This is a genomic window from Citrobacter sp. A316, assembly GCF_002042945.1.
Taxonomy (GTDB): Bacteria; Pseudomonadota; Gammaproteobacteria; order Enterobacterales; family Enterobacteriaceae; genus Citrobacter; species Citrobacter portucalensis.
This window is the reverse complement of sequence record NZ_MVFZ01000006.1, coordinates 114,794-228,724: the sequence shown is the minus strand read 5'-3', so window position 1 is coordinate 228,724 and position 113,931 is coordinate 114,794. Positions and strand designations below refer to the sequence as shown.

Sequence of the window (113,931 nt, the reverse complement as noted above, 5' to 3'; positions counted from 1 at the left end):
ACGCCCGTTTTCTCGATGCGGTGAACTTTACAGGCGGCAACCCGGAGGCCGATCCGGAACAGGAAGTAGTCAGCCGCTGGGTGATTGAACAACTGTCAGAGCTGAAAGCCACCACGGCGACCTTCGTACTGGCCACACCGACCGAAACGGACGGCAGCGTGTTTCCGGCGCGGATCATGCTGGCTGATGTCTGCAACTGGACCTACCGTTCTGAGGAGTGTGGGTATGCCGGGCCGCCTGTGGCGGATGAATTTGACAAACCCACGGCAGACCCGGCAAAAGATGTCTGCAGCAAATGCCGTACCGGCTGCGAGCTGCGTGATAACCTGCCGCGCATCGGCTGCTTCCTCTCGATTAACCGTCTTTCCTGATGGATACACCCATGAACAAAACACTCCTGGCGCATGCCGCTGCGTGTGCGCCGGCTGAATCGTGCGGCTATGTGGTGAAGACACCTGCCGGGGAGCTGTATTTTCCCTGCCAGAATCTTTCCGCTGAACCGACCCTGTATTTCCGCATGGATCCGGCTGATTACCTTCAGGCGCAGGCGGCAGGCGATGTGGTGGCCCTGGTCCACAGCCATCCCGATGGCCTGCCGTTTCTCAGCGATGTCGATCGCCGCCTGCAGGTGCAAAGTGGCCTGCCGTGGTGGCTGGTCTGCGATGACCGGATATACAAATTTCGCTGCGTGCCGTTCCTCACAGGGCGGGCTTTTGAGCATGGCGTGGCTGACTGTTACACCCTGTTCCGTGATGCGTACCATCTGGCCGGTATTGAGATGCCGGATTTTGCGCGGAGGGAGGACTGGTGGAAGCAGGGAGATAATCTGTATCTGGATAATCTGGAGGCGACCGGCTTTTACCGGGTGAATGCCGCAGAGGCCCAGCCCGGAGACATTCTGATTTGTTGTTTTGGTTCATCGGTTGCCAACCATGCCGCGATTTACTGCGGCGACGGCGAACTGTTGCACCATATTCCTGACCAGCTCAGTAAACGCGAGAGGTATTCTGAAAAATGGCAACGCCGCACACACTCAATATGGCGACACCGGGCATGGCAAGAGTCTGCCTTCACGGGGATTTACAACGATTTGGCCGCCGCTTCAGCCTCAGTATAAAAACAGGGGCCGAGGCCATTTACGCGCTGGCCATGCAGATACCGGGCTTCCGGCAGAAAATGAATGATGGCTGGTATCAGATACGCATCGCCGGTCAGGATGTGAATGAAACCAGCCTGTCAGCCCGTCTGCACGAGCCACTGCCGGACGGTGCCATTATTCATATAGTCCCACGCATGGCCGGGGCGAAATCCGGTGGTCTGTTCCAGGTGGTACTGGGGGCCGTGGCAATAGCCGCGTCCTTTTTTACGGCAGGGGGAAGCCTCGCTCTGTGGGGATCCGCGTTATCTGCCGGTGCTATTTCGGCATCTTCAGTCCTGTTTTCTATGGGGGCAGCCATGATGTTGGGTGGTGTGGCGCAGATGCTGACGCCGCAGGCAAAAATCCCCTCGTCCCGGCAGACCGATAACGGCAAACAGAACACCTGGTTTTCGTCGCTGGATAACATGGTGGCGCAGGGCAATGCCCTGCCGGTGTTGTACGGTGAAATGCTGGTCGGCTCCCGCACGATCTCCCAGGAAATCAGCACACGGGATGAAGGTGGCGGGGGGCAGGTGGTGATCATCGGTCGCTGACTTACTGCAGCATATTTGTATTTACATAGAACCGCCTCCGGGCGGTTTTGTCGTTTCAGAAGGAACAGATTATGGGTAAGGGTGGTGGCAGCAGTAAAACGCCGCATGAGGCTCCTGACGACCTGAAATCCAGCCAGATGCTGACCGTTGTTGATGCCATCTGCGAGGGGCCGATAGAAGGCCCCGTGGACGGGCTGAAAAGCGTCAGAATTAACAAAACGCCGGTCCTCGACAGCGACGGTAACGCGATGGTTCACGGTGTCACCGTGGTTTACCGCGTGGGGGAGGATGAGCAGACCGCGATGGAGGGGTTCGAAGACTCCGGTGCTGAAACCCTGCTGGGCGTGGAGGTGAAGAAGTCAGAGCCGGTGACCCGCACCATTACCACTAAAACGCTGGACCGTCTGCGCTTTACCTTTGGTGTGCAGTCGCTGGTCAGCACCAGTACCAAAGGCGACCGCAACCCGACCAGTGTACAGATGCTGATCCAGTTTCGCCGGGATGGCCAGTGGCAGGTGGAGCGGGATATCACCATTACGGGGAAAACGACCACGCAGTTTCTGGCATCTGTGGTGATTGATGATTTACCGCCCCGACCGTTTGAAGTCCGCATGCTGCGCCTCACTGATGACAGCACGACAGACCTGCTGCAGAACAAAACGGTGTGGTCGGGCTATACCGAAATCATCGATGTGAAACAACGTTACCCGAATACCGCTGTTATCGGCGTAAAAGTGGATGCGGAGCAGTTTGGCAGCCAGCAGGTCACGCGAAACTATCTCCTGCGCGGGCGTATTGTGCCGGTGCCGTCGAACTACGACCCGTTAAAACGGATCTATACGGGACTCTGGGACGGGACGTTTAAACCCGCCTGGACAGATAATCCGGCCTGGTGTGTGCTGGATATGCTGACTCACCCGCGCTATGGCATGGGAAGCCGCATTGGTGTTGCGGATGTGGACAAGTGGGCGCTGTATGCCATTGCACAGTACTGCGATCAGCCTGTTCCTGACGGTTTTGGCGGGACAGAGCCACGTATCACCTGCAATGCGTATCTGACGGACCAGCGTAAAGCCTGGGACGTGCTGGGGGACTTCTGCTCCCTGATGCGCTGCATGCCGGTGTGGAACGGCAGTAAACTGACCTTTGTGCAGGACCGGCCCGCCGATAAAGTCTGGACCTATACGCAGAGTAATGTGGTGATGCCCGCTGACGGTGCGCCGTTCATCTACAGCTTCAGCGCCCTGAAAGAGCGCCACAATGCCGCCGAGGTGCGTTACACCGACCCGAACAACGGCTGGGAAACATCCACCGAACTGGTGGAAAACGATGCTGCCATCCGGCGCTACGGTCGCAACGTTCTGAAGATGGATGCGTTCGCCTGTACCAGCCGTGGGCAGGCGCACCGCGCCGGACTATGGGCCATCACCACCGAATTGCTGGAAACGCAGACGGTGGATTTTTCCGTAGGGGCTGAGGGGCTGCGACATGTTCCCGGCGATATCATTGAGGTCTGCGACAGTGATTATGCTGGCGTGACCGTGGGCGGACGCATCCTGTCGGTCGACAGCCTTACGCGCACGCTCACGCTGGACCGTGAGGTGGAGATACCGGCAGGCGGCAATGTGGTGCTGAACCTGGTGGGCAGCAATGGCCAGCCTGTTACCGTCGCGGTCACCGCGCACCCCGCCCCGGACCGCGTCACCGTCAGCCAGTTACCCGATGGCGTGGCGGAGTACAGTGTGTGGGGGCTGAAACTGCCGGACCTGCGCCAGCGGCTGTTTCGCTGCGTGGCCATACGGGAAAACGATGACGGCACGTATGCCATTACCGCCGTACAGCATGTTCCGGAGAAAGGATCCATCGTGGACAACGGGGCGACGTTTGATCCGTTACCGGACACCGGTATAACGAATACGCCGCCTGCCGTGCAGCACCTGACCACAGAGATTCTGGCGGAGGACGGGCAGTATCAGGCGCGGGCGCGATGGTCAACTCCGCGTGTGGTGAAGGGGGTTAACTTCTCCCTGCGCCTGACGGTGAAAGCGGAAGATAACAGCGACCGTCTGGCCAGCAGCCTGACTCTGAGCGAAACGGAGCACACCTTCCGCAACCTGACGCCGGGGCGTTACACCCTGACGGTCCGGGCAGTGAACAGCCAGGGCCAGCAGGGCGACCCCGCCAGCACGGATTTCAGCATCGCCGTACCCGCAGTACCGTCTTATGTTGAACTGACTCCCGGCTATTTTCAGATAACCGCCACCCCGCGCCAGGCAGTATATGACCCCACGGTGCAGTATGAATTCTGGTTTACGGTTACGCAGATTGCCGATATCCGCCAGGTGGAAACCGATGCGCGTTATCTCGGCACCGCGCTGTACTGGATTGCAGCAAACGCGAATATCAAACCCGGCAAGGATTATTACTTTTATATCCGGGCCGTGAACCAGGTCGGGAAATCGGCGTTCGTGGAGGCTAAAGGGCAGGCCAGCAACGATGCGGCGGGTTACCTGGATTTCTTCAAAGGGGAAATCACCGAAAGCCACCTGGGGAAAGAGCTGCTGGAGAAGGTGGAGCTGACGGAAGACAACGCCAGCCGGCTGGATGAGTTTTCGGAAGAATGGCAGGACGCGAACGGCAAATGGAATGCCATGTGGGGTGTGAAGATAGAGCAGACCAAAGACGGGAAGCACTATGTGGCTGGTCTGGGCCTGAGCATGGAGGACACTGAAGAAGGGAAGGTAAGCCAGTTCCTGGTGGCAGCAAATCGTATCGCGTTTATCGACCCGGCAAACGGCAATGAGACCCCGATGTTTGTGGCTCAGGGTAACCAGATATTTATGAACGAGGTGTTCCTCAAATATCTGACGGCTCCCACTATCACCAGTGGCGGTAACCCACCGACCTTTACGCTGACGCCTGACGGCAAACTGACCGCCCGTAATGCGGATATCAGCGGCCATATCAGTGCGAACTCTGGTGCTCTCAACAATGTGACGATTGAGGAAAACTGCACCATAAAGGGGACGATGCGGGCAGAGAAGATTGTCGGCGATATCGTTAAAGCAGTTGGGCGGGCTTTCCCCGGAATTCCGGGTTTTCCGAATGGAACCCTCACGGTCCAGATACAGGATGATCACGATTTTGATCGGCAGATAATTATTCCACCCATCACTTTTGCAGGAGCAAGTGGGCAATCAGCCACAAGTAATGACCGGTGGACAGATTGTGGGCTTGTTGTGAAGCACAACGGCAGAGAGATATACAACGCATATCCCGCAATTCCAACGAAATCATTCAGTACGGTCATTGATATGCCTGCCGGAGCTGGAAATGTGACCATGAGCTTTACGGTTTCAAGCAAGGGTAATGGTGGCGGCGGTGATACTCCTGCTTTTATCAGTAACCTGCTGGTCATGGTGGTGAAGAAGAACAGCACAGGCATCAGCATTTACTGATGACTGAATCCCAAAATGAGCACTCATTCGGGCTTTTTTTGTATGGAGGAATTATGGCAGTACTTATCTCTGGCGTATTAAAAGACGGGGCGGGGAAACCGGTACAGGACTGCATCATCCAACTGAATGCGAAGAAAACCAGCGCGACCGTTGTTGTGGAGGTTATGTCATCCTCTGTTACGGACGCGAACGGCTATTACAGCATTGAGGCTGAACCGGGTTATTACAGTGTGTCACTGCAGCGGGAAGGTTTTCCTCCCTCAGTGGCTGGCGATATTTACGTGGCCCCGACCGATACGCCGGATACCCTGAATGCGTTTCTCGATGCGCCAAAGGACGCGGACCTTCGTCCGGAGGTGATGAAACGTTTTGAGGAAATGGTAAACCGCGTAGTGGATTTGAGCGGTGCAACAGAGAAGGATAGGGAACGAGTCGAACAGGCCGCACAGTCAGCGGAACAGAGTAAAGACGCGACAGCGTTGTCTGCAACGGCTGCGGCAGAGTCACAGCACCAGGCGGCACTCTCTGCGGGTGCTGCTGATGATTCTGCCCGGTCTGCTGCAGTTAATGCCCGACAGACCGCGCAGAACGTTCTGGCCAGCAGTGCAGATGCTGACAGTGCGGCAAAGTCGGCACAGACAGCGACGGAACAGGCCGAAAAGGCAAAGATCGCCGCTGATGCGGCACAGAAAGCGCAGCAGGAGGCAGGCGCTTCGGCACAGTCTGCAGCAGGGAGTGCCGGAAGTGCAGCTGCATCAGCACAAACAGCGGGTGAGCATGCCGGTAATGCAGCCGCATCTGAAACCTCAGTGCGTGAAAGCGCCCTCACGGCTACACAGGCTGCAGAACAGGGGGATAACAGCGCTGCAGCTGCAGCGATAAGTGAACTGCATGCCAGGGAATCCAGCGACAAGGCCGCTAAATCAGAGACTGCGGCATCAGCAAGTGAAGCATCAGCCCTGCAGTCAGCCAAAACGGCTGAGAACCAGAAAAATCAAGCAGCTGAGAGCGCCACCCGCGCAGAACAGGCCAGAGATGAGGCCCTGACGCTGCGCGATGAAGCTCAGGAAGACGCCCTGAATGCCCGGAACAGTGCACAGGCTGCTGCTGCCAGTGAAAAAGAAAGTGGACAGGCAAGGGATGAGGCACAGCTTCTTGCTGAACAGGCCAGAAGTGCAGCCTCAAAAGCCGCCGCTGATACCATTAAAGAGATACAGGAAAGTGAAGACCTCAGTGGTCCGCCAGGTCCGCAGGGGCCAGCAGGTGCAAAAGGTGAAAAGGGGGACAAGGGAGACACGGGGTTAACGGGGGCAACAGGACCAACTGGCCCTGCAGGTCCGCAGGGACCGGCAGGTGCAAAAGGCGAAAAGGGTGGCAAGGGAGACACCGGGCTAACGGGGGCAACAGGACCAACTGGCCCTGCAGGTCCGCAGGGACCGGCAGGTGCAAAAGGCGAAAAGGGTGACAAGGGAGACACCGGGCTAACGGGGGCAACAGGACCAATAGGCCCTGTAGGACCGCAGGGACCGGCAGGCGCAAAAGGGGATAAGGGAGATAAAGGGGATACCGGGTTAACTGGACCACAGGGACCTGCAGGCGCAAAGGGAGCAACAGGCGCTACTGGACCGCAAGGGCCGCAGGGACCAGCAGGCGCACCAGCGGGTGCACTTTATGCTGTAGGTACATTTGCGCTGGCATATATGCCATCGCCTGGAGGGGTAGGTACTAATCCAGGTACAAGTTATTCGGGGGGAAGTTTAATAGCGTGTGGAATTATCAGCAACAGAGATGGTAAAGCGTCGTTTTGTATTATGAGTCGTAATGGCAAATTTACTTTGCCGGGTACATGGCGTTCGTGTGGGATTGCAACCAATTCTTCTGAAGGTCTGGCTGGGTCTATTTTGGATTTCTATGCAGGTCTTTTTCAGCGAATTTCATAAAAGGAGATTATATGAATATTGAGGGCATTCAGGCTCCTGAGTGGGCGAATAAAGAACATACAGCGATTAACTGCAGGGTTAAATTTGCAGAGTTTGATGAGTTTCTGCCGTTCACTGCATGCCCGAATGATTTTGAGGAGCATGGACGCCGTATCTACAGCGAGCTTGAATCAGGAAAGTATGGACCTGTCGCCCCTTATATTGTGACTGACAAGATGGTGGAGGATTTACGTAACCAGAAACTGGCTGAAATCAGCAACTGGCGGGACGTTCAGGAAAACGCCAACATTATTTTTGAACTGGACAATCGCCGGTGGGATGGAGGCAAAGCGTCGCAGGAGCGTCTTGCGCCCGTGGTTATGGCTGCCAGTGCAGGAAAGTTACCTGTGGGATTCTTCTGGACGGATGCAGATAACCACGATGTTCCGGTGAATTTTGCGTTCCTGCAACAGCTGGAGGCAGCGATGGTGCAGGCAATGGTAATGCACGGCTTCAGAATTCACGAACGGCAGCGACAGATGAAAGAAGAGGTGACAAAGCTGACAGATATGAGCGCCATAATTGCTTACCAGCCAGGATGGCCGGAGGGGGCATAATGAGTCGCTTTACCACGCCAGCAATACTGGAAATGCTGGATCACTACCGATGGCGCGTATACGCGCCATTTTCGTTTTATCTGTCTGACAATAGCAATGATGTGATTGAGGTACCTGCAGGCTTCGTGACGGACCTTGCCAGCGTCCCGCGCATTCTGTGGATATTGTTGCCTCCTGACGGGAAGTATGCCAAAGCCGCCATTATTCACGATTACCTTTACGACAATGCATTGCGCACAAAGGCTGAAGCTGACCGGATATTCCTTGATGGGATGACGGTGCTGGGTGTGCCTAAGTGGAAGCGTATGTTGATGTATGGAGCAGTGAAGTTGTTCGGCAGAGGGCGTTATCCGATAGTGTATTAATGCTTCATTCTGTTAGTATTTAACAAATAAGTTAATGGAGATTATTAAATGAAACGGATAATTTTTCTTTTGTCGGTGCTCAGCCTTTCGGGATGCGTAAATCCATACAATTACCGTGAGGACCAGAATATTTTGGCGTCGTTTACTACGACGAAAAGTGCTGACGATACGCAGGTATGCATACTCTCTGCATGGCAACGTGAACCTCTGTTGACTCAAATCATACCCCAAAAAACTGGTAAATATTACAGTGTGCTGGCAACCGGCGATAATGTAGATGTTTACACGGATAATGGAGTTACTATTATAAATTATTATTCGTTACGGGGGGCTCTTGACGTCATGGATGGAAAGAATAAAAGAATAGCAGGTATAAAATCCTGTCTTTAATTTGTATAGAGAAAGGCCTCTGCATGTGCAGGGGCCTTTTTTTTGTGGCCTGTCCATGCCACGCTAACCGGGATACGGGCAGACAGAGCGAGCACAAAGTGGCTGGCAAACTGGTGAACGTTCGATATTGCGAGTATTGAATGATTGCCAGTCACGGTGGATTGTACTTAAGCAATATGACGGTTCAGGGCGTGTAATCTGAAACCAGCCATATATCAGCCTCTTCAAACATTTCCTGAACAGTACGGCTTATCTGTTCTTTCTCATGCTTGCTGGCGTCGGTGTTGATCGCCGACAGTGTCATCATCGGTTTAACCCGAACATCAGCATCGGGGAAGATCCGGTGCACTCTCTTTCTCAATTCGCCCAGAATGATATCTTTTGCACCGGGCAGACCATCAAAATTCCTTTTGTCATAAACGAGTTCCACGAACATTGATTATTCCTCCTTTACTGGATGTATATACAGTATTTATAATGTGTTTTTATTCGGTATTCAAGAGAGGGCGTAAACATGGGCTTTCCTTCACCTGCGGCAGATTATGTTGAAACACGAATCTCCCTCGATCAGCAGTTAATCAGCCAGCCCGCAGCGACTTATTTCATGCGGGCATCGCGTTCACATTTCAGGGAAGGGATAATCCAGGGGGCGCTGCTTGTTGTGGACGCGTCGCTTTCAGCCTGTGATGGCTCGCTGCTGATATGCGCGATAGATGGGGAATTCAGGAGCAAGCGATACCGAACTCATCCCCAGCCCCACCTTGTTAATCTGGAGAACGGGGGAATGGAGGCGCTGCCAGTAGATGATGGCGGTTACAGTTCTGCACCCGCTATATTCGGGGTGATCACGTACATCATTAATGATGCCAGGAATGGAGAGTTCGACGATTGCCCGGTGATGTGAGCACATCACTGTTAAGTGAAGTATGAAGTGGGGTTACGTGGTTGAGGTTAATTATCATTTCTGTCTGGATTGTTAGACAAACCAACCCCTACTTTTACCGCAGCGAACAACATGATGCACAGAGTGGTAATCACGGCAAATACTAATGAGAGACTAGTAATCATAGGGCTTCTTAATGTCAGATGAATTCTATTGTCAGACAACTGTATAGAGAAAAGGTTCCTGGCAATTATCGTGCTTGCTACTCAAGAGGATATTACAATCCGATAGATCGTAGTTGGCTGGTGATCTGTCGATAGTTTCACCCCAATAATTCCCCGGAGTTTCCCCGTACAGAAAACAGGCATAAAAAAACCAGCCGTAACAGGCTGGTTCTTAGAGGATTTTGGGTCGGCACGAGAGGATTTGAACCTCCGACCCCCGACACCCCATGACGGTGGCTACTGTTTTTAGGATTGCTATGTGCTAAAAGCGGAAATAAATAACAATTGTTCGATAATCACTTTTAGTGATCAGAAGCATGAAATTTCCTGTAAAAAATCCCCTGCAGCAATATGCAGGGGCTTATATATGATGCCGGGTGCCTCCCGGTAAGTCTTTGGGTAACCTCCCATGACTCGCTGCTTCAGTCGTGCATGATGAACATTCCAGCATAGAAGTCATCAGGTTAATTAGCCCTGCCGCTCAGAAGGATTCATCATAAAAGGCAAGATAGCATGAAGAGGGTGAGAGAGATATCGGCATTTAATCAGATAACAAAGAATATTTCTCTCATGTCAGTGTAGGTATTAAAATGTTGAATATGAAAAAAAGCCTGCTGTTAGCAGGCCGTAAATATTTTTAACTCATTTTTTGTTCGCTTCTGATAAATATGGTAAGAATGCAATCAAACGTGAAGCAGAGAGCATAGAAAAAAGCTATAAATATTTCCTTGCAGCATCAAGTATCTCCTGTGACGTTAACTCCCTGTCAGAAGCTACGTAAACAATACCATGAACGCTAGTTAAGGAAGGAAAGCCTGCAGACATAATCCGAAGATGCGTTTCTTCACCGTTCGGATATTCCTGCCTGATAGAGGATATACCTTCCAGAACAGTCATGACTTTACAGGATTCAGCATTAAAGAAAACAAGGACTTTTATCATATTCCACTACCCTGTTCTCTCGTGGATGTAAACAGTCAGATGCCATAAGGTAAAAGCAAAGACGTGATGCTTTCGGAGGCAGCCTCGCCTCTTACGCACTTTATTATTTAACAAGCAGTTAGCTTCTGCTTTCAGACTTTTATGCAGCAGTCCTGCACTTCATCACATCGGTCAGCACACTCATAATTGCGAAAAAATATGCTGACCTGATATTAAGAATAAACGACTTTTATCTGATTTAAGTTATGGAACTGTCTACTCAGGAATAATTCTTCATCGGTATCGCAGATCCACAAAGATTTATTTATCGCAAAGTATTACGTTTGCAGCAGCAGGGCCTTTGTCACCACTGTGAATGGCGAATTCAACTTTCTGTCCTTCAAATAAGGTCTTAAAGTTGTCGCCGTTAAGCGCAGAAAAATGAACTGAGATGTCTTTACTACCATCAAGAGGAGAGATGAAGCCAAACCCTTTGTCTTCGTTAAACCATTTTACCAAACCTTTAATTCTTATGGACATACCAACTCCTGCCACACATGATTGTATTGATAGTAAACGCATAGTATTAAACGTATGGACTCAAAAGGGGGGGATATCAGCGATAACACCTGGTAATGAGGACTACACGGAAAATCTTTTAACGTTCGTCTGTACATTGAACTGATGGGATTCATTAAGGCACGGTAATTAATAATAAGCAAATTATATTTTAGCCATCCAGAGAATCTGCAAGAGAAATTAAACTGGCAAAGGCCTCAACCTCCCTTCAGGGTGCCTGTGGTTGCGAATATCTACCTCTCCTGAATTTAAGTGCCTCAAAATAAATAGATTAAAACTTAACCACATGTGATACGGTGAGGCTCGTTCATTGAAAGGTTAATGGTTATGTCTATTATCAATTACGCAATGAAACTCTTCACCAGTGCGTCTACCGCCACTGCCGTCTGCCCTGTTTGTGGCTTAAAATCGGCTCAACTTTTGTCAAAAATCCGGCGCAATCAGGCCATGCTTTGCCCTGGATGTAAGGCTCTGTTTATCTCCCGACGCTAGCTCGGCCAAAAAACGCAGACAAAACTCATATTCTATACTTAAGTCAAATCCCAGCAGCTGTTAAATCCCTGATGCCTTACGCCCATCCTGAGAGAACGTTTCTGAACTGATTTTGCAACTGCTCCTGCATGCTAACTCTGCATCAGAGCAATGCTATGAAAATGAACCCCAGGGCGTGGTTTAACCGCCCCCATATTCCGATGAATGCTACCGAAAGCGTAACGTTTTCGGCGAACGATCCTGCCGGTGAAGGCACTCTGCAGTCAGAACTCTTTTCGACCGCCCAGATGGAACGCTACGGTCAGAAGCTCGCCCGGACCCATAAATTATCGCCGGATAAACATCCTTATTATCTTCTAAAAAGACTCGGCGAGAATGAGGCCATCATCACCCAAAGCTGTTATGAGCTTAACGCGGGTAAAAAGACCAGCATCATGCCTGCCGGGGAGTGGTTGCTGGACAATTATTATCTTATTGAGGAACAAATCCGCACGGTCCGCCAGCACTTGCCGAAAAGCTTTGGTAAAGGTCTCCCGTCGCTGATGTCGCCGCTGAATTGCCCACGAATTTACAATATTGCATCAGAGGCCATTGCTCACGGTGACGGGCGCTGGGATGTCGCCAGCCTGACCAGCTATCTCACTGCCTATCAACAGGTGACACCGCTGACGCTGGGTGAAGTCTGGGCGTTACCGGGAATGCTGCGCCTGGCGCTGATTGAAAATCTTCGTCGTATCAGTATCGAAGTGATCAAAGCGCAGCAGGACAGAACGCTGGCTGATATGTGGATAACAAAGATTTTCGGATGTGCAGAGAATGCCCCTGGCGATTTAATCATGGTGGTTGCCGATATGGCACGCTCCCGACCTACGTTAACCAGTGCATTTGTCGCAGAGCTGGTGCGGCGCCTGCAGGGGCATGGCAATGCGTTGTCGTTACCTCTGACCTGGGTTGATCAGTGCCTTCGGGAACAGGGGATCACCACCGACGTTCTCATACATAATTTCAATCAACAGCTTGCCGCCAGCCAGCTATCTGTCAGTAACAGCATCGCGGGTCTGCGATTACTGAGTGAAACGGATTGGGCTGATTTCGCCGAAACGATAAGTGTCGTCGAACAGGCATTACGCAATGATCCTGCCGGTATCTATCCTCGGATGCACTTCAATACCCGGGATCATTACCGGCACGTTGTTGAGGTCCTGGCCAGGGACAGTGTTCTCAGCGAGCCTGAAGTTGCTGACAGGGTGCTGACGCTTTCAGGGAACAGTGCTCCCGATACACTGGAACATCATGTTGGTTATTATCTCGCAGGCGAAGGTCGGCAGGCGCTGGAAATTCATCTGTTAGCAGACACCTCAAGGCTCATGCGCTTGCGGCACAGTTTCAACAGAATAACCCTGCTGTCATGGCTTGGAAGCCTGGCGTTGTTGACAATCGCAACGACCGCAACGATTTTGCACGAAACAGCCATGCAGGGCGCAGACTGGCTGTTGATCGCAGTGATATTCCCTCTGATTATCGCTGTAACTCAGTTAATGAGCGATTTACTCAGTGACGCAACCACCCGTTTTCGCGTTCCTCGCCCATTGCCGCGGATGGATTTCTCAACCGGCATTCCCCCTGACAGCGCCACTCTGTTAGTCATCCCCTGCATGCTGACCAGCCACGAAAGTTTCAGCCAGCTCCTCACCAGTCTTGAAGTCTGCTGGCTGGGGAATGAAAACGAAAATCTCAGGTTTGCGCTGCTCACTGATTTCGCTGATTCTGCAAATGAACCCTCGCCGGAAAGCCAGATGCTGCTCAGACAGGCGATCGCTGATACGCAGGCGCTGAATCGCCGCTATCCCTCCAGCCGCCCACGTTTTTATCTGCTACACCGCCAGCCTGAATGGAACCCCGCGGAAGGAACGTGGATGGGCTATGAACGCAAGCGGGGAAAACTGGCGTTACTGAATAGTTGGTTGCGCCATCCGGGGACACAATTCGTCAGCGTTGCAGACATGCCTGCTAACCTTTTACCGGGCCACATTAAATACGTCATTACCCTGGACAGTGATACGGTGCTGCCGCGCGATACGGCGCACAAACTGGTCGCGACGATGGCGCATCCGCTGAATATGCCAGAGTATGATCCGGTACACCAGAGGGTTGTCAAAGGATTTGGTATTTTACAACCCGGCCTTGCGGAGGAGATACCACGCAACGGTCAGGGACGTTACGCCGCCATGCGCAGCAGCATACCGGGCAATAATCCCTATTCGATGATGTCTTCGGATATCTATCAGGATCTTTTTGGGGAAGGATCGTTCGTGGGCAAAGGGATTTACGATGTTGACATTTTTATGCAAGCCACTGCCAACACCTGCCCGGAAAACCTGGTTCTCAGCCATGATCTACTCGAAGGATGCTATGCACGTTCGGGTCTGCTGAGTGAGGTGTTACTCTATGAACAGTACCCGAATAATTATCTGTCGGATGTTGTACGCCGTTCACGCTGGATCCGGGGGGACTGGCAACTGCTTAACTGGCTGAAACCACGTGTCAGAAGAGCCGATGGAACCCGGACCAGGAATCCGCTGACCGCGCTTTCTTACTGGAAATTACTCGATAATCTGCGTCGCAGTCTGGTCGCCCCTTCATTACTGGTATTGCTGTTCTTCACCCTGCTAGGGGTACCTAATCCTGTTTACTGGCTGGGCGTACTGTCGCTGATATGGCTGTTGCCAACTATCCTCTGCATCACCCATGACCTGCTGCATAAACCTCTGCGTCGCCGCCTGAAGCCGCATCTGTTACTGGTAGGGGCGGGCGCGCTGAAGCGTTTGTCAGGTATCGGCCTTAATTTTGCGATACTGCCGCACGAAGCCGGATATTCGCTAAAAGCGATCGCCGTGACGTTATGGCGATTGGGGATCAGCAGGCGTCACCTCAGCCAGTGGGTCAGCCACAGCCTGGACAGCAATCAGGCCGGACCCACTGTCGCGCGTTTTTATCAGGCGATGTGGCTGAATGTTGCATGTGGTGTGATGCTGATAATACTGACCGGACAATTTGCTCCACAACTGCTGGGGATTGCGTTGCCGATCGGTTTGTTATGGTGTGTGGCACCGCTGCTGATGAGCTGGCTGAGTCGCCAGCCTGCGCGTAAGGTGTTTTCGCCCAATCCGGAACAAAAACAGCTGTTGCGCCAGACAAGCCGTGAAATCTGGGCGTTTTTTGAAACCTTTGCCACAGAAAAAGAGAACTGGCTTCCGCCTGATAACTACCAGGAAATACCGCAGCCGACGGTGGCCCATCGAACTTCTCCTACCAATATTGGCCTTTCCCTCATGGCTAACCTGACGGCATGGGACTTTGGCTACCTGCCCGGCGGGGAAGTGCTACGGCGCGTGTCGCTCACGCTCGACACAATGGATAAAATGGAGCACTACCGGGGCCATCTCTACAACTGGTATGACACTCGTACGCTGGCCCCCCTCAGCCCACGCTATATCTCAAGCGTCGACAGCGGCAACATGGCAGGGCATTTGTTGACACTGCGTGCAGGGCTGTCCGCCATGCGTCATCAGCCAGTTTTAAACCGCCAACAGATACTGGCAGGACTGAACGATACGCTGGATATTCTGGAAAAACAGTGGGGTCAGAACCCGCCTGACAGCTTGCGGTTGCTGCGAAAACACTGCCTGAGCGCGGTGTCGCTCTCTCCGCAGACATTTTTCAGCGAGCTGAAAAATATGCGCACCCAGTGCAATCACCTGAACACGCTATGCCGACAGGGATCTCCTCTTCAGATGCGTTGGGCAGGACATCTGGAGCATCAACTGGTTCAGCTTTGCCATGAGTGGTCGCTGCTGCTTGGCTGGTTACCCGCATCCTGGAACGAACAGACGCTGCCGACTTTGTGTGAGCTTGCCCGCGCAACATTTACTGGTGCAGGAACCCCCCCGGCGTCAGCGACGGAGCAGGCCCGGATGCGACTCAATATTATCACTGAACTTGAACAACGGCTGGATGAGCATGCCCGGATGGATTTCGCCTTTCTGTACAGCGAACCAACCAGTCTGCTCAGTGTTGGCTATAACTGTGACACGAATATGCCTGACAAGAGCCACTACGATCTTTTGCCGTCTGAAATCCGCCTGACCAGCTTTCTTGCCATTGCCACTAATCAGCTACCTCTTAAAAGCTGGTACGCGCTGGGGCGACTGTTCACCACCATTGACAATGAAACAGCCCTGATGTCATGGAGCGGGTCAATGTTTGAATACCTGATGCCGAATCTGGTAATGCCCACCTGGCCTGGCAGTCTGCTCGATGAAATGAGTCAGTCGGCGGTTATGCGCCAGATTCATTGGGGGAAAGAACGCGGAGTACCGTGGGGCGTTTCAGAGTCTGGTTATCATGCTTTTGATGTTCAGCATAATTATCAATATCAGGCATTTGGTGTGCCGGGTCTCGGCCTGCGAAGGGGGCTTGCTGATGACATGGTTGTCGCCCCTTACGCCACACTGCTGGCGTTGATGGTTTCCCCACAGAAAGCTTGTGAGAACCTGATAAGGCTGCAAAAAAATGGCGCACTTGGTGAATACGGTTTTTATGAAGCGCTGGACTATACTCCCTCACGCCTCGCAACCGGTCAGCTCTATGCGGTGGTTCAGTCCTGGATGGCGCATCACCAGGGGATGGCGTTTCAGGCGCTGGCTCATGTGCTACTTGACGCCCCGATGACTGAACGCTTCATGTCCAGTACGGTCTTCCGCTCAGCGAGCCTGCTGTTACAGGAACGCGTGCCGGATGCAGTCGATCTGTACAGTCCGCGCCGTCATTTTGAATCTCATGAGGGCAGGGTCAAACCCGTTCGCTATGAACCCCGTATTTTCTATGGCGTGGACACGCCGGCCCCGGATATTCAACTGCTGTCCAACAACCATTATCATCTGATGTTGACCACGGGCGGCGGCGGCTATAGTCGCTGGAATAACATTGCGCTCACGCGCTGGCGCAGTGATACCACCCGCGATAACTGGGGAGCATTCTGCTATATCCGCGATATACAGACGGGGAATGTGTCGAGCAATACCTGGCAACCGACAGCCCACACCAGCGGGCATGACGAGGAAGTGATATTCACCGATGCGAGTGCTGAATTCAGACGCTCTTTCGATGGGCTCAGCGTCAAAACTCAGGTTGTGATCTCCCCGGAGGATGATATTGAGTTGCGACGACTCACACTGATTCATCGTGGTCGCCAGCCTCGCTCTCTGGAAGTGACAACCTATGCCGAAGTAGTACTGGCACCTGAAGCCAGCGATCTGGCGCACCCGGCATTTAGCAATTTGTTTATTCAGACGGAACTGGATCCTGAGCGTGACGCTATTCTTTGCCACCGGCGCCCGCGTTCTCCGGGTGAAGCGAGTTCCTGCCTGTTTCACATGATGGTGGTGCATGGCGATAACCGTCATAACGTTTCGTTTGAAACAGACAGGGCAAAATTTCTTGGTCGTGGCAGAAACCCTGCGGATGCCCAGGCAATAAAGGCAGGCGGGGCGCTCAGCAACACGTCGGGGTCAGTGCTGGATCCGATCCTGGCAATACGCCACGCCATCACTCTGCAGCCGGGGCAGCCGGTCACGATTGATATCATTTATGGCATCAGCGAGACCCGCCAGCATAGCCTGGCATTGCTGGAAAAATACCGCGATTACCCTATCGCTGATCGTGTATTTGAACTGGCCTGGTCTCACAGTCTGGTGGTGTTACGCCAGATGAACGCCAGTGAAGATGATGCCACTTTGTTTAATCGTCTTGCCAGCGCGGTACTTTACCCTGTCCAGGAGCTGCGCGCCGAAGGCCAGGCGATCAGCCGCAACCGGCGTGGTCAGTCCGGTCTGTGGGGCTGGGCAATTTCAGGTGATCTGCCGATAGTGCTGATCAGTATTACCAGCGAGGAAAGTATTGCTTCAGTGACCACACTGATTCAGGCACACCGTTACTGGAGACAGAAAGGACTGGATGTTGATTTGGTTATCCTGAATAACAGTCCCGGCGGCTACCAGCAGGGCTTACAAAATCAGATTATGGACTTAATTTATGCCGGGTCTGAAGCCAGTCTGCTGGACAAAACGGGCGGTATTTTTGTTCGTAATGGCGAGCATCTCTCTGCTGAGGATAAGTTGCTTTTGATGAGCGTGGCCTGTCTTTATCTTGATGACCGCACAGGTAATATCAATGAGCAGCTTAATCAGCGTACTCATACCCTTAAACCTCAGGCCAGAGCACTCATTCCACGGGCTGTACGCGAGCGTAATCAACATACGGACTGGAGTCCCGATATCAGTCAGTTATGCCATTTCAATGGGTACGGTGGATTTTCTCAGGATGGTCGGGAATATCAGATTGTTCTGCGGGAAGATGCGCAGACACCGGCACCCTGGTCAAACGTACTGGCAAATGCCCGTTTTGGCACTGTGATTTCAGAGGCGGGACAGGCCTACTCCTGGTATGAGAATGCACATGAATACCGGTTGACACCGTGGGAGAACGATCCTGTGAGCGATCGCAGCGGCGAGGCGTTTTATCTGCGCGATGAAGAGAGTGGTGAGTGTTGGTCACCGACGGCTTTACCTGTTCGCGGACATGGTGATTACCTGACCCGCCATGGTTTTGGTTACAGCGTGTTTGCCCATCGAGAGAATGGTATAGACAGCGAGCTGACGGTCCTGGTTGCCGAAGAGGCGCCGGTTAAACTGGCGCTCCTGACGCTCAGTAACTCTTCGGGTCGGACACGCAAACTTTCCGTCACCGGCTATGTGGAGTGGACGCTCGGAGGAACACGAACTCGCTCAGCCCCTCACATTGTGACACATACGGCCAGACCACTTGGCGGCTGCGGAGTGCTGGCGAACAACTTTTATGGCGATAACGGTAGCGGTCGTACTGCCTTTTTTGCCGTCAGCGGTAATGACTGTTCGTTGACCGGGGACCGCCGGGAGTTTATCGGTCGTAATGGTTCTCTGCACGCCCCGTCGGTCATGAAGCTACGCAGGCTTTCAGGTAAAACGGGCGCCGGTCTGGATCCCTGCGGGGCAGTACAATCGGCGGTAACATTAATTGATGGGGATCAGAGGACGTTTATTTTTATCCTCGGCGCAGAGGAGGATCATATTCGAGCTCAGGAGACGCTTGCCCGTTATATGAATGAGGAGACGGTCCGCGAGGAGCTGAACCGGGTTCACAACCACTGGCACAATGTGCTCGATAAAATTGTGGTTAACACTCCCGACACATCGGTAAATTTACTGGTGAATGGCTGGCTATTGTACCAGACGGTAGCCTGTCGCCTGATGGCTCGCAGCGGTTACTACCAGTCCGGCGGCGCATTTGGTTTTCGCGATCAACTGCAGGATACGCTGGCGCTGAGCCATGCTGATCCGAACCGGATGCGAGAACAGATGATCCTGTGTGCATCACGGCAATTTATTGAGGGTGATGTACAGCACTGGTGGCACCCGCCACACGGCAATGGAGTGCGCACTCGCTGTTCCGATGATTATCTGTGGCTTCCGCTTGCCGTTTGCCACTATGTTGAAACGACGGGGGATATGGATGTACTGGAAACACGTATTCCTTATCTGGAGGGACGTCCGCTTCAGCCTGGTGAAGAGTCTGCCTATGATACGCCGGTGATCAGCGGTACCGAAGAGACACTCTGGTTACACTGCGTCAAAGCCATTAAGTATGGACAACAGTTCGGGGAGCATGGTCTGCCTCTGATGGGGGCTGGTGACTGGAATGACGGCATGAACCGGGTGGGGATCGAAGGCAAAGGTGAAAGCGTCTGGCTGGGCTTCTTCCTGTTCGACATTTTGCAGCGGTTTGCGGCACTGGCTGATCGCAGGCTGGATGAAAGCGTCGCCTCAATGTGCCGTTCACAGGCTATGCGCCTGCAAAGCAATCTCGAAGCCCACGCTTGGGATGGTGAATGGTACCGGCGTGGATATTTTGACGATGGTACTCCCCTGGGGTCGAAGGCTTCACAGGACTGCCGGATTGATGCGATTGTGCAGAGTTGGTCTGTATTGTCCGGGGCCGCAAGCCCGGGACGGTGCGCAATGGCCATGCAGGCGCTGGATAAGCACCTTGTGGATAACGAGGGGGGACTGATAAAACTATTAACACCTCCTTTCGATGGGCACGGTCCAAATCCTGGTTACATACAGGGTTACCTGCCTGGTGTGAGGGAAAACGGAGGACAGTATACACATGGCGCTATCTGGGCTGTGATGGCATTTGCCCGAATGGGGAATGCCGAACGCGCTTGGCAACTCTGGTCAATGCTCAACCCGATAAATCATACTCTGAATACAGACTCGGCCGGGATTTATAAAGCTGAACCTTATGTCATGAGTGCTGATGTCTACAGTGTCGCTCCCCATATCGGACGTGCAGGATGGAGCTGGTATACTGGTTCTGCAGGCTGGGCCTGGCGTTTACTTACCGAGGAATTACTGGGGATAAAACGTTCCGGTGCTGACTTTACGGTTCATGCCAGGTTGCCGGATGGGTGGACATCTTTTTCTATGAGCTACCAATATGGCGAAAGCCATTATCAAATTAGTGTCTCACGCGGCGATGCAGAATATCGCGTGACACTGGATGGTGTTCTCCTCCCTGATGACAGAATACCGCTGAAGGATGATGGACAAAACCATATGGTTGAGATCATTCAGAACTGACACTGAGTCCGGAGGCGCATTAACGTCTGCCGTTAATGCGCTGATTATCCCTGAGAACATCAATCGCAGTTTGCATGGCGATTTTGTCATCCCGCCTTTTTTGTTTGCCCTGCATGAACTGAAGGTATTCCAGCAAGGTGCGGGTATTAATCGGTCGGCCCTGTTTACCCACAGCCAGCACGGCTTCGCCAAGAATAATTTTCACTGGCGGTAGTTGTGCCGGATACCAGTCAAGGGTGTCTTCTGATTTCATTATAAATCTCTCACGGAAGGGTAGTGTATCATAAATCAGACGTTCAATTTTCAATATTTGATATCCTGATTCAGACACAACTTAACATAACTTATGCCAGTTATTTTTATATTAAAGCGTATAATAATTACTGTATCCCTCAGAGAATTATTTATGTCTTATACAAAAGGGCTCAGATATTTTAAAGAAAGACCGGTTCATGTTGCCTGCCCGGTATGCGCACACAAAGCTGATCAGAAAGCAGGTAAACTAAGAAAAGATGCAGTTCTTGAGTGCCCTGCCTGCGGACTGTTGTTCAGACCTTCAGAATGCTGGTGTATCGGCGGCTGATCAGCTTCTGCCACTTAACGTCAGTGATGTCGGAAAATGACAACGTTCCTCCTGTACTGCAGTTGTCGAGGGTATGATAATGAAATCTAAAAAATCTGTTTTTATTGAAGGACATATCCTGTCAAACAGCTGTCACGGGCAGGCCGGTCAACCTTTCTGTATTCACCGGGTCAGGTTTAGTAATGGTAAATATGCGATTATCCGGGTGACATCCGGGATATGTTTCAAACCTGGCGAAATTATTCAACGAAAAGATTGCGAGTGGTTTTATAAACTTACCAAAATTCGCCTTCTTTCTTTTGAGTACCTTGAGGATGATGAATCAAGGAGACAATTTACTGAATATCAATGATAAATCCATGAATTTAATAACAGCCGTTACACGTTTCGGCAGAAACTAATTATGTGTTGAGCTACAGAGTTACATCAATGTGGCCTTTAGAACTAATATGCACAGCTATATTAATACAGATATTAACTCATAGAAAACATGGAATTAATCTGGTTATTCCCTCTGTTGTTAGGCTATCTGGTTAGAGATTTAAGAAATCATTCATCCACATATCAGCCTCTTCAAACATATCCTCCAGCATGCGGTTCAGCTTTTCCCGATCGCTTTTGCTGGCGCCGCTATTCAAGCCGTTCGCCTGCATCGGCTTCACCCTCACTTCGGCATCAGGGAAAATCTGGTGCACCCGCTTCGTCAGTTCGGCCAGAATGATCTCTCTGGCCCCTTCGAGTCCTTCAACATTACGCTTGTCATAAACCAGTTCTACGAACATACGTGCTTCACTAGTTACTGTTTGGATATACAGTATTTTTGCTTTGGCGGTTTTGTCTGTCAAGGCATGAACCACTTGTTTTTAAATTTTGGGGAACATACTGCTGGCGTGTTTGTTATCGATTTGCCCTGTAGGGCTGATGGGGGCTGGCGTTGACTAAAATTATGTGTGGGGCATGGATGGGGCAAAAGTGGTCTGTGAAGTTCGTTAAAGTTCATTAACTCTGATTTTCATCGATCTCGCTCATCCCTTGTTTTATGCGCTCCTGGACGATTTTTATCGATTTTAAAAACTATGAGTACATATTATGAAAATGTAGCAAAAAGGGTGTTTGTGCCTGAAAAGATGAACATTCTGCGTAGCGCGATTTACGCAACAGGAATAGACTGAAGCCGAGACTCTATTAAAGATGCTAAAGGTTTTTTTATGACACAACAGCCACAAGCCAAATACCGTCACGACTATCGTGCGCCGGATTACCAGATTACTGATATTGACTTGACCTTTGACCTGGATGCTGAAAAAACCGTGGTCACCGCAGTGAGCCAGGCTGTCCGTCATGGCGCGTCCGATGCGCCCCTGCGCCTGAATGGCGAAGATCTGACCCTGGTGTCGATCCACGTTAACGACGAGCCGTGGACAGAGTATAAAGAAGAAGAGGGCGCTCTGGTCATCAGTCAGTTACCGGAACGTTTTACGCTGCGTATCGTGAACGAAATTAGCCCAGCGGCCAATACCGCGCTGGAAGGACTGTACAAGTCTGGCGAAGCGCTGTGCACCCAGTGTGAAGCGGAAGGGTTCCGCCATATTACCTGGTATCTCGACAGGCCTGATGTCCTGGCGCGTTTTACCACCAAAATTATCGCTGATAAAACGCAATATCCGTTCCTGCTCTCCAACGGTAACCGCGTGGCTCAGGGTGAACTGGAAAATGGTCGTCACTGGGTACAGTGGCAGGATCCGTTCCCGAAACCGTGCTATTTGTTTGCGCTGGTGGCCGGTGATTTTGACGTCCTGCGCGACACTTTTACTACCCGCTCAGGGCGTGAAGTGGCACTGGAGCTGTATGTCGATCGCGGAAACCTGGACCGCGCGCCGTGGGCCATGACCTCACTGAAAAACTCCATGAAATGGGATGAAGAGCGCTTTGGCCTCGAGTATGACCTCGACATCTATATGATTGTCGCCGTGGATTTCTTCAACATGGGCGCGATGGAGAATAAAGGTCTGAACATCTTTAACTCCAAATATGTGCTTGCACGTACCGATACCGCCACCGACAAAGACTACCTCGATATTGAGCGCGTCATCGGTCATGAATATTTCCACAACTGGACCGGCAACCGTGTGACCTGCCGTGACTGGTTCCAGTTGAGCCTGAAAGAAGGTTTAACCGTGTTCCGCGATCAAGAGTTCAGTTCCGATCTCGGCTCACGCGCGGTAAACCGCATCAGCAATGTGCGCACCATGCGTGGTCTGCAGTTTGCTGAAGACGCCAGCCCGATGGCGCATCCTATCCGTCCGGATATGGTCATTGAAATGAACAACTTCTATACCCTGACCGTGTACGAAAAGGGCGCTGAAGTGATTCGTATGATCCACACCCTGCTCGGTGAGACTAACTTCCAGAAAGGGATGCAGCTCTACTTTGAGCGTCACGACGGTAGCGCTGCAACTTGTGATGATTTCGTGCAGGCAATGGAAGATGCGTCTAACGTTGATCTCTCCCATTTCCGCCGCTGGTACAGCCAGTCCGGTACGCCGATTCTGACCGTGCGTGATGACTACAACCCGTCAACTGAGCAGTACACGTTGACGATCGGCCAGCGCACGCCGGCCACGCCGGATCAGGCCGAAAAACAGCCGCTACATATTCCATTCGCCCTCGAGTTGTATGACAACGAAGGGAAAGTGATCCCGCTACAAAAAGGTGGTCACCCGGTGAATTCCGTGCTCAACGTCACCCAGGCAGAGCAGACGTTTGTCTTTGATAACGTCTACTTCCAGCCGGTTCCGGCGCTGCTGTGCGAATTCTCCGCGCCGGTAAAACTGGAATATAAATGGAGCGATCAGCAACTGACTTTCCTGATGCGTCATGCGCGAAACGATTTCTCTCGTTGGGATGCCGCACAAAGCCTGCTGGCGACTTATATTAAGCTTAATGTTGCTCGTCATCAGCAGGGACAACCGCTCTCGCTGCCGGTACACGTGGCTGATGCATTCCGCGCAATTTTACTGGATGAAAGAATCGATCCGGCGCTGGCGGCAGAGATCCTGACGCTGCCTTCAGTAAATGAAATAGCTGAACTGTTTGACATCATCGATCCGGTGGCGATAACCGAAGTACGCGAAGCGTTAACCCGCACGCTGGCGGCCGAGCTGGCGGATGAATTCCTTGCCATCTATAACGCTAATCATCTTGATGAGTACCGCGTTGAGCATGCCGATATTGGCAAGCGTACGCTGCGCAATGCCTGCCTGCGTTTCCTGGCCTTTGGCGAAACCCATCTGGCTGACACACTGGTAAGCAAGCAGTACCGTGAAGCGAACAATATGACCGATGCGTTGGCGGCGCTATCCGCGGCAGTGGCGGCACAACTGCCATGTCGCGACGCGCTAATGCAGGAGTATGACGATAAGTGGCACCATGACGGTCTGGTGATGGACAAATGGTTTATCCTGCAATCCACCAGCCCGGCGGATAATGTACTGGAAACAGTACGCGGTCTGCTGAAGCATCGCTCTTTCAGTATGAGTAACCCGAACCGAATCCGTTCGCTGATTGGTGCCTTTGCAGGTAGCAACCCGGCGGCATTCCATGCGGAAGATGGTAGCGGCTATCAGTTCCTGGTCGACATGTTGACTGAGCTTAATAGTCGTAATCCGCAGGTGGCGTCACGTCTGATTGAGCCGCTGATTCGCTTAAAACGTTATGATGCAAAACGTCAGGCGAAAATGCGTGCGGCGCTGGAACAGCTGAAAGGTCTGGAGAATCTCTCCGGCGATCTGTTCGAGAAGATCACTAAAGCGCTAGCCTGAGACGTTGACCTGTAGTTTTGTAGGCCGGATAAGGCGGTAACGCCGTCATCCGGCAAAATGCCCGGTGGTGCTCATGCTTACCGGGCCTACAACGTCCTGAATGTTTATCCATGCAGTCGGATTGGCTGTTCTGCCTCACCACGCTGCATTACCCGATTCAATACCTCGGCTTCCAGTTCTGTCAGACGCACGGAACCAATCCGGCGGGGTCGCGCAATATCCACCGTTAAATCCAGCCCGATTTTTCCGTCCTCAATCAGCAACACGCGATCGGCCATTGCCACCGCTTCACTGACGTCATGGGTGACCAGCAGTACGGTAAAGCCGTGCTCTTGCCATAAAGAGACGATCAGCTCCTGCATTTCAAGGCGGGTTAAGGCATCCAGTGCGCCGAGGGGTTCATCCAGCAGCAGCAAACCGGGGCGGTGAATTAATGCCCGCGCCAGGGCCACGCGCTGTTTTTGTCCGCCAGAAAGCGCTGCGGGCCACTCCTGAGCACGATTCTCCAGTCCAACGGCGGCCAACGCATCCCGGGCCGCATTGTGCCAGAGACCTTTCAGGCCCAGACCGACGTTATCGATAACCGTCTTCCATGGCAGCAGACGCGCATCCTGAAACATCATACGCGTATCATCCTGAATTTCCGCCAGTGGGGTGGTTCCGGCAAGTAATGCGCCTGAGGTGGGCGATTCCAGCCCTGCCAGCAGACGCAGTAACGTACTTTTACCACCACCGCTGCGGCCAACCACGGCAACAAACTGTCCGGCCGGAATATGCAAATCTAATTGACTGAGCACTGTATTGGCGGCGTATTGTTTTGTCACGGCGCTCAGCAACAGCGGTGTACCCTGGTTCAGGCGAGCGGTATTCATACGGTAGCCTCCTTTACATGGTAAGCCGGGTGCCAGCGTAGCCAGACTCGCTCCAGCAATTGGGCGCTGACGTCGGCAAGTTTGCCAAGCAGGGCGTAGAGAATAATGGCCACCACGACCACATCGGTTTGCAGAAATTCGCGGGCGTTCATCGCCAGGTAACCAATACCGGCATTGGCAGAAATGGTTTCCGCCACAATCAGCGTCAGCCACATCAGCCCGAGAGCAAAACGCACGCCGACCATAATCGAGGGTAGGGCGCCGGGGAGGATCACATGAACAAACAGTGAAAAGCCGGATAATCCATAGCTGCGCGCCATTTCTACCAGCCCACGATCGATATTCCGGATCCCATGCCAGGTGTTGATGTAAATCGGGAACAGCGTGCCCAACGCAACGAGAAAGATCTTGGCGGATTCATCAATGCCGAACCACAGAATCACCAGCGGGATCAGCGCCAGATGCGGTACGTTACGCAGCATTTGCACCGAGGTATCCAGCAGGCGCTCTCCCCAACGCGAAAGACCGCTGATCAGTCCCAGTGTCAGGCCAATCGATCCACCGATGGAGAATCCGAATAACGCGCGCCAGGAACTGATGGCCAGATGCTGCCAAAGCTCGCCGCTGGCGGAAAGGGCCCAGAAAGCTTCGATAACACCCTCCGGAGAGGGCAGGATGCGAGTGGACAGCCAGCCCATTGAAGATGCGAGCTGCCAGAGCGCCACCAGACCTACCGGTAAAAACCAGGGCGCGAGGCGTAATAACCACCTGTTTCTCGGCGTTGCCATTAGCAGCTCCTTAGCTTTGCGCGACTTTGCGCGGGATAAAGTCATTTGCTACCGCTTCACCTTGTTGTTGCAGGCGTTGCGGTTGCGGAATTTCTGGTATAGCAACATCCAGATGCGGGAACAGCAGCTCGCCGACTTTGTATGCCTCTTCCAGATGTGGGTATCCGGACAACACAAAGCTGTCGATTCCCAGCGCGGCATACTCGTTGATACGCGCAGCGACAGTCGGACCATCTCCGACCAGCGCGGTACCTGCACCACCGCGTACCAGTCCAACACCTGCCCACAGGTTCGGGCTAATTTCCAGTTTGTCGCGTTTACCGTTGTGCAGTGCAGCCATTCGCTGCTGACCAACCGAATCCGTTCTTGAGAAGGCGGCCTGGGCTTTGGCAATGGTGTCGTCATCAAGGTGGGCTATCAGACGATCAGCTGCCTGCCACGCCTCGTGCGTTGTCTCCCGTACGATCACATGCAGACGAATACCAAAGCGGATCTTGCGTCCGAGCGCCGCTGCTTTGGCCCGCACCTGTTCAATCTTCGCTTTCACCTGTTCCGGCGGCTCGCCCCAGGTCAGATAGAGATCAACCTGCTCGGCAGCAAGGTCTTGTGCGACATCAGACGAGCCGCCGAAATAAAGCGGTGGCCGGGGTTGTTGTACGGGAGGGAAAAACAGCTTCGCGCCGCGGACGTGAATATGTTTGCCGTTGAAATCCACCGTTTCACCTTGCAGAAGGCGTCGCCAGACCTGAGTAAATTCCGCAGAGGCTTCATAGCGCTCGGTGTGATCGAGGAACACGCCGTCACCAGCCAGCTCCTGTGGATCGCTGCCGGTCACCAGGTTAAATAACGCCCGGCCATTTGAGAGTCTGTCGAGCGTCGCAGCCTGACGTGCGGCAATAGTTGGTGAGGTGACGCTTGGACGCAGCGCGACCAGAAACTTTAATCGCTGGGTGACCGGGATCATCGAGGCGGCGACCAGCCAGGCATCTTCGCAAGAGCGTCCGGTTGGGATCAGGACGCCGGTAAATCCAAGACGATCGGCTGTTTGCGCGATTTGTTGCAGATAACCGTGATCGACCGGGCGCGAACCTTCTTCCGTTCCAAGATAATGACCGTCACCATGGGTGGGTAAAAACCAGAACATGTTCAGACTCATAATTTTTCTCCTGCCTGCTGAGTGGGTTGCCAGATACGCTGACGAATATCGATTTTTTTCGGTACCAAACGGTTGTCATAAAACAGATCGGCGGTTTGTTGTTGTAGGGCAGCAACAGAGGCGTTGACTGGCACAATGGTGGTTGGTGGGCGGTGATCCAGATAAGACGCAATTACCGGCTCGGGCAGGCCCATGGTTTTAGCCAGCAGGGATATGCTTTGCTGGCGCTGGCTGAGCGTTAACGCATCGGCCTGGCTAAAGGTATCCAGCACGCCAAGAACAAATGTGCCATTTTTCTCGGCATAAGGACGTGCAGCGAGATAAAACGAACCGGTCTGTTTGAGGTCTGAGCCGTCTTTCAGCACGCGCACATCACCTTGCAGTAACGCGGCGGAGTAGTAGGGGTCCCAGATAGCCCACGCATCAACGTTTCCTTGCTGAAAGGCCGCTCGTGCATCGGCGGGAGTCAGATAGGTCGGTTGAATATCGGTAAATTTCAGTCCGGCCTGTTGCAGCGCCCGGAGCAGTAAATTGTGGGCGCTGGAACCTTTCTGGAAGGCGACTTTATGTCCTTTAAGCTGCGCGACGCTCTGGATCGGGCTATTTTTCGGCACCAGAATCACTTCGGCTTTCGGTTTGGGCGGCTCGACGCCCACGTAAACCAGATCGGCTCCGGCGGCCTGGGCAAAAATTGGTGGAATATCACCGGTGCTGCCGAGGTCGATACTGCCGATATTGAGTGCTTCCAGCATTTGCGGTCCAGCCGGGAATTCGACCCACGAGATTTTAGTCTGCGGATAGCGTTTCTCCAGTAGCTGATGGCTTTTGGCCAGTACCATACTGACGCTTCCTTTCTGGTAACCAATGCGCAGAGCATCGGGGGCCGACTCTGCGGCATGCCCCAGAGTTGACAGCGACAACAACCCGGTCAGTGCCAGCCATGACGTGTGACGCTTGAGAAGATCAAGCATGGGCGGTACCTCGCAGGGTGTTCAGTTGGGGAAGTTGGACATCACGACGATGCAACGCCAGCCAGAAGGTATCGAGCGCACTGTCCAGACGCTGCTGAAGGTTGGGCGTAAACTGAGGTTTATGTTGATAATCAATTACCTGTGAATCATCGGCAAACACACCGTGCAGGATCTCCTGGGCCTTTAATGCGCTCAGTACCGGTTTCAGCGCGTAATCGACGGCAAGTAAATGCGCCACACTGCCGCCGGTCGCCAGCGGCAAAACTACTTTCCCTTCCAGCGCCCGCTCGGGGAGCAGATCGAGCAGGGTTTTCAGGGCGCCAGAGTAAGCGGCTTTATAGACTGGTGTTGCGACAATCAGCCCGTCTGCATCCTGCAATTGTTCGATAAATGTGTTCAGCGCCGGACTGTCGAAACGGGCATAGATCAGGTCTTCTGGGGCAAAGTTGTGCAGATTCCAGTGAAAAACTTCCACATCCTGTCCGTTCAGTTTTTCTCGGGCATATTCCAGTAACGCGCTGGAGCGAGAAGGAAAGCGAGGGCTCCCCGCCAGAGTGATGACACGCATAATTTCATTCTCCCCTTATAACCAATTGTTTGCTTTTAATTAACATTGATAACAATTTGTGCAGTCTGGCAGAGAGGCTTTGTTTATCGAAATGATTTATACGGGATAGAAAAGTTGGAAATTGAATAAAAAGGCAGAGGCGAGGAAAACGATTGCTATTTATTGCCGCAGGTCAATTCCCTTTTTGCTCGCGATCGCACATAATACGCCCCCGGTTTGCACACCGGGAATCCAGGAGAGTTCATGTACTACCCCTTCGTTCGTAAAGCCCTTTTTCAGCTCGATCCAGAGCGCGCTCATGAATTGACATTCCAGCAATTACGTCGTATTACCGGCACGCCGCTTGAAGCGCTTGTGCGCCAGAAAGTACCGGCAAAACCGGTCACCTGTATGGGGTTGACGTTCAAAAATCCGCTCGGGCTTGCTGCCGGACTGGATAAAGACGGGGAGTGCATTGATGCGCTCGGCGCTATGGGATTTGGTTCCATTGAGATTGGTACCGTGACGCCGCGTCCTCAGCCGGGTAACGATAAACCGCGTCTGTTCCGTCTGGTCGATGCAGAAGGTTTGATCAACCGTATGGGGTTTAATAACCACGGGGTTGATAACCTGGTTGAGAATGTTAAAAAATCGCATTTCGACGGTATTCTGGGGATTAATATTGGTAAGAATAAAGATACCCCAGTAGAGAACGGCAAAGATGACTATCTGATTTGTATGGAAAAAGTCTATGCTTATGCTGGTTATATCGCGATTAATATCTCTTCACCGAATACGCCGGGATTACGTACGCTGCAATACGGCGATGCGCTGGACGATCTCCTGACGGCAATTAAAAATAAGCAAAATGATCTGCAAGCGATCCACCATAAATATGTTCCGGTGGCGGTAAAGATCGCACCGGATCTTTCTGTGGAAGAACTGATCCAGGTCGCCGATAGTTTAGTTCGTCATAATATTGATGGTGTAATTGCGACTAACACCACCCTCGATCGTTCTCTCGTTCAGGGAATGAAAAATTGCGATCAAATGGGGGGCCTGAGCGGTCGACCGTTGCAATTAAAAAGTACAGAAATTATTCGCCAGTTGTCTCAGGAATTAAAAGGTCAGCTGCCGATTATTGGCGTTGGTGGTATCGACTCGGTGATTGCTGCACGTGAGAAAATAGCTGCTGGAGCAACCCTCGTACAGATTTATTCGGGCTTTATTTTTAAAGGTCCGCCGTTGATTAAAGAAATCGTCAGCAATATCTGAATGCTATCTTAATCACAATCCAGGGCTTTATTTCTGGCCCTGGTTGTTTTATATTCTTTTACTGTTGCTTATTTAAACATTCTGAGCTTTTATTATTAGGGCAATAAACGAAGCGGCAAAAGGATACTGTCGTAACGGTGATGATTAAGGAAAGGAGAGAAACTGATGCGAATTAAACCCGACGATAACTGGCGCTGGTATTATGATGAAGAGCACGATCGTATGATGCTCGATTTAGCCAATGGCATGTTATTCCGTTCGCGTTTTGCTCGTAAAATGCTCACTCCTGATGCTTTTTCTCCGTCGGGTTTTTGTGTTGATGACGCCGCGCTTTATTTTTCCTTTGAAGAAAAATGTCGCTATCTGGATTTAGCCAAAGAGCAAAAAGCGGAACTGGTGCTTAATGCGCTGGTGGCGATTCGTTATCTCAAACCACAAATGCCAAAAAGCTGGCACTTTGTCGCACACGGTATTAACTGGTCGCCGGTCGTGGGTGACGCAGCCTGTGTTGATTTAAGCGATACCGATGAACAGGTAAATCTGTTGGTGGTTGAGCCGGGTGAAAACGCCGCGCTTTGTCTGCTTGCACAACCTGGTGTGGTTATCGCCGGGCGTACGATGCAACTTGGCGACGCGATTAAAATAATGAATGACAGACTGAAACCGCAGGTTATTGCCGACAGTTTCAGCCTTGAGCAGGCGGTTTAACTCTCCAGCCTGATAGTTGTTTTAGGAACACAGCTGCAGCACAGAATTGTCCCGTCATCGCCAATCGCTGATTTTTTCAGCGGGCTAACCTCGCCTTCTACCAGTCGAATTCGACAGCATCCGCAAATGCCTGCCCGGCATGAATAGGGAACCCGGATACCCTGGTTTTCCAGCTGCTCAAGCAATACCTGCTGATTATTTCCGCGAAAGGTCTGTCCCTGCCAGTCAATAAGCACCGTGGCATCAGGTTGTTGTTCGGGTGCAGTATCGTCTGATTCAGTCGCGCCGTACGCTCTGGCGGGGCCGGTTGCCAAAATTTCTACCTCATCGCCGACGCGAATAACGCCACTGTTACGCGCGATAAGATTCTGACCGAAATCGACATCGCCGTTATCTACCGCAGTACGGAAGGTTTGCAGTGTGGCGAGTGGTTCGCCGGTTGGATGTTTCTGGCCTTTTTCCGGGCTAACGGTCGTGAAAATACACCGGCTACAGGGTTTTGCTACATCAAAAATGACGTCGCCAATACGAATCACTTTCCAGGTATCTTCTTCCCAGGCGCCAGCTCCCGAGACCACCAGATTGGGGCGAAACTGTTCCATTTTGACACTTGCAGGACAGCGCTGTTGCACATCACGCAGAGATGCTTCGTTGGCCAGCAGGTAGGGATATCCATCGGCGAAGGACAAAGGTACATCGGCGTGGCGCTTCACCCGGCGCGTTAGCTGCGGGCCGACCCAGCGTAACTGCACGTCACGGGAGAAAAAGCCGCTAAGCCACTGGTTAATAGCCACTGGCGCAATGCGCGCGGTAAAATGGTTTCCCCACACTTCCGTCGGCGCATCCTGGGAAGCGAAGTCGGCAAATCGCACGAGGGCGCTGCTGCCGTCTGGCGCTGTAAGATGCAGTCCATCGTGGAATGGGGAAGGGGTAAAGCGAACCATTTGTGGGAACTGGCGGGCGGTTATAAACGTTCCGTCAGGTTCAGTGATCATAAATATGCGATCAAAGGCGAGACCGCTAACGTCTGCCAGGGCGTGCGTGAGTCCAATTCCACGCATTGATTTAACCGGATGAATAAAAAGTCGGGTTAACGTGACCACTGTACAGCCCCTCGAATGAAAATAAGCCTTCAACTTTATGACATACAGCCCATATTAGCTATAATGCGCAGCAATTTTCTCGGAGTAAAAGTGACATTATGAATTCTCTGTTTGCCAGTACGGCCCGCGGGCTGGAAGAGCTGTTAAAAACTGAACTGGAAAACCTCGGCGCGCTGGAGTGTCAGGTCGTTCAGGGTGGGGTCCATTTTAAGGGCGACACGCGGCTTGTTTACCAGAGCCTGATGTGGAGCCGCCTGGCCTCGCGCATTATCCTGCCGATGGGAGAGTGCAAGGTCTACAGCGATCTTGATCTGTACCTCGGCGTTCAGGCTATCGACTGGACAGAGATATTTAATCCCGGTGCTACCTTTGCCGTCCACTTTAGCGGCCTGAACGAGACTATTCGTAACAGCCAGTATGGCGCACTGAAGGTCAAGGATGCGATTGTTGATGCCTTTACCCGCAAAAATCTGCCGCGTCCGAATGTGGATCGTGAATCCCCGGATCTGCGCATTAACGTCTGGTTAAACAAAGATACCGCCAGCATCGCGCTCGATCTGAGCGGTGACGGTTTACATCAGCGTGGCTATCGCGATCGCGCGGGTCAGGCGCCGATTAAAGAGACGCTGGCCGCCGCTATTGTTATGCGTTCTGGCTGGCAGCCGGGAACCCCGTTACTCGATCCGATGTGCGGCTCCGGCACGCTGCTGATTGAAGCGGCGATGTGGGCAACCGATCGCGCGCCGGGCCTGCACCGTGGGTACTGGGGCTTCAGCGGTTGGGCGCAGCACGACGAAGCCGTCTGGCAAGAAGTTAAAGCCGAGGCGCAGGTGCGTGCGCGTAAGGGACTGGCTGACTATACCTCGCATTTCTACGGCTCTGACAGCGATGCGCGCGTGATTGAAAAAGCGCGTAGTAACGCTCGCCGCGCCGGTATCGCCGATCTGATGACGTTTGACGTTAAAGATGTCGCCAAACTGAGCAATCCGCTGCCGAAAGGACCGTATGGGACGGTTATCAGTAACCCGCCTTACGGCGAGCGTCTGGATAGCGAACCTGCTCTGATTGCCCTGCACAGCCTGCTGGGCCGTACGATGAAAAACCAGTTTGGCGGCTGGAATTTGTCGCTGTTCAGCGCCTCTCCGGATCTGCTCAGCAGCCTGCAATTACGTGCCGACAAGCAGTTCAAAGCGAAAAACGGCCCGCTGGATTGCGTGCAGAAGAATTATCACGTTGCAGAGACCACCGCGGACAGCAAGCCAGCCACGGTAGCGGAAGATTATGCCAACCGCCTGCGCAAGAATATTAAGAAGCTGGAAAAATGGGCGCGTCAGGAAGGCATTGAATGCTATCGCCTGTATGACGCTGACCTGCCGGAATACAACGTTGCAGTAGATCGTTACGGTGACTGGGTCGTGGTTCAGGAATATGCCCCGCCGAAGACGGTCGATGCGCAAAAAGCACGTCAACGTCTGTTCGACATCATTTCCGCCACGCTGTCAGTATTGGAAATCGCACCAAACAAATTGGTGCTGAAAACCCGTGAGCGTCAGAAAGGCAAGAATCAGTATCAGAAGATGAATGAGAAGGGTGAATTCATTGAGGTAAGCGAGTACAACGCGCGCCTGTGGGTGAACCTGACCGACTATCTTGATACGGGCTTATTCCTCGATCACCGTATTGCGCGCCGCATGCTGGGACAGATGAGTAAAGGTAAGGACTTCCTCAACCTGTTCTCCTACACCGGCAGCGCCAGCGTACATGCAGGATTGGGCGGTGCGCGTAGCACCACGACGGTCGATATGTCGCGTACCTATCTGGAATGGGCGGAACGCAACCTGCGTCTGAACGGCCTGAGCGGTCGCGCTCACCGTTTAATTCAGGCAGATTGCCTGGGCTGGCTGCGCGATGCCAATGAACAGTTTGATCTGATTTTCATCGATCCGCCGACGTTCTCTAACTCAAAACGTATGGAAGACTCGTTTGATGTGCAGCGCGATCATCTGGCGCTGATGAAAGATCTGAAACGTCTGCTGCGTAAAGACGGCACGATCATGTTCTCCAACAACAAACGTGGGTTCCGTATGGATCTCGACGGTTTGGCTGAACTGGGATTGAAAGCACAAGAAATTACCCAAAAAACGCTTTCCCAGGACTTTGCCCGTAACCGTCAGATCCACAATTGCTGGCTGATTACCGCAGCCTGAAAGGATAAATAAATGTCATTAATCAGTATGCATGGTGCATGGCTGTCGTTCAGCGATGCGCCACTTCTTGATAATGCAGAACTGCATATCGAAGATAACGAACGCGTCTGTCTGGTTGGCCGTAACGGCGCAGGTAAGTCGACGCTGATGAAGATCCTGAACCGTGAGCAGGGTCTTGACGACGGACGTATTATTTATGAGCAGGATCTGGTTGTGGCGCGTCTGCAACAGGATCCTCCGCGTAATGTTGAGGGCAGCGTGTATGATTTCGTTGCCGAGGGTATCGAAGAACAGGCCGAATATCTGAAGCGTTATCACGATATTTCGCGTCTGGTGATGACTGATCCGAGCGACAGAAATCTGAATGAGATGGCGCGGGTTCAGGAAATGCTCGATCACCACAATCTGTGGCAGCTCGAAAGCCGTATTAATGAAGTGCTGGAGCAGTTGGGGCTGGATCCAAACGCCGCACTTTCTTCGCTTTCTGGCGGTTGGCTGCGTAAAGCGGCGCTGGGTCGCGCGTTAGTGAGCAATCCGCGTGTACTGCTGCTGGATGAACCAACGAACCACCTGGATATTGAAACAATCGACTGGCTGGAAGGGTTTCTGAAATCCTTCAATGGGACAATCATCTTCATTTCCCATGACCGTTCATTTATACGCAATATGGCGACGCGTATTGTCGACCTCGATCGTGGCAAGCTGGTGACTTATCCGGGTAACTACGATCAGTATCTGCTGGAGAAAGAAGAAGCGCTGCGCGTAGAAGAGCTACAAAACGCAGAGTTTGATCGCAAGCTGGCGCAGGAAGAGGTCTGGATCCGTCAGGGTATCAAAGCGCGTCGTACCCGTAACGAAGGCCGCGTGCGCGCGCTGAAAGCCATGCGTCGCGAGCGTGGCGAACGTCGCGAAGTGATGGGCACGGCGAAGATGCAGGTCGAAGAGGCGAGCCGTTCAGGCAAGATTGTTTTCGAAATGGAGAATGTGGATTACCAGGTTGATGGAAAGCAACTGGTAAAAGATTTCTCCGCACAGGTACAGCGTAGCGACAAAATTGCGCTAATCGGACCGAACGGCTGCGGCAAAACAACGCTGCTGAAGCTAATGTTAGGCCAGCTTCAGGCTGACAGTGGACGCATTCACGTCGGCACCAAGCTGGAAGTGGCCTATTTCGATCAGCACCGCGCCGAACTGGATCCAGATAAAACCGTGATGGACAACCTGGCTGAAGGTAAGCAAGAGGTGATGGTTAACGGTAAACCTCGCCATGTGCTGGGTTACCTGCAGGACTTCCTGTTCCATCCGAAACGTGCGATGACACCAGTGCGTGCGCTCTCTGGTGGGGAACGAAATCGCCTGCTGTTGGCGCGTCTTTTTCTGAAACCCAGCAATCTTTTGATTCTCGATGAACCAACAAACGATCTTGACGTCGAAACGCTGGAACTGCTTGAAGAACTAATTGATAGCTATCAGGGGACTGTACTGCTGGTAAGCCACGACCGTCAGTTTGTGGATAATACTGTAACTGAATGCTGGATCTTCGAAGGCGGCGGTAAAATTGGTCGTTATGTCGGCGGTTATCATGACGCGCGCAGCCAGCAATCTCAGTATGTGGCGTTTAAACAACCGATCGCGAAAAAAACAGAGGAAGCCGTTGCTCCTAAAGCAGAAATTGTCAAACGTGGCACGAGCAAACTAAGCTATAAACTGCAACGCGAACTGGAGCTGCTCCCCGCTCAGCTTGAAGAACTGGAAGCTAAACTGGAAAGGCTACAAGCTCAGGTTGCTGACGCCGCTTTTTTCAGCCAGCCACATGAGCAAACACAACAGGTATTAGCTAATCTGAACGAAGCGGAACAAGAACTTGAGCAAGCCTTTGAGCGCTGGGAGTATCTTGAGTCTTTGAAGAACGGCGCATAATTTAAAGGAGCACATATGTGCGAACATCACCATGCCGCGAAGCATATTTTGTGCTCGCAGTGTGACATGCTGGTGGCGTTACCTCGCCTTGAGCATGGTCAGAAAGCGGCATGTCCACGATGTGGCACTACGTTAACGGTTGAATGGGACGCGCCGCGGCAGCGTCCTACAGCCTATGTGTTAGCAGCATTGTTCATGCTGCTTTTATCAAACCTCTTTCCCTTTGTGAATATGAACGTCGCAGGGGTGAGTAGTGAAGTCACGTTGCTGGAGATCCCCAGCGTTCTCTTTTCTGAAGACTACGCCAGTCTCGGCACCTTCTTTTTATTATTCGTGCAGTTGGTTCCTGCGTTTTGCCTGCTGACTATCCTGCTGCTGGTGAATCGGGTGCAGATGCCCGCCAGACTTAAGGCGGGTCTTGCACGCGTCCTGTTCCAGTTAAAAAGCTGGGGGATGGCGGAAATCTTCCTCGCCGGCGTGCTGGTCAGCTTCGTTAAGCTGATGGCTTACGGTGATATCGGCGTGGGCAGCAGCTTTATTCCGTGGTGCTTCTTTTGTGTTTTGCAACTGCGTGCATTCCAGTGCGTTGACCGTCGCTGGCTGTGGGATGATATTGCGCCAATGCCTGTCATAAAGCAGGCCTTAAAGCCTGGCGTGCCGGGTATTCGACAGGGACTGCGTTCCTGCTCTTGCTGCACTGCGATACTTCCCGCTGATGAGCGGGTGTGCCCACGCTGTCAGACGAAAGGCTATGTGCGGCGTAAAAACAGTCTGCAATGGACGTTGGCATTACTGTTTACGTCAATCATGCTTTATCTTCCTGCCAATATTTTGCCGATTATGATTACCGATTTGCTCGGGTCAAAGCTGCCATCAACGATACTAGAGGGGGTGGTTTTAATCTGGAGCGAAGGCTCTTATCCGGTGGCTGCGGTTATCTTTATCGCCAGTATTATGGTGCCGACGTTGAAAATGATCGCCATTGCCTGGCTATGCTGGGACGCCAAAGGGCACGGCAAACGCGACAGTGAACGTATGCACCTGATTTATGAAGTTGTGGAATTTGTCGGTCGCTGGTCAATGATCGACGTCTTTGTGATTGCGGTACTCTCTGCGCTGGTGCGTATGGGAGGGTTAATGAACATTTATCCTGCAATGGGTGCTTTGATGTTTGCTTTAGTCGTCATTATGACAATGTTTTCTGCGATGACATTTGATCCGCGTCTGTCGTGGGACCGTGAACCAGAACCAGGCCATGAGGAGTCCTGACAGCATGGAATCTAAAAGTGGGGAAGCCAAAGTGCAAAAGGTAAAAAACTGGTCGCCCGTGTGGATATTCCCTATCGTCACTGCACTCATTGGCGCGTGGGTTCTGTTTTATCACTACAGTCATCAGGGGCCACAGGTCACGCTTATCACCACCAATGCCGAAGGTATTGAAGGGGGTAAAACGACGATTAAGAGCCGCAGCGTGGATGTTGGTATCGTCGAGAGCGCAACCCTGACTGATGATTTGACCCATGTGGAGATTAAAGCGCGTCTTAACTCCGGAATGGAAAAGCTGCTGCATAAAGATTCTGTCTTTTGGGTGGTGAAGCCCCAGGTAGGACGTGAAGGTATCAGTGGGCTCGGTACGCTATTGTCCGGGGCTTATATTGAACTTCAGCCTGGCAATAAAGGCAGTAAGCTGGAAAATTACCAACTGCTGGATTCACCGCCGCTGGCCCCGCCAGATGCAAAAGGGATCCGTGTGATTCTGGACAGCAAAAAAGCCGGTCAGTTGAGCCCAGGCGATCCGGTCCTTTTCCGCGGTTATCGTGTGGGCTCGGTTGAAACCAGCACATTTGATGCGCAAAAGCGTACGATCAGCTATCAGCTTTTCATCAATGCGCCTAACGATCGTCTGGTGACCAGTAATGTGCGTTTCTGGAAAGACAGCGGAATCGCCGTAGATCTCACCTCAGCAGGTATGCGCGTAGAAATGGGATCGCTCTCCACGCTGTTTGGCGGTGGTGTAAGTTTTGATGTGCCAGAAGGTTTAGAGCAGGGCGAGCCGGTCGCACAACAGTCAGCGTTTAATCTTTATGACGATCAAAAAAGTATTCAAGATTCACTGTATACCGATCATATTGATTACCTGATGTTCTTTAAAGACTCGATTCGTGGCCTACAGCCTGGTGCACCGCTGGAATTCCGTGGCATCCGCTTGGGTACGGTGAGTAAAGTACCTTTCTTCTCACCGAATATGCGTCAGGTATTTAACAATGATTACCGCATTCCGGTGCTGGTGCGTATTGAACCTGAACGTCTGAAGGCGCAACTGGGAGAAGATACCGATGTTGGCGCTCATCTGGAGCAACTGCTTAAACGTGGATTACGGGGATCGCTGAAAACCGGGAACCTGGTGACCGGCGCGCTGTATGTCGATCTCGACTTCTACCCGAAAGAACCGCCAATTACCGGGGTGCGTGAATTTAACGGTTATCAGATAATCCCGACCGTGAGCGGTGGTCTGGCGCAGATTCAACAGCGTCTGATGGAAGCGTTAGATAAGATCAATAATCTGCCGTTGAACCCGATGATCGAGCAGGCAACCAATACGCTGTCGGAAAGCCAACGCACGATGAAACATCTGCAAACCACGCTGGATAACATGAACAAGATCACGTCCAGCCAGTCGATGCAGGATCTGCCAGCGGATATGCAGAACACGCTGCGTGAACTGAATCGTAGTATGCAGGGCTTCCAGCCGGGTTCCGCGGCCTACAACAAGATGGTGGCGGATATGCAGCGTCTTGATCAGGTGCTGCGTGAACTGCAACCGGTACTGAAAACGCTGAACGATAAGAGTAATGCGCTGGTATTTGAAGCGAAGGACAAAAAAGATCCAGAGCCGAAGAGGGCGAAACAATGAAAAAGTGGCTAGTGGTGATGATGGCGGTCTGGCTGACGTCATGCAGCTCCAGCGGAGAAAATAAAAGCTATTACCAGCTTCCTATCGCGCAAGGGGGCGTACAAAGCTCCGCCAACCAGGGAAACCGTCTGTTGTGGGTTGAGCAGGTTGCAGTACCTGATTATCTGGCTGGTAATGGGGTGGTTTACCAGACCAGCGATGTGCAATATGCAATAGCCAATAATAATCTCTGGGCCAGCCCATTAGATCAGCAATTGCGCAATACACTGGTTGCGAACCTCAGTATGCAGTTGCCTGGCTGGGTTGTCGCTTCACAGCCGCTGGGAAGCACTCAGGACACGCTGAACGTTACCGTGACCGGCTTTCACGGTCGGTACGATGGTAAGGTTATCGTTAGCGGTGAATGGTTGCTGAATCATCAGGGACAACTGATCAAACGTCCATTCCACATCGAAGCTGTACAGACTAAAGATGGCTACGATGAGATGGTGAAGGTTCTTGCCAACGCCTGGAGTCAGGAGGCGACCGCCATTGCTCAAGAGCTGAAACGCATCCCATAAGCTTAAATAATTGTAAATTATGCCGCCCCTGGTTCATTGCCCGGGGCGGTTTTTTTTATTTTTTTAGCCGTGGAGATAGCTGTTCTGACTGACTATTTTTGTACAAATGATTTAGAGGCTAGCTCACAAATATGACACTGGCGTGAATTTTGCGCATTGACGAGCCTGGTGTTTAGGGGTATTCGTTTAGTGTGATTGCACACTTAGTAATCACTGTTTTCTTTTCCACCAGACCCAAAAATGAGGGAAACGAGGCATGAAGAGACAAAAACGAGATCGCCTGGAACGGGCACATCAACGTGGATATCAGGCCGGCATTGCCGGACGCTCAAAAGAAATGTGTCCCTATCAGACGCTGAATCAGAGGTCATACTGGCTGGGAGGCTGGCGAGAAGCCATGGGGGATAGGGTTTTAATGGCCTGATTCTGTCTCTTTAGATAAAAGAAACCTCCGCAGAGCGGAGGTTTCGCCTTTTTGCATGCCAGATAAGACGTAGAAAACTTAATATCTGGCTGCTACGCAGTCCTTGATTAGAATGCGGAAGTGTCCTGGAAAAGACCCACTTTCAGATCGTTTGCAGTGTAGATCAGACGACCATCAACCAGCACTTCACCATCAGCCAGGCCCATGATCAGGCGACGGTTAACGATACGTTTGAAGTGAATGCGGTAAGTGACTTTCTTCGCAGTCGGCAGAACCTGGCCGGTGAATTTGACTTCGCCTACGCCCAGTGCACGGCCTTTACCTTCGCCGCCCAGCCAGCCGAGATAGAATCCAACCAGTTGCCACATGGCGTCGAGACCCAGGCAGCCCGGCATCACCGGATCGCCGATAAAGTGACAACCGAAGAACCACAGGTCTGGGTTGATATCCAGTTCAGCTTCAACATAACCTTTGTCAAAGTTGCCACCGGTTTCGGTCATCTTGATGACACGGTCCATCATCAGCATGCTTGGTGCTGGCAGTTGTGGCCCTTTAGCGCCAAACAGCTCACCGCGACCAGAGGCAAGAAGGTCTTCTTTCGTATAGGATTCGCGTTTATCTACCATGTTCTCTGTAAGCCTTATTTTATTGAAGCACGCAGGATAGCTAACACGTGTACGCTGAACAAGTCCGATCAGTTCGGAATAATCCAGTTCAGCCAACGTAGCGGCCATGGAAAACGGTGACGACCTTCCTGTTGCGTAGCCGTGGCAATACGCTCCTGAATGGTTTGCATCAGCGTTGTCTGGCCTTCGCCATCCCACACCAGATTTAACAACAGTGGCAGCGCATCAGTCACGTCGTCCACCGCCCAGATAGTGAATTTTTCTTCTTCTATGGCCTGTAGCAGCGCAGGCTGCAGGCTGAGGTGTCTGACGTTAGCCGAAGGAATGATAACGCCCTGCGTGCCTGTCAGCTCACGCTGCTGGCAGATGGCGAAGAAACCTTCAATTTTCTCATTCAGACCACCGACAGGTTGCGCCCGACCAAACTGATCGACAGAACCGGTAATAGCGATACTTTGATTAACAGGAACGTCGGCGAGGGCGCTAATCAATGCGCACAGTTCTGCCATGGACGCGCTGTCACCGTCCACTTCACTGTAAGATTGCTCAAAGGTCAGCGAGGCAGAGAAGGGGATTTGTTGCTCAAGCTGGAGTTCCGACATCAGGAACGCCTGCATAATCATCATACCCTTGGCATGAATATTTCCGCCGAGCTCGGCTTTGCGCTCAATATCCGTAAACTCGCCGTCGCCAATATGCACGACGCAGCTGATACGAGAAGGCTCGCCAAATGCGCGTGGGTGGCCTGGAAACTCAATCACCGACAAGGCGTTGATCTGGCCAATACGCTCGCCTTCTGTCTCGATAAGGATCTGCTCTTGCAGAATTTCATCCTGCATGCGTTCAGCCAGGAATCCCTCACGCCATTCGCGCTGAGCCAGCATCAGGCTGAACTGCTCAGCGTTGCAGGTTTCGCCCTCGCATAACGGAGCCACCTCTTTGAACTGTCGGGTGATCCACAGCGGGTTAAGCGGCAATGTATCCTGTTCACCTGTATAGCGAACGGCTTCACGGATCAAAACCTGCCAGGCATCAGGAGCGGGGTAAGGCAAATTATTGCGCATAGCAGTATGCGTGACCCACTGACACCACTGCGTCATGGCTTCGGCATCCACTATCTGCAGATTATCTTCAAACTCGCTGTAAATAGCCTGCTCAGCCAGCTCTGGTTCCATGTCCTGGAAATCCGCCAGCGATTCACGCTCACCCACCAAAATCACTTTCAGTTTAAGCGGCATAGGCGGAACGGAGACTGGCAGCGGGCGAGACTCATCAAAAGCCACCCAATCAAAACGCTCGTGGCTGACAATGGCTTTCAGGCGCATCCACAACAGAGGTTGGGCCAACAGCGTGCGCAATGAGATAACCAGCACACCCCCATTGGCCTGATGTACCAGACCTGGCTGCAGCGTAATTTCGCCATTGAACTGACGCAGACAGCCAAACAGTTGTTCGGCTTCGGCCCAGTCAGCGCTGACCACCTGCGTCAACGTCGCAAAATTGTCTTCCGCTTTCTCAGCTGTACGATAACGAATAGTGTGACCGGAGATGTCGTAATGGCCGCCAGTCAGGCTTCCTGCATCCGTGTGCAAGGGACGTGCAGCCTTTGCAATAAGGTTGAGATACTCAAGCTCTTCCGGTGCTTTTACCAACATGAACGAGGATGTTGTCCAGTGCTGAAGAAGCTGCTCTAGCGCAAATTGTAAACGTGGCTGAGTATCACTAAGTAAGGTGTCGGTGTCGTCAGTGACGTGCGGCTGTGCAAATACTTCCTGATAACTGTCGGTATCAGGAACCAGATCACGCCATGCAAGTTTCGTAATGGTCAAAGTTGATGTTTTTTAGTCTGTTGTAAAAAACGAGATTATACCGTAACCCTCACCACTAAACACCTGGAAAGCGCCGCGAAACGGTTGTGATGACGCGCGGCAGTTCACAGGCTGGATATTCTTTTCTTCAGATGCCGAAAAAGCTGATATTCTGATAAGAGTTACACGGTAACATTGAGATCGCAATGAAATATCAACAACTTGAAAACCTTGAAAGCGGCTGGAAATGGAAGTATCTGGTGAAGAAGCATCGTGAGGGGGAATTAATCACCCGTTACGTCGAGGCCAGCGCTGCCAAAGAAGCCGTTGATTTATTGCTAACCCTCGAAAATGAACCGGTTCGGGTCAATACCTGGATTGAAGAACACATGAATTCTGCGCTGCTTAATCGTATGAAACAAACCATACGTGCCAGGCGCAAGCGGCACTTTAATGCTGAGCATCAGCATACGCGGAAGAAATCAATCGATCTGGAATTTATGGTCTGGCAGCGTCTGGCTGGTCTTGCGCAGCGGCGTGGCAAAACGCTTTCTGAAACCATTGTGCAGTTGATTGAAGACGCAGAGCATAAAGAGAAGTACGCGAACAAAATGTCGACATTGAAACAGGATTTACAGGCGTTGCTGGGAAAAGAGTAGCGGTTGACTGGTTTTATGCGTGGCTTACTTTGAATGAAAACAGATGAAAAAAAACCCCGCATAGCGGGGTTTTTTATAAGACGATAACTTAAGCCTGAGGCTGAGTTACAACGTCTTTGATGCCTTTAACTTCGATCTCAACACGACGATCCGGAGCCAGGCAGTCGATCAGTGCAGCGCGAGCTTTCACGTTGTCACAGGTGTTGCCAGTAACTGGGTTGGATTCACCCATGCCACGTGCAGAGATTTTGTCAGAAGGAATACCTTTAGAGATCAGGTAATCAACAACGGACTGAGCACGTTTCTCGGACAGCGCCTGGTTGTAAGCGTCAGAACCGATGCGGTCAGTGAAGCCCAGAACCACTACGGAACCGTCTTTCGGATCCAAGTTGCTCAGCTGGCTGTACATCTGGTCCAGAGCCTGCTGGCCTTCTGGTTTCAGAGTTGCTTTGTTGAAGTTGAACAGAACGTCAGACTTCAGAGTGAAGTGCTTGGTCTGTACTTCTGGAGCCGGAGCCGGAGCAACAACTACTGGAGCTGCTTCTTCCTGCTGACCGAAACGGTAAGAAACACCAACGCTCAACAGACCGTTATCCGGACGACCACCAACGGTGTTCGCGTCACCGATGTTGTTGGTCCACTGGTATTCCAGACGGGTAGCGATGTCAGGAGTAATTGCGTACTCTACGCCACCAGCGAATACTGGGGATACACCAGTGTCGTGGTCTTTGAAGCCGTTGCTGCTTTTAGCGTCTGCACGCCAAACCATACCACCCAGACGAGTATAAACGTCCAGATCGTCAGTGATTGGGTAACCCAGTTTAGCGGTCAGCTGAACGCCCTGAGCTTTGAAAGCGCCATTTTGATTGGTAGCGTCAGCAGTGCCTTTGTACGGCATACGACCTAACCAGTCGTAACCCATTTCGAAACCAACGTACGGGTTAACCTGATAACCACCGAACGCGCCAGCACCCAGTTGGCTTTCGTGGGTCGGCCCGGTGTTGTTGATCTGGTTGTTGCCAATATCATGGTACTGAGACCAGCCCATTTTAGCACCAGCGTACCAGGTGTTATCTTTCGGAGCGGCCTGCGCCACGGTAGCGAAACCAGCCAGTGCCACTGCAATTGCGATAGCTGTCTTTTTCATTTTTTGCGCCTCGTTATCATCCAAAATTCGCCATGAATATCTCCGAAGAGAGATAACACGGTTAAATCCTTCACCCGGGGACCAGTTCAATAGTTACTCTACCGATATCTGCGGCTTACGCCGAGCACCCCTGGCGATGTAAAGTCTACAACGTAGTTGAAAACTTACAAGTGTGAAGTCCGTCAGGCATATGAAAAAAAAAGGCTTGTATACACAATATTTAACATTTATAGCTGAATAAATGTACTGAGGATATCCTGAAAACCGCTTCAGACAGGCATTCAGGCGAAAAACGCATTACAGCTCAACAGCAAATTGAAACATGAAAAAAAATTCCAGGATAAATCCTAATTTTACTCAATGATACAAATTCGAGTGAATTTTTAGCCCGGAATGCTGTCTCCCCGCAAGTGTCTGAGCGCGAATCGGACGCATGATAAATCCCATCGCATTACCTTCATCAGCCGCTTTTACCAGTTCGGCATGTTCGTCTTCGGTTAATTCTTCCGTCAGCCAACCGATGACGACGCTGTAGTTACCCGTGCGCAGCGCTCGAACCATCGATTCAAGCGTATTGCAGGGGGAAAGCTGGCTGATTTGCATGACTTTGGTCAACGGAAGTCCGGCTGACTGCACCCACTCCCGGCTTAATTTTTGCTGAGGCGTCAGCCACAGCTGCCAGCGCGATTGTTGCCCTAACTGTTGCAGTAGGGGAAGCAGCAGCAGTTGTGTCATCATGGGCTGGTCCTCGCGATAGACTACTTCACTGATAAGCCCAGCGGTTGTGTTCTCTGATGAAACGCGCGCAATGTTGCTTGATGTGGAAGAGAACGACGAAGAACGATTTGCATAGCCTGAAGTGTACATAATCAATCCAGCCCTGTGAGTTACTGTATGGATATACAGTAACCCTGCCATCAACAAAGATCAACCTTATTTTCGGAAACAGGTTCGCAATTTTTAGTCGTCGTCACGGGAAAAATAAAATTCATCTTGCCCCATACGCATAAGTTGCCTATTTTCGTCATTAACGGATCCGCTACTGAAAATCATTTGCTTACGTTATGATTTAAAAAGGATTTTTATGAAAAAACTTTCTTATGCAAGGATCTATAAATCGCAGGAATACCTTGCTTCTCTGGGGACAATTCACTATCGCTCACTGTTTGGTGGCTACAGTCTGACGGTTGGCGATACGGTCTTTGCCATGGTCGCCAATGGTGAGTTGTATCTTCGCGCCTGTGAGCAGAGCGCTCAGTATTGTGTACAAAATTCTCCTGTCTGGCTGACATTTATTAAGCGCGGACGTCCTCTTGTTCTTAATTATTACCAGGTGAACGATGCCCTGTGGCAAAACCAGCAGCAGCTGGTGTCGTTATCGCGATATTCATTGGATGCAGCGGTTAAGGAAAAACAGAGCCGCTTTGCCCAGCATCGTCTGCGGGAATTGCCGAATATGACGTTTCATCTGGAGACTCTGCTGAATGAAGCTGGAATTAAAGATGAGGGGACTATGCGGTCGTTAGGGGCACAAATGTGCTGGCTGAAACTTCGGCAAAATAACCCGGCTCTGACGGTAAAAGTACTTTATGCCCTTGAAGGCGCGGTAGGGGGGATACATGAAGCAGCGCTCCCGGCGACGCGTCGCCAGGAGCTGGTGGAGTGGGTAAGTTCTCTTACGCCGGAACCGGGGTATTAGAAGGTAATACGGCAATTTGCTGCTGTAATCGCCGGATCTCCGGGAGTAGAGCAATTAATAACCCAACTTGCTGAACGACCAGAGGCTCTTTACTGTCCGGGCGTGGTTCCAGGTGCTGAATTCGCTGCTTCAGCCCTTCTAACGCCTGGTATACGCGCTGCTCGTCAGCGGGTTGATGGTGAAGGGCATCATCAACATAGCAAACAGCGTCATCCAGCAATGCCAGAACGTCTGGATTGGTCAATTGTTCGCGATGTGCGCCCAGCGCAGAAATATAGCTGGTAAACGTATGATTGAGACACAGTAAACGGAACGCCGTTTCGCGCGTTTGGGCCGTCACATCCGGCTCGCTCGACATGTTTGACACCACGGAGGCGAGTTCAGCATCACGGTTATGCGCATCACGGCGAGCGATACGGTAGGCCAGACGATTATCACGACCCTGATGATATTGTTCGAGAATTGCATCAAGGTAGCGGCAGTTAGCGTCAGTCGCCCGCTCTATTACCCGTGGTAGATTACGAAAACGCCAGTCTGGCCAGATGAAACTGACAGCCGCCCAGGCGATAGCACAGCCAATTAGCGTATCGATGACACGCGGCAGCGCAACCTCAAAGCCTTCGCCGAGCAGGTTAAAGCACAATAATACCAGCAGCGTGATAAACATGGTGGCATGCGCATACTGGACGTTGCGAAAAGCAAAAAACAGTACACCAGTGATCACTAAAAGTATTAGCTGCCCTTCTAAAGAGGGCACAAACCACAGAATCGGTAGGCCAATGGCAATCCCAACCAACGTGCCGATAATCCTGAGCGCCAGACGATGTCGGGTGGCATTGTAGTTTGGCTGACAGACAAACAGACTGGTCAGCAAGATCCAGTATCCGTGATTCATGCCGGTTATCTGGATAATGGCATAACCAACACAGAGCACTAACGACATGCGAACGGCATGGCGAAACAGAGCGGACTCTGGGGTGAAATTACGGCTCAGGCGTAACCAGATATCACTGAATCCATGGGGACTGTCATCGGCAAGCTGATTTTCAGACTCATTGCGCGAGAGTACCTGAGCCTGTTCAGACTCGATGGTAGCGAGCTGTGCGTCGATTGCCCGTAGGTTTGACAGTAAAAAGCCCAGCGTATTGAGCAGGTCGGCAGGTTCACCACTGGCGCGCATGCGCTCAAGAGCGGCATCTATATGAGTGAAGACGCGCTCAAAGTGCGGATCGTGCTGATATGGCGTGCGTAATAAAATACAGCGAGACAATTGTGAACAGGCTTGTCCTTGCATCGACATCAACCGCTGGAAGCGGAACATCACATCGCTGTGACGGAAATGATCGCGTAGCGTTTGATACTGAATATGTGAGGAGCTTGCGCGTTCATGAATATCCTGCGCCACAAAATAGTAATGCAGTGTGCGACGTGTTCCCCGTTGTCCACGGTCACCGCGCAGGCGGGTCAGCAGCGACACTTTAGTCTGGTTCAGCGTTGCCATCAGTTGCCCATTAGCGAGGGCTAAATCATACAACGGCGCCTGGCTTTCATCTTCTATGTCGGGATCAAAAAGACGTGACTTCAGTTCCAGGTAATGCGCTAATTGTTCGTAGCTGCGTGCCAGATTGTCCTGTAAGGGGCGGATGGGGAACAGAAGATGTCCGGTGAGCGTCAGCAGGTTATACCAGATAGCGCCAGCTAGCAGCAGGATGGGTTGTTGATACCACTGATCGTAAAGCGAGGTGCCTAGCATCGTGTAAATGGCGATCAGCAACGCGCCAAAAGCGATGGTTGCATAGCGCTGGCCTAATCCCCCCAGCAGAATAAAACCGCTGGTGGAAAGCGTTAACCCAATGGCAAACAGCCAGGGCCATGGGAAGAGCAGCTCAACGGAGGCTGAGGCAATAAAAAAGCACACCAGTGTGATGATTAAATTACGCAGTCGGCCCGCGAGACGATCGTCCAGATCGGTAAGTGCGGCAGCGACCATACCCAGCGTGAGTGGGATAGTCAGCTTGACGTCACCCAGCCACCAGGGCAGTGCCGTTGTGCCGCATAGCGCGATAAAAATCCGCACGTAGTACAGCCAGGTGCTGTTCCAGGTATAACGTTTGAGCAGAGGACTTAACATAAAGGCCATCGGTCCTGATTATTCAAAACGACGACGCGCATTGGCTTCACGCGCTGCACGAGCAACTTCTACTGAAACCACCCGGCGACCCACCGGCCAGAGCGCAATGGCAGCGATTTTAAAGTTCGCAATGCCAACCGGAATACCAATAATCGTTATGCACTGGGCAATACCAGAGACAATGTGCATCAGACACAACCACCAGCCGAAGAAAATCAGCCAGAAAATATTGAGTAGGGTGCCGCCGGTATTTAACAGGACGTTTTTACCAGCTGGATTCAGTTCATCGACATGAATCGCTTCGTTGCCATAGGGAAACAGCGAAAGTCGGGTTATCTCCCAGCATGAACGGGTCAAGGGTAAAGTAAAAATAAGCACGATACTGACCAGCGTTGCCAGTAACCAGGCCAGGGTGGTGGCGAACCCCCCAAGCACAAAATTTAAAATATTCAGAACAGTACGCATAAACCCTCGGTTAACTCTGGTTTTCTGTGAATTCGGCAATTGTAACGTTTTTTTGGGCTGGAGCACGTTTTCTCTGGCGGTTACACTGATAAGTAAACCTCTTCGTGTGGATCCGCTTGAGTCTTATGGAACTGAAAGCAACTTCTCTTGGAAAACGTCTGGCACAACACCCTTACGATCGGGCCGTTATTCTCAATGCCGGGATTAAAGTTTCCGGCGATCGTCACGAGTATCTTATTCCCTTCAACCAGTTACTGGCTATTCATTGCAAACGCGGCCTGGTATGGGGCGAGCTGGAGTTTGTACTCCCGGATGAGAAGGTGGTTCGTCTTCACGGTACGGAGTGGGCGGAAACCCAGCGCTTCCATCATCATTTGAATACGCTCTGGCAACAGTGGAGCCAGGAAATGAGTGACGTTGCTGCGGCGGTTCTACAGCAGCAGTTGGATGCGATAGCGGCGCGTACTAGTGAAAGTAAATGGCTGACGCGCGAACAAACGTCAGGGCTGCAGCAGCAGATTCGCCGTGCCTTTGCCGCGTTACCGCTTCCGGTTAATCGGCTGGAAGAATTTGAAAATTGCCGGGAGGCGTTACGTCAATGCCAGGCATGGTTGAAGGACATTGAAGCCTGTCGCTTACAGCACAATCAGGCGTACACCGATGCAATGCTGGAAGAGTATGCCGAGTTTTTCCAGCATATTGAATCTTCGCCGTTGAACCCTGCTCAGGCGCGCGCGGTGGTGAACGGTGAGCAATCATTGTTGGTACTTGCAGGGGCTGGAAGCGGTAAAACATCTGTGTTGGTTGCCCGGGCTGGTTGGTTGCTTGCACGGGGAGAAGCCGCGCCGGAACAGATCCTGTTGCTGGCGTTTGGACGCAAAGCAGCCCAGGAGATGGATGACCGCATCCGTGAGCGTCTGCATACGGATGAGGTCACCGCACGGACGTTCCATTCACTGGCGCTGCACATCATTTCGCAAGGTAGTAAAAAAGTCCCAACGGTGAGCAAGCTTGAAAATGATGCTATCGCGCGCAACAAACTCTTTATAACAACCTGGCGTCAGCAGTGCAGTGAGAAAAAGGCTCAGGCTAAAGGCTGGCGACAATGGTTAGAAGAAGAAATGCAGTGGTCTGTACCCGAAGGTAACTTCTGGGATGACGAAAAATTACAGCGCCGTCTGGCCTCCCGGTTGGATCGCTGGGTTAGTTTGATGCGTATGCATGGCGGAGCACAGGCGGAGATGATTGCTAATGCTCCGGAGGAGATCCGTGATCTGTTCAGTAAACGCATAAAGCTAATGGCGCCTCTGCTCAAGGCCTGGAAGAGTGCCCTGAAGGATGAGAATGCCGTCGATTTCTCCGGGTTGATCCATCAGGCTATTGTCATTCTGGAGAAAGGGCGGTTTATCAGTCCGTGGAAACATATTCTGGTCGATGAATTTCAGGATATTTCCCCTCAGCGCGCCGCCCTGTTAGCCGCCTTGCGTAAGCAAAACTCGCAGACCACGCTGTTTGCCGTGGGAGATGACTGGCAGGCAATTTACCGGTTCAGCGGGGCACAGCTTTCTCTGACAACCGCATTCCAGCAAAACTTCGGCGAGGGCGATCGCTGTAATCTGGATACGACTTACCGTTTTAATAGCCGTATTGGCGAAGTCGCAAACCAGTTTATCCAGCAAAACCCACATCAGCTCACGAAACCGCTGAACAGTCTGACGACTGGTGATAAAAAAGCCGTCACGTTGCTCGACGAAAGCCAGTTAGATCTGTTGCTGGATAAGCTGTCGGGTTTTGTGAAAGCCGAAGAGAGAATTCTGGTGCTGGCGCGATACCATCATCTCAAACCTGCCAGCCTGGACAAAGCGGCCACCCGCTGGCCTAAGCTGCAGTTGGACTTTATGACTATTCATGCCAGCAAAGGGCAGCAGGCGGATTACGTCATTGTGATGGGGCTTCACGACGGGAATGACGGCTTCCCAGCTCCGGCTCGCGAGTCGATTATGGAAGAGGCGTTACTCCCGGCTGTTGAAGATTTTCCTGATGCAGAAGAGAGACGGTTGCTGTATGTGGCGCTAACGCGTGCGCGGCATCGGGTATGGCTACTGTTTAGCAAAGACGCGCCATCATGCTTTGTTGATGAGCTTAAGCAACTAGACGTTCCGGTGACCCGGAAACCCTGAAAAGCAGGCGGCAATTGCCGCCTGCCTGGCGTTTATTTGAGGCGTTCTGCAAGATAACGGGCGTAATCCGGGATCAAGATATCCGTTGCGTCGTTGAAGTTTGGCGACTGGATAATAAAATCAGCCGTTGACACGTTGGTGGCGACCGGAATGTTCCAGACCGTGGCCAGGCGTAGCAGGGCTTTGACATCAGGATCGTGGGGAACGGCGTTGAGCGGATCCCAGAAGAAAATCAGCACATCAATTTTCCCTTCTGAAATTAGCGCACCCACCTGCTGGTCACCCCCCATCGGGCCGCTCAGCATGGCGTTGACGTCCATTCCTGTCGCGCGTTGAATTAAATTTCCTGTTGTTCCTGTAGCATACAGAACGTGTTTTTCCAGTAATGGCTGGTGGCGTTCAACCCAGCTCATCAACATCTTTTTGCAGTGATCGTGTGCGACCAACGCAATATGTTTCTGCGCTGGCAATGTGCGAGTCGTTAATTCCATAGTACAGCTCCCAAGTTAACCTTGTTACAGAGTACTGGAAGCACTTGACGCTGCAAGAGAAAGACAAAAAAAATGCGTATACGAACATAAATGTCACGATGGGGGCTGTTTCTCCGCCCATTGTAAGAAGTTACTTCGGGTTTGTGCGTCAGCCTGTTGAAACCAATATTTTAAGCGCTGCTCGGTCAGCGTTTGCGACTGAGGCGGCACGCGATCCAGTTCAGATACCCCGGAAAGCAGCGAACTGTCATCGGCCATCATCGTGGCAAATTGCGGTAAAGACGCATGCTTAGCCGCTTTGTTATATCGCTCTGTTTCCATTTCATAATCTACGATTTTTGCGGTGGACGTGATTGACAGAATATCCAGCTTAACCGGTATAGGCATGGAGTCCCCATCCAGCAGTTCCACACGAGGGGCATCATCAAAATGCGTTGCATCCCGCTCATTGTTCAGGCGCGGGAGGTGAAAATTAACCTGACTGACGAGTTGGGTATCAAAGCTGATGACCAGCGGGGGCGAAATATACAGACGTTCTTCGTGGCTGGACAGGCGAATGGTTTTTTCTACGCGAAACACGAGCTGGTGCCGACCATTTTCCAGCTCAATACTGTCGGCACCACGCAGTAATGAGCTGGAGACTTTTTTTCCGTCCAGCACCAGAAGGTCGATATCATTAGACAGACGTAAAGAGGTAGCAAAAACGGTTACCGGCAAACACAGGGCAATTAAGGCTGTCACAATGCCGGCTTTCATAGGTTTCTCCTGTCCAGAAAATATCTGTATAAGATGTATCTAAATTTTTCGATAATCACGTTTACTAACATATAGACATATTTTTGAGTTTAGCTCTCATGCGCCAGTATGGGATGAATGGTTGCAAAGTCAGGTTTGTCGTACACTTTGCTAAACAGCCTGGAGGAAAACGATGAAAGAGACCGATATTGCTGGCATTTTGACAACGACCCGTACGATTGCGTTGGTGGGGGCAAGCGATAAACCCGATCGTCCAAGCTATCGGGTGATGAAATATTTACTCGATCAGGGCTATCACGTTATTCCTGTTTCACCGAAGGTTGCCGGAAAAACGCTGCTGGGGCAGCAGGGCTATGCAACGCTGGCAGATGTACCAGAGAAAGTGGATATGGTGGATGTTTTCCGTAATTCAGAAGCGGCGTGGGGTGTTGCTCAGGAGGCAATTGCCATCGGCGCGAAGACCCTATGGATGCAGCTCGGCGTGATTAACGAGCAGGCAGCCGTGCTGGCTCGCGATGCAGGGATGACGGTGGTGATGGATCGCTGCCCGGCGATTGAGATCCCGCGGTTGGGACTGGCGAAGTAAGGTTGGTCTGTAGCCGAACAAAACGCACAGGCCCGATTAGCGAATCGCCATCGGGCCTGTGTTAGCATCAATTGCGCAGGCGCGGGGCCTGAAGCTGTTTTCGAATTGTTCGCGCCAGTTCATCCATCGACGGTTGCTCCGGATGTTCTTCCTGTAGCTCACTACTCAGTTGTGCTTCGGCCAGATACGTATGCACTGGCAGACCATTATCGTCTTCCATCACCACGTGATACCAGGGAGCGGCGCGAAGTTCGTCGTTAACCGCCAACTCATCGGCTGACGGTTGATCAAGCGAATATTCCGGGTCGATATCCACGACCACTCCGAGGTAACCTAACAGGGAATGGCGGACCTGCTGGCCGATACCGAATTTGCTGGCAATCATAGTCACCTCCCGGGAAATAGATACCCTCTATGTAAGGGTAATATTCCACTTTTCAAGTTACATGATGCGACAGGCAAACCCTTTCAGATACAGCCCTTCCGGGTAGGTAGCGATCACCGGGTGATCGGCGGCCTGACGGAACTGCTCTATAAATTGTACATCACGCCCAGCATCTATTGCGGCATCAGCGATGATTTTCTGAAATAAATCGGTGGTCATAAGCCCAGAGCAGGAGAAAGTCAGCAGCACGCCGCCCGGATTGAGCAACTGAATAGCCAGCATATTGATGTCCTTATAGCCGCGGCAGGCGCCCATCAACTGGCTTTTGTTTTCGACAAATTTCGGCGGATCCATCACGATGACGTCGAATTTCTCACCACGATCGCGATAAGCTCGCAGAAGTTTGAACACATCATCACGCACGAACTCGGCTTTGCTCAGATCCAGCTTGTTCAGTTCCACGTTCTGGCGGGCAATATCGAGCGCTTCCTGAGAGGTGTCAACGCTGACGACCTGACGGCATCCGCCCATTAATGCTGAGACCGCAAAGCCACCGGTATAAGAGAAACAGTTCAGCACACGCTGATTTTCCACATAACGACGCGTGGCCAGGCGGCTGTCGCGTTGATCGAGGTAATAGCCGGTTTTGTGACCATGCTGAATATCAACCAGCAGCTTCATTCCGTGCTCTTCAATTGGCAGCAGGGCTGGCGGAAGCTCACCCGTTACTGGTCCTTGAGTCAGCTCCATACCTTCTTTTTTACGCACGGCCACATCGCTACGGTCATAAATGGCGCAGTCCGGGAAAACAATTTGCAGAGCGCTAATCAGCGCGGCGCGTTGGTATTCAGCCCCCGCACTGAGCAACTGTAACACCAGGAAGTTGCCGAAGCGGTCAATGGTGATGCCCGGCAGGCCATCGGATTCCCCGGCGATAAGACGGTAGCTGTCCAGACCGTCTTTTTTCGCCAGCCAGTCACGCCATGTCTGCGCCTGCTGCAGACGACGGGTGAAGAAATCAATATCGATGGACTCAGACTTGTCGAATGTCCAGACGCGTGCACGGATCTGCGACGCGGGTGAGTACGCGCCGCGTGCTAACCATTTACCCTGATGGTCAACAATATCGATGGTTTCACCGAGGTTGGCTTTACCTTCCATAAGTGCGACAGCACCGGAAAATACCCACGGATGGCGGCGCAGTAATGATTTTTCGCGCCCTTTGGCTAACACTAAACGAGGATAATGTGGAATTGTAGATTCAGTCATGCGGAGCAACCTCTCACAAACAGTGACGCGGGCTGGAGTAAAGTACCAGCCTGAAACCATTAAAATAAAATGGCGCGTAGAGTAGCACAGATGATGAGGTCAATCATCAGCGTATGGCGCTGAGCGTTTCGGCACAAAACGCTATCACAGAGGCACAGTTTCTTTTATGCACGCAGCTTACATTGCTATTTCTTAATGAGAAAAAGGAAATACAATGAAAGCTGTCTACTCTCTGGCTATTGCCGCCATTGTTGCGTTGAGTTTTGATGCCTCCGCGGCCTCGACGTTTCGCCTCACCAGCACCGACATACCTGCTAACCTGCAATTAACGCCAAAACAGGTGTTTAAGGGATTTGGCTGCAGTGGCGACAATATTTCCCCTCAGCTGAGCTGGCAAAATCCGCCAGCTGATGCCAAAAGTTTTGCCATTACGCTGTTTGATCCTGATGCGCCAACGGGAAGTGGCTGGTGGCACTGGACCATCGTAAATATTCCGGCCCAGATCCACACTCTTCATGGCGGCGCCAGCATGAATAAGTTACCCGCTGGAGCAGTTCAGGGACGCAATGATTTCGGTTATGCTGGATTCGGTGGCGCCTGTCCGCCACCGGGCGATAAACCTCATCGCTATCAGTTTACCGTATGGGCGTTAAATACTGACGCGTTGCCAATTGACAGTAACGCCAGCGGCGCGCTGGTTGGTTTTATGTTGAACAGCCACGTGATTGCCAAAGCTGAATTAACCGCCACTTACGCAAGATAATAAAGAGGATACTCTGGTGCAGGATGTACATTTTCGCCATAACAACCTTACCGCTGCTGAGGTGCGTTCCGGCCAACTGCACCGCCTGCACCGGGTTAAACTGTTTTCTGCTGCTATTTGCCATATTACGCAGGGAAGTAAGGTCATTATTCAGGATGAAAATCGCCTTGTTGCAGGGCCGGGCGAGCTAATTATCATCCCAGCCAATACGCCTCTGGAGATTATTAATCAGCCGGAGCGGGGGGCGTTTCGCTCGGATTTGCTGTTGCTGTCGACGCACATCATTACCGCGTTCAAAAAAAACTGGGTCGAGGATTTCCCACCGGCAAAACTGACGTCGCTATGCACGCCCATGAGCAACGGGCTGGCATTTATGTGGGAAAGCTTGCTGGGTGCCGTACGTCAGGACTTACCTGCCAAACTGCAAGAGCACCAGGCGATGGGATTATTGCTGGCGCTGCTGCATGATGGTGTGGCAGCGCCTCTGCTTATTGAGCGACGGTTTAATCTCACTGAACAGGTGCGACAACTTATTATGTTATCCCCTGCTAAGCTATGGACAGCTCAGGAGATTGCCGGTCATCTGTCCATCGGTACCTCAACGTTGCGCAGACGATTGCAGATGGAATCACAGAGTTACCGGCAAATTGTCGAAGAGGTGCGCATGTCCTGTGCACTTTCTCAGTTGCAATCGACCACGCTGCCAATTGGCGAAATTGCGTTACGCTGTGGCTATCTGTCAGGTTCTCGGTTTACCGCAAGATTTCGCCAGCATTATGGATGTTTGCCGAAACAGGTGCGCTGAGAGCTCGGCAACTGTTCTTTCATTTACGTTGATAAGGAGAACCACAATGTCGAATGTCTGCATAATCGCCTGGGTCTATGGCCGGGTTCAGGGGGTAGGATTTCGCTATACTACCCAGCATGAGGCACAACGACTGGGTTTGGCCGGATACGCGAAGAATATGAATGACGGTAGCGTAGAGGTTGTTGCCTGTGGCGAAAGCGATCGGGTAGAACAGTTGATGAAGTGGTTGAAAGCCGGGGGGCCGAGCAGCGCCAGGGTTGACCGGGTTCTCAGTGAACCACATCGCCCTGGCGGCGAGCTAAAGGGATTTAGTATCCGCTATTAAATACATTTCACCGGTTTCGGCAGGCCGGCAATTTTCGTCGCCTGCTTGGCCGGACCTTTCGGGAACAGGCGGTAGAGATAACGGCTGTTGCCTTTCTCTTCGCCAAACTTGTTGGCCATCGCTTTTACCAGCATGCGGATAGCGGGGGAGGTATTAAATTCGAGATAAAACTCGCGTACGAAACGCACCACCTCCCAGTGTTCCGTGGAGAGCGTAATGCCTTCGTTTTCGGCGATTTTCTCCGCCAGCGGCTCGCTCCACAGCGTGGTATCTTTCAGATAGCCTTCGCTATCGGTACTGATTTCTTTACCTTCAAAGATCAACATAATTCGTCACTGCGTTAGTCAAACTGGCGGCAGTTTACCAAAAAAGAAAGCCCCGCATAAGCGGGGCTGGATAATGCGTGTGGACATCTTAATCGCGGCTAGCGAAGCCCAGAATGCTCAGCAGGCTGACGAAGATGTTGTACAGCGAAACATACAGGCTAACGGTGGCACGAATATAGTTGGTTTCACCACCGCGGATGATGTTGCTGGTTTCAAACAGGATTGCGCCTGAAGAAATCAGAATGAACACCGCGCTGATTGCCAGATGTAATGCCGGCAGTTGCAGGAAGATATTTGCAACCATACCAATCAACACCACCACAACACCCGCCATCAGCATACCGCCGAGGAAGGACATATCTTTACGCGTGGTCAGCACATAGGCCGAGCAGCTGAAGAAGACCAGCGCCGTACCGCCCAACGCCATGGCGATAACATCACCCATGCCTGCAGACAAGTATGTATTCAGTATTGGTCCCAGGATGTAGCCCAGGAAGCCAGTAAAAGCGAACGCTGACAAAATACCAACCGGTTTATCTGCCGTTTTGTAGGTCAGGAACATCAGACCATACATACCCACCAGCGTCAGGATAAGTCCCGGAGAAGGTAACATCAGTACGGTACTGGCGGTTGCAGTGATCGCTGAAAACGCCAGCGTCAGGCTGAGCAGGAAATAGGTATTGCGCAGCACCTTATGCGTGCTGAGTAGCGATGTACGCTCGCGCGAAGAACTAATAATACGATCCATGAGTCACTCTCTTATGACAGATGTAATTAATGATGGAGGATAATGAAATCAAGGGGAATGACACAGCGGTTTTACCCATCTTTACGCATTTTAACCCGCCAGACTTAAGCATATTATTTCAACAAAAGTTCCCGAATTAGATGTTAGCACTGTATGTGCAAAAATGTCAGATCGCTATCTACCAGGTAACTGAAAAATATTGCGTTATTCCTGAATCTCTCTGACAGTGACAGCGGTGTCTACATAAAACAGAGCAATAAGGTAAAGGGAATGATTCAACATAAATCGAAGATATTGACGTTTACGCTGTTGGCTGTCTGTTTGATGTCTATAAACGGCGCGGCGAGGGCGGCAAATGTTCCTGCAGGAACATTACTTGCAGAAAAACAGGAACTGGTCAGAAACAACGGTAGTGAGCCGGCATCGCTGGATCCGCATAAAGTCGAAAGCAACGTTGAGTTTAATTTAATCAGCGATATGTTCGACGGTCTGGTGGCTGTTAAGCAGGATGGGTCTATCGAACCCCGTCTAGCCGCATCCTGGGAGAATAAAGGCAACACTGTCTGGACCTTCCATTTACGCCCAGGCATAACCTGGTCAGATGGATCTGCTATTACCGCACAGGATGTCGTCTGGAGCTGGCAGCGTCTCGTCTCGCCGCAAACGGCTTCACCTTATGCTTCGTATCTGGGCAATATGCATGTTGCGAACGCAGTTGATATTGCCCAAGGGAATAAAGATCCCGCTACACTAGGGGTCAAAGCCCTGGATGATATCACGCTGGAAATTACCCTGACGCAACCGACGGCGGCATTTCTGGCGATGCTGGCGCATCCATCGCTGGTCCCGCTGGATAAAGTGCTAATAGGCCGTTTTGGTGATAAGTGGACCCGGCCAGAACATTTTGTCAGCAGCGGGGCGTACAAACTATCGCAATGGGTGGTCAATGAGCGCATCGTTGCCGAGCGTAATCCACATTACTGGGACGATCGGCATACGGTTATTAATAAAGTTACTTATTTGCCTATCAGCTCAGAGTCGGCTGACGTAAATCGCTATAAGGCCGGTGAAATCGACATTGTGTATAGCGTACCGGTCAATCAGTTCGCGCAACTGAAAAAAACGATGGGGGATGAACTGCATGTCTCGCCCCAGCTTTCAACGTATTACTATCAGTTCAATACAACCCGCCCGCCGTTTAATGATCCGCGCGTGCGCCGGGCGCTGAATATGGCGTTGGATAAAGACATCATTGCGCAAAAGGTAATGGGACAGGGGCAGCGAGCAGCGTGGGTTATCAGCCAGCCAGAAATAGGTGGGGTGAAACTGCATGCGCCGGAGTATGCGTCATGGCCGCTTGAAAAACGTATTGCTGAAGCCAAAAAACTGCTTGCTGAAGCCGGTTTTGGTCCTGAGCATCCGCTTAGCTTGAATCTGCTCTACAACACCTTCGAAACGCACCAGCGTATTGCGATTGCCGCATCGTCGATGTGGAAGAAAAACCTTGGCGTCGAGGCGAAGCTGCAAAACCAGGAATGGAAAACCATGCTGGACACCATGCACACCGGTAATTTTGACGTCGTGCGCTATGCGTGGATAGCCGACTATGATGATGCCTCAAGTTTCCTCAATATTTTCCGTACCGGTGATAGCGAGAATACCACCAAGTACAGCAACCCCGCCTTTGATGAAGCGATGCGTAATGCGGCGAAAGCAACTTCGCTGGAAGAACGAGGCAAATACTATCAGCAGGCTGAAGACCTTTTAGGTGAGGATGTGCCAGCGATTCCGGTTTACCACTATGTCCGCACGCATCTCGTGAAGCCGTGGGTGGGGGGATTTGCGCCGGATAACCGGGGAAATTACTACACCAAAGATATGTACATCAAAAAACATTAAGCGCTATAGCCGGTATTCGTGCTGAATAAATGGTCAATCTGTTGTTATTTCAGTCGATTAACAACATTTTGGCTGTTTTTCAGGCAAACGAACACATTGGTGCTTTACAGGTCCGTTCGGGATGTTTATAGTGCGCCTCATTGGAAGCGTGGCCGAGCGGTTGAAGGCACCGGTCTTGAAAACCGGCGACCCGAAAGGGTTCTAGAGTTCGAATCTCTACGCTTCCGCCAAACATAAACCCCAAGCTATCAAATAGCTTGGGGTTTTTTCATTTTGCTCGGTTTATATTTTGCCTTCCTTTACTCGTCTCAGTCGCGCAAGGCAACAGCGCGACTGTCCGGTTGAATGCTGGTGAACTGAGTAATCCCCCGTCTCGCAAGACCTACATGAGCGAACGTCTCTTCATTCGTCGTGATATCCATAGCAAGCCCAGCATAATAGCCAGATAGCCCATAACGTAATTTCCCTGTTGCTTGCGTTCAGAGAGCGCCGGGTCGGCAGCCCATGCCAGAAAGGCGGTAACATCCCTGGCGTATTGCTCCTCAGTTTCAGCTTTTTTCGATACCGGGATCCATTGGATCTCCCCACTCGTCAGCGGTTTTGGCATGTTAATCACACCGCCAGGAAAATAGCGATTAGCCTTCAGTTCAGGATCGGCAGGCAGATAGCCGGTTAGCAGCGCGTAAACGTAATCTGCCCCCTGGTCCGTGTAGGGCAAAAAAGCATCTAACAAAAATTGTGGGAATCCGCGATCGTATGAACGGGCACGGACGATATAGCTCAGGTCAACGGGTTCAGCACCATTGTTAAGGTAGCGTGCTTCCTGCTCGTTTAGATATGGTGATATAAAGCTGTCATTTAGCGTACCGTCGCGCTCACTTATCTGGCCGTCATCCTGAATCGCAGGAAACTGATAGCCGCTGGAGATACTTCTCGCTTCTTCAACCGTGAGTTCCGGACCACCGGGCCTGGTCAACGTCCGAAAGGTAAGATGTTTCATGCCGTGACAAGCGCGACACTTCTCTTCATAAACCTGCAGGCCACGTCTAAGCTGTTCCTTATCATATTGACCGGTAATACCGCTGAAGCTCCATTCCTGGCGTTCAGGCGTGGCTTCGTGCGCATATGAGGAACCCAGCCCCAACAGAGAAAAGAACAGGACGCTGAATTTCAATAGTTGTTTCATCCTCAGTCCTGTTTTTCCAAAAAACGACGGCAAGGTAAGACGATTAAAAACCAGGCAAACCAAATCAGTGTTGAAAGCTGGGATGCGGCACGGATCCAGCCCTCTTCATTACGAAAGCCATCAAGAAGATCCGGACCAACCAGCGCTTTCGACCCTAACCAGCCTAAAAAGCAGGCATTAATAACCCATAGCCAGAATCCGCACTTAACCAGTTTGCTGTAATGCCGAAAACGAGCCCGGGAAGTATCAAGCCAGGGTAGAAAATAGAAAATCAGTATTGAGCCGCACATCGCGGCTAGCCCCACGAATTCATTCGGGAAGCAGCGCAAGATAGAGAAGAAGGGAAGGAAATACCATTCTGGCGCAACAATCGCGGGTGTAATCGTTGGGTCCGCAGTAATAAAGTTGTCGGCGCGGCTCAGATAGTGCGGCGCGAAGAATAAAAACCAGGCGAAAACCATCAAAAAAAGAGTGATTTTGATAGCATCGAGATCGGTAATTTTGTAATCGAACAACAGGCTCCTGGACTCTTTCTCGCTAAACTTCTTTTTCATCGCCTGGGCAAACGCCGACTGTACGGTACGTATATGAATAACCGTGGCGACAACAATCACAAAGGGAAGAATAAAGTGGATAACAAAAAAGCGGCCAAGCATCGGCGTACCCGGCGTATGGCTGCCGACTAAATATGCGTAAAGCGTATCCCCTACCCACGGAATAGCCTGGGCAAAGCGGGTAATGACCGTTGCCGCCCAGTAGCTTTTTTGCCCCCAGATAAGGCTATAACCAAGAAACGCGGTCATCATCAGCAGGATATACAGCGTGACGCTAACCATCCACATTGTCGTCCAGGGCTTGCGGTAAACGTTGTAGTACATACCACGAAAAATATGCAGATAGCAGGCAAAGAAAAAGAGCGACGCGCCAATAGCATGCATGTTGCGTAACAGCTCTCCATGGCGAACCGCGCGCATAATATGAATAATGGAGTCAAATGCCAGCTCAGCCGTCGGCACGTAAAACATCGCCAGCACGATACCCGTAAGGATCTGCACCCCGAGCATAACTAGCAGGATAGCGCCGATTGCAAACACCCAGAGTCCAGCAACTGAGCGAGGGAAGGGGATACGCCCGCGAAGCGAACAGACAAGTTCATTCCTCATTTCAGGCTTCCTTCGTGCCGATACGCACGACCTGCCCATCGGAATGAATAACGTAGTCTGGGATTGCCAGGTTGGCAGTTGCGGGCCCGCGCGTCACGCGTCCGGAGGTATCAAACTCTGAACCGTGGCACGGACAGATCCAACCTACTCCCCCCGGTCGGGCGTTGGGTACACACCCGGCATGTGGGCAATAACCTTGAACCACCAGCCATTGAGGATGGGCTGCAGATACCCTGGCGCTGTCTGGCTGTGGGTCGATAAGCGTATCCAGGTCAGCACTTCTGGCAGTAATAATTTCATCCGGGGTGCGATGGTGAATAAGAATCAACTTTCCTTGCCATACACGTCTGACGGTTTGTCCAGCAGCAACACCTGCAAGAGAGACATCAATCGGTTCATTTTCCCCAAGCGTTTTGTCATCCGGGCCCAAGGCCGAAACCAGCGGCCAGACGGCAGCCGCAACGCCTGCTGCACCGACAAATTTAGTCAGTTTACACAGGCATTCCCTACGCTGTTCCTGGATTTCGCCATCTGGAAGTTTATTATCTGCCACCTCGTATACCTCCCTGAGTATCGCGGATTAACGTTTATCGATACGCGCGTAAATTTCCTGAAAGCGCTTGTCAGCAATACCCGGCGCTTTGAACGCGCGGTAGCTTTCTGGTAACGAGGCATCTCCAACCTTAATCAGCATCACCATGCCCTGAGCGTAATGCGGTGTACATTTGATGCCGTAAAACCCGGCATTGTCATAAGTAACTTCGATCTCTTCATCTATTTTTCCCATAAATCCAGGATAGCCAGCCGGAGACAATTCAGCGATTGAAGCCGCGTTGTGGCTCTTATGTTTACGGATAAACTTCACCGTATCCCCTGGCTGGATCTCCAGATAATCCGGCTCATAGACCATTGGTCCCCCAGCCCCACGATTTTTCATCAACACTTCGTGAGTTTGTGCGAAGGCAGAAGAGGCGAAGGCGAGTAAACACAAAATTTGCAGACTCTGTTTGAGGTATTTCATTGATTCTTCCTTAAAATTCATCTGGCCGTTGATAACGAATAAAACAATTTTCACCACCCGCATCCTTTTCAATGATGGCGTGGATTCCAAACCAGGTGTGGAGGTTTTCGCGGGTAAAAACGGCGCAAGGTTTCCCCTGCATCGCCATATGTCCGGACGTCATTACGATGATGCGATCGCAGAACATCGCGGCGTGATTAAGATCGTGCAGAGCGGCAATCACCGTGAGCTTTTCACGTTTAACCAGACTCAGCAGGCTAATCTGATGTTGAATGTCGAGGTGGTTGGTGGGCTCATCCATCAGCAACAACTGCGGTTGTTGCGCCAGCGCCCGGGCGATATGCAGACGCTGTTTTTCTCCCCCTGAAAAGGTATGCCAGCAGCGATGCTGTAATTCACTGAGATCGACCTTTTCCAGCATAGTTTGCACAATATCGTCATCTTTGGCGGACCAGGGGGAGAGCAGGCTAAGCCAGGGTGTTCGCCCCAGAGAAACGGCTTGTAAAGCGGTAAGACGCTCGCTGGTTTCAGCCTGTTGTTCGACCAGCGCCACCCGTTGCGCAAGATGACGCCGCGAATAATGCTGTAGCGCCTTATGTTGCAGAGTGATGTACCCGGAGGTCGGCTTCAGCAAACCGGCCAGCAGTGAAATCAGTGACGTTTTGCCCGAGCCGTTGGGACCAATGATGCCGACAAACTCACCGGGCGTTACGCTGAGTGAAATGTCATCAACAATCGTCTTACCTTTAACCTTCCAGCGCAGATTACAGGCTTCAATAACGGCTTGTGCAGAGTTCACAAGGGGGGATACGAGATTCACCGTCATTTGTTCTGGTTTCCTCTAATCAGAATGATTGAAAACGCAGGGGCGCCAACCAGAGCGGTGATCACGCCTATTGGTAGGACCTGACCGGGGAGTAACGTGCGGGAAATAACATCTGCGATAATGAGGAAAATCGCGCCGGTAAGCGCACTGACTGGCAGCAGTCGATGATGCTGGTTGCCGACCAGTAGACGAGCGGCATGTGGGATAACCAGACCGACAAAGCCGATCGCACCAACAATGGAGACCATAATTGCCGTCATGCCGGTGACGGCGGCAATCAGTACTGCACGGGTACGTTTTACTGGAATGCCCAACGATGCCGCAGACTCAGCGCCAAAGGAGAAGGCGTCGAGATGGCGGGCATAACAGAAGCACAGCGCAATACCGACCAGAGCGGTAGGAATGGCTAAGACAACATCGGGCCAGCGTACACCGCTCAAATTACCTAACAACCAGAACATAATTCCGCGCGCTTGCTCGGCATTTGCTGAGCGGGTGATGATAAGCGACGTAATTGCATTGAAAAGCTGCGAGCTGGCGATGCCGGCAAGAATGATTTGGGTTGTCACACCGCCGCCTTGTCTACCGCCAGCAGCCATTGCCAATAGTGCAACGAACATAAATGCCGTTAGCGCGCCAATGAAAGCCCCCAATGACATGCTGATAACGCCAGCCCCAAGCCCGGTGAGAGCAATCAGCACCGCTCCGGTGGATGCTCCGGCAGAAATCCCCAGTAGATAAGGTTCGGCGAGCGCATTGCGTAGCAGCGACTGTAACACTACGCCGGAAACAGCCAGGCAGGCACCGCAACTGGCAGAGACCAGCGCCCGGGTCAGGCGATAGTTCCAGACGATCCCTGCATCCAGCGCATCGACAGGATAGTGGGTATCAAAAAGATGATTTGCCAGCGTACTGAGTACATGTCGCCAGGGGATCAGCGTTTCGCCGATGGAAATCCCCGCCAGCAGTACGCAGCACATCAGCGCACTGACCCAGACGGCATGCCCACCGACTCTCACCGCAAGCAGACCAACGGCACGACGCATCCTGCGTGGATCACTCATGATTATCTGCGTTCCTGAGTAACAGAGATGCGCTATACCGTGCGAGGATATAGCGCAAAACGTAGATTAATGAGCAGCCTGCGGATGCGCTAAGCCATATTCAACAAGAGCATCAGCCAGTTTTTCCAGCCCATCGATAGTTCTGATCCCAGCATTCATTGTCTGTACGTCGATGACCGGCAAATGGTTTTCCTTAACGGCAGGAACCAGCCTGGTGACAGGGTCGGACTTGAGGTATTCCATCTTGACCTTCCAGTCATCTGCCGGGAAGCGGCGGCGGCTCATCTCGCCGAGCACAATGACAGAAGGATTAGCTTTAGCGATGGTTTCCCAGCCCACTGTTGGCCATTCTTCGGCAGAATCAATCACATTCTTCACACCCAGCGTTTGGGCTATCCATGCTGCTGGGCCAAACTTCCCGGCAACGTAAGGATCGAGCTGTAAATCGGCGCTTGAGAACCAAAACACGGCAGAAACATTCTTATCAATACCGGTAATTTTATTTTTGGCGGCGGCTTCACGTGCTTTAAGGCTGGCAATCAGCGCTTCGCCTTTATCCTGAACATCAAAGATTTTTGCCAGATCGGCGACTTCCTGATACACCATGGTGATATCAAACATCCCCTTACGGACACCATCACCACCATCTTCGTTATCCTTTGCACAGTCAGCTGGTGCGGTGTAAACAGGAACCTTCAGTTCACTAAACTGTTCATAAGAGGCAACCGTGCCAGCGGGTCCGATTTGCCACTCAAACTGACTGGCGACCAGATCCGGTTTTTTAGCCAAAATTCCTTCAAAGCTCGGAATATTTTGTGCAATAACGGCAACTTTTTCATTTTCTGTTTTATAGGCATCCAGTACCGGGCCAAACCACAGTGAAGTACCGACGACGCGATCGGCAAGCCCTAATGAATAGAGAATCTCGGTACTGTTCTGACCCACCGTTGCCACGCGCGTTGGTGCCTGATTAAAGGTAATATCGCGACCACAGTTTTTAATCGTCAGAGGATATTCGGTTTTTGCCGCGTCAGAAAAACCGGAAGCGAGCAGTAGAGCAGTGGTACTAAAAACTGCCAGAAGCGTTTTTTTAGAGGAGTAAAAGGTAGAATTAGCGTGCATTGTCATCGTCCCGTTGATGCCAGAATCTTAAGGTCTGGTCATGGCTCATTTCATTCCATATATCGGGAGGAGACATGAAGATAGATGACATTGAATCGTGAAATTTAAGAATGAAGATATGCAAAAAATGCAAATAATTCTGACTTAGCCAAAATCTTATTCATAAATACACTACTGCTTGTGTCAAATAATTCATCCCATGGACCATCCCGTCCACTCAATGGTATACATCGTTGACAGCAGGTCTCCTGACTCACGGTAATCAGAATATCAGCCTTCCCATAAAGATAAACTTTACAGTGACCAGTGGTTTATTAGCCACACAAGGATATTCTGCATCCGCCTACAGTTGCGGGGGCAGTTATGGAATTGAATTAAATAATTCTCACCATATTCCTATTCATACACAAAATGTAATGAAATGCTGTCGAAAGCGACTCTAACGGCAATTGTTAACAAGGTCAACCATGGAATGTAAGAGGTAAAAAGATAATGCTATTCTAAAAATAATAAGTAAAAACAATGCATTGCATACATATTGCTTTGCGTGATGCTATAAATGAAAATAACAACAGAAAGCTAAATGAGAATTGATTGATGTTGATCAAATTAAAAGCATGATTCAATTTCTACGCATAAAACATATTGATTACCATCAAAAATGCTGCGGATTAGCGTTTGAGTCCTTTTTTGGCGTGCTCTCCATATGTACCAATTGCCATTCATCCTGCATATCCATAATCACCTTAAAATTTTTACGCAACCAGAAGTGATAACCTCCTGGTAAAAAATGATGGGTATGAAGATACAAAATTTTATATTGATGTTGCTGGCAGAAACCATCTGCTAAAGCAAACAATTGGCTGCCAATCCCCTGTCTACGATAGCGCTCATCCACGTAGCAACGACAAATTTCTGCCGTTTCACGCAAGTTATAGCGCCCACGCAGTTCAGTAATACGATCATTATATTGACATACCGCCAGTGTGGCGATTAATTCTTGTTTTTCACTCCATGCGCAAAGCAATAAATTCCTTTCCTGTAACAGATACTGTTGTTCGAGATCAAAGAGATCTTCTTCGGCAGAAGGCATGGATCTACCGGCCTTGAAGAACAAATTAAGATGCTCAATAAGGAACGACTGAACAGCAGGAATATCGGCGTGAGTCATCTCACTAAATCTAAATGGGATCATGGCATGCATAACTCAATCTTAGAATGGAAAACGATAATAACAATAAGCTTCCTTTAAAAACAATATTGAGCGGTAAGAGACAGAAATGCAATTATCTATGGCGTTATTCTGCATACGAATTATAAATATGAATCCTAAGTCCCTGCTGCTGGCGACGGTAGTGGCCGCGCCGCTGGTGGGGGGATTTGGGGGGACCACAATCGGATGGTGAGGCGCTTTCTTGCGCCTGGTTCTCGTCGCAGTCCTCGCCTTTATCTGGCAGTGCGCGTTTGCCATGAGCAACGCACTGCTTCTTTGCGCCGGGGCGCTGACGTTATTCACCTTACGCCAGAAGGCCAACACGCTGTGTTCCGTTTTACCACATACCTGCACCACAAACTTTCAAAAATGAGAGGCCGATCCTCTGAGCAGGACTTTTGTCCTCAATCGCCTCACAAGCGTCTGGTTACAATCCCTGCATATTTTCAATACCCATAATTCAGGAATTGTTATGACTGCACATATTAATGCTAAAGCGGGTGATTTTGCGCCAACCGTAATTATGCCGGGCGATCCACTTCGTGCTAAGTTTATTGCCGAAAATTATCTAATGGATTACCGCGAAGTCACCAATGTACGCAATATGCTGGGCTATACCGGTTTATATTTTGGGCAACCTGTTTCGGTGATGGGACACGGAATGGGTATTCCTTCAATGACGCTTTATGCCCATGAACTGGTACATGATTTTGGTGTGCAGAGAATTATTCGCGTCGGCAGTTTAGGGGCTACACAACACCATGTCAAAATGCGCGATATTATCCTGGCCGTCGCTGCCGGAACGGATTCAGTCACAAATCTAAAACGCAGCGCGGGCTACGCGATGGCGACTTCCGCCCATTTTCCATTATTGCAGCAGGCGTGGACGCTGGCGCAGAAGGCCGGTATCGATATTAAAGTCGGCAATGTTTTTAGCGGCGATCTTTATTACGATCCTGACGAGAATTTAATCCCTGCACTGGAAAAATTCGGTGTACTCGGTGTGGATATGGAAGTGGCAGGGTTATACGCGTTAGCACACCAGTTTAATATTGAAGCGCTGGCTATATTAACCGTATCCGATCATTGCCTGACAGGAGAAGAAACCACGGCAGAAGAACGGCAGTTAACCTTTAAAAATATGATAGAGCTGGCGCTAAATACAGCCGTTACGGCTTAGCATCAGCGTTTAATTGAACCAATCAGAGATGGCATTATATGAAGAATAAAATAGCACTTACGCTGATTAGTTTTCTGGCAAATTTTATTATGGCAGGGTTTGCCAGTCAGTTTGGCATGCTGATTGAACCGATTGCACTACGCTACAGTGCCGACGTGAATACCGTCGCTTCGATATTTTCGTTGCTCAACGGTGGGGCGTTAGCCGGAACCATCGCCGCCTTTTTCCTGATTGAGAAAATCGGTGTGAAGCGTATGACGCTGATTATCTATTCGATAGTGTTCCTTTGCGCTCTGGCAATGCACTTAAGCCCTGGCTTATGGCCGGTGATGGTCGCCATGACCCTGGTGGGTTTTTGCGGCGGAATAGGTCTGTGCGTGGCGGGAACAATCGTGGTTTCGGTCTGGCAGGATCGTATTCAAAGTACGATGCTGGTGGTGCAGGACGCCACCTTTAACGTCGCGGGTGTAGTTTTCCCGCTGATCACCACCTTCGCCCTGACGCACAATATGTCGTGGAGTTACAGCTATCTGAGCGTGGGTATGGTGGCTTTACTCACGCTGGGCGTTGTGGCGCTCACCCGCTTTACTGCCTGCGAGACGGCTCCTGCGGCAGATCGGACAGACAAGGTGAAATCGGAGTGGAATCCAGGGATCATCAGCGGAGGCATTGGCTTGTTCTTAGGCATGCTGGCGCTGTATACCTTCCTGACCTGGGCACCCTTATTTGTGAAGAACAAATTTGGTATTCCCTTTGAAGAAGCAGGAAATATTATTACGCAATACTGGGGCGCTGCGCTGGTCGGGGCATTAGTATCAACCGTCATTGTTTCCCGGGTTAAGATACATTATTTCTTGCTAAGTATTATTCTGCTGGCTAGCGTTATTACCACGATTATCGTCACGAAGGATAATATCTCCGGGCTTGATTATCTGGCCTACAGTTACGGGTTTGTCTGTGCTGCGCTGTATAACTCATTTATTGCCTACGGTGTTTCTTTCGTGAAGCGTGCGAGCAGTCAAAACGTTTCTTATATTTTAATTAGCGGCAGTGCCGGCGCTATGTTTAGTCCGGCGATCAGCGCGCTCATGGAAAAAACAATGGGATTGCAGAAAATTATGTATGCAATACCCGTGTTGTATTTAATTATCTTTGTCATGTTGATGGGGACATTAAAACTCAAACGTAATTAAAAGCACTAATAACACTTACCTCTTTAATTAAATAGCCAGTCGCCACACCATTTATATGGTGGGGCGATACTCAACCTTACTCAAAGGAATTGAAAAATGCTGAAAAAGAATAAATTAATGATTAAAAAAACAATCCTGGGTGCAGTAGTGGCAATGAGCTGTATGCAAGCATTCGCGGCTGATTATACCGATGGCAACATCCGTAAAAATGATTTTAACTGGATGCAGATGAACTTAATGCAAAGTGTGGATGCGAAAGTGCCATATGGTATTCGTAATGACACCTATCTGGAACTGGAGTTTGGTGCACGCTCTGGAATTATCGATCTGTACGGTTATGTGGATTTCTTTGATATTTTGGATCGCGAACAGGACAATCGTCACGGTGGTGATAACTTCTTTGCCAAGATATCTCCACGTTTTTCCCTGGACGCCATTTTTAATAAAGATTTATCCGTTGGACCGTTTAACGAATTCTATATCGCAACGGTAAATAACATTGGCGACCGGGAATTATTTGAACATTACGTTGGTCTGGGTACGGATGTGAAGGTCCCGTGGTTTGGGATGGTGGGAATGAATATCTATGCGCACTACGTTCGTGAAAACTACGGTGCGGATAACGAAGGAAAGTGGGATGGCTACATGTTCTCAACGAACTGGTCGACACCGTTCTATACCTTTGCCAACGGCAGTTATCTGAACTATCAGGGGTACTTTGACTACCAGTTCGCCGCGAACAAGATTGCTAATCAACCGTTATACAGCAACAACGCGATTGAATGGTATAACGGTATCTACTGGCATTCAGAGCACTATGCAGTCGGTTATGGCCTGAAGTATTTCCGCAACATGGCATTGATGGAAAACCATGGCGGTGCGGGGCGTACCACCGGGCTCGGTCACTATTTCAACCTCACCTATAAGTTCTGATTGCGCCGAAATGACACACCAATGCTCTTTTTGCGAGGATTGGTGTGTCAGTCAATGATGTCATTGCCGAGAAATTTACGCAGCCCATCCAGATCCTTAATTTCCAGTCCTTGCTTCGTTCGCGTTACCAGCCCGGCATCCGTCAGCGCTTTAACCGCCCGTCGATAGACCCGGTCGGTAGTGCCGAATCGCTCAGCTTCCTGGTATTTTTTATGGAAACCGTCCATCGGCTGCTTGTTCTGATGCTGGCGATACAGGTCATACGCCACATTATGTACGATAGGGTAGAGCATCCGGTGCAGGAAGATTTCCAGCATATCCTGATAATCAATCGCCATTGCACTGGCAAAAAATATCGCCAGTCTCGGGTGCTGATTCAGCGCTTCCTCCAGACGGTCGCTGCTGCATACCGCTACGGTCAGTGGTTCTTCCGCGACGATATCAAGCTGGCAGCGATATCCGGTAAAAAACTCCATTTCACCAAACAGTTGCTCGTCGCATTCCATGGCGCCCAACTGGAATCGGCGACCATTCTCCGCGCTGTAACGCAGCGAAATTCTTCCGGATTGCACCATGATCAGTCGATCGACAACCTGTCCCTGGCGGTAGAGATACTCATCTTCCTGGATAATCTGCGTTTCAGAGAGTAGCTCCTGAAATATCTTCTCAATTAAGGCATCATCCTGCTGCCAGATATTGTGAAAACGACCTTTTGTGAGGGGTTTAAGCTGCATGACTCAACGTCTTATTGTTTAAGATAAATCTTATCTCAGACTGTATGCCATCTGCTGGGCAATGTCATTAAGAGCGCGAGGCGGATAATAAAAGGACCAGCACCATGCTGGTCCTGACACACTAAGGATGGCTGATAAAGCGAGACAGCCGCTGGCGCAGCAGGCGGTTTTCCTGGCGCAACTGAGCATTCTCTTCCAGCAACGTCAGCGCAACGGCAATCCCTGGCCAGTCAAGTTCCAGCTCCTGACGCAGGCGCACCGCGCGACGCATTACAGTCAGCGCATGATCGTCAAACGTCTCGTCTTCATGGGGTTCTATCACCCCCAAGCCGACAATCTCATGCAGTTCTTCTTCTGACACACCGGTGTACAGACAAAATTCGGTAATGGTAAAAGTGACGGTAACGTTAGCCATTATGCTTTCCCCCACTCTTTGCGCGGATCAAAGGCCTTTTGTGCATCCGCCAGTTGTTGCCACAGGGCGGCACTGGCGTCGTCAGGTTTCGGTGGCATGACGATCTTGATCACCGCATACAAATCGCCGGTATGTTTTTTACTTACCAGACCCTTGCCCTTAATGCGTAGCCGCTGACCGGCCTGACTGCCTGCAGGAATGGTCAGCAGGATGCTCTCTTTCAGCGTCGGAACGGTTACTTTCGCACCCAGCGCAGCTTCCCACGGCGCGAGGGGAACGACTACTTCCAGATCCTGATTAACAATATCGAACAGCGGATGCGGCGCAATATGAATCACCAGCCACAAATCACCGTTCGGCCCACCGTTTTCGCCGGGGGTGCCCTGGCCTTTCAGACGGATACGCTGACCGTTACCGACGCCAGCCGGAATTTTCACATTCAGCGTTTTAGGAATTTCTCGTTCTACCATGCCAAACGCATTGTAGACTGGCAGGTTGTAACTGATAGTGCGGCTATGCTCAGCTAGCGTTTCTTCGAGGAATACGGCAACTTCTATTTCGATGTCGTGCCCGCGGCTGGCAGGGCGCTGGCGCGACTGGTGCGCACGCTGACCAAAAATGGAGGAGAAGATATCGTCGAAATCTTCGGCGCTGTAGCTTTGATTCTCTCCTTGCTGGAATTGACGGCTGAACTGTGGGTCGTTGCGGTGCTGCCACAGCTGATCGTACTCGGCGCGTCGCTGTTCATCACTCAGTACTTCCCAGGCTTCCGCAACCTCTTTAAATCGGGCCTCTGCGTCAGTCTCTTTGCTGACATCAGGATGGTATTTACGGGCGAGTCGACGATAGGCGGTCTTGATTGTCTTGAGATCGTCTGTCGGTTTCACGCCCATAATGGCGTAATAATCCTTTAATTCCATAGCGTTCTCTCGTGTAAATCAACACTTGCAGAAGGTGAACCCTGACAACAGGTATCACCGCTAAGTTTAGGGTAATCCTGATAACGGCGAATGCCAACCGGGAAGGGAGGATATTGCGATAAACGATGCGGTTGCGCACCACCAACAGCGCATTTAACGTTATAGCGTCTGTTGTGTGGTGCGAAAAGTGAGATTAGCTAAACATCAGGATTTAGTGATCAGGAAGCGGACCGTATCAGCATAGTTTCGCACGAATGCATTAAGGTCATCTGACTTCAGTCCTTTTGGATTGATCATATACTTTCCGTTGATGAAAATGGCGGGCACACCGGTTAAATCAACCGCCTTCGCCATTTCTTGCTGCTTAGCGGTTAGTGATTTCACGGCAAAACTGTTCCATGCGGCATCATAATCACTGGCGCTGACGCCCGCGCTGATAAATACGTTACGAATATCGTCCGCTGTTTTAACGGTTTGTTTTTTCTGAACGGCATCAAAAAGCAACGGTTTAACTTTATCTTGTACGTTCAACAGCATGGCGACGGACCAGGCGTGCGTCATGTCTTGTCCCAGAGGACCTAAAAAGTCGACGTGGTATTCGGTGAGTTTGACATCAGCAGGCAATACTTTTTTCACGTTATCAGTGATTTCAAAAACTTCATCGTACTGATAACAGGAAGGGCAGTAGAATGAGAAAAACTTCAGCGCCGCCGGGGCTGAAGCGACGGGTTTTTCCAGGGTGATATACTCTTTACCGTCGGTAAATGATGCTGCCTGAGCGCTAACTGTAAAAAGTAACCCAATCAGGGGTAATAAATATTTTTTCATTTCCATATACTCTAAATAACATTTAATAAACAAATCTTCTGCTAATGAATACGTTCTTCATTGCGTCTGGATATAATAAGGAAATCCCCTGAAAATGCGCTACCCCTTACTTTCATTTACGCATTAGTACGTAGCTGGCATTATTTGTGTGCTGCCATGGAAATATCTGCATGCATTCTTCGTAAATAGTGAATGATAACTTCCGTGATATTTTCAGGGATGTTTTTAGCAATGTTATAGTGTAATAAATAAAGACGGAAATATGATTAATTATCATTTCGTTTTTAAAGCGTGAATTGCAAGTTGTTGCGCTAAGTTCTGCAAACACCCCCGTAGAATTTCTTTTTCTTGTCGCGCGTGAATGAATAGGGTAAATGTCAGAGATGATCAACCCAAATGGATATCGCTATGATCGACCACCTGGATCACCTGGTACTAACCACCAATCATGAAGAGGCTTGCGTTCGTTTCTATGTCGAGCTTTTGGGCATGAGGTTGGAAACTTTCGCGCAAGGTCGGAAAGCCTTCGTCTTTGGCAATCAGAAAATCAATCTCCACATTCGGGGAAAAGAGTTTGAACCCAAAGCCTACGCGCCAACGCCGGGGGCACTGGATTTGTGTTTTATCACCAGGCGTACGCTGGAAGAGGTGATGGAGACGTTTCAAACCCACGGAGTCGAGATTATTGAAGGGCCCGTTGTACGAACCGGTGCGACAGGACCTATTCGCTCAGTTTATGTCAGGGATCCCGATCTCAATCTGATTGAAATCGCGGTATATCCAGCTGATGGCAGGACATAACTTTACAGCGTAAAGGTTGCCAAAAACCGGCGAGTGGTTAAGATAACTCGCATCAATGAGTGAGGGTATAATGGCGAAACGTCAACGGATGGGATGGTGGTTCCTCTGTCTGGCATGTGTTGTGGTGATGGTTTGCACCGCACAACGCATGGCGGGCCTGCACGCGTTGCAGATGGATACCGCCGTTACAAGCGTTGCCGCCAGCGCGCAAGTGCAGACCGACGAGGCCTCACCCGTTACCCCTTGTGAACTGAGCGCGAAGTCATTACTGGCTGCGCCGCCCGTACTGTTTGAAGGTGCTATTCTGGTGCTGTGCCTGCTGTTGTCGTTGCTGGCGCCAGTGCGGGCGTTTCGTCTACCTTTTTTCCCACCGCGAGCCATCTCGCCGCCCACTCTCCGGGTGCATCTCCGATTTTGCGTCTTCCGTGAATGACAGAACAGCCGTTGCTGACTGTTAGATAATTATTCACGGAGAAAAACTATGATGACTGTTTTCAGGCAGGCGCTGCTCTGTCTGTTATTGCTATGGCTGCCCGTATCCTGGGCGGCTGAACCCGGCTGGCTGCGTTCACCCGATAACGATCACGCCAGCGTGCGGTTACGCGCTGATACATCTGCTGGCGGAGAAACCCGTCTGCTGCTGGATGTCAAACTGGAGGACGGCTGGAAAACCTACTGGCGTTCCCCGGGCGAGGGAGGTGTTGCGCCTGCTATCGCCTGGAAAGGGGAAATGCCTGCGGTCGACTGGTTCTGGCCAACCCCTGCTCGTTTTGAGGTCGCCAATATCACTACCCAGGGGTATCACGATAAGGTGACGTTCCCGATGGTGGTGCGCGGTAGATCGCCCGCCACGCTCAGCGGCGTTTTGACGCTATCCACCTGTAGCAACGTTTGCCTGTTGACGGATTTTCCTTTTTCCGTGACGCCCACAGCCCAGGACCCGACTTTTGCACATGATTATGCTCAGGCGATGGGACAGATCCCACTTGCCAGCGGCCTGACCGATACTCTGAGCGCTGGCGCACGGGCGGGAGAGTTAGTCGTCGAGGCTCACCGTGCGGGAGGCTGGACTGAACCGGGGCTATATCTGGATGCCGTTGATGATACGGATTTTGGCATGCCGCAAATCCATGTTGAGGGGGAGACGTTACGCGCCACGGTACCTGTACATGACGGTTGGGGAGAAGGCGCGCCGGATCTACGTGGTAAGTCAGTCACGCTGGTGCTGGCAGATAACGGTGTTGCCCAGGAAAGCCGTCTTGCGATTGGCGAGGCCCCGGTTGTTGAGAACGCCTCACTCCCACTGTGGCAAGTGGTGTTAATGGCACTGCTGGGCGGTTTGATCCTCAATCTGATGCCCTGTGTGTTACCGGTTCTGGGCATGAAGCTAGGCTCTATTTTGCTGGTCGAGGAAAAAAGTCGTCACCAGATCCGTCGTCAGTTTCTGGCATCGGTAGCCGGAATTCTGGTCTCGTTTATGGCCCTGGCGCTATTGATGACGGTGCTGCGTTTAACCAATCAGGCGCTTGGCTGGGGGATCCAGTTTCAGAATCCGTGGTTCATTGGCGTCATGGTACTGGTGATGCTGACGTTCAGCGCCAGCCTGTTCGGGTGGTTTGAATTCCGACTCCCGTCGGCGATGACCACCACGTTAGCGACTCACGGCGGCAACGGTCTGTCGGGACATTTCTGGCAAGGTGCATTTGCGACACTACTTGCCACGCCGTGCAGCGCTCCGTTCCTGGGAACGGCGGTGGCGGTAGCATTGACCGCTTCGCTGCCGACGTTGTGGGGACTGTTTATCGCACTTGGGCTGGGGATGAGCTTACCGTGGCTGCTGGTGGCCCTGCGTCCCGGTCTGGCGCTGCGTTTACCGCGGCCAGGACGCTGGATGAATATTTTGCGGCGTCTCCTTGGCGTGATGATGCTGGGTTCGGCTATCTGGCTTGCGACGTTACTGCTCCCACACATAGGGTTTAGCGGACAAAGTAGCGCTAAAGAAAGCGTGAACTGGCAACCGCTAAGCGAGCAGGCGATTGAGGATGCGCTGGCGCAACATAAGCGCGTGTTCATTGACGTCACAGCCGACTGGTGCATCACCTGTAAGGTAAACAAATACAACGTATTGCATAAAGATGACGTTCAGGCCGCATTGCAACAGCCGGATGTGGTGGCGCTGCGCGGCGACTGGACACTCCCTTCTGAAGCCATTACCGAATTTCTAAAAAAACGCGGCCAGGTTGCTGTGCCGTATAACCAAATTTATGGCCCCGGTCTGCCGGATGGCCAGGCGTTACCCACGTTGTTAACCCGCGATGCGGTACTGCAAACGTTGAATGATGCCAAAGGAGTAACCCCATGAAAATGATGATTGTTCTGCTGTTAACCCTGTTTTCTGCCGTCAGTATCGCGAAAGAGCCTGCGCCGTTTACCCCGGAACAGGAAAAGCAAATTGAAGCATTAATTCAGGAAGCCTTGTTTAACGATCCCAACAGCCCGCGGATTGGCGTGAAGCAGGCGAAACTGACTCTGATAAACTTCACCGATTACAACTGCCCATACTGCAAGCAGTTGGATCCAATGCTGGAAAAAATTGTGCAGAAATACCCTGACGTGGCGGTAGTGATCAAACCGCTGCCGTTTAAAGGTGAAAGCTCGGAACTGGCGGCGCGGACCGTGTTGACCACCTGGCATCAGCATCCGCAACAGTTTCTGGCGCTACATGAAAAACTGATGCAGAAGAAGGGCTACCATACCGACGTCAGTATCAAACAGGCGCAGGAAAAATCGGGGGCCAGTCCGGTGACGCTGGATGCCCAAAGTGCTGAAACGCTGAGTACTAACCTGCAACTGGCACGACTGGTGGGTGTGCAGGGAACTCCCGCAACAATTATTGGTGATGAACTTATTCCCGGTGCGGTGTCGTGGGAAACCCTTGAGGAAGTGGTAAAAGAAAAACTGGCGGCGGCCAATGCTCAGTAAACTGCGCCGCTGGTTGCGCGAAGGGCTGATCTTACTGGCATTGTTGGCGGGGGCGATGCTGCTGATGGATGTCTGGCGCGCGCCGCAGCTCCCTGCCTCCTTTGACAGCACGCCTTTACAAACGCTGGATGGTGAAACCGTCACGCTGGCGGCGCTCAGCAAAGACGAGCCGGTGTTGCTTTATTTCTGGGCGAGCTGGTGCGGCGTATGCCGCTTCACGACGCCGGAAGTCGCCAGGCTGCGTTCGGAAGGGGAAAATGTGATGACCATTGCGTTACGTTCCGGAAATGAAGCTGAGGTATCTCGCTGGCTGTCGCGAAAAGGCGTGGACTTTCCAGTCATCAATGATGCGAACGGGGCCATTTCCCGCAGTTGGGCGATCAGCGTCACGCCCACGCTGGTGGTGATGTCACAAGGTCGGGTGGTATCAACCACCAGCGGCTGGACCAGCTACTGGGGCATGAAACTTCGGTTGTGGTGGGCGAAAACGTTCTGATTAATGTGCCGGGGAAACCCGGCATTTTTTATGACGTCGCCCTCCCCAGGAAGGCATATTTCGTTGCCTGGCGAAGCAAACACGGTGATTAACGTCCAGAATCAGTCATCTTCTCTTTTCCAGGAAAGTGCAACATGACGAGTTCTTTCGCGTTTGGACCCGCTCTGGTGGTGATGATTGCTGCCACATTTGTCCTCGCCGGGATGGTGAAGGGCGTTACGGGTATGGGGTTACCCACCGTGGCCATGGGGATCCTCGGATCGCTAATTTCGCCAGTTGCCGCGGCGGCCATGCTGCTATTGCCTTCGCTGATAAGCAATTTGTTCCAGTTTGGCGGTGGTGGAAATACACGCCAATTGCTCAAACGACTGTGGCCAATGCTGTTGACAGTTGTGGTGGCGACACTGCTTGCCAGCGCCTGGATTACCGGGGGGGACACCACCCGCACTCAGTTTGCGCTCGGTGTGGCGCTGGTGGCCTACGCTATCTGGACGCTGGCGGGAAAGAAAATCGCGGTGGCCCCGCAGCGTGAAAAACCGTACTCCCTCGTTATTGGATTTGTGACCGGCTTATTGACCGGCGGAACCGGGGTGTTTGTGATGCCCGCCGTGCCCTGGATCCAGTCCCTCGGCTTTGAGAAAGATGAACTGGTGCAGGCACTCGGGATCTCTTTTACCTTTTCGACCCTGGCATTGGCGTTGGGCCTGTGGTGGCATAACGCGCTGCCCGTACAATCGCTAAGCTTGTCGGCTTTGGCCATTGTTCCCGCGCTGATTGGCCAATGGATAGGTACCCGTGTGCGACGGGTTATTTCTCCGCTCGTGTTTAAACGCTGTTTTCTGTTTTGTCTGGTCGGGTTGGGTACAGAGATGATGCTGCGTGCTGTGTGACCGGAGCGGTGACTTTGCGCGACTTTCATGGCATCGTTAATTCAGAGATTCAGGGCTAATGAGGTCGTTATGGCATCCGTGATGTTACATGAAGAAGAGGGCGATCTGGAGTCGCAAATGGCACTCACTGCGGCAGTGATGGCCGATAAATCGCGCTCGCGTATGCTGTGCGCCCTGATGGATGGCCGCGCCTGGACTGCAACTGAACTCAGCGCGGTGGCGGATATATCAGCGTCGACCGCCAGTGCGCATCTGGCGCGTCTGTGCGAACAACGTTTTGTTGTGGCGCTTGCGCAGGGCAGACATCGTTATTTTCGCCTGGCAGGTTCCGATATCGCTGAACTGCTGGAGCGTTTGATGGGCGTGGCGTGGGCGACATCAACGCCCCGCAGAATCACTACGCCGCCAGGTTTGCGGCATGCCCGCACCTGCTACGACCATCTCGCCGGAGAGGTCGCGGTGAGGTTGTTTGATACGCTAGTTTCCCGTCAGTGGTTAACGCCGGATGGTGAAACGCTGACTCCTCTTGGCCAGGAAAATCTGGCCCGGATGGGGATTGTTCTTGTCACGGGCTCATCCCGGCGGAAGTTAACCTGCGGTTGTCTGGACTGGAGCGAACGACGTTATCATTCCGGCGGTGTGCTTGGCGCAACGCTGCTGCGCTGGTTTAGCGAACAGCGATGGATAAAAACCGAACCGGGCAGCCGCCACGTCACCTTCACACCTCTTGGCATTCGCAAACTCGAAACCGATTTCGGTGTTAAAACGACACGCTAGATGGTCTGTTTTGCGAAAGCGTTCCCGGAAATATGTCATATTTCTGTCACACTCTGTTGTGATTGATAACAACAAGAGGTCGTAGGGATGAATAAATCGTTAATCGCCGCAGCCGTGGCAGGGGCTGTATTATTGTCAACCGCCGCGCAGGCGCAGACCGCGCCGGAAGGGTATCAGCTTCAACAAGTATTGATGATGAGTCGGCATAACTTACGTGCACCTTTAGCCAATAATGGCAGCGTTCTTGAACAGTCCACCCCCAAACAATGGCCAGAATGGGATGTCCCCGGCGGACAACTCACCACCAAAGGCGGCGTGCTGGAAATCTATATGGGCCACTATATGCGAGAGTGGCTGGCAGAGCAGGGAATAGTGAAGTCGGGCGAATGCCCTGCGCCGGACACGGTTTATACCTACGCTAACAGCCTGCAGCGTACGGTCGCCACGGCGCAGTTCTTTGTCACCGGTGCTTTTCCTGGTTGTGATGTTCCGGTCCATCATCAGGAAAAAATGGGCACCATGGATCCCACCTTTAATCCGGTGATCACCGATGATTCCGCTGCCTTCAGCCAGCAGGCCGTTCAGGCCATGGAGAAAGAGCGTAGTAAAATGCAGCTCAACGAAAGCTATCAGCTGCTTGAGCAAATGACAGACTACAAAGACTCTCCGTCCTGCAAAGAAAAACAGCAGTGTTCCCTGACCGATGCCAAAGACACGTTTAGTGCGAAATACCAGCAGGAGCCAGGCGTTTCGGGGCCGCTGAAGGTGGGGAATTCGCTGGTTGATGCCTTCACGCTGCAATATTACGAAGGCTTCCCGATGGACAAGGTTGCCTGGGGTGAGATTAAATCGGATCAGCAGTGGAAGGTCCTGTCGAAACTGAAAAACGGCTATCAGGACAGCCTGTTCACCTCCCCGGAAGTAGCGCAGAACGTCGCCAAACCACTGGTGAAATATATTGATAATGCGCTGGTTACCGATCGCGCGAAAGCACCGAAAATAACCGTGCTGGTGGGGCATGACTCAAATATTGCTTCGCTGCTCACGGCGCTGGATTTCAAACCGTACCAGCTTCACGATCAGAACGAGCGTACGCCGATTGGCGGGAAGATTGTTTTCCAGCGCTGGCATGACAGCAACGCAAATCGTGACCTGATGAAAATCGAGTACGTGTATCAGAGCTCGCAGCAGTTGCGTAATGCAGATGTTCTGACGCTGAAATCCCCGGCGCAGCGCGTAACGCTGGAACTGAAAGGGTGTCCGGTAGATGCAGACGGCTTTTGCCCGATAGATAAGTTCGACAGCGTGTTGAATGAGGCGGCTAAGTAAAAGAAAAACTCCCCCGTGTTCGCGGGGGAGTCTGAGCACTAGACGTTTTTACGTTCGATAGTCTGTTCACCCCAAAAGAGCGAATCTTTGTCTGTTTTCTCAAAGGCTTTGATGAGCACCTCGTCGCTACCTTCTTCCCAAATTTTTTCCGCCAGTTTCTCGTCATAATGTGCGACTTCAAAAATGGCTTCGGCTATTTCCGGCGATGTATTGCGCAGACTTGCCCATTCGCCGACGCGATGGGCTTTCGCTTCTTGAGTTGGCATTCGAATCCTCCTGTTGAAGATTAGCCGTTGAGTTTTACTGCCAGACCTGCGACATATTCACCCTGATAGCGGGCGATAGATAATTCTTCCTGACTTGGCTGGCGAGAGCCGTCGCCTCCGGCAATGGTGGTTGCACCGTAAGGGGTACCGCCGCGAACTTGAGAGACATCAAACAGCTCTTGCGCCGCGTAACCGATAGGCACAATTACCATCCCATGGTGGGCAAGCGTAGTCCAGGTTGATGTAATGGTTTGTTCCTGACCGCCGCCGGTTCCCGTTGAGCTGAATACGCTGGCGAGTTTGCCGTACAGGCCGCCAGAGGCCCACAGCCCGCCAGTCTGGTCGAGGAACGTACGCATCTGACCGGACATATTGCCAAAACGCGTGGGGGTACCAAAAATGATGGCGTCATAATCAGCCAGTTCTTGTGGGGTTGCGACTGGTGCGTTTTGTGTTTTGCCGCCAGCCTTAAGGAAAATCTCGGGCTGCATGGTCTCTGGTACACGCTTAATAATCACTTCCGCGCCATCTACCTTATTTGCGCCTTCTGCGACTGCGTGGGCCATAGTTTCAATGTGTCCGTACATGGAATAATAAAGCACCAGAACTTTTGCCATTTTACACTACTCCTCGAGTTAACCGTGTCCGTAGCGACTCGCTACCTACCTTTAAAGATATGACGTACTGTCAGGAGTGCAAATTTCACAATCACTTCTTTGATTTATAACAATTTTTACAACAACCCGCTTTGTAGCAAAATGATACATATTTAACCGGGTGGAATTCAGTAGTCATAAGAAAGACTTATTGATTTCTTATGGTGATTATTTCTTTGTCACTGCTGATCCTGTTGCAGGATATTACAGTTAGCGTCTGCCCAGGCCACGCTTCACTATGCTTAATCCCACGCAGTTATTTTCAGGGCCTCGCCCGTAACGCTGCGTGAGGTATCACTCCTCAGTACCTATGCAATATGATGTCTAATCAATGACGGAGGTCAGTAATGGCAAACCATCGGGGCGGTTCCGGCAACTTTGCGGAAGACCGTGAAAGAGCATCAGAAGCAGGTCGAAAAGGTGGCCAGCACAGCGGGGGCAACTTTAAGAATGACCCGCAACGCGCTTCAGAGGCAGGCAAAAAAGGGGGCAAAAATAGCCACGGCAACAACAAATCGTAATTGTCGGGCTATCTGTCAGATATGTCGTGACGGCTGAGTGTCAGAGACAGACGTTACGTAGCCACCGCCGCCGGGTCCTTCCGGCGGTTTTTTTTGTCTGCAAGGTTGAACTGTAACAAAACGCAACGCAGACTAATGACATTCAGTTAATCGGGTGTCTCATGTCATTACTTTCTCGTTATTCCTTCTCTGTTAAACCTCAGGAAGCGATCCTCATTGTGATCACCATGTTCTGGGGTGGCACATTTTTGGCAGTGCAATATGCTGTTACCCTGAGCGGGCCTTTTTTCTTTGTCGGTGTGCGTTTTGCCACTGCCGCGCTGGCGGTCGCGCTTTTGTCGTTACACACATTGCATAAGCTGACGTGGCTGGAGGTCAAAGCAGGGGTTGCAATTGGTATCGCAATTGCGCTGGGCTATAGCCTGCAAACCTGGGGGCTACAGTTTATTCCCAGCAGTAAATCGGCGTTTATTACCGCGATGTACGTTCCGTTGGTACCGCTTTTACAATGGCTGTGTCTGGGGCGCATGCCTGGTCTGATGCCGTGCGTCGGCATTGTGCTGGCCTTTATCGGATTGATTTTTCTTGCCGGACCGGGAGGCAATTTACTGGCCCTGGGCGAAGGCGAGTGGATCACGCTTGCCGGTGCGGTGGCGATTGCGGCAGAAATTATCCTGATTAGCGCGTGGGCGGGAAAAGTGGATGTACGTCGGGTTACGGTAGTGCAACTGGCAACCGCTTCGATAGTGGCGTTTATGGCGATGGGACCGGCCGGAGAGACCGTACCACCAATGTCTACCGGATTGCTGGTGGTGGCGCTGGGGCTGGGGATTTTTAGCGCGATTATTCAGGTCACCATGAACTGGGCGCAGCGCAGCGTTTCGCCGACACGCGCGACGGTTATTTATACCGGTGAGCCGGTGTGGGCGGGGATCTTTGGCCGTCTGGCGGGTGAACGCTTACCGCTACTTGCATTGCTTGGTGCGGCATTCATTATTGTTGGCGTGCTGGTTAGCGAGCTGAAGTTCAAAAAGAAAAAAGCGCTTGGACAAGAGGCGCCGCCGGAATCGCTTTAATTTAACCATTCACCGCGTGATTTGGTATGCTGGCGCCCTTACAAGAAGGAGAGGGCGCATGGTCCAACGCGCAGAGAAAAAAACAGGTAAGCGCTCGCAGGCTGTCAGTGCAAAACGCCAGGCCATATTAACCGCGGCATTAAATATCTTCTCCCAATATGGGATCCACGGCACGCGCCTGGAGCAGGTGGCAGAACAGGCGGGCGTGTCAAAAACCAATCTGCTTTATTACTACCCGTCAAAAGAGGTGCTCTATATCGCCGTTTTACGGCAGATCCTCGACATCTGGCTGGCTCCATTGAAAGCTTTTCGCGAAGACTTTGCGCCGCTGGTGGCCATTAAAGAATACATTCGTCTTAAGCTGGAAGTGTCGCGCGATTACCCTCAGGCCTCACGGCTGTTTTGTATGGAGATGCTGGCCGGCGCGCCTTTATTGATGGCAGAACTGGAGGGGGATCTCAAAACGCTAATTGATGAGAAATCCGCGCTGATTGCCGGTTGGGTCAAAAGCGGAAAACTGGCTCCGGTCGATCCGCATCATCTGATTTTTATGATTTGGGCTTCAACTCAGCACTACGCCGACTTTGCCCCACAGGTAGAGGCGGTGACGGGCGCAACGCTGCGTGATGAAGCCTTTTTTAACCAAACGGTGGAGAGCGTACAGCGGATGATTATTGAAGGGATCCGCGTGCGTTAACTGGCCGGCGGTAACGGACAGCTTAAATCGCCTTCTTCACACTGCAAGAGCGAGGCGAGAAACGCTTCGCGCTCGTTGGTCTTATCCGTCAGGCACTGGCTGGAAATCATCGCCTGAACGCTACCGCCTTCGGTACCGGAACTGATTAACGCACAGTCCGCATCGCGCAAAGTTATCCAGGATATTTGCGCTTTTTTCAGTAAATCGCGCTGGGTTGGGGCCGCGCGCTTCAGCGCATTCTGGTACGTTTCATTAAGTTTGGCGTCGGCCGCCTTATACTGCTCTGCCGCACAGGTGTTCATCTCAATCTGCGTGTTCGCGTTGGCGCAGTCATCCGCCAGCACCTGGCCGCTCAGCAGCAGCGCTGCAAATGTCAGTACGATTCGTTTCATGCTTCCCTCTGGCTTCATAAAAAAAGGCCCCGTTACCGGAGCCTTAATTAACCACAACCTTAGCCGATTGTCATCAGGCTGGCGTTCCCCCCGGCTGCGGCGGTATTGACGCTCAGGGAGCGCTCAATATACAGCCTTTCCAGTAGGATATTGCTTTCGCCGCGGGCAAAGCCCTGGACCGACACAATCGCCCCTTCGCGGGACGCCACTGCTTCACACAGAGCGCGAAGCTGATCGGAATCGCCGTGGAAAATAACCGCATCAAACGGCTGCGTGGCGATGTTGTCCGCTTTGGCAAACTGAATGCGCCCGGAAACCGCAGTTGGCAGGCGTTTTGCCAGGTCGCGATGGAACGTATCATCTGGCCACAGGATTAGGCTACCTACTGAAGTCACAGCGGCAACCTGAACCAGTGCATCCTGCTCATCATCGGCGATACACAGCACGCGTTCACGCGGCAAAAGCGTCCAGGTATTGCGCTCGCCGGTTGGGCCTGGCAGCAGACGCTGGGTACCGGCCTGCGCCAGTTCGCCAAACTGCTGGCAAAGCGCACGCAGCGATGGACGGTCGGTTGCCCATTCGCTGAGCGCTTCCAGCGGCTGAACGAGCGCGGTTTTAAGCTGCGCATCGACCGGGTATTCCGCATCCTGACGGGCAAGCGTAATGCCTAACGCATTTTCCGGGCGGTTAGCCAGCAGGCGGTACAGATACAGCGGTCCACCCGCTTTTGGCCCGGTTCCTGACAAGCCTTCGCCACCGAATGGCTGCACACCGACGACGGCGCCAACCATATTGCGGTTAACGTACAGGTTCCCCACATGTGCCGAGCCCGTGACCTGGGCGATGGTTTCATCGATACGGGTGTGCACGCCCAGCGTCAGGCCGTAGCCGGAGGCATTAATTTGCTCAATCAGGCTGCCCAGATTGTTACGGGTGTAACGCACAACGTGCAGTACCGGACCGAACACCTCTTTTTGTAATTCGTCGAAGCTTTCCAGCTCGATAAGCGTCGGGGCGATAAAGGTACCGGTTTGCCATTCACGCGCATCTTCGCTGTTTTCGCGCGCGGCCTGGAACACCGGACGTCCTTTGGCGCGCATAGCCTGAATATGGCGCTCAATATTGGCTTTGGCTTCTTCATCGATAACCGGCCCAATATCGGTGGTCAGGCGCCCCGGGTTACCCATGCGGCATTCCGCCATCGCGCCGCGCAGCATTTTCAGCGTATGGTCGGCGACATCGTCCTGCAGACACAGGACGCGAAGCGCGGAGCAGCGCTGTCCGGCGCTGTCAAAGGCAGAAGCCAGAACATCGACCACGACCTGTTCCGTCAATGCGGAGGAGTCGACGATCATGGCGTTCATCCCGCCGGTTTCGGCGATAAGCGGGATTGGACGCCCCTGAGCATCCAGGCGGGTCGCGATATTACGTTGCAACAGCGTGGCGACTTCCGTTGAGCCAGTAAACATGACGCCGCGTACGCGCTCATCGGAAGTGAGCTGTGCCCCGACGGTTTCACCCTGACCTGGCAACAGTTGTACCACGCCCGGCGGTACACCCGCTTCGAGTAAAATAGCGATGCCCTGGGCGGCAATCAGCGGGGTTTGTTCCGCGGGTTTTGCCAGCACGCTATTACCTGCAGCCAGCGCGGCGGCGATCTGCCCGGTGAAAATGGCCAGCGGGAAGTTCCATGGGCTGATACAAACCACCGGTCCTAACGGACGATGGGTTTCATTATCGAAGTCATCGCGGACCTGACCGGCATAATAGTGCAGGAAGTCTACCGCTTCGCGCACTTCCGCAATGGCGTTGCTGAAGGTTTTACCTGCTTCGCGCACCAGGATGCCAATCAACTGCTGCATCTGGCCTTCCATCAGAACGGCGGCGCGATGCAAAATAGCGGCGCGCTCTTGTGGCGGTGTGGCGAACCAGATCGGCGCGTTATTTACCGCGTTCTGCAATGCCTGTTCCACTTCACTGTGAGTCGCTTCTCGCACGTAACCGACAATGTCCTTCGGTTCGGCCGGGTTGATGACGGGCGTCATTTCACCGTCAGCAACCGGATGTTCGAGCATCGGTTTAGCGTGCCATTTTTGCAGCGCGCTGTTGAGCAGGGCGGAGGACAGTGAGGCCAGACGATGTTCGTTCGCTAAATCCAGCCCGCCTGAGTTTTCGCGGCCTTTACCGTACAGGTCACGCGGCAGGGCAATCTTCGGATGCGGCAGACCGGCCTGGCCTTCCTGCTGCGCCAGTTTTTCAACGGCTTCGACCGGATCGGCCACCAGTTCATCCAGCGGCAGGGTAGTGTCTGCAATGCGGTTGACGAACGAGGTGTTGGCGCCGTTTTCCAGCAGACGACGCACCAGGTATGCCAGCAGCGTTTCGTGCGTGCCGACCGGTGCATAAATGCGGCATGGACGGTTCAGCTTACCATCCGCGACTTTGCCGGTAACCTGCTCATACAGCGGTTCGCCCATGCCGTGCAGGCACTGGAACTCGTACTGACCCGGATAGTAGTTTTGACCGGCCAACTGATAAATCGCTGCCAGCGTATGGGCGTTGTGGGTGGCGAACTGCGGGTAGATCAGATTCGGTACCGCAAGCAGTTTTTTCGCACAGGCCAGATAGGAAACGTCGGTGTAGACCTTACGGGTATAGACCGGGTAACCTTCCAGGCCATCCATCTGGGCACGTTTGATTTCGCTATCCCAGTAGGCGCCCTTAACCAGGCGGATCATCAGGCGACGGCGGCTGCGCGTGGCGAGGTCAATCAGGTAGTCGATAACATACGGGCAGCGCTTCTGGTAGGCCTGAATAACAAAGCCGATACCGTTCCAGCCCGCGAGTTCAGGTTCAAAGCACAGTTTTTCCAGCAGATCGAGGGAGATCTCCAGTCGGTCGGCCTCTTCAGCATCGATATTGATACCGATGTCGTACTGGCGGGCCAGCAAAGTAAGCGACTTCAGACGCGGATAGAGTTCATCCATCACGCGGTCATACTGCGCACGGCTATAACGCGGATGCAGCGCCGACAGCTTGATAGAAATGCCCGGCCCTTCATAGATGCCGCGACCGTTAGAGGCTTTACCAATGGCGTGGATTGCCTGTTGGTACGAAACCATGTAAGCCTGCGCATCGGCGGCGGTCAGAGCCGCTTCGCCCAGCATGTCGTAAGAGTAGCGGAAACCTTTTTCTTCCAGTTTACGGGCGTTAGCCAGCGCTTCGGCAATAGTCTCTCCGGTGACGAACTGTTCGCCCATCAGGCGCATTGCCATGTCGACGCCTTTACGCACCAGTGGTTCACCGCTTTTACCGATAATACGGTTGAGTGAGCGTGAGAGGCTGGCTTCGTTATGCGTAGAAACCAGACGACCGGTAAACAACAGTCCCCAGGTCGCCGCGTTGACGAACAGGGACGGGCTGCGTCCAATGTGCGACTGCCAGTTGCCGTTGCTGATTTTGTCGCGAATTAACGCATCGCGGGTGGCCTTATCTGGAATACGCAGCAGGGCTTCGGCCAGGCACATCAGCGCGACGCCTTCCTGTGAAGAAAGGGAGAATTCCTGCAATAAACCTTGTACCATCCCGGCGCGGCCACTGGCGGTCTTCTGGTTACGCAGTTTGTCAGCCAGATCGTACGCCAGCTTGTGTGCTTGCTCCGCGATGGGTTGCGGCAGACGAGCCTGCTCCATCAGCATCGGCACGGCATCGGTTTCGGCTCGGCGGTACGCGGCGGTGATTGCTGCGCGGGAAACAGACTGCGGCAGGATCTGTTCGGCAAATTCCAGGAAAGGCTGATGTGCTTCATTCTGTGGCGTGGTTGACTCCTCACCCTCATTAGCGGCTCCCGCCAGCAGAGCCGGTAGTTCAGGAAGCGCGTCGTCATTTTCCAGTCTTTCGAGATAATTAAAGATGGCTTGTTTGATCAGCCAATGTGGCGTGCGATCGATTCGTGATGCTGCTGTTTTAATACGCTCGCGAGTGGCGTCATCCAGCTTAACCCCCATCGTGGTGGTTCCCATGCCGTTTACTCCTGTTGTACTGAAATACGTGTCTGATAGTTACCGAGAAATATCCACTATGTTGCAACTTTGTGCAACCGTGTTAAATGTGACTTGGTTTGCAAGCTTGGAAATGAATGAAATGTTAATAAATATGAGTCTTATGATGCGAGCTGTAAAAATTACAGAATCTTTTTCTCTGCGGTAGTTAACACTTTTAAAAGGTGCAACCGAAAAAAATGTGAGAGAGTGCAACCTACAGAAAAATGCTATCTACTCTGGATCAAATTTGATGTAAATGGTGTGTTAAATCGATTGTGAATAACCATCGCTTCCGGCAGGATACGGTCGCCCTGGTCAACATAGATATCTTTGCCACGTTCCGGCAGGGTAATAAAACGGCAAGCCATGGCATTGCTGATACATAATTTTGGAGAGTTTTGATGGCTATTAGCACACCGATGTTAGTGACATTCTGTGTCTATATTTTCGGCATGATATTGATAGGGTTTATTGCATGGCGGTCAACCAAAAACTTTGACGATTACATTCTGGGTGGACGCAGTCTGGGTCCATTCGTGACCGCATTATCCGCCGGGGCATCTGACATGAGCGGCTGGTTGCTGATGGGTTTGCCCGGCGCGATTTTCCTGTCGGGGATTTCAGAAAGCTGGATCGCCATCGGCCTTATTTTGGGCGCATGGATCAACTGGAAGCTGGTGGCCGGACGTTTACGTGTACATACCGAATACAATAACAATGCGCTGACGTTACCGGATTACTTTACCGGTCGCTTTGAAGATAAAAGCCGAATTCTGCGTATTATCTCCGCGCTGGTTATTTTGCTGTTTTTCACCATCTATTGTGCTTCAGGGATTGTGGCAGGGGCGCGTCTGTTTGAAAGCACCTTTGGCATGAGCTACGAAACAGCGCTGTGGGCAGGGGCGGCCGCGACGATCATTTATACCTTTATTGGTGGTTTCCTGGCGGTTAGCTGGACCGATACCGTCCAGGCCAGCCTGATGATCTTTGCTCTGATCCTGACGCCGGTAATGGTCATTATTGGCGTGGGTGGATTTGAAGATTCGCTGGAAGTGATTAAACAAAAGAGCATTGAGAACGTGGACATGTTCAAAGGGCTGAATTTTGTTGCCATCATTTCTTTGATGGGCTGGGGTCTGGGCTACTTTGGCCAGCCGCATATTCTGGCGCGCTTTATGGCGGCAGATTCCCACCATAGCATCGTTCATGCTCGCCGTATCAGTATGACCTGGATGATCCTGTGTCTGGCAGGTGCCGTGGCCGTGGGCTTCTTTGGTATTGCTTACTTTAACAACAACCCACAGCTTGCCGGTGCCGTTAACCAGAACGCCGAGCGTGTGTTTATTGAACTGGCGCAAATCCTGTTCAACCCGTGGATTGCCGGTATTCTGCTGTCTGCGATCCTCGCTGCGGTTATGTCGACCCTGAGCTGCCAACTGCTGGTGTGCTCCAGCGCAATCACCGAAGATTTGTACAAAGCGTTCCTGCGTAAAAATGCCAGCCAGAAAGAGTTGGTATGGATTGGCCGCATCATGGTGCTGGTCGTGGCGCTGGTGTCTATCGCGCTGGCGGCGAACCCGGAGAACCGCGTGCTGGGTCTGGTAAGCTACGCCTGGGCGGGCTTCGGCGCGGCGTTTGGTCCGGTGGTTCTGTTCTCGGTAATGTGGTCGCGTATGACCCGCAACGGCGCGCTGGCAGGGATGATCATCGGTGCGGTGACGGTAATCGTCTGGAAGCAGTTTGCCTGGTTGGGTCTGTATGAAATTATCCCGGGCTTTGTTTTCGGCAGCATCGGTATTGTGGTCTTCAGCCTGTTGGGTAAAGCGCCTTCAGCCGCTATGCAGCAACGTTTTGCCGAGGCTGATGCGCATTATCACTCAGCTCCGCCATCGCGTTTACAGGCAGAATAATTTATCTCCTGTCCCTGAAGCCCGCCGTGCGCGGGCTTTTTATTGCGTCCCCGCATACCTGCATAACCGTTACCCGCCTAACTGTTTACATTAAGTCATCATTCTCAAAACATTCTGCTTGAGTTTTTTCTTGCCGTAATGATAATCACTATCACTGTAATTTACTTTTCTTTTCATCAATTGACCGAGAATAACGTTTAAGGGTTCTTCGCATGTTTGTTCCATTTCTAATTATGTTGCGCGAAGGGTTAGAGGCCGCGCTGATTGTCAGCCTGATTGCCAGCTACCTGAAACGGACTCAGCGTGGTCGATGGATTGGTGTGATGTGGATTGGTGTTCTGCTGGCGGCGGCGTTATGCCTGGCGTTGGGGATTTTCATCAACGAAACCACCGGTGAATTTCCGCAAAAAGAACAGGAGCTGTTTGAGGGCATCGTGGCGGTCATTGCCGTGGTGATCCTCACCTGGATGGTGTTCTGGATGCGTAAAGTTTCGCGCAACGTCAAAGTCCAGCTTGAACAGGCTGTCGATAACGCGTTGCAACGTGGCAACCATCACGGCTGGGCGCTGGTAATGATGGTCTTTTTTGCCGTTGCCCGTGAAGGGCTGGAATCGGTGTTCTTCCTGTTGGCGGCATTCCAGCAGGATGTAGGCATCTGGCCGCCGTTAGGTGCGATGCTGGGACTGGCTACCGCGGTGGTTCTGGGTTACCTGATTTACCTCGGCGGCATTCGCCTCAACCTCGGGGCATTCTTTAAATGGACCAGCCTGTTCATTTTGCTGGTGGCTGCCGGTCTTGCCGCTGGGGCGATCCGCGCTTTCCACGAAGCCGGGTTGTGGAATCATTTTCAGGATGTGGCGTTTGACCTGAGCAGTGTGCTGTCGACACATTCGCTGTTTGGCACATTGATGGAAGGTATTTTCGGCTATCAGGAAGCGCCAAGCGTTAGTGAAGTCGCTGTCTGGTTTATCTACCTGATTCCGGCGTTGATTATGTTTGCACTACCGCCGCGTTCAGGCACTACGGCATCGCGTACCGCACCTTGATAAAAACGCGATGCAGAATACTTTTTAGTTACAACATACTTATTTAAAGGGATAGGTTATGACGCTTAATTTTCGCCGTAGTGCGCTGCAGTTGGGTATTGCCGCGCTGTTTGCATCCGCTTTTTCTGCACAAGCCGCCGATATTCCGCAGGTGAAAGTCACGGTTAACGACAAACAGTGTGAACCGATGACGATCACGGTAAACGCCGGGAAAACGCAGTTCATCATCCAGAACCACAGCCAGAAAGCGCTGGAGTGGGAGATCCTCAAAGGCGTTATGGTGGTTGAAGAACGCGAAAACATTGCGCCAGGCTTTAGCCAGAAAATGACGGCTAACCTGCAGCCGGGCGAATATGATATGACCTGCGGCCTGTTGACTAACCCGAAAGGCAAACTGATCGTAAAAGGTAGTGCAACGGCGGATGCCGCACAAAGCGATGCTCTGCTGAGTCTGAGCGGCGCGATTACCGAATACAAAGCCTATGTGACAGCCGAAACCGCACAGCTGGTTGCGGGCACCAAAGCCTTTACCGATGCGATTAAAGCTGGCGATCTGGAAAAAGCGAAATCGCTGTATGCGCCAACCCGTCAACATTATGAGCGTATTGAACCGATTGCTGAACTGTTCTCCGATCTCGACGGCAGCATCGATGCGCGTGAAGATGATTATGAGCAAAAAGCCGCCGATCCTAAATTCACTGGCTTCCACCGCCTGGAGAAAGCGCTGTTTGGTGACAATACCACCAAAGGTATGGACAAGTACGCCGACCAATTAAACAGCGATGTTCTTGACCTGCAAACGCGTATTAGTGAGCTGGCTTTCCCACCGTCTAAAGTTGTTGGCGGGGCAGCAGGACTGATTGAAGAAGTTGCTGCCAGCAAAATCAGTGGGGAAGAAGATCGCTACAGCCATACCGATCTGTGGGATTTCCAGGCCAACGTCGATGGCGCGCAGAAAATTGTCGATCTCCTGCGTCCTCAGTTGCAAAAATCCAATGCTGAACTGCTGGCGAAGGTGGATGCGAACTTCAAAAAGGTCGATACCATTCTGAACAAGTACCGTACCAAAGACGGCTTTGAAACCTATGACAAACTGACCGATGCCGATCGTAATGCGCTGAAAGGGCCAATCACGACGCTGGCGGAAGACTTGTCGCAATTACGCGGTGTTCTGGGTCTGGATTAAGCACTATGCAGCAAGATAATGAAAACGGCGTGAGCGAACCGTCACGCCGACGTTTACTGAAAGGGATGGGCGCCCTGGGTGGGGCGCTGGCGCTGGCGGGTGGGTGTCCGGTTGCCCACGCGCAAAAACCACAAAGCGCGCCGGGAACCCTGTCTCCGGATGCGCGTAGTGAAGCGCAGCCGTTTTATGGTGAGCATCAGGCTGGGATCCTGACGCCGCAGCAGGCATCGATGATGCTGGTGGCGTTCGATGTTCTCGCCAGCGATAAGGCCGATCTTGAGCGGTTATTCCGGTTGCTGACAAGCCGATTTGCGTTTCTGACCACCGGCGGGCCAGCGCCGGATACACCGAATCCGCGTTTACCCCCTATGGATTCCGGTATCCTCGGCGCATACATTGCGCCAGACAACCTGACGATGACGTTGTCAGTCGGCTCCTCGCTGTTCGATGAACGCTATGGTCTGAAATTGCAGATGCCGAAAAAGCTGCAAAAAATGACCCGCTTCCCGAATGATTCGCTGGATGCGGCGCTGTGCCATGGCGATTTGCTGCTGCAGATTTGTGCCAACACCCAGGACACTGTCATCCATGCGCTGCGCGACATCATTAAACATACGCCCGATCTCCTCAGCGTGCGCTGGAAACGTGAAGGGTTTATTTCTGATCACGCTGCGCGCAGCAAAGGTAAAGAGACCCCGGTCAATTTGCTTGGTTTTAAGGATGGCACCGCGAATCCGGACGCTACGGATGCGAAGTTGATGCAAGACGTGGTGTGGGTGACGGATGGGCAGGGCGAACCTGCCTGGGCGCAAGGCGGAAGCTATCAGGCCGTCAGACTCATTCAGTTCCGCGTCGAGTTCTGGGATCGTACGCCGCTGAAAGAGCAGCAAACGATTTTTGGTCGCGATAAACACACCGGCGCGCCGCTGGGTATGCAGCATGAGCATGATGTGCCTGACTATGCCAGCGATCCTGAAGGCGAAGTGATTGCGCTCGACAGCCATATCCGCCTGGCAAACCCGCGCACGAAAGAGACCGACTCCAGCCTGATGATGCGTCGTGGCTACAGTTATTCGCTCGGGGTGACTAATTCCGGTCAACTGGATATGGGGCTGTTGTTTGTTTGCTATCAGCACGATCTGGAAAAAGGATTTTTGACGGTGCAGAAACGTCTGAACGGTGAAGCGCTCGAAGAGTATGTCAAACCGATTGGTGGGGGATATTTCTTTGCTTTGCCGGGTGTTAAAACCGCAGACAATTATCTGGGACAGTCTCTGCTCGAAGCCTGATGATTATGCCCCGCAGTACAGCGGGGTTTTTCCTGACATCTTGATGAAGGAACAAACTATTTTTTATGATCGGTATGCGACTGAAATAATTCTGTCATCTCTGGGCAAGAAACTGTCTCTGGTGATAAGATAGAATTTAAGTTAACAACAAGTAAATATATTGTTGCATTGGCGAAAGGTTATGATGTACTTATAAGTAATAGCGGTAGTTCCCGGCGGTGATAGTCATTCACTATGGAGATCGCGAATGGAAAAGTCCTGTACTGGACATGTTTTTCACAGTAACAGCAGTACCTTACGCGGACGTTTCTCTTCCGGTAGCCACCTCGTCACCGCTAAATCTCTCTCTCATTCACTTCTTATCCTTGTTCCTGACGCCCTGTACGGTGCGCGTAGCCGTGTGTGGCGTCTTATCCGAAAGCAAGCAATGGCTTACAAGGAAGCCAACCCTCAGATGTTCGTGCGCATAATCGTGCCGCCAACGGCGCGTGTGATGTATACCTACAACTCAAGGTGCTATCCATGGGAAGACAAAAAGCAGTGATCAAAGCTCGTCGTGAAGCAAAACGTGTGCTGAGGCGGGATTCGCGTAGCCATAAGCAACGTGAAGATGAATCGGTCACCTCGCTTGTGCAGATGGGCGGCGTAGAAGCGATTGGTATGGCGCGTGACAGTCGCGACGCCACGCCAATCATGGCGCGGAATGAAGCTCAGGCGCACTACCTGAATGCTATCGAGAGTAAACAGCTGATCTTCGCCACCGGTGAAGCCGGGTGTGGTAAAACCTGGATCAGCGCGGCAAAAGCAGCAGAGGCCCTGATCCATAAAGACGTGGACAGGATCATTGTAACCCGTCCAGTTCTGCAAGCTGATGAAGACCTCGGCTTCTTACCTGGAGATGTTTCCGAGAAGTTCGCTCCTTATTTTCGCCCCGTGTATGACGTGCTGGTGAAACGGCTGGGAGCCTCCTTCATGCAATATTGCCTGCGACCTGAGATTGGTAAGGTGGAAATCGCGCCGTTCGCCTATATGCGTGGACGTACATTTGAAAATGCAGTGGTCATTCTTGACGAGGCTCAGAACGTCACTGCTGCGCAAATGAAAATGTTTTTGACCCGCCTCGGGGAGAATGTGACGGTAATTGTGAATGGGGATGTGACCCAGTGCGATCTACCTGCCCACGTTCGCTCAGGGCTGAGCGATGCGCTGGCCCGTTTTGAAGAAGATGACATGGTAGGGATTGTTCGTTTCAATAAAGACGATTGCGTCCGCTCTGCGCTCTGTCAGCGGACGCTCAACGCTTACAACTGATAAGTACACCGTCTTCAAGGCCCGGGAAACCGGGCTTTGTTATTTGACGTCAGCACATTACTTTTTTTTACTGCTCCAGTAGTTAGCACAGGCCTGGTCGAACAACTGGTCGTTTTCGTCAATTTTCTTTAACGCTTGTGCCAGAAAGGTCAACAGGTCATCTTTATAAATCCCGCCTGTCGTCACTTCTTTTCGTAAGAGCCCAGTGCTTGTGTAGGTTTTTTTAATGGTGACATTATGCCTGACGTTGCAAATAACCGTTCGTTGATACTCTTCGTAGAATCGGCTGTTGGTATCGAAAAACGTATTTATTTCATTTGGTGTTCGTTTGAGTAATTTTCGTGAGAAAACCTTTAAGGGAATAAATCCTGCTTCGTCTGCCTGCGACATGATCTCATCAAGCAAAGTTCCTTCTGTATTTAACATGCCCTTATATTCCTGATCCTATGAGTACGCGGTTGTTACAGCATAAGAATGGTTTATCTAATGCGCAACGGACTGGAGATGCTTATGCACTGGCCTGAATGTGTGCATCGTCTTAATACTGCTTATGATTAGGGCAAACGTAGACGTGGTATGAAACCCTCCTCGCGAGGTTCCTGTCCGACTCTCTTTCCAGAAAATTAATGCGGGGAGGATTTTGAAAAAATGTTAATAACCAGAACTCCGGCACAAATAAGAAGCATGCCTGCGATCGCCGGTAAATCAAGCTTTTGCCCACTTACCAACCAACCCAAAAGGCTGATTAATACGATTCCAGCACCTGACCAAATCGCGTACGCAATACCTGTTGGAATGGTCGACAGCGTCTGGGAGAGGAGATAAAAAGCAGTGCAGTAGCACACAATTGTAGCTACAGATGGCCACAGACGTGTAAATCCGTCAGAAAACTTCATCAGGGTTGTACCTATGACTTCAGCTAAGATGGCCCCAGCGAGGAAAATGTATGAATTCAAAATCTGGCCCCATATGACAATCTAAAGCAATAATCGTATCACAAAGGGTTGGGTGAGTTTGAATACAACCCAACTACTACTGAAATATCCGCTTCTGGCAAAGTGAAGAGGGGATTGACTCGCTTTGCTCGCCCCTGCGGGGCAGCCCGTTCGCTGCGCTCGCGGTCTGTCCAACTGGCTGCGCCGCTACTCGGGCCATCCCTGGACCTCGCCCCTACGGGGCCAGTGCATGCGCTGTTCAAAATTGCTCCCGGCAATTTTGTGTCGAACCCCGGTCGGGGCTTCTCATCCCCCCGCAGGTGTGCAACATGCGAAAAAAAAGCCCGTACTTTCGTACGAGCTCTTCTTAAAATATGGCGGTGAGGGGGGGATTGACTCGCTTTGCTCGCCCCTACGGGGCAGCCCGTTCGCTGCGCTCGCGGTCTGTCCAACTGGCTGCGCCAGTAGTCGAACCCCGGTCGGGGCTTCTCATCCCCCCGCAGATGTGCAACATGCGAAAAAAAAGCCCGTACTTTCGTACGAGCTCTTCTTAAAATATGGCGGTGAGGGGGGGATTCGAACCCCCGATACGTTGCCGTATACACACTTTCCAGGCGTGCTCCTTCAGCCACTCGGACACCTCACCATATTGTTGTTCCTGTGTTACCGGAACGGGCGCTAATGTAGGGGAAACACCGCCCCGCCGTCAATCAACTTTTTGAAAAAAATGTGCATTTACACAAACTTCAAGCAACATGGAGCATAAATAAGCGGGAATTGTTTTTTTTGCCAGCATCCTAAAATTTGCTACTCTGATGTTCCCTCGAAAAATGATGATAATAAGTGCGAGAAAGTTCCGCACAACAATGTTCAGGAGACAATATGGATATAATTTTCTATCACCCAACATTCGATACGACCTGGTGGATTAATGCGTTGGCAAAGGCAATACCTGGTGCGAACGTACGTGAGTGGAAAGCGGGTGATAATGCACATGCTGACTATGCGCTGGTCTGGCATCCGCCGGTTGAAATGCTCGCAGGACGAAAATTAAAAGCCGTATTTGCGCTGGGAGCGGGTGTCGATTCTATTCTCAGTAAACTCAATGCTCATCCGGAAATGTTGGATGCGTCGATCCCGCTTTTCCGTCTGGAAGATACGGGTATGGGCCTGCAAATGCAGGAATATGCGGTCAGTCAGGTGCTGCACTGGTTTCGTCGCTTTGATGATTATCAGGCATTGAAAAATCAGGCGAAATGGCAACCGTTGCCAGAATATACTCGTGAGGAGTTTACCGTCGGGATCATGGGGGCAGGGGTGTTGTGCGCAAAAGTTGCCGAAAGCCTGCAAGCATGGGGATTCCCACTGCGCTGCTGGAGTCGTACGCGTAAATCCTGGCCTGGCGTGGAAAGCTTCGCCGGTACTGAGGAACTGGGCGCGTTTTTGAGTCAAACTCGCGTGCTGATCAACCTCCTGCCTAATACGGCAGAAACCGTAGGCATTATTAATGCTAATTTACTTAGCCAATTGCAGGATGGTGCGTACGTGCTGAACCTGGCACGCGGTGTTCATCTCAATGAAGACGATCTTCTGGCCTCGCTGGACAGCGGCAAGGTGAAAGGTGCCATGCTGGATGTTTATAGCCGGGAACCGCTGCCAGAAAACAGCCCTTTATGGAAACATCCGCGTGTGGCGATGACGCCGCATATTGCCGCAGTTACCCGTCCGGCAGAAGCGGTGGACTATATCTCCCGCACGATTATGAACCTGGAGAGCGGGCAAGTCGTAACAGGTCAGGTCAATCGCGTTCGGGGATATTGATGGGAACCCGGCAAGTGCCGGGTTTCAGCTAAAATACCTGTCATACTTCAAGCAGCATGTGCGTTGGCTACGGTTGTTCACCCGAATCACTTACTTAAGTAAGTGATTCGGGTATTACTCCCTTGCCGCCTGCCTGTAACTCGCATTATTTAGGGTATTAATGGCGGCGATACCTGCTATCCTTGACGGAAAATGACTACAGGAGAGAGTTATGTATCCCGTTGACCTGCATATGCATACCGTCGCCAGCACCCACGCCTACAGCACCTTAAGTGATTACATCGCTGAAGCCCGTCGCAAAGGCATCAAGCTGTTTGCCATTACCGATCATGGACCGGATATGGCGGACGCGCCTCACCACTGGCACTTTATCAATATGCGTATTTGGCCACGTGTTGTGGATGGCGTGGGGATTCTGCGCGGAATAGAAGCCAATATTAAGAATATTGAAGGTGAAATTGATTGTTCAGGTCCGATGTTTACCTCCCTGGACCTCATTATTGCGGGCTTCCATGAGCCGGTTTTCGCACCTCACGATAAAGACACCAATACCCAGGCAATGATAGCTACGATGGCCAGCGGTAATGTGCACATCATTAGCCATCCGGGAAATCCCAAGTATCCCGTTGATATTACTGCAATTGCGCAGGCGGCGGCAAAGTACCAGGTTGCACTGGAAATCAATAACTCTTCGTTTTTGCATTCGCGTAAGGGCAGTGAGGATAATTGTCGTGCGGTTGCTGCGGCTGTGCGTGATGCCGGCGGCTGGGTGGCGTTAGGGTCGGATTCACATACTGCTTTCACGCTGGGAGAATTTGGCGAATGCCGTAAAATCCTGGATGATGTTAATTTCCCTGAAGACAGAATTTTAAACGTCACACCTAAACGCCTGTTGGCGTTTCTGGAATCGCGAGGCATGGAGCCGATCGCGGAATTTGCTGAACTGTAATTGTTACTAACTGGAATATATCAATGAACGAGTTTTCTATCCTGTGCCGTGTACTGGGCTCGCTGTTTTACCGCCAACCGCAGGACCCTTTACTGGTTCCCCTGTTTACCCTGATTAGTGAGGGTAAACTGTCCGCCAACTGGCCGCTGGAACAGGACGAATTGCTCACTCGTCTGCAGAAGAGCTGCGACATGCCCCAGTTGGCTGCAGATTACAACGCGCTTTTTGTCGGTGACGAGTGTGCGGTGCCGCCTTATCGTAGCGCGTGGGTAGAAGGGGCAAAAGAATCCGATGTTCGTGCATTTCTTTCTGCCCGCGGCATGCCGCTGGCTGATACGCCGGCAGATCATATTGGTACGCTGTTGCTGGCGGCTTCATGGCTTGAAGACCAGTCTGCGGAAGATGAAAGTGAAGCGCTTGAAACCTTATTTGTAGAATACCTGCTGCCCTGGTGCGGTACGTTCCTTGGTAAGGTTGAAGCGCACGCGAACACGCCGTTCTGGCGAACCATGGCGCCGCTAACACGCGATGCCATTAGTGCGATGTGGGACGAATTGCAGGAAGATACGGACGAATAAATGTGATTTAGATCACTTTAAACTGCAACGCAATTTATGTTCTTGCATAAATTGTGTGCACGATCTCATTCCTATGCCGTTTTTCTGCTAAGATGCGCGGCATGAACATACTTCTCTCAATTGCAATCACAACGGGCATTCTCTCCGGGATCTGGGGATGGGTGGCCGTTTCTCTCGGTTTACTCAGTTGGGCTGGCTTTCTGGGCTGCACGGCCTATTTCGCCTGCCCGCAGGGTGGGTTAAAAGGACTGTGGATCTCGGCGTGTACGCTGCTAAGCGGTGTAGTGTGGGCGTTGGTGATTATTAACGGTAGCGCGCTTGCCCCGCATATGGACATTATTGGTTATGTCATGACGGGAATTGTCGCATTTCTGATGTGTATTCAGGCAAAGCAATGGTTGCTTTCATTTGTGCCGGGCACGTTTATTGGCGCATGTGCAACGTTTGCAGGACAGGGGGACTGGCGACTGGTTGTACCGTCACTGGCACTGGGCCTGGTATTCGGCTATGCGATGAAAAACAGTGGTCTGTGGCTGGCGTCCCGCCGTGAAAATAGAATATCGTCGACGCTGACCAGTAAATAAAAAAGCGTGAGGGTTTTCCTCACGCTTTTTATGCTGTAAAGAACCATCAGGATTCTGGCGGTACCGACATATGACGGTATTTAACCAGAATGTCATTATCAACTTGTTTCTTATCCTGCAAATCCCACAATCCGCGATCGATGCCGTCATTAATCAGGAAGATAACGCCTGTTTCAATCGCTGACATCAGACAAAGCATAACCGGTTCGTTAGAGGTGTAGCCAATTTCACCTTCCAACAGACGTTGGTAGTCAATAAAGCGGAATACCCCAGCCTGTACTTCATAAGACAGAATGGTTTTACTGGTGTTCACTGACGACAGAATCTCACCGGTGCTGACGTTAACTACGCGCAGGTTTACCGCTATCTGGTCGAGCTGGTATTGCGTATCGGCGCCAATACCGAAATAACGCGCACCGACACCACCCGATTTAACGTTGCTTTCATAACCGATAATTGACCCTTCCACCATGACGTTTGCCGCGGTCAGGGACTGTAGCGGGATCCGGTTATTAATCGCGACCGTACCGTTTTCCTGAGCCGCACGAATGATTTTGCGTTCGTTCAGCAAGTTCTGTAACCCCTGACGTTCCAGTGGGACGAACCAACGAGAATCTTTCAATGCGGTGACAAGCATAGCCGTGGCGCTTTGCGGGACGGCGGTAGAGAAGTTACTTGCCGGGTAAGGTTTAAATTGGCCAGTCTCATCCTGAATGTTGTATACCGACACAAAGATCTTACCTGTAGGCATAGGCAGATGCGTCAAGTCTTTATAGCTTTGGGCTCGGGGCATTAATGTCGGCTTAGCGGCTTCTTGAGGCGGAGCTGTTAAACATCCGCTGAGTAAAATTACTGCCACCATGATAAGTAAACGCTGCATGATTATTTCCTTTCGTGGCTATAACTTAGAAGTCAGTCGACTGTGTTTGTAAACCCGACACTTCAATAGTCGAAGTTTTCCCCGATTTCCTGTCGGTAACATTCAATTGCAGTTGTCCGTCCCGGTTGGCGATATCAATGATAAAATCATTGGTCACCATTCTTCCTGGTTTACCGGTATTAATGTTGGTGAGTAGGCCACCGAGAATTTGTGACTGAATCGCTTGAGTAAAGTTATCCAGAGCTGATGGGGTTTCAATACCGTAATCGTCATAGCTTGGATCTTTATATGAGTTCTGGGCCTGGGCGCTGTTCAACAGAAAAGCACCGTTATTCGGGTTGCCACCAAAGTTTGGGTTGCGAAACTGGAACGTCATGTTTCCGGCCCAACTTAATGGTGAAATTAGCATGAGCAAAACCACTGCATGTTTAACACGCATGAAAGCCTCCGGACAAAATCATGTTTTAGAATTCATCACGCGCTAAATCGCTCGTGCTTAATAGTGTTTGATCTATTTGCCGACGATTTAATGCTTCTTCAGTTTGCGCCAATGCGAAGACGACAATTTTGTCGAAGTCTTTTTTCGTCGGGAATAAAAAAGTCTGGAAGATAACGTCCTGATTGACCGTTATGGTGATCCAACTTCCCCAACGCGCACTGGGTCTTTCATTAATGGTTAAGTTTCCTGTGTACTCGCTTTCCCACTTATCACTAAAGGCCCGATAAAAATCATGACCGATTGAAGAGACAGTGTGGTCAGTTAACAGTCCGGGAACCTCCACCTCTACGGTTGTCGCTGCGTGCAGACTCCCGGCAGCAAAGAATAAATTTGCTGCCACAATCCAGGTCAAATAGCGTTTCATGGCTTTATCGCCTGAGGTTATCATTGGCCCATGAGACCGCCTGCGTACGATTTTTGACAGCTATCTTTTTGAAAAGATTATAAAGATGTGTTTTTACCGTATTTTCACTGATAAACAGTGAGCGAGCGATTTCAATATTTGAGGCGCCGATACGCAATTTATTAAGTATTTCTTTTTCACGGTGCGTCAGCAGTGCCGACTCCGTGCTGTTATAACGATAATTTCCAGAGTGTGTGATCAGATAACTGGCAAGTTTTTGCGTGAAGTAACATTCACCCCGCAAGATACCCTGCAAGCCGCTTACGACACGCTGCTCGTCTTCAGTTGCGTAAAACACACCATTGATATGCGGCCAGTTTTCGATATCCCGATAAGGGTAATCATCAGGAGTATTCAACAATAACGTCTTTATATTGTTGTTTTTTCTACTCAAATTATCTTGCCAGTAATGGATCAGTTTTTTATCTGCCTCCATCATATCCAGTAAAACAATGCAGCTGGAAGATATATCATCCAGAGAACGTTGAATATTATGTAGTTTTCCGGTGAGTGCCAGTGATTGTTTTAAATGCTGTAATAATGCAGTTGCCTGCAAAGAAGGTTTTGTGATCAACAATAATGTATGACCATGAATACTATGGACTTCATTAAACATGATGAAACTCCACTTTTTAGTCGCACACCTGACAGCTGTCTCTACTAAAATAGAGGCACCAGAAGTACTGACAGATGTTGCACTGCTGTGTAGATATAAAATATCGACCCAAAGGGGTGGAAATATTAAAACAAATGGACTTCAACTGATTTCAATCTAGCTATTACAAATCTTAAAGCAAGTGTTAAACATGTAACAACTTGTAAAATTATATATTAAAATGTTATTTTAAGGTTTTATTGGAGTTTAGATTTGATAGGAAAGTTGTACATTTTACCTTTGCTGCATAGATTTAAAAAATCATACAAATTATAGTAACACATTGATTTTAAATCAATTAATTAATGATTCTTGAGTTTTAGATTTCTAATGAATTCTAAAATCCTTGTCTCAATTTACGTTGATCAATTTTAGATGGAAAAAAATGACCTTTGTCACGACTTGTACGGATGGCTATCGTGACGCTGTACTGCGAGGCCCTGATATCGTGCAAAATGAACTTTCTCAGTGACTGCATAGAAATTCATTCCTGATAGCAAAATAAAAATAAAAGCTAGAACTGGAGCGGTGTTATTCACTGTTAATTAGTACTTTGGTGTGAATCTGGATATAAAAATACCACTCGCGGGTGAGTTATTTAAAATGTTTCAACGGACATACTCTTCATCGTAACGTGGCGTTAACAAATGTAAGTCATGTTAACAACAATTTGAGTGGTAATTAATTTAACTTCATGTACGACCAGGTCCAGGGTGACAACATGAAAAACAAGTTGTTATTTATGATGTTTACAATACTGGGTGTGCCTGGGATTGCATCCGCAACCAGTTATGATTTAGCTAATTCAGAATATAACTTTGCGGTAAATGAATTAAGTAAGTCTTCATTTAATCAGGCAGCCATTATTGGTCAGGTTGGCACTGCTAATAGTGCAAATACTCGCCAGGAGGGCACCAAGTTATTGTCGGTCATTTCGCAAGAAGGTTCAGGTAACCGAGCGAAAACGGCTCAGACGGGATCAAATAACTTTGCATATATTGATCAAACGGGTAGCTCTAATGATGCGAGTATTAAACAAAGTTCTTACGGTAATACGGCGATGATTATCCAGAAAGGCTCTGGTAACAAAGCCAATATTACCCAGTACGGTACACAAAAAACAGCAGTTGTGGTGCAGAGACAGTCGCAAATGGCAATTCGCGTTACTCAACGCTAATCCATAAACGACGTTTAAATCAATCCGATGGGGGTTTACCATGAAACTTTTAAAAGTGGCAGCATTCGCAGCAATCGTAGTTTCTGGCAGTGCTCTGGCAGGTGTTGTTCCGCAATGGGGCGGTAATCATCATGGTGGTGGTGGTAGTAACTATGGCCCAGACTCTTCAATGAGTATTTACCAGTTCGGTTCTAGTAACGTTGCGAATGCGCTGCAAAGTGATGCACGTAAATCAGACGTGACTATCACACAACACGGTCATGGTAACGGTGCAAACGTCGGGCAAGGTGCTGATGATAGTACCATTAGCCTGAAACAGACCGGCTTCCAGAACAGTGCTGATATCAATCAGTGGAATGCAAAAAATGCTGATATCAGCGTAACTCAGTTCGGTGGTCGTAACGGTGCGCTGGTTAATCAGACTGCCTCTGACTCCAATGTGCTGATTCAGCAGGTTGGTTATGGCAACAATGCTACAGCTAACCAGCACTAATTCAGTTTTCTGACTGATAATAAACAGGGCGAAAGCCCTGTTTTTTTTCGGGAGAATATTATGCACACGCTATTACTTATTGCCGCGTTGGCAAATCAAATAACATTCAATACAACTCAGCAAGGTGACATGTACACCATTATTCCTCAGGTGACATTAGCTCAACCGTGCGTATGTGAAGTGCAAGTCCTTGCCGTACGTAAAGGTGAGGGGGGGCAAAGCCAATCGCAGCAGAAAACAAGCCTTTCGGTCCCTGCTAATCGGCCAATTGAATTAACAAAACTGAGCTTTAATATTTCACCGGAGGATACGGTCAAAATTATCGTTACCGTTTCGGATGGGCAGTCTCTGCATCTGTCGCAACAATGGCCTGACTCAAACAGTCACCCATGATTTTTTTGCTTAATTTGCATTAAGGGTGTGGCTGGGAGTGCGGTGCTGTTCTATGAATATAGAAACGGAAAAACGTTTTATTTGATCGTAACTCGCAGCGGTGAAGGATCATTGCGATCCCTCAAGGATGATTAATCATTGAGGAACCCTTATGTGTACATTATTAAAGCGTATTTTAAATACCGGTTTGTGGGCTTTTTCTCTTTTAACCCTCCCCGCAATGGCGACGCAAATCTCACCCGGCGGGGTTATTCATTTTCGCGGTGCAATAGTTGAAGCACCTTGCGACGTTAACACTCGACAACAACAGATTGAATTGTCATGTATGCGTGATGGCACGATAAGTAATAGTCTCTACGACCTGCAACAGGTCACGACAGCGCCTCAGAGTGTGCAACAAATTGCCACGGTGAAAATGCATTACCTCAATGAACAGAAAAGCATGGCAATTCTGAATATTGAATATAAATGAATCCTTCTGGCGTAGGTATGCACGCTTATGGCTAAAAAGTGAGATTTCCAGGAAAACCCTGCTGTACACTTAACGTAGAGTGTTTTGTCAGGGGGAACTTATGCAATCGCGTGTTCATGTGTTACAGGGCGACATTACGACGATCGCGGTAGATGTGATCGTCAATGCGGCCAACTCTTCGTTACTGGGAGGCGGTGGCGTCGATGGCGCGATTCATTGTGCTGCCGGGCCTGCGTTGTTGGAGGCCTGCAAACAGGTTATACAACAACAGGGAGAATGCCCGACCGGGCATGCCGTTATCACGCTGGCTGGAGAGCTTCCGGCAAAAGCAGTTATTCACACCGTAGGGCCCGTTTGGCAAGGCGGTGATCACCACGAGGCTGAACGACTCGAAGAGGCCTATCTAAATACATTGCAACTGGCCTTAGCCAATGGTTATCAATCTATTGCTTTTCCAGCGATAAGCACCGGTGCTTATGGTTACCCACGCGCTGCAGCGGCAGAGATCGCGGTGAAAACGGTGTTGAAATTTATCACCCGACGTACGCTTCCCGATCAAATATACTTCGTGTGCTTTGATGAAGAAAACGCTCGACTATACAAGAGATTACTTACTCAGCAAGGCGATGAACGCACGGACTGATATGACGCGACTTGAGCGTGCCATCACGCCGCTATGTGTAAACCACCCGGGAGAATGCGGCATTCTGACGCTGGATGACAGCCTGGATGCGTTTGCTGCTCGCTATCGGTTGACGGAAATGGCGGAACGTACCCTGGATGTTCAGTATTACATCTGGGAAAGCGACATGTCCGGGCTATTGCTATTTTCCGTTTTGCTGGCCGCGGCGAAGCGGGGCGTCCGGGTGCGTTTGTTGCTGGATGATAACAACACGCCAGGTCTGGATGACACGCTGCGTTTGCTGGACAATCACCCTAATATTGAAGTTCGCCTGTTTAATCCCTTTTCCTTTCGTATCCTGCGTGCGCTGGGCTATTTAACCGATTTTGCCCGGTTGAATCGACGTATGCACAATAAAAGTTATACCGCTGATGGTGTCGTAACTCTCGTGGGCGGGCGAAATATAGGCGATGCCTATTTTGGTGCAGGCGAACAACCGCTGTTTTCCGACCTGGATGTTATGGCTATTGGGCCGGTTGTCCAGGATGTTGCAGACGATTTTGAGCGTTACTGGCACTGCCGTTCGGTTTCAACATTGCAAAACGTACTTGAGGTAGCAGAGCCAGCTTCAACGCAAAAAATCGAACTTCCAGAATCCTGGTATAACGATGACATCACGCGTCGCTATCTACATAAGCTGGAAACCAGCCAGTTTATGACCCACCTCGAACAGAGGTCGCTACCCCTGATTTGGGCGAGAACGCGCTTGCTGAGTGATGATCCGGCAAAAGGAGAGGGGAAAGCACCGCGTCACTCACTATTACCGCAGCGTTTGTTTGACGTGATGGGATCTCCCACCGAGCGTATTGATATTATTTCCGCCTACTTTGTACCAACTCGCGCCGGTGTGGCGCAGCTCCTGAGACTGGTGAGAAAAGGCGTTAAGATCGCGATTTTAACTAATTCTCTGGCGGCGAATGATGTCGCAGTCGTTCACGCAGGCTATGCGCGCTGGCGAAAAAAACTCTTGCGCTACGGTGTGGAGTTATACGAGCTCAAACCAACGCGCGATCGCGTTTCTGCAGTACATGACCGGGGATTAACCGGTAATTCAGGCTCCAGCTTGCATGCGAAAACCTTCAGTATTGACGGTCGTAAAGTGTTTATCGGCTCGCTTAATTTTGATCCCCGTTCAACGTTGCTCAATACGGAAATGGGGTTTGTGATTGAGAGTGAAGTACTGGCCGGAATTGATTCATAAACGTTTTATGCAAAGCCAGCGTGAAATGGCCTGGCAACTACGTCTTGATCGTTGGGGCAGAATTAACTGGGTGGATCGGCTTTCTGGCAGCGAACAGGTACTGAAAAAAGAACCCGCTACAGGATTCTGGAAGCGGGTTCTGGTGAGGCTTGCATCCGTGTTGCCCATTGAATGGTTGCTCTGAACCATTCAATGCAAGAAAACTAACCGGCTACCGCCTTGTTTTTATCCTGCTTAATGGGCGGTTTACCCGAAAAGAGAAACTTCAGCACCGGGATCCGTAAATGGATTTCGTACAGTATGACCGCAATTCCAACCACAAAAAGCAGACCGCAGAGAAAACCCAGCAGATTCGACTTGATGTGCGGTGTGATATACGCGCCAAAAAACAGCGTTAACGGGTGGTGCACCAAATAGATGAACAGCGACGCGTTGACAAAATAGGTCACGCGAGCCGACTGGAAATTCAGTAAACGGTGTCCAAGCGAAAAGACGACGTTCACCATCCATAGCCCCATGACCATGGTAATGACATATTCGGTTTCATACATCCAGGCATCGCCGTTGCCGTAACGTTGATTGAGCAGGTATGCGACAAATGCGAATGCGGCACCTAGCGTGCAGCCGCGCGATGGCGTGGTAAACAGCGCTTTCAGATTAGGATTGATAAACGCCAGCGCACCGAGCATAAAGAAAGGCACATAAAACAACGTTTGCATAACGATAAAATTAAACATGCCATCGCTGAGAATCGAAGGGTAGAGGATGAAAATCATTCTTCTGACGGCGGCATAGCCGACACCCAACAATATAAAAATAAACGTTAATTTGGTCATCGACACCCCTGATGCAGGGGTACCGTCTCCACGTGATAGTCTGTTTTTCATCTGGGTAAACACCCACATACTCAGGGTCGTTAACACCACCAGAACCAGTAAAAACCACAGATGGGAAATCAGCTCCCAGGCCAGCGCGTTGTATTTATCGTAGCCGCTGAGGGTATGCCAGCTGTCTGCTTTACCTTTCACGTATTGCAGCATGATAAATTGCGGCAGCGTAAGCAGCGGAATCGCGGTCAGCATGGGGATCCCCACGCGTTCTACACGCACCTTCCACCAGCGCTTTAACGGATAGCGCAAAAAAAGCATGTAGGAAAAATAACCTGAAATGACAAAGAAGACCTGCATGCGAAATGCATGGATAAAGTCGTTAAAAAGGGTTAACCACCACGAAGGTTCTGCGCTGTTCACGTGCCAGGTGTGGGTAGAATAGATCAATGAAATATGGAATGGGATCCCTAACAACATTAGCCAGGCACGGATGGAGTCAAGAAAATATTCACGTGGTGGTGATACAGAGCTCATAGACAGTTACGTATTCTCAGACTTTTCGTCTTATCCCTAAGACGAATAATGGTTACATTCGAGGGCAACCCTACACGAAGTCCAACAACCTGTCTCCAGGATAAGCACGCAAAGTGAAAACAGGCAGATGAACCTGCTTAAACCATGAGCCAGCGCGCGAACAATACAGGGATTCAGTTGTCGGAGTACCCGATTATCCATTAAAATGGATCGGATCAATATAAGCACACAAAGGGGGAAGTGCTTACTAATTATGAAACATAAACTACAAATGATGAAAATGCGTTGGTTGGGTGCAGCAGTTATGTTAACGCTGTACACATCATCGAGCTGGGCGTTCAGTATTGATGATGTTGCAAAACAAGCTCAATCCTTAGCCGGGAAAGGCTATGAGGCGCCAAAAAGTAACTTGCCCTCCGTTTTCCGCGACATGAAATATGCGGATTATCAACAGATCCAGTTCAATCGCGATAAAGCGTACTGGAGCAATCTCAAGACCCCATTTAAGCTCGAGTTCTACCACCAGGGTATGTACTTCGACACGCCGGTCAAAATCAACGAAGTTACCGCCACGGCGGTGAAAAGAATCAAATACAGCCCGGATTATTTTAATTTTGGCGATGTTCAGCATGATAAAGACACGGTAAAAGATCTCGGCTTTGCCGGGTTCAAAGTGCTGTATCCGATCAACAGCAAAGATAAAAACGATGAAATCGTCAGCATGCTCGGTGCCAGCTATTTTCGCGTTCTGGGTGCAGGTCAGGTCTACGGCCTGTCAGCGCGTGGCCTCGCGATTGATACCGCTCTGCCTTCTGGTGAAGAATTTCCCCGCTTCCGTGAGTTTTGGATCGAGCGTCCGAAACCGACTGATAAACGCTTAACCATTTATGCTTTGCTGGATTCTCCGCGTGCAACCGGAGCGTATCGTTTTGTCATTATTCCAGGCCGCGACACGGTCGTGGATGTTCAGTCCAAAGTTTACCTGCGCGACAAAGTGGGCAAACTGGGTGTGGCACCGTTAACCAGTATGTTCCTGTTTGGACCGAACCAGCCGTCTCCGGCGACAAACTATCGTCCGGAACTGCATGATTCTAATGGTTTGTCTATCCATGCGGGTAACGGGGAGTGGATTTGGCGTCCGCTGAATAACCCGAAACATCTCGCGGTGAGCAGCTTCGCTATGGAAAACCCGCAAGGATTCGGACTGTTGCAGCGTGGCCGTCAGTTCTCGCGTTTTGAAGATATCGACGATCGCTACGATCTGCGCCCAAGCGCCTGGATCACGCCAAAAGGCGACTGGGGTAAAGGTAAGATTGAGTTAGTTGAAATCCCAACTAATGATGAAACGAACGATAACATCGTTGCGTACTGGACACCGGATCAACTGCCTGAAGCGGGCAAAGAGATGAATTTCAAGTACACTTTGACGTTCACGCGTGATGAAGACAAGCTTCATGCGCCGGAAAGCGCCTGGGTACAGCAGACTCGTCGTTCGACCGGTGATGTAAAACAGTCCAACCTGATTCGTCAGCCTGACGGTACCATCGCGTTTGTGGTGGACTTTACCGGCACAGATATGAAAAAGCTGCCGCAGGATACCCCGGTTACCGCACAAACCAGTATTGGCGAAAATGGTGAAATCGTTGAAAGCACTGTGCGCTACAACCCGGTATCTAAAGGTTGGCGTTTGATGCTGCGCGTGAAAGTGAAAGACGTGAAGAAAACCACTGAAATGCGTGCTGCCTTGGTTAATGCCGATCAGACGCTGAGTGAAACCTGGAGCTACCAGTTACCTGCCAATGAATAAGACAACTGAGTATATTGACGCAATGCCGCTTTCGGATATCGAGAAAGCGGCACTGCCGAAAACTGACATCCGCGCTGTTCATCAGGCGTTGGATGCCGAGCATCGTACTTACTCGCGCGAAGACGATTCACCGCAGGGGTCTGTGAAAGCTCGCCTTGAGCAAGCATGGCCGGATTCTTTGGCTAAAGAGCAGTTGGTGAAGGACGATGAGGGCCGCGATCAGCTGCAGGCGATGCCAAAAGCAACGCGTACCTCTATGTTCCCCGATCCCTGGCGTACCAACCCGGTTGGCCGTTTTTGGGATCGCTTGCGTGGACGCGATGTGACGCCTCGCTATCTTTCGCGTTTGACGAAAGAAGAACAAGAGAGTGAGCAAAAATGGCGTACTGTTGGCACCATTCGCCGCTATACGCTGTTAATTCTGACGCTGGCGCAGACGGTTGTAGCAACCTGGTATATGAAGACGATCCTCCCGTATCAGGGCTGGGCATTCATTAATCCGATAGACATGATGGGGCAGGATTTATGGGTCTCCTTTATGCAATTGCTGCCCTACATGCTGCAAACAGGCATTCTCATTTTGTTTGCCGTGCTTTTCTGTTGGGTATCTGCGGGATTCTGGACCGCGCTGATGGGCTTCCTGCAACTGCTGATTGGGCGAGATAAGTACAGTATCTCGGCCTCAACGGTCGGGGACGAACCGCTGAATCCCGAACACCGTACTGCGTTGATTATGCCTATCTGTAACGAGGACGTTGACCGCGTATTTGCGGGACTACGCGCTACGTGGGAATCGGTCAAAGCAACGGGCAACGCCGAGCATTTCGATGTTTACATCCTGAGCGACAGCTACAATCCTGATATCTGCGTGGCAGAACAAAAAGCGTGGATGGAACTGATTGCCGAAGTGCAGGGCGAAGGACAGATTTTCTACCGCCGTCGTCGTCGTCGCGTGAAGCGTAAAAGCGGCAACATTGATGACTTCTGCCGTCGCTGGGGAAATCAGTACAGCTACATGGTGGTTCTGGACGCGGACTCAGTGATGAGCGGTGACTGTCTGAGCGGCCTGGTGCGTCTGATGGAAGCGAATCCGAATGCCGGGATTATCCAGTCTTCACCGAAGGCTTCCGGTATGGATACGCTGTATGCGCGCTGCCAACAGTTTGCGACCCGTGTTTATGGACCGCTGTTTACCGCAGGACTTCACTTCTGGCAGTTAGGGGAATCACACTACTGGGGCCATAACGCAATTATCCGCGTGAAGCCGTTTATCGAGCACTGTGCGCTCGCACCGTTACCGGGCGAAGGCTCGTTTGCGGGATCGATCCTCTCCCATGACTTCGTGGAAGCGGCATTGATGCGTCGTGCTGGCTGGGGCGTGTGGATTGCCTACGATCTGCCGGGCTCTTATGAAGAGCTGCCGCCAAACCTGCTGGATGAACTCAAGCGCGACCGTCGCTGGTGCCACGGTAACCTGATGAACTTCCGTTTGTTCCTGGTGAAAGGGATGCACCCGGTTCACCGTGCGGTATTCCTGACCGGCGTTATGTCCTATCTGTCCGCGCCGCTGTGGTTTATGTTCCTCGCGCTCTCTACCGCATTGCAGGTGGTGCATGCGTTGACGGAGCCGCAGTACTTCCTGCAACCGCGTCAGCTATTCCCGGTATGGCCGCAATGGCGACCTGAACTGGCGATCGCGCTGTTTGCTTCAACGATGGTGCTGTTGTTCCTACCGAAGCTGCTGAGTATTTTGCTCATCTGGTGTAAAGGGACGAAAGAGTACGGCGGGTTTATCCGCGTTACGCTGTCGCTGCTGCTGGAGGTTCTGTTCTCCGTGCTGCTGGCGCCGGTGCGTATGCTGTTCCACACCGTCTTCGTCGTGAGCGCCTTCCTGGGTTGGGAAGTAGTGTGGAATTCGCCGCAGCGTGATGACGATTCGACCCCGTGGGGTGAAGCGTTTATGCGTCACGGTTCCCAGTTACTGTTGGGGCTGGTGTGGGCTGTGGGTATGGCCTGGCTGGATCTGCGATTCCTGTTCTGGCTGGCACCGATTGTCTTCTCGCTGATCCTGTCGCCGTTTGTTTCAGTAATTTCCAGCCGTTCCACGGTGGGGTTACGTACCAAGCGCTGGAAGCTGTTCCTGATCCCGGAAGAGTATTCTCCGCCGCAGGTTCTGGTGGATACCGATACCTATCTGGTGATGAACCGCAAACGTACGCTGGACGATGGCTTTATGCATGCGGTGTTTAACCCGTCGTTTAACGCGCTGGCCACGGCAATGGCAACTGCACGTCACCGCGCCAGCAACGTGCTGGAGATTGCCCGCGATCGTCATGTGGAACAGGCGTTGAATGAAACGCCGGAGAAACTGAATCGCGATCGCCGTCTTGTATTGTTGAGCGATCCGGTGACCATGGCACGTTTACATTATCGCGTCTGGAATTCACCTGATAAGTATTCTTCGTGGGTGAACTACTATCAGGGGCTGACTCTGAACCCGTTGGCGCTCAGGAAGAAATAAGCGTTCTGTAACGTGAAAATACCGGCCTGGTGCCGGTATTTTTTTATATTGAATAGAATGAGTCGTGAGGTAGCCGGTGCGAATATTGGCTGTAGGAATAATGATCTTCTTCCTGAGCGGATGCGGCAGCATTATTAGTCGTACCATCCCAGGGCAAGGACATGGAAACCAATACTATCCTGGCGTGCAATGGGATGTTCGGGACTCCGCATGGCGCTACGTCACTATCCTCGATCTGCCATTTTCGCTGGTGTTTGATACGTTGCTGCTGCCGCTCGACATACATCATGGACCTTACGAGTAATTATCGCTCATCCCATTCATCGGCTGCGGTCTGCCCCTCTTCGGTATCCAGGGGAGGTTCCAGCTGGAATTCACCTTCATCCCATTCGTGAAGCGTATTTTCTTCCTGCCACTCCTGGCGGATTTCAATTTCATCATAGTCGCCATCAAAAACGCTCTGGGCCGCTTCTCCGCTCAGCATTGGTAGACATTCACCATCTACATCATCCTCGTCAGCAAAGAATTCCGCCTGCCACATAATGTCGCCATCCTGTAGCACGTATTTTTGGACGCTTAGCTGTTGAACGCTGGCGTTGTCTGAGTCAAGGTCAGGGTTATCAGCCAGAAACACTTCACGAGCCGCATCAATAGCCTCTTCCAACGTGGCATAAAAATTCATGTCATTCTTTGCCATATTTCTTCTCCTAAGGCGAACAATAAAGGGGGATGATTCAATCTATAGACGGCGATCTGCAGAGCGTCAAACCCGTTAGCTGCGTGGCTAACTCAATCAGATGATTACTGCCTGCAATGCCTATGAAACCAGGTCAAAGTAACTTTGGTTGTTTATGAAAAAATTTACAGTGGCAGATACTGAAGCCGACGTAATATCAGGAAAAAAATTCAAGAAAAAAGAGTAATGTATGTGGTTTGCAATGTAGTAATGAAAATCAAAAAAATAAAAGCTGGCGTTATATTAGAAAATCTTCAGTGTTAAACGCCATTTTTTATGTGTTTTAGAGGGGGAATGCGATCGCTTATGAATCAACATTGCATAACTCAGTCAAAGTAAAGGAGAAAATTAATGCCCAATACAGAAGTGTTGCAGAGGTAATCAATGAAAGTGGCTAATCTTAGTGGTGTCATTGGTAGTGACAAAGGATCTTTTGTGTGTGGTTTTTTTGAATAGCGTGAGTGATACTAAAATAGTATACATAATAAAAAATTATTAATGACAAAGGTTATAAATCTATAAGAAACCATTAAATAAGAAATGAATTAATGTCATTGAAGTTGTGTGGGTATAATAGTTTGCAAAATCTTATGCTTTATTATGTAAAATGCAAAATTAAGAATGCGCTTAAGGTTGTTATGGGTAACGGTGATTCAAATAATGGAAGGCTAATGGCTTTATATATAATCTGTTTGGCTATCTATGTTCTTGGCGGTTTGTGTCTTACGCAATTTAAATTAACGATGCAAAGTGTCCCGCAAACAGTATATCTGATTATAATTGTAGGGCTGTTCTTTCTATATGGGATAATTTTCCTGTTTATGTTATTTCAGTATCTTTGTAGAAAAGACCTCACCTGCCTTATGATATTGGGCATGGCGTTTCTTGGGAATAACATATTTTTTGTCGAGACTATCTACATCGTTCAGGATTTGATTAATGATTATGCCTCAATCGAAAAAAGAACTAACGATATTGCTATATTCTATTATTTTCGGCAGATTAGTTTCATCGCTCTGCTATTTGTTTCATTGAAATCTTATAAAATATCCTCGACAGTTATTGAAACCAAAGAAAGAGAACCTTGCTATATCGTTCTGTCTTTTTTAATCATGTT

111 protein-coding genes, 2 tRNA genes, 1 pseudogene and 1 riboswitch (2 of these 115 only partly in view) are annotated in these 113,931 nt (G+C 51.1%); of the genes and pseudogenes, 65 read left to right on the top strand and 49 right to left on the bottom strand.

Going from position 1 to position 113,931, the window contains the following annotated elements:
• The 8 genes from BZK41_RS09965 to BZK41_RS09930 all read left to right on the top strand — a co-directional run.
• On the top strand, positions 1-371 hold the 3' portion of the coding sequence (locus tag BZK41_RS09965) for a phage minor tail protein L (RefSeq protein ID WP_079938057.1). It extends 325 nt beyond the left edge of the window; 371 of the gene's 696 nt are visible here — the last part of the coding sequence; the start codon falls outside the window, past its left edge; its stop codon occupies positions 369-371.
• A gap of 11 nt (positions 372-382) precedes the next feature.
• Positions 383-1,117, top strand: a complete 735-nt coding sequence (locus BZK41_RS09960; RefSeq protein ID WP_079938056.1) for a C40 family peptidase — start codon at positions 383-385, stop codon at positions 1,115-1,117.
• Positions 1,015-1,692 (top strand): tail assembly protein, encoded by a 678-nt coding sequence (locus tag BZK41_RS09955; protein WP_079938055.1) that lies wholly within the window; start codon positions 1,015-1,017, stop codon positions 1,690-1,692. Before BZK41_RS09960 ends, BZK41_RS09955 begins: the two co-directional genes overlap by 103 nt.
• A 71-nt stretch (positions 1,693-1,763) precedes the next feature.
• Positions 1,764-5,150 carry a phage tail protein gene (locus BZK41_RS09950; RefSeq protein ID WP_079938054.1) on the top strand — a complete coding sequence of 1,129 codons (3,387 nt, stop codon included), beginning with the start codon at positions 1,764-1,766 and terminating at the stop codon, positions 5,148-5,150.
• A 53-nt stretch (positions 5,151-5,203) separates the two neighbouring features.
• Positions 5,204-7,090 carry a prophage tail fiber N-terminal domain-containing protein gene (locus BZK41_RS27545; RefSeq protein ID WP_079938080.1) on the top strand — a complete coding sequence of 629 codons (1,887 nt, stop codon included), beginning with the start codon at positions 5,204-5,206 and terminating at the stop codon, positions 7,088-7,090.
• A gap of 11 nt (positions 7,091-7,101) precedes the next feature.
• On the top strand, positions 7,102-7,686 hold the full coding sequence (locus BZK41_RS09940) for a DUF4376 domain-containing protein (protein WP_079938053.1): 585 nt from the start codon (positions 7,102-7,104) through the stop codon (positions 7,684-7,686).
• A complete protein-coding gene (locus tag BZK41_RS09935) occupies positions 7,686-8,051 on the top strand; it encodes a DUF1353 domain-containing protein (RefSeq protein WP_079938052.1) in 366 nt (121 codons plus the stop codon). The genes BZK41_RS09940 and BZK41_RS09935 overlap by 1 nt, the downstream gene beginning before the upstream one ends.
• Positions 8,052-8,099: 48 nt before the next feature.
• Positions 8,100-8,441, top strand: a complete 342-nt coding sequence (locus BZK41_RS09930) for a hypothetical protein (protein ID WP_079938051.1) — start codon at positions 8,100-8,102, stop codon at positions 8,439-8,441.
• A gap of 184 nt (positions 8,442-8,625) precedes the next feature.
• Here the strand turns inward: BZK41_RS09930 and BZK41_RS09925 are convergent, their stop codons facing one another.
• Positions 8,626-8,877 (bottom strand): DinI family protein, encoded by a 252-nt coding sequence (locus tag BZK41_RS09925; protein ID WP_079938050.1) that lies wholly within the window; start codon positions 8,875-8,877, stop codon positions 8,626-8,628.
• Between the two features lie 78 nt (positions 8,878-8,955).
• On the opposite strand from BZK41_RS09925, the gene BZK41_RS09920 reads away from it, so the two are divergent.
• On the top strand, positions 8,956-9,345 hold the full coding sequence (locus tag BZK41_RS09920; RefSeq protein ID WP_079938049.1) for a S24 family peptidase: 390 nt from the start codon (positions 8,956-8,958) through the stop codon (positions 9,343-9,345).
• A gap of 47 nt (positions 9,346-9,392) precedes the next feature.
• On the opposite strand, the gene BZK41_RS27755 is transcribed toward BZK41_RS09920, so the two are convergent.
• From BZK41_RS27755 to BZK41_RS09910, 3 genes are all read right to left on the bottom strand, one after another.
• Positions 9,393-9,509 carry a YnaM/YnfT family protein gene (locus tag BZK41_RS27755; RefSeq protein WP_352471416.1) on the bottom strand — a complete coding sequence of 39 codons (117 nt, stop codon included), beginning with the start codon at positions 9,507-9,509 and terminating at the stop codon, positions 9,393-9,395.
• Positions 9,510-10,262: 753 nt separating this feature from the next.
• The gene (locus BZK41_RS27540; protein ID WP_079938048.1) at positions 10,263-10,490 is read right to left on the bottom strand and encodes a hypothetical protein; all 228 of its coding nucleotides are present in this window, start codon (positions 10,488-10,490) and stop codon (positions 10,263-10,265) included.
• 300 nt (positions 10,491-10,790) lie between these two features.
• Complete coding sequence (locus tag BZK41_RS09910) at positions 10,791-11,009, bottom strand: cold shock domain-containing protein (RefSeq protein ID WP_079938047.1); 219 nt, start codon at positions 11,007-11,009, stop codon at positions 10,791-10,793.
• A 360-nt stretch (positions 11,010-11,369) separates the two neighbouring features.
• On the opposite strand from BZK41_RS09910, the gene BZK41_RS27380 reads away from it, so the two are divergent.
• Positions 11,370-11,540 (top strand): YnfU family zinc-binding protein, encoded by a 171-nt coding sequence (locus BZK41_RS27380; RefSeq protein WP_309295033.1) that lies wholly within the window; start codon positions 11,370-11,372, stop codon positions 11,538-11,540.
• A gap of 155 nt (positions 11,541-11,695) precedes the next feature.
• Positions 11,696-20,278, top strand: a complete 8,583-nt coding sequence (locus BZK41_RS09905; protein ID WP_079938046.1) for a glucoamylase family protein — start codon at positions 11,696-11,698, stop codon at positions 20,276-20,278.
• 19 nt (positions 20,279-20,297) lie between these two features.
• Here BZK41_RS09905 and BZK41_RS09900 read toward each other — a convergent pair whose 3' ends face one another.
• Entirely contained in the window at positions 20,298-20,531 is a 234-nt protein-coding gene (locus BZK41_RS09900; protein WP_079938079.1) for a hypothetical protein, read from the bottom strand.
• Between the two features lie 93 nt (positions 20,532-20,624).
• Between BZK41_RS09900 and BZK41_RS27750 the strand changes: the two genes are divergently transcribed.
• A complete protein-coding gene (locus BZK41_RS27750; protein WP_352477246.1) occupies positions 20,625-20,861 on the top strand; it encodes a YnfU family zinc-binding protein in 237 nt (78 codons plus the stop codon).
• 79 nt (positions 20,862-20,940) lie between these two features.
• The gene (locus tag BZK41_RS27245) at positions 20,941-21,213 is read left to right on the top strand and encodes a hypothetical protein (protein ID WP_172313143.1); all 273 of its coding nucleotides are present in this window, start codon (positions 20,941-20,943) and stop codon (positions 21,211-21,213) included.
• Between the two features lie 181 nt (positions 21,214-21,394).
• Here BZK41_RS27245 and BZK41_RS09890 read toward each other — a convergent pair whose 3' ends face one another.
• Positions 21,395-21,643 (bottom strand): DinI family protein, encoded by a 249-nt coding sequence (locus tag BZK41_RS09890; protein ID WP_079938045.1) that lies wholly within the window; start codon positions 21,641-21,643, stop codon positions 21,395-21,397.
• Positions 21,644-22,069: 426 nt separating this feature from the next.
• Between BZK41_RS09890 and pepN the strand changes: the two genes are divergently transcribed.
• Positions 22,070-24,682 carry an aminopeptidase N gene (gene pepN, locus BZK41_RS09885; RefSeq protein WP_079938044.1) on the top strand — a complete coding sequence of 871 codons (2,613 nt, stop codon included), beginning with the start codon at positions 22,070-22,072 and terminating at the stop codon, positions 24,680-24,682.
• Positions 24,683-24,786: 104 nt separating this feature from the next.
• On the opposite strand, the gene ssuB is transcribed toward pepN, so the two are convergent.
• The 5 genes from ssuB to ssuE are packed head-to-tail and all read right to left on the bottom strand — an operon-like array spanning position 24,787 to position 29,037.
• A complete protein-coding gene (gene ssuB / locus BZK41_RS09880; protein WP_079938043.1) occupies positions 24,787-25,554 on the bottom strand; it encodes an aliphatic sulfonates ABC transporter ATP-binding protein in 768 nt (255 codons plus the stop codon).
• Entirely contained in the window at positions 25,551-26,342 is a 792-nt protein-coding gene (gene ssuC, locus BZK41_RS09875; RefSeq protein WP_079938042.1) for an aliphatic sulfonate ABC transporter permease SsuC, read from the bottom strand. Before ssuC ends, ssuB begins: the two co-directional genes overlap by 4 nt.
• A gap of 10 nt (positions 26,343-26,352) precedes the next feature.
• Positions 26,353-27,498, bottom strand: a complete 1,146-nt coding sequence (ssuD, locus tag BZK41_RS09870) for an FMNH2-dependent alkanesulfonate monooxygenase (protein ID WP_079938041.1) — start codon at positions 27,496-27,498, stop codon at positions 26,353-26,355.
• Positions 27,495-28,469, bottom strand: a complete 975-nt coding sequence (locus BZK41_RS09865) for a sulfonate ABC transporter substrate-binding protein (protein WP_079938040.1) — start codon at positions 28,467-28,469, stop codon at positions 27,495-27,497. The genes ssuD and BZK41_RS09865 overlap by 4 nt, the downstream gene beginning before the upstream one ends.
• Positions 28,462-29,037, bottom strand: coding sequence for an NADPH-dependent FMN reductase (ssuE, locus tag BZK41_RS09860; RefSeq protein WP_079938039.1), 576 nt, complete (start codon positions 29,035-29,037; stop codon positions 28,462-28,464). The genes BZK41_RS09865 and ssuE overlap by 8 nt, the downstream gene beginning before the upstream one ends.
• Positions 29,038-29,280: 243 nt before the next feature.
• Between ssuE and pyrD the strand changes: the two genes are divergently transcribed.
• On the top strand, positions 29,281-30,291 hold the full coding sequence (gene pyrD / locus BZK41_RS09850) for a quinone-dependent dihydroorotate dehydrogenase (protein WP_079938038.1): 1,011 nt from the start codon (positions 29,281-29,283) through the stop codon (positions 30,289-30,291).
• Positions 30,292-30,456: 165 nt separating this feature from the next.
• Positions 30,457-30,999 carry a cell division protein ZapC gene (gene zapC, locus BZK41_RS09845; RefSeq protein ID WP_016152473.1) on the top strand — a complete coding sequence of 181 codons (543 nt, stop codon included), beginning with the start codon at positions 30,457-30,459 and terminating at the stop codon, positions 30,997-30,999.
• On the opposite strand, the gene BZK41_RS09840 is transcribed toward zapC, so the two are convergent.
• Positions 30,996-32,102, bottom strand: a complete 1,107-nt coding sequence (locus BZK41_RS09840; RefSeq protein ID WP_079938037.1) for a YcbX family protein — start codon at positions 32,100-32,102, stop codon at positions 30,996-30,998. The two genes, zapC and BZK41_RS09840, sit on opposite strands and share 4 nt — an antisense overlap.
• Before the next feature lie 98 nt (positions 32,103-32,200).
• On the opposite strand from BZK41_RS09840, the gene rlmKL reads away from it, so the two are divergent.
• The 6 genes from rlmKL (at position 32,201) to rmf (ending at position 40,127) form a co-directional block, all read left to right on the top strand.
• Positions 32,201-34,309, top strand: coding sequence for a bifunctional 23S rRNA (guanine(2069)-N(7))-methyltransferase RlmK/23S rRNA (guanine(2445)-N(2))-methyltransferase RlmL (rlmKL, locus tag BZK41_RS09835; protein WP_079938036.1), 2,109 nt, complete (start codon positions 32,201-32,203; stop codon positions 34,307-34,309).
• A gap of 12 nt (positions 34,310-34,321) precedes the next feature.
• Positions 34,322-36,229 (top strand): ABC transporter ATP-binding protein, encoded by a 1,908-nt coding sequence (locus tag BZK41_RS09830; RefSeq protein WP_079938035.1) that lies wholly within the window; start codon positions 34,322-34,324, stop codon positions 36,227-36,229.
• 15 nt (positions 36,230-36,244) lie between these two features.
• Positions 36,245-37,498 (top strand): membrane integrity-associated transporter subunit PqiA, encoded by a 1,254-nt coding sequence (gene pqiA, locus BZK41_RS09825; protein WP_079938034.1) that lies wholly within the window; start codon positions 36,245-36,247, stop codon positions 37,496-37,498.
• Between the two features lie 4 nt (positions 37,499-37,502).
• A complete protein-coding gene (pqiB, locus tag BZK41_RS09820) occupies positions 37,503-39,143 on the top strand; it encodes an intermembrane transport protein PqiB (protein WP_003831983.1) in 1,641 nt (546 codons plus the stop codon).
• On the top strand, positions 39,140-39,703 hold the full coding sequence (pqiC, locus tag BZK41_RS09815) for a membrane integrity-associated transporter subunit PqiC (protein ID WP_079938033.1): 564 nt from the start codon (positions 39,140-39,142) through the stop codon (positions 39,701-39,703). The genes pqiB and pqiC overlap by 4 nt, the downstream gene beginning before the upstream one ends.
• 256 nt (positions 39,704-39,959) lie before the next feature.
• Positions 39,960-40,127: a ribosome modulation factor gene (gene rmf / locus BZK41_RS09810; RefSeq protein WP_003035871.1), complete on the top strand. Its 168-nt coding sequence runs from the start codon at positions 39,960-39,962 to the stop codon at positions 40,125-40,127.
• A 107-nt stretch (positions 40,128-40,234) separates the two neighbouring features.
• Here rmf and fabA read toward each other — a convergent pair whose 3' ends face one another.
• The gene (gene fabA, locus BZK41_RS09805; RefSeq protein ID WP_003035875.1) at positions 40,235-40,753 is read right to left on the bottom strand and encodes a bifunctional 3-hydroxydecanoyl-ACP dehydratase/trans-2-decenoyl-ACP isomerase; all 519 of its coding nucleotides are present in this window, start codon (positions 40,751-40,753) and stop codon (positions 40,235-40,237) included.
• A gap of 68 nt (positions 40,754-40,821) precedes the next feature.
• Entirely contained in the window at positions 40,822-42,582 is a 1,761-nt protein-coding gene (locus BZK41_RS09800) for a Lon protease family protein (RefSeq protein WP_071444984.1), read from the bottom strand.
• 185 nt (positions 42,583-42,767) lie between these two features.
• On the opposite strand from BZK41_RS09800, the gene matP reads away from it, so the two are divergent.
• Positions 42,768-43,220 (top strand): macrodomain Ter protein MatP, encoded by a 453-nt coding sequence (matP, locus tag BZK41_RS09795; protein ID WP_079938032.1) that lies wholly within the window; start codon positions 42,768-42,770, stop codon positions 43,218-43,220.
• Positions 43,221-43,308: 88 nt separating this feature from the next.
• Here the strand turns inward: matP and ompA are convergent, their stop codons facing one another.
• Positions 43,309-44,367 (bottom strand): porin OmpA, encoded by a 1,059-nt coding sequence (ompA, locus tag BZK41_RS09790; RefSeq protein ID WP_079938031.1) that lies wholly within the window; start codon positions 44,365-44,367, stop codon positions 43,309-43,311.
• 357 nt (positions 44,368-44,724) lie between these two features.
• Positions 44,725-45,234, bottom strand: a complete 510-nt coding sequence (sulA, locus tag BZK41_RS09785) for an SOS-induced cell division inhibitor SulA (protein WP_079938030.1) — start codon at positions 45,232-45,234, stop codon at positions 44,725-44,727.
• 217 nt (positions 45,235-45,451) lie between these two features.
• Here sulA and BZK41_RS09780 point away from each other — a divergent pair, with 217 nt between their 5' ends.
• Positions 45,452-46,066, top strand: a complete 615-nt coding sequence (locus BZK41_RS09780) for a TfoX/Sxy family DNA transformation protein (protein WP_079938029.1) — start codon at positions 45,452-45,454, stop codon at positions 46,064-46,066.
• On the opposite strand, the gene yccS is transcribed toward BZK41_RS09780, so the two are convergent.
• Positions 46,044-48,197, bottom strand: a complete 2,154-nt coding sequence (gene yccS / locus BZK41_RS09775) for a YccS family putative transporter (RefSeq protein WP_079938078.1) — start codon at positions 48,195-48,197, stop codon at positions 46,044-46,046. The two genes, BZK41_RS09780 and yccS, sit on opposite strands and share 23 nt — an antisense overlap.
• A gap of 18 nt (positions 48,198-48,215) precedes the next feature.
• Positions 48,216-48,662 carry a YccF domain-containing protein gene (locus tag BZK41_RS09770; protein WP_005123514.1) on the bottom strand — a complete coding sequence of 149 codons (447 nt, stop codon included), beginning with the start codon at positions 48,660-48,662 and terminating at the stop codon, positions 48,216-48,218.
• 125 nt (positions 48,663-48,787) lie between these two features.
• Here BZK41_RS09770 and helD point away from each other — a divergent pair, with 125 nt between their 5' ends.
• On the top strand, positions 48,788-50,842 hold the full coding sequence (helD, locus tag BZK41_RS09765; protein WP_079938028.1) for a DNA helicase IV: 2,055 nt from the start codon (positions 48,788-48,790) through the stop codon (positions 50,840-50,842).
• A gap of 32 nt (positions 50,843-50,874) precedes the next feature.
• Here the strand turns inward: helD and mgsA are convergent, their stop codons facing one another.
• A complete protein-coding gene (mgsA, locus tag BZK41_RS09760; protein WP_003035897.1) occupies positions 50,875-51,333 on the bottom strand; it encodes a methylglyoxal synthase in 459 nt (152 codons plus the stop codon).
• Between the two features lie 93 nt (positions 51,334-51,426).
• Positions 51,427-52,089 carry a DUF2057 family protein gene (locus tag BZK41_RS09755; protein ID WP_032942908.1) on the bottom strand — a complete coding sequence of 221 codons (663 nt, stop codon included), beginning with the start codon at positions 52,087-52,089 and terminating at the stop codon, positions 51,427-51,429.
• A 172-nt stretch (positions 52,090-52,261) separates the two neighbouring features.
• On the opposite strand from BZK41_RS09755, the gene BZK41_RS09750 reads away from it, so the two are divergent.
• Positions 52,262-52,675 (top strand): CoA-binding protein, encoded by a 414-nt coding sequence (locus BZK41_RS09750; protein ID WP_032942909.1) that lies wholly within the window; start codon positions 52,262-52,264, stop codon positions 52,673-52,675.
• Between the two features lie 67 nt (positions 52,676-52,742).
• Here BZK41_RS09750 and hspQ read toward each other — a convergent pair whose 3' ends face one another.
• A complete protein-coding gene (hspQ, locus tag BZK41_RS09745; protein ID WP_003035905.1) occupies positions 52,743-53,060 on the bottom strand; it encodes a heat shock protein HspQ in 318 nt (105 codons plus the stop codon).
• A gap of 57 nt (positions 53,061-53,117) precedes the next feature.
• Positions 53,118-54,329 (bottom strand): 23S rRNA (cytosine(1962)-C(5))-methyltransferase RlmI, encoded by a 1,212-nt coding sequence (rlmI, locus tag BZK41_RS09740; protein ID WP_079938027.1) that lies wholly within the window; start codon positions 54,327-54,329, stop codon positions 53,118-53,120.
• A 214-nt stretch (positions 54,330-54,543) separates the two neighbouring features.
• On the opposite strand from rlmI, the gene BZK41_RS09735 reads away from it, so the two are divergent.
• From BZK41_RS09735 to yccX, 3 genes are read left to right on the top strand one after another with little or no spacing between them, the layout of a single operon-like run.
• Positions 54,544-55,092, top strand: a complete 549-nt coding sequence (locus BZK41_RS09735) for a YbhB/YbcL family Raf kinase inhibitor-like protein (RefSeq protein ID WP_079938026.1) — start codon at positions 54,544-54,546, stop codon at positions 55,090-55,092.
• Between the two features lie 16 nt (positions 55,093-55,108).
• On the top strand, positions 55,109-55,897 hold the full coding sequence (locus BZK41_RS09730) for an AraC family transcriptional regulator (RefSeq protein ID WP_079938025.1): 789 nt from the start codon (positions 55,109-55,111) through the stop codon (positions 55,895-55,897).
• A gap of 46 nt (positions 55,898-55,943) precedes the next feature.
• On the top strand, positions 55,944-56,225 hold the full coding sequence (gene yccX, locus BZK41_RS09725; RefSeq protein WP_079938024.1) for an acylphosphatase: 282 nt from the start codon (positions 55,944-55,946) through the stop codon (positions 56,223-56,225).
• Here the strand turns inward: yccX and tusE are convergent.
• Both tusE and yccA read right to left on the bottom strand, forming a co-directional pair.
• Positions 56,222-56,551, bottom strand: coding sequence for a sulfurtransferase TusE (gene tusE / locus BZK41_RS09720; protein WP_079938023.1), 330 nt, complete (start codon positions 56,549-56,551; stop codon positions 56,222-56,224). The genes yccX and tusE overlap by 4 nt on opposite strands.
• Positions 56,552-56,639: 88 nt before the next feature.
• Positions 56,640-57,299 (bottom strand): FtsH protease modulator YccA, encoded by a 660-nt coding sequence (yccA, locus tag BZK41_RS09715; RefSeq protein WP_079938022.1) that lies wholly within the window; start codon positions 57,297-57,299, stop codon positions 56,640-56,642.
• A gap of 270 nt (positions 57,300-57,569) precedes the next feature.
• Here yccA and BZK41_RS09710 point away from each other — a divergent pair, with 270 nt between their 5' ends.
• Both BZK41_RS09710 and BZK41_RS09705 read left to right on the top strand, forming a co-directional pair.
• Positions 57,570-59,198 (top strand): ABC transporter substrate-binding protein, encoded by a 1,629-nt coding sequence (locus BZK41_RS09710; protein ID WP_079938021.1) that lies wholly within the window; start codon positions 57,570-57,572, stop codon positions 59,196-59,198.
• Between the two features lie 142 nt (positions 59,199-59,340).
• A tRNA-Ser gene (locus BZK41_RS09705) sits at positions 59,341-59,428 on the top strand.
• 152 nt (positions 59,429-59,580) lie between these two features.
• Here the strand turns inward: BZK41_RS09705 and BZK41_RS09700 are convergent.
• The 8 genes from BZK41_RS09700 to BZK41_RS09665 all read right to left on the bottom strand — a co-directional run bounded on the left by BZK41_RS09700 (position 59,581) and on the right by BZK41_RS09665 (position 66,775).
• Complete coding sequence (locus BZK41_RS09700; RefSeq protein WP_079938020.1) at positions 59,581-60,384, bottom strand: cytochrome c1; 804 nt, start codon at positions 60,382-60,384, stop codon at positions 59,581-59,583.
• Positions 60,385-60,386: 2 nt separating this feature from the next.
• Entirely contained in the window at positions 60,387-61,547 is a 1,161-nt protein-coding gene (locus tag BZK41_RS09695; protein ID WP_079938019.1) for a cytochrome b N-terminal domain-containing protein, read from the bottom strand.
• 1 nt (position 61,548) lies between these two features.
• Positions 61,549-62,100, bottom strand: a complete 552-nt coding sequence (gene petA, locus BZK41_RS09690; protein ID WP_079938018.1) for a ubiquinol-cytochrome c reductase iron-sulfur subunit — start codon at positions 62,098-62,100, stop codon at positions 61,549-61,551.
• Positions 62,101-62,127: 27 nt separating this feature from the next.
• Positions 62,128-62,568 (bottom strand): pseudoazurin, encoded by a 441-nt coding sequence (locus tag BZK41_RS09685; protein WP_008784302.1) that lies wholly within the window; start codon positions 62,566-62,568, stop codon positions 62,128-62,130.
• 10 nt (positions 62,569-62,578) lie between these two features.
• Positions 62,579-63,394: an ABC transporter ATP-binding protein gene (locus tag BZK41_RS09680; protein ID WP_079938017.1), complete on the bottom strand. Its 816-nt coding sequence runs from the start codon at positions 63,392-63,394 to the stop codon at positions 62,579-62,581.
• Positions 63,391-64,458, bottom strand: a complete 1,068-nt coding sequence (locus BZK41_RS09675) for an iron ABC transporter permease (RefSeq protein ID WP_079938016.1) — start codon at positions 64,456-64,458, stop codon at positions 63,391-63,393. The genes BZK41_RS09680 and BZK41_RS09675 overlap by 4 nt, the downstream gene beginning before the upstream one ends.
• Before the next feature lie 66 nt (positions 64,459-64,524).
• The gene (locus BZK41_RS09670; protein WP_079938015.1) at positions 64,525-65,580 is read right to left on the bottom strand and encodes an ABC transporter substrate-binding protein; all 1,056 of its coding nucleotides are present in this window, start codon (positions 65,578-65,580) and stop codon (positions 64,525-64,527) included.
• A gap of 220 nt (positions 65,581-65,800) precedes the next feature.
• Positions 65,801-66,024, bottom strand: a riboswitch (cobalamin riboswitch).
• Positions 66,025-66,235: 211 nt separating this feature from the next.
• Positions 66,236-66,775: a GNAT family N-acetyltransferase gene (locus BZK41_RS09665; protein ID WP_172313150.1), complete on the bottom strand. Its 540-nt coding sequence runs from the start codon at positions 66,773-66,775 to the stop codon at positions 66,236-66,238.
• A gap of 490 nt (positions 66,776-67,265) precedes the next feature.
• On the opposite strand from BZK41_RS09665, the gene deoD reads away from it, so the two are divergent.
• The 3 genes from deoD (at position 67,266) to BZK41_RS09650 (ending at position 70,099) form a co-directional block, all read left to right on the top strand.
• Positions 67,266-67,973, top strand: coding sequence for a purine-nucleoside phosphorylase (deoD, locus tag BZK41_RS09660; RefSeq protein WP_079938014.1), 708 nt, complete (start codon positions 67,266-67,268; stop codon positions 67,971-67,973).
• Between the two features lie 38 nt (positions 67,974-68,011).
• Positions 68,012-69,166, top strand: a complete 1,155-nt coding sequence (gene tsgA, locus BZK41_RS09655) for an MFS transporter TsgA (RefSeq protein ID WP_079938013.1) — start codon at positions 68,012-68,014, stop codon at positions 69,164-69,166.
• 96 nt (positions 69,167-69,262) lie between these two features.
• A complete protein-coding gene (locus BZK41_RS09650; protein ID WP_079938012.1) occupies positions 69,263-70,099 on the top strand; it encodes an outer membrane protein OmpK in 837 nt (278 codons plus the stop codon).
• A gap of 47 nt (positions 70,100-70,146) precedes the next feature.
• On the opposite strand, the gene BZK41_RS09645 is transcribed toward BZK41_RS09650, so the two are convergent.
• From BZK41_RS09645 to dsbA, 4 genes are all read right to left on the bottom strand, one after another.
• Positions 70,147-70,833 carry a Crp/Fnr family transcriptional regulator gene (locus tag BZK41_RS09645; protein ID WP_079938011.1) on the bottom strand — a complete coding sequence of 229 codons (687 nt, stop codon included), beginning with the start codon at positions 70,831-70,833 and terminating at the stop codon, positions 70,147-70,149.
• Between the two features lie 121 nt (positions 70,834-70,954).
• Positions 70,955-71,248, bottom strand: coding sequence for a chaperone modulator CbpM (cbpM, locus tag BZK41_RS09640; RefSeq protein WP_003832033.1), 294 nt, complete (start codon positions 71,246-71,248; stop codon positions 70,955-70,957).
• Positions 71,248-72,168: a curved DNA-binding protein gene (gene cbpA / locus BZK41_RS09635; protein WP_079938010.1), complete on the bottom strand. Its 921-nt coding sequence runs from the start codon at positions 72,166-72,168 to the stop codon at positions 71,248-71,250. The genes cbpM and cbpA overlap by 1 nt, the downstream gene beginning before the upstream one ends.
• 204 nt (positions 72,169-72,372) lie before the next feature.
• A complete protein-coding gene (gene dsbA, locus BZK41_RS09630; RefSeq protein ID WP_079938076.1) occupies positions 72,373-72,996 on the bottom strand; it encodes a thiol:disulfide interchange protein DsbA in 624 nt (207 codons plus the stop codon).
• Between the two features lie 396 nt (positions 72,997-73,392).
• Between dsbA and BZK41_RS09625 the strand changes: the two genes are divergently transcribed.
• The 8 genes from BZK41_RS09625 to agp all read left to right on the top strand — a co-directional run bounded on the left by BZK41_RS09625 (position 73,393) and on the right by agp (position 80,271).
• Positions 73,393-73,797 carry a VOC family protein gene (locus tag BZK41_RS09625; protein ID WP_079938009.1) on the top strand — a complete coding sequence of 135 codons (405 nt, stop codon included), beginning with the start codon at positions 73,393-73,395 and terminating at the stop codon, positions 73,795-73,797.
• A gap of 70 nt (positions 73,798-73,867) precedes the next feature.
• Entirely contained in the window at positions 73,868-74,230 is a 363-nt protein-coding gene (locus BZK41_RS09620; protein WP_003832041.1) for a hypothetical protein, read from the top strand.
• Positions 74,231-74,278: 48 nt separating this feature from the next.
• On the top strand, positions 74,279-76,159 hold the full coding sequence (locus BZK41_RS09615) for a protein-disulfide reductase DsbD domain-containing protein (protein WP_079938008.1): 1,881 nt from the start codon (positions 74,279-74,281) through the stop codon (positions 76,157-76,159).
• Complete coding sequence (locus BZK41_RS09610; RefSeq protein ID WP_079938007.1) at positions 76,156-76,779, top strand: DsbA family protein; 624 nt, start codon at positions 76,156-76,158, stop codon at positions 76,777-76,779. The genes BZK41_RS09615 and BZK41_RS09610 overlap by 4 nt, the downstream gene beginning before the upstream one ends.
• The gene (locus BZK41_RS09605; protein WP_048235675.1) at positions 76,769-77,275 is read left to right on the top strand and encodes a protein disulfide oxidoreductase; all 507 of its coding nucleotides are present in this window, start codon (positions 76,769-76,771) and stop codon (positions 77,273-77,275) included. The genes BZK41_RS09610 and BZK41_RS09605 overlap by 11 nt, the downstream gene beginning before the upstream one ends.
• Before the next feature lie 134 nt (positions 77,276-77,409).
• On the top strand, positions 77,410-78,165 hold the full coding sequence (locus tag BZK41_RS09600; protein ID WP_079938006.1) for a sulfite exporter TauE/SafE family protein: 756 nt from the start codon (positions 77,410-77,412) through the stop codon (positions 78,163-78,165).
• 69 nt (positions 78,166-78,234) lie between these two features.
• A complete protein-coding gene (locus BZK41_RS09595) occupies positions 78,235-78,942 on the top strand; it encodes a winged helix-turn-helix domain-containing protein (RefSeq protein WP_079938005.1) in 708 nt (235 codons plus the stop codon).
• 87 nt (positions 78,943-79,029) lie between these two features.
• On the top strand, positions 79,030-80,271 hold the full coding sequence (agp, locus tag BZK41_RS09590; RefSeq protein ID WP_079938004.1) for a bifunctional glucose-1-phosphatase/inositol phosphatase: 1,242 nt from the start codon (positions 79,030-79,032) through the stop codon (positions 80,269-80,271).
• Positions 80,272-80,309: 38 nt separating this feature from the next.
• On the opposite strand, the gene BZK41_RS09585 is transcribed toward agp, so the two are convergent.
• Positions 80,310-80,537, bottom strand: coding sequence for a YccJ family protein (locus BZK41_RS09585; RefSeq protein ID WP_003036015.1), 228 nt, complete (start codon positions 80,535-80,537; stop codon positions 80,310-80,312).
• Positions 80,538-80,557: 20 nt separating this feature from the next.
• Entirely contained in the window at positions 80,558-81,154 is a 597-nt protein-coding gene (gene wrbA / locus BZK41_RS09580; RefSeq protein WP_003832057.1) for an NAD(P)H:quinone oxidoreductase, read from the bottom strand.
• A gap of 386 nt (positions 81,155-81,540) precedes the next feature.
• Here wrbA and BZK41_RS09575 point away from each other — a divergent pair, with 386 nt between their 5' ends.
• From BZK41_RS09575 to rutR, 3 genes are all read left to right on the top strand, one after another.
• On the top strand, positions 81,541-81,714 hold the full coding sequence (locus tag BZK41_RS09575; RefSeq protein ID WP_003036022.1) for a general stress protein: 174 nt from the start codon (positions 81,541-81,543) through the stop codon (positions 81,712-81,714).
• Positions 81,715-81,875: 161 nt separating this feature from the next.
• Positions 81,876-82,790: a DMT family transporter gene (locus BZK41_RS09570; protein WP_003832060.1), complete on the top strand. Its 915-nt coding sequence runs from the start codon at positions 81,876-81,878 to the stop codon at positions 82,788-82,790.
• A 58-nt stretch (positions 82,791-82,848) separates the two neighbouring features.
• Positions 82,849-83,487: an HTH-type transcriptional regulator RutR gene (rutR, locus tag BZK41_RS09565; RefSeq protein ID WP_079938003.1), complete on the top strand. Its 639-nt coding sequence runs from the start codon at positions 82,849-82,851 to the stop codon at positions 83,485-83,487.
• On the opposite strand, the gene BZK41_RS09560 is transcribed toward rutR, so the two are convergent.
• Together BZK41_RS09560 and putA are read right to left on the bottom strand one after the other, a co-directional pair.
• A complete protein-coding gene (locus BZK41_RS09560) occupies positions 83,484-83,879 on the bottom strand; it encodes a lysozyme inhibitor LprI family protein (protein WP_079938002.1) in 396 nt (131 codons plus the stop codon). The genes rutR and BZK41_RS09560 overlap by 4 nt on opposite strands.
• A gap of 59 nt (positions 83,880-83,938) precedes the next feature.
• Positions 83,939-87,901 carry a trifunctional transcriptional regulator/proline dehydrogenase/L-glutamate gamma-semialdehyde dehydrogenase gene (gene putA / locus BZK41_RS09555; RefSeq protein WP_079938001.1) on the bottom strand — a complete coding sequence of 1,321 codons (3,963 nt, stop codon included), beginning with the start codon at positions 87,899-87,901 and terminating at the stop codon, positions 83,939-83,941.
• Between the two features lie 422 nt (positions 87,902-88,323).
• On the opposite strand from putA, the gene putP reads away from it, so the two are divergent.
• The 6 genes from putP to phoH all read left to right on the top strand — a co-directional run bounded on the left by putP (position 88,324) and on the right by phoH (position 94,664).
• Complete coding sequence (putP, locus tag BZK41_RS09545) at positions 88,324-89,832, top strand: sodium/proline symporter PutP (protein WP_079937999.1); 1,509 nt, start codon at positions 88,324-88,326, stop codon at positions 89,830-89,832.
• Positions 89,833-90,044: 212 nt separating this feature from the next.
• Positions 90,045-90,878 (top strand): iron uptake transporter permease EfeU, encoded by an 834-nt coding sequence (gene efeU / locus BZK41_RS09540; protein ID WP_003036041.1) that lies wholly within the window; start codon positions 90,045-90,047, stop codon positions 90,876-90,878.
• 58 nt (positions 90,879-90,936) lie between these two features.
• Complete coding sequence (efeO, locus tag BZK41_RS09535) at positions 90,937-92,064, top strand: iron uptake system protein EfeO (protein ID WP_079937998.1); 1,128 nt, start codon at positions 90,937-90,939, stop codon at positions 92,062-92,064.
• A gap of 5 nt (positions 92,065-92,069) precedes the next feature.
• Entirely contained in the window at positions 92,070-93,353 is a 1,284-nt protein-coding gene (gene efeB, locus BZK41_RS09530; RefSeq protein ID WP_079937997.1) for an iron uptake transporter deferrochelatase/peroxidase subunit, read from the top strand.
• Between the two features lie 247 nt (positions 93,354-93,600).
• Positions 93,601-93,897, top strand: a complete 297-nt coding sequence (locus BZK41_RS27240; protein ID WP_172313140.1) for a hypothetical protein — start codon at positions 93,601-93,603, stop codon at positions 93,895-93,897.
• A complete protein-coding gene (gene phoH, locus BZK41_RS09525; RefSeq protein ID WP_172313137.1) occupies positions 93,876-94,664 on the top strand; it encodes a phosphate starvation-inducible protein PhoH in 789 nt (262 codons plus the stop codon). The genes BZK41_RS27240 and phoH overlap by 22 nt, the downstream gene beginning before the upstream one ends.
• A gap of 57 nt (positions 94,665-94,721) precedes the next feature.
• Here the strand turns inward: phoH and BZK41_RS09520 are convergent, their stop codons facing one another.
• From BZK41_RS09520 to BZK41_RS09505, 3 genes are all read right to left on the bottom strand, one after another.
• Positions 94,722-95,090 carry a hypothetical protein gene (locus BZK41_RS09520; protein WP_079937996.1) on the bottom strand — a complete coding sequence of 123 codons (369 nt, stop codon included), beginning with the start codon at positions 95,088-95,090 and terminating at the stop codon, positions 94,722-94,724.
• A 197-nt stretch (positions 95,091-95,287) separates the two neighbouring features.
• The gene (locus BZK41_RS09515; RefSeq protein WP_079937995.1) at positions 95,288-95,620 is read right to left on the bottom strand and encodes an EmrE family multidrug efflux SMR transporter; all 333 of its coding nucleotides are present in this window, start codon (positions 95,618-95,620) and stop codon (positions 95,288-95,290) included.
• A gap of 537 nt (positions 95,621-96,157) precedes the next feature.
• A tRNA-Ser gene (locus tag BZK41_RS09505) sits at positions 96,158-96,245 on the bottom strand.
• A 236-nt stretch (positions 96,246-96,481) separates the two neighbouring features.
• Between BZK41_RS09505 and ghrA the strand changes: the two genes are divergently transcribed.
• The 4 genes from ghrA (at position 96,482) to BZK41_RS09485 (ending at position 99,531) form a co-directional block, all read left to right on the top strand.
• Positions 96,482-97,420: a glyoxylate/hydroxypyruvate reductase GhrA gene (gene ghrA / locus BZK41_RS09500; RefSeq protein ID WP_079937994.1), complete on the top strand. Its 939-nt coding sequence runs from the start codon at positions 96,482-96,484 to the stop codon at positions 97,418-97,420.
• A gap of 211 nt (positions 97,421-97,631) precedes the next feature.
• Positions 97,632-98,369 carry a phosphatase gene (locus BZK41_RS09495; protein WP_079937993.1) on the top strand — a complete coding sequence of 246 codons (738 nt, stop codon included), beginning with the start codon at positions 97,632-97,634 and terminating at the stop codon, positions 98,367-98,369.
• Positions 98,370-98,392: 23 nt separating this feature from the next.
• Positions 98,393-98,947: a molecular chaperone gene (locus BZK41_RS09490; protein WP_079937992.1), complete on the top strand. Its 555-nt coding sequence runs from the start codon at positions 98,393-98,395 to the stop codon at positions 98,945-98,947.
• Positions 98,948-99,048: 101 nt separating this feature from the next.
• Positions 99,049-99,531, top strand: a complete 483-nt coding sequence (locus BZK41_RS09485) for a DUF1097 domain-containing protein (protein ID WP_032934412.1) — start codon at positions 99,049-99,051, stop codon at positions 99,529-99,531.
• A 46-nt stretch (positions 99,532-99,577) separates the two neighbouring features.
• Here BZK41_RS09485 and csgG read toward each other — a convergent pair whose 3' ends face one another.
• The 4 genes from csgG to csgD are packed head-to-tail and all read right to left on the bottom strand — an operon-like array spanning position 99,578 to position 101,929.
• The gene (gene csgG / locus BZK41_RS09480) at positions 99,578-100,411 is read right to left on the bottom strand and encodes a curli production assembly/transport protein CsgG (protein WP_003036082.1); all 834 of its coding nucleotides are present in this window, start codon (positions 100,409-100,411) and stop codon (positions 99,578-99,580) included.
• 25 nt (positions 100,412-100,436) lie between these two features.
• The gene (csgF, locus tag BZK41_RS09475; RefSeq protein ID WP_003832089.1) at positions 100,437-100,850 is read right to left on the bottom strand and encodes a curli production assembly/transport protein CsgF; all 414 of its coding nucleotides are present in this window, start codon (positions 100,848-100,850) and stop codon (positions 100,437-100,439) included.
• Positions 100,851-100,875: 25 nt separating this feature from the next.
• Positions 100,876-101,274 (bottom strand): curli production assembly/transport protein CsgE, encoded by a 399-nt coding sequence (gene csgE, locus BZK41_RS09470; protein ID WP_008784336.1) that lies wholly within the window; start codon positions 101,272-101,274, stop codon positions 100,876-100,878.
• A 4-nt stretch (positions 101,275-101,278) separates the two neighbouring features.
• Positions 101,279-101,929: a biofilm master transcriptional regulator CsgD gene (csgD, locus tag BZK41_RS09465; protein ID WP_003832092.1), complete on the bottom strand. Its 651-nt coding sequence runs from the start codon at positions 101,927-101,929 to the stop codon at positions 101,279-101,281.
• Positions 101,930-102,689: 760 nt separating this feature from the next.
• Here csgD and csgB point away from each other — a divergent pair.
• From csgB to BZK41_RS09435, 6 genes and pseudogenes are all read left to right on the top strand, one after another.
• Positions 102,690-103,145: a curli minor subunit CsgB gene (gene csgB, locus BZK41_RS09460; RefSeq protein ID WP_079937991.1), complete on the top strand. Its 456-nt coding sequence runs from the start codon at positions 102,690-102,692 to the stop codon at positions 103,143-103,145.
• A 40-nt stretch (positions 103,146-103,185) separates the two neighbouring features.
• A complete protein-coding gene (csgA, locus tag BZK41_RS09455; RefSeq protein WP_079937990.1) occupies positions 103,186-103,638 on the top strand; it encodes a curli major subunit CsgA in 453 nt (150 codons plus the stop codon).
• A gap of 60 nt (positions 103,639-103,698) precedes the next feature.
• Positions 103,699-104,031, top strand: a complete 333-nt coding sequence (csgC, locus tag BZK41_RS09450) for a curli assembly chaperone CsgC (RefSeq protein WP_079937989.1) — start codon at positions 103,699-103,701, stop codon at positions 104,029-104,031.
• A gap of 151 nt (positions 104,032-104,182) precedes the next feature.
• Positions 104,183-104,503: a type 1 fimbrial protein gene (locus tag BZK41_RS09445; protein ID WP_079937988.1), complete on the top strand. Its 321-nt coding sequence runs from the start codon at positions 104,183-104,185 to the stop codon at positions 104,501-104,503.
• Between the two features lie 100 nt (positions 104,504-104,603).
• Positions 104,604-105,146, top strand: a complete 543-nt coding sequence (ymdB, locus tag BZK41_RS09440; protein ID WP_079937987.1) for an O-acetyl-ADP-ribose deacetylase — start codon at positions 104,604-104,606, stop codon at positions 105,144-105,146.
• Positions 105,082-106,570: pseudogene (locus BZK41_RS09435) on the top strand (phospholipase D family protein). Before ymdB ends, BZK41_RS09435 begins: the two are co-directional and overlap by 65 nt.
• 19 nt (positions 106,571-106,589) lie before the next feature.
• Here BZK41_RS09435 and mdoC read toward each other — a convergent pair.
• The gene (gene mdoC, locus BZK41_RS09430; protein WP_079937986.1) at positions 106,590-107,750 is read right to left on the bottom strand and encodes a glucans biosynthesis protein MdoC; all 1,161 of its coding nucleotides are present in this window, start codon (positions 107,748-107,750) and stop codon (positions 106,590-106,592) included.
• A gap of 271 nt (positions 107,751-108,021) precedes the next feature.
• On the opposite strand from mdoC, the gene mdoG reads away from it, so the two are divergent.
• From mdoG to BZK41_RS09410, 3 genes are all read left to right on the top strand, one after another.
• The gene (mdoG, locus tag BZK41_RS09420; protein ID WP_123267751.1) at positions 108,022-109,557 is read left to right on the top strand and encodes a glucans biosynthesis protein MdoG; all 1,536 of its coding nucleotides are present in this window, start codon (positions 108,022-108,024) and stop codon (positions 109,555-109,557) included.
• Positions 109,550-112,078, top strand: a complete 2,529-nt coding sequence (mdoH, locus tag BZK41_RS09415; protein ID WP_032934414.1) for a glucans biosynthesis glucosyltransferase MdoH — start codon at positions 109,550-109,552, stop codon at positions 112,076-112,078. Before mdoG ends, mdoH begins: the two co-directional genes overlap by 8 nt.
• Positions 112,079-112,154: 76 nt before the next feature.
• Positions 112,155-112,382 carry a YceK/YidQ family lipoprotein gene (locus tag BZK41_RS09410; RefSeq protein WP_003832117.1) on the top strand — a complete coding sequence of 76 codons (228 nt, stop codon included), beginning with the start codon at positions 112,155-112,157 and terminating at the stop codon, positions 112,380-112,382.
• Here the strand turns inward: BZK41_RS09410 and BZK41_RS09405 are convergent, their stop codons facing one another.
• The gene (locus BZK41_RS09405; RefSeq protein WP_123267752.1) at positions 112,383-112,760 is read right to left on the bottom strand and encodes a MysB family protein; all 378 of its coding nucleotides are present in this window, start codon (positions 112,758-112,760) and stop codon (positions 112,383-112,385) included. It lies immediately after the preceding gene.
• A gap of 602 nt (positions 112,761-113,362) precedes the next feature.
• Between BZK41_RS09405 and BZK41_RS09400 the strand changes: the two genes are divergently transcribed.
• A protein-coding gene (locus tag BZK41_RS09400) for a sensor domain-containing diguanylate cyclase (RefSeq protein WP_079937983.1) crosses the window boundary here: on the top strand, positions 113,363-113,931 show its 5' end (the start). 853 nt of this gene lie beyond the right edge of the window; the window shows 569 of its 1,422 coding nt (coding positions 1-569); its start codon is at positions 113,363-113,365; its stop codon lies off the right edge, out of view.

What these genes read in the sequence shown, in the direction of transcription:
- BZK41_RS09960 (WP_079938056.1), top strand. Translation starts at nt 383, where the DNA reads ATGAACAAAACACTCCTGGCGCATGCCGCTGCGTGTGCGCCGGCTGAA.
- BZK41_RS09955 (WP_079938055.1), top strand. Translation starts at nt 1,015, where the DNA reads ATGGCAACGCCGCACACACTCAATATGGCGACACCGGGCATGGCAAGA.
- BZK41_RS09950 (WP_079938054.1), top strand. Translation starts at nt 1,764, where the DNA reads ATGGGTAAGGGTGGTGGCAGCAGTAAAACGCCGCATGAGGCTCCTGAC.
- BZK41_RS27545 (WP_079938080.1), top strand. Translation starts at nt 5,204, where the DNA reads ATGGCAGTACTTATCTCTGGCGTATTAAAAGACGGGGCGGGGAAACCG.
- BZK41_RS09940 (WP_079938053.1), top strand. Translation starts at nt 7,102, where the DNA reads ATGAATATTGAGGGCATTCAGGCTCCTGAGTGGGCGAATAAAGAACAT.
- BZK41_RS09935 (WP_079938052.1), top strand. Translation starts at nt 7,686, where the DNA reads ATGAGTCGCTTTACCACGCCAGCAATACTGGAAATGCTGGATCACTAC.
- BZK41_RS09930 (WP_079938051.1), top strand. Translation starts at nt 8,100, where the DNA reads ATGAAACGGATAATTTTTCTTTTGTCGGTGCTCAGCCTTTCGGGATGC.
- BZK41_RS09925 (WP_079938050.1), bottom strand. Translation starts at nt 8,877, where the DNA reads ATGTTCGTGGAACTCGTTTATGACAAAAGGAATTTTGATGGTCTGCCC.
- BZK41_RS09920 (WP_079938049.1), top strand. Translation starts at nt 8,956, where the DNA reads ATGGGCTTTCCTTCACCTGCGGCAGATTATGTTGAAACACGAATCTCC.
- BZK41_RS27755 (WP_352471416.1), bottom strand. Translation starts at nt 9,509, where the DNA reads ATGATTACTAGTCTCTCATTAGTATTTGCCGTGATTACCACTCTGTGC.
- BZK41_RS27540 (WP_079938048.1), bottom strand. Translation starts at nt 10,490, where the DNA reads ATGATAAAAGTCCTTGTTTTCTTTAATGCTGAATCCTGTAAAGTCATG.
- BZK41_RS09910 (WP_079938047.1), bottom strand. Translation starts at nt 11,009, where the DNA reads ATGTCCATAAGAATTAAAGGTTTGGTAAAATGGTTTAACGAAGACAAA.
- BZK41_RS27380 (WP_309295033.1), top strand. Translation starts at nt 11,370, where the DNA reads ATGGTTATGTCTATTATCAATTACGCAATGAAACTCTTCACCAGTGCG.
- BZK41_RS09905 (WP_079938046.1), top strand. Translation starts at nt 11,696, where the DNA reads ATGAAAATGAACCCCAGGGCGTGGTTTAACCGCCCCCATATTCCGATG.
- BZK41_RS09900 (WP_079938079.1), bottom strand. Translation starts at nt 20,531, where the DNA reads ATGAAATCAGAAGACACCCTTGACTGGTATCCGGCACAACTACCGCCA.
- BZK41_RS27750 (WP_352477246.1), top strand. Translation starts at nt 20,625, where the DNA reads ATGCCAGTTATTTTTATATTAAAGCGTATAATAATTACTGTATCCCTC.
- BZK41_RS27245 (WP_172313143.1), top strand. Translation starts at nt 20,941, where the DNA reads ATGAAATCTAAAAAATCTGTTTTTATTGAAGGACATATCCTGTCAAAC.
- BZK41_RS09890 (WP_079938045.1), bottom strand. Translation starts at nt 21,643, where the DNA reads ATGTTCGTAGAACTGGTTTATGACAAGCGTAATGTTGAAGGACTCGAA.
- pepN (WP_079938044.1), top strand. Translation starts at nt 22,070, where the DNA reads ATGACACAACAGCCACAAGCCAAATACCGTCACGACTATCGTGCGCCG.
- ssuB (WP_079938043.1), bottom strand. Translation starts at nt 25,554, where the DNA reads ATGAATACCGCTCGCCTGAACCAGGGTACACCGCTGTTGCTGAGCGCC.
- ssuC (WP_079938042.1), bottom strand. Translation starts at nt 26,342, where the DNA reads ATGGCAACGCCGAGAAACAGGTGGTTATTACGCCTCGCGCCCTGGTTT.
- ssuD (WP_079938041.1), bottom strand. Translation starts at nt 27,498, where the DNA reads ATGAGTCTGAACATGTTCTGGTTTTTACCCACCCATGGTGACGGTCAT.
- BZK41_RS09865 (WP_079938040.1), bottom strand. Translation starts at nt 28,469, where the DNA reads ATGCTTGATCTTCTCAAGCGTCACACGTCATGGCTGGCACTGACCGGG.
- ssuE (WP_079938039.1), bottom strand. Translation starts at nt 29,037, where the DNA reads ATGCGTGTCATCACTCTGGCGGGGAGCCCTCGCTTTCCTTCTCGCTCC.
- pyrD (WP_079938038.1), top strand. Translation starts at nt 29,281, where the DNA reads ATGTACTACCCCTTCGTTCGTAAAGCCCTTTTTCAGCTCGATCCAGAG.
- zapC (WP_016152473.1), top strand. Translation starts at nt 30,457, where the DNA reads ATGCGAATTAAACCCGACGATAACTGGCGCTGGTATTATGATGAAGAG.
- rlmKL (WP_079938036.1), top strand. Translation starts at nt 32,201, where the DNA reads ATGAATTCTCTGTTTGCCAGTACGGCCCGCGGGCTGGAAGAGCTGTTA.
- BZK41_RS09830 (WP_079938035.1), top strand. Translation starts at nt 34,322, where the DNA reads ATGTCATTAATCAGTATGCATGGTGCATGGCTGTCGTTCAGCGATGCG.
- pqiA (WP_079938034.1), top strand. Translation starts at nt 36,245, where the DNA reads ATGTGCGAACATCACCATGCCGCGAAGCATATTTTGTGCTCGCAGTGT.
- pqiB (WP_003831983.1), top strand. Translation starts at nt 37,503, where the DNA reads ATGGAATCTAAAAGTGGGGAAGCCAAAGTGCAAAAGGTAAAAAACTGG.
- pqiC (WP_079938033.1), top strand. Translation starts at nt 39,140, where the DNA reads ATGAAAAAGTGGCTAGTGGTGATGATGGCGGTCTGGCTGACGTCATGC.
- rmf (WP_003035871.1), top strand. Translation starts at nt 39,960, where the DNA reads ATGAAGAGACAAAAACGAGATCGCCTGGAACGGGCACATCAACGTGGA.
- fabA (WP_003035875.1), bottom strand. Translation starts at nt 40,753, where the DNA reads ATGGTAGATAAACGCGAATCCTATACGAAAGAAGACCTTCTTGCCTCT.
- matP (WP_079938032.1), top strand. Translation starts at nt 42,768, where the DNA reads ATGAAATATCAACAACTTGAAAACCTTGAAAGCGGCTGGAAATGGAAG.
- ompA (WP_079938031.1), bottom strand. Translation starts at nt 44,367, where the DNA reads ATGAAAAAGACAGCTATCGCAATTGCAGTGGCACTGGCTGGTTTCGCT.
- sulA (WP_079938030.1), bottom strand. Translation starts at nt 45,234, where the DNA reads ATGTACACTTCAGGCTATGCAAATCGTTCTTCGTCGTTCTCTTCCACA.
- BZK41_RS09780 (WP_079938029.1), top strand. Translation starts at nt 45,452, where the DNA reads ATGAAAAAACTTTCTTATGCAAGGATCTATAAATCGCAGGAATACCTT.
- yccS (WP_079938078.1), bottom strand. Translation starts at nt 48,197, where the DNA reads ATGTTAAGTCCTCTGCTCAAACGTTATACCTGGAACAGCACCTGGCTG.
- BZK41_RS09770 (WP_005123514.1), bottom strand. Translation starts at nt 48,662, where the DNA reads ATGCGTACTGTTCTGAATATTTTAAATTTTGTGCTTGGGGGGTTCGCC.
- helD (WP_079938028.1), top strand. Translation starts at nt 48,788, where the DNA reads ATGGAACTGAAAGCAACTTCTCTTGGAAAACGTCTGGCACAACACCCT.
- mgsA (WP_003035897.1), bottom strand. Translation starts at nt 51,333, where the DNA reads ATGGAATTAACGACTCGCACATTGCCAGCGCAGAAACATATTGCGTTG.
- BZK41_RS09755 (WP_032942908.1), bottom strand. Translation starts at nt 52,089, where the DNA reads ATGAAAGCCGGCATTGTGACAGCCTTAATTGCCCTGTGTTTGCCGGTA.
- BZK41_RS09750 (WP_032942909.1), top strand. Translation starts at nt 52,262, where the DNA reads ATGAAAGAGACCGATATTGCTGGCATTTTGACAACGACCCGTACGATT.
- hspQ (WP_003035905.1), bottom strand. Translation starts at nt 53,060, where the DNA reads ATGATTGCCAGCAAATTCGGTATCGGCCAGCAGGTCCGCCATTCCCTG.
- rlmI (WP_079938027.1), bottom strand. Translation starts at nt 54,329, where the DNA reads ATGACTGAATCTACAATTCCACATTATCCTCGTTTAGTGTTAGCCAAA.
- BZK41_RS09735 (WP_079938026.1), top strand. Translation starts at nt 54,544, where the DNA reads ATGAAAGCTGTCTACTCTCTGGCTATTGCCGCCATTGTTGCGTTGAGT.
- yccX (WP_079938024.1), top strand. Translation starts at nt 55,944, where the DNA reads ATGTCGAATGTCTGCATAATCGCCTGGGTCTATGGCCGGGTTCAGGGG.
- tusE (WP_079938023.1), bottom strand. Translation starts at nt 56,551, where the DNA reads ATGTTGATCTTTGAAGGTAAAGAAATCAGTACCGATAGCGAAGGCTAT.
- yccA (WP_079938022.1), bottom strand. Translation starts at nt 57,299, where the DNA reads ATGGATCGTATTATTAGTTCTTCGCGCGAGCGTACATCGCTACTCAGC.
- BZK41_RS09710 (WP_079938021.1), top strand. Translation starts at nt 57,570, where the DNA reads ATGATTCAACATAAATCGAAGATATTGACGTTTACGCTGTTGGCTGTC.
- BZK41_RS09700 (WP_079938020.1), bottom strand. Translation starts at nt 60,384, where the DNA reads ATGAAACAACTATTGAAATTCAGCGTCCTGTTCTTTTCTCTGTTGGGG.
- BZK41_RS09695 (WP_079938019.1), bottom strand. Translation starts at nt 61,547, where the DNA reads ATGAGGAATGAACTTGTCTGTTCGCTTCGCGGGCGTATCCCCTTCCCT.
- BZK41_RS09685 (WP_008784302.1), bottom strand. Translation starts at nt 62,568, where the DNA reads ATGAAATACCTCAAACAGAGTCTGCAAATTTTGTGTTTACTCGCCTTC.
- BZK41_RS09680 (WP_079938017.1), bottom strand. Translation starts at nt 63,394, where the DNA reads ATGACGGTGAATCTCGTATCCCCCCTTGTGAACTCTGCACAAGCCGTT.
- BZK41_RS09675 (WP_079938016.1), bottom strand. Translation starts at nt 64,458, where the DNA reads ATGAGTGATCCACGCAGGATGCGTCGTGCCGTTGGTCTGCTTGCGGTG.
- BZK41_RS09670 (WP_079938015.1), bottom strand. Translation starts at nt 65,580, where the DNA reads ATGCACGCTAATTCTACCTTTTACTCCTCTAAAAAAACGCTTCTGGCA.
- BZK41_RS09665 (WP_172313150.1), bottom strand. Translation starts at nt 66,775, where the DNA reads ATGATCCCATTTAGATTTAGTGAGATGACTCACGCCGATATTCCTGCT.
- deoD (WP_079938014.1), top strand. Translation starts at nt 67,266, where the DNA reads ATGACTGCACATATTAATGCTAAAGCGGGTGATTTTGCGCCAACCGTA.
- tsgA (WP_079938013.1), top strand. Translation starts at nt 68,012, where the DNA reads ATGAAGAATAAAATAGCACTTACGCTGATTAGTTTTCTGGCAAATTTT.
- BZK41_RS09650 (WP_079938012.1), top strand. Translation starts at nt 69,263, where the DNA reads ATGCTGAAAAAGAATAAATTAATGATTAAAAAAACAATCCTGGGTGCA.
- BZK41_RS09645 (WP_079938011.1), bottom strand. Translation starts at nt 70,833, where the DNA reads ATGCAGCTTAAACCCCTCACAAAAGGTCGTTTTCACAATATCTGGCAG.
- cbpM (WP_003832033.1), bottom strand. Translation starts at nt 71,248, where the DNA reads ATGGCTAACGTTACCGTCACTTTTACCATTACCGAATTTTGTCTGTAC.
- cbpA (WP_079938010.1), bottom strand. Translation starts at nt 72,168, where the DNA reads ATGGAATTAAAGGATTATTACGCCATTATGGGCGTGAAACCGACAGAC.
- dsbA (WP_079938076.1), bottom strand. Translation starts at nt 72,996, where the DNA reads ATGAAAAAATATTTATTACCCCTGATTGGGTTACTTTTTACAGTTAGC.
- BZK41_RS09625 (WP_079938009.1), top strand. Translation starts at nt 73,393, where the DNA reads ATGGATATCGCTATGATCGACCACCTGGATCACCTGGTACTAACCACC.
- BZK41_RS09620 (WP_003832041.1), top strand. Translation starts at nt 73,868, where the DNA reads ATGGCGAAACGTCAACGGATGGGATGGTGGTTCCTCTGTCTGGCATGT.
- BZK41_RS09615 (WP_079938008.1), top strand. Translation starts at nt 74,279, where the DNA reads ATGATGACTGTTTTCAGGCAGGCGCTGCTCTGTCTGTTATTGCTATGG.
- BZK41_RS09610 (WP_079938007.1), top strand. Translation starts at nt 76,156, where the DNA reads ATGAAAATGATGATTGTTCTGCTGTTAACCCTGTTTTCTGCCGTCAGT.
- BZK41_RS09605 (WP_048235675.1), top strand. Translation starts at nt 76,769, where the DNA reads ATGCTCAGTAAACTGCGCCGCTGGTTGCGCGAAGGGCTGATCTTACTG.
- BZK41_RS09600 (WP_079938006.1), top strand. Translation starts at nt 77,410, where the DNA reads ATGACGAGTTCTTTCGCGTTTGGACCCGCTCTGGTGGTGATGATTGCT.
- BZK41_RS09595 (WP_079938005.1), top strand. Translation starts at nt 78,235, where the DNA reads ATGGCATCCGTGATGTTACATGAAGAAGAGGGCGATCTGGAGTCGCAA.
- agp (WP_079938004.1), top strand. Translation starts at nt 79,030, where the DNA reads ATGAATAAATCGTTAATCGCCGCAGCCGTGGCAGGGGCTGTATTATTG.
- BZK41_RS09585 (WP_003036015.1), bottom strand. Translation starts at nt 80,537, where the DNA reads ATGCCAACTCAAGAAGCGAAAGCCCATCGCGTCGGCGAATGGGCAAGT.
- wrbA (WP_003832057.1), bottom strand. Translation starts at nt 81,154, where the DNA reads ATGGCAAAAGTTCTGGTGCTTTATTATTCCATGTACGGACACATTGAA.
- BZK41_RS09575 (WP_003036022.1), top strand. Translation starts at nt 81,541, where the DNA reads ATGGCAAACCATCGGGGCGGTTCCGGCAACTTTGCGGAAGACCGTGAA.
- BZK41_RS09570 (WP_003832060.1), top strand. Translation starts at nt 81,876, where the DNA reads ATGTCATTACTTTCTCGTTATTCCTTCTCTGTTAAACCTCAGGAAGCG.
- rutR (WP_079938003.1), top strand. Translation starts at nt 82,849, where the DNA reads ATGGTCCAACGCGCAGAGAAAAAAACAGGTAAGCGCTCGCAGGCTGTC.
- BZK41_RS09560 (WP_079938002.1), bottom strand. Translation starts at nt 83,879, where the DNA reads ATGAAACGAATCGTACTGACATTTGCAGCGCTGCTGCTGAGCGGCCAG.
- putA (WP_079938001.1), bottom strand. Translation starts at nt 87,901, where the DNA reads ATGGGAACCACCACGATGGGGGTTAAGCTGGATGACGCCACTCGCGAG.
- putP (WP_079937999.1), top strand. Translation starts at nt 88,324, where the DNA reads ATGGCTATTAGCACACCGATGTTAGTGACATTCTGTGTCTATATTTTC.
- efeU (WP_003036041.1), top strand. Translation starts at nt 90,045, where the DNA reads ATGTTTGTTCCATTTCTAATTATGTTGCGCGAAGGGTTAGAGGCCGCG.
- efeO (WP_079937998.1), top strand. Translation starts at nt 90,937, where the DNA reads ATGACGCTTAATTTTCGCCGTAGTGCGCTGCAGTTGGGTATTGCCGCG.
- efeB (WP_079937997.1), top strand. Translation starts at nt 92,070, where the DNA reads ATGCAGCAAGATAATGAAAACGGCGTGAGCGAACCGTCACGCCGACGT.
- BZK41_RS27240 (WP_172313140.1), top strand. Translation starts at nt 93,601, where the DNA reads ATGGAAAAGTCCTGTACTGGACATGTTTTTCACAGTAACAGCAGTACC.
- phoH (WP_172313137.1), top strand. Translation starts at nt 93,876, where the DNA reads ATGGGAAGACAAAAAGCAGTGATCAAAGCTCGTCGTGAAGCAAAACGT.
- BZK41_RS09520 (WP_079937996.1), bottom strand. Translation starts at nt 95,090, where the DNA reads ATGTTAAATACAGAAGGAACTTTGCTTGATGAGATCATGTCGCAGGCA.
- ghrA (WP_079937994.1), top strand. Translation starts at nt 96,482, where the DNA reads ATGGATATAATTTTCTATCACCCAACATTCGATACGACCTGGTGGATT.
- BZK41_RS09495 (WP_079937993.1), top strand. Translation starts at nt 97,632, where the DNA reads ATGTATCCCGTTGACCTGCATATGCATACCGTCGCCAGCACCCACGCC.
- BZK41_RS09490 (WP_079937992.1), top strand. Translation starts at nt 98,393, where the DNA reads ATGAACGAGTTTTCTATCCTGTGCCGTGTACTGGGCTCGCTGTTTTAC.
- BZK41_RS09485 (WP_032934412.1), top strand. Translation starts at nt 99,049, where the DNA reads ATGAACATACTTCTCTCAATTGCAATCACAACGGGCATTCTCTCCGGG.
- csgG (WP_003036082.1), bottom strand. Translation starts at nt 100,411, where the DNA reads ATGCAGCGTTTACTTATCATGGTGGCAGTAATTTTACTCAGCGGATGT.
- csgF (WP_003832089.1), bottom strand. Translation starts at nt 100,850, where the DNA reads ATGCGTGTTAAACATGCAGTGGTTTTGCTCATGCTAATTTCACCATTA.
- csgE (WP_008784336.1), bottom strand. Translation starts at nt 101,274, where the DNA reads ATGAAACGCTATTTGACCTGGATTGTGGCAGCAAATTTATTCTTTGCT.
- csgD (WP_003832092.1), bottom strand. Translation starts at nt 101,929, where the DNA reads ATGTTTAATGAAGTCCATAGTATTCATGGTCATACATTATTGTTGATC.
- csgB (WP_079937991.1), top strand. Translation starts at nt 102,690, where the DNA reads ATGAAAAACAAGTTGTTATTTATGATGTTTACAATACTGGGTGTGCCT.
- csgA (WP_079937990.1), top strand. Translation starts at nt 103,186, where the DNA reads ATGAAACTTTTAAAAGTGGCAGCATTCGCAGCAATCGTAGTTTCTGGC.
- csgC (WP_079937989.1), top strand. Translation starts at nt 103,699, where the DNA reads ATGCACACGCTATTACTTATTGCCGCGTTGGCAAATCAAATAACATTC.
- BZK41_RS09445 (WP_079937988.1), top strand. Translation starts at nt 104,183, where the DNA reads ATGTGTACATTATTAAAGCGTATTTTAAATACCGGTTTGTGGGCTTTT.
- ymdB (WP_079937987.1), top strand. Translation starts at nt 104,604, where the DNA reads ATGCAATCGCGTGTTCATGTGTTACAGGGCGACATTACGACGATCGCG.
- mdoC (WP_079937986.1), bottom strand. Translation starts at nt 107,750, where the DNA reads ATGAGCTCTGTATCACCACCACGTGAATATTTTCTTGACTCCATCCGT.
- mdoG (WP_123267751.1), top strand. Translation starts at nt 108,022, where the DNA reads ATGATGAAAATGCGTTGGTTGGGTGCAGCAGTTATGTTAACGCTGTAC.
- mdoH (WP_032934414.1), top strand. Translation starts at nt 109,550, where the DNA reads ATGAATAAGACAACTGAGTATATTGACGCAATGCCGCTTTCGGATATC.
- BZK41_RS09405 (WP_123267752.1), bottom strand. Translation starts at nt 112,760, where the DNA reads ATGAATTTTTATGCCACGTTGGAAGAGGCTATTGATGCGGCTCGTGAA.